The organism is Pseudoflavonifractor sp. MSJ-37 (genome assembly GCF_018917965.1).
GTDB lineage: Bacteria > Bacillota > Clostridia > Oscillospirales > Oscillospiraceae > Pseudoflavonifractor_A.
Genome location: NZ_JAHLPP010000001.1, coordinates 915,334 through 1,026,875 on the forward strand (window position 1 = coordinate 915,334; position 111,542 = coordinate 1,026,875).

A 111,542-nucleotide genomic window follows, 5' to 3' on the forward strand; every position below is an offset into this window, starting at 1 on the left:
AATTCTTCCTTCTCATGGACATAACGATACATCTTGTCCATCGGGAGCGCTTCCGGCGGCTTGACGATATAGTCCCGGCCCACCGTCCAGCGCCGCTCCAGATCAGGCATCACTGCCTTGACCTGGGTGCGCTGTTCCTGGCGTTGATGAGCCTCCAGAGAGGCCATGAGCTGTTCCATCTCGGACAGAGCCTCCTCGTCCTGGATGGACAGGAGCATCCGCGTCTTGATGAACACCAGCTGTGCCGCCATGGTCACGAACTCACTGGCCACTTCCAGATCCATGCGTTTCCGCCGGTCCATCCAGGCCATGTACTGCTCCAGCAGGAGCGAGATCTGGATGTCCCGGATCTCCATCCGGTTCTTGCTCAACAGATGGAGGATCAGATCCAAGGGCCCGTCGAAGTCCTCCCGCTCCTCGCTGCGGGACTTGACCACGCCTTCCAGATGATAGATCGGGCTCTCCATGGTCCGCCCTCCTTATGCCAGCAGGCTCTGGAGCCAGTAGAACGGGAAGCTGGAGCTCCGGAAGAGCAGATCGAAGACCCAGCTTCGAGCGGCGTCCAGAGGACCATCCATCACGCCGCTCCACAGCAGGAGCATGAGAACGATCGTCCCCATCCGCTCATAGCGCATGATGCCGTAGTAGGCCCGGTCGGGCAGGAGCCCGCCCACGATCTTAGCTCCATCCAACGGCGGGAATGGAATCAGATTGAAAATGCCAAGGCCTACGCTCAGAGTCGCCGTGATCAGCAGGAGATCCAAGAACCAGTCCAAAGCTCCGCTTCCACCGGGCATCGCATAATACGACACTGCGGTCAGCGCCGCCCGCAGGAGCAGGGCCGCATAAGCCAGCACCATGTTGGAGGCCGGTCCGGCCAGAGCCGTCAGAGCCATGCCGCTCTTCGAGTGTTTGAAGTAACGCATATCCACCGGCACCGGTCTAGCCCAGCCAAACCCCACGGTCAGCATCATCACTGCACCGAAGGGATCGATGTGGCGCAGTGGGTTGAGGGACAGCCGATGGGCCCTCTTGGCTGTAGGGTCGCCTAGTGCCAGCGCAGCCAAGCCGTGACAGGTCTCATGGACCGTCAGGCAGATCAGGACGGCCAGTGCCTGCACGACCAGCCAGAGCAGACCGTCCAGATCCAGATGTCGAAAAAATTCTGTGAAGCTTCCCAAAAGTCAGGCCCTCCTGATCGGCGCTCTCGGCAGGAGGACTTCCTCACCGACCTGCCGCCGTTTCGTTCGATGCATATTATACCAGTTATCCGCTGAAAACACAAGGCGGGGGCGGCATGCCGCCCCCGCCTCCGCGGATCAAAGCGTCTGGTGATCCAAGATCGCATCCAGGAGGTCCTGGCGCCCCTCCCCCTTCTCCGCCGAAAAGGGGATGACCTTTACATCATCTGCAAGGTCGAGCGTCTCACGGATACGAGCCAAATTGGGCTCGATCTCGCTTTTCTTCAGCTTGTCCAGCTTGTTGGCCACCACCGTGAAGGGACGGCCGCTCCCCTTGAACCAATCTGCCATGATGCAGTCATCCGCCGTAGGCTTGTGCCGGGCATCTACGATGAGCACGCCCAGAGTCATCAGTGTCGGATCCGCGAACCAGCTCTCGATAAGCCGACCCCAGCGGGCCTTCTCCGCTTGGGAGACCTTGGCATAGCCATAACCGGGCAGGTCCACCAGATAGAGCTTCCGGTCGATGAGGAAATAGTTGATGTGGGTCGTCTTGCCCGGAGCCGAACCCACCCGAGCGAAATTCTTCCGGTTGAGCAGTTTGTTAATCACCGAAGACTTGCCCACGTTGGACCGTCCGGCAAAGACCACCTGAGGCAGACCGTCCCGGGGAAAGTCCGCCGCCTTAGCGGCAGAGCGGAGGAACTCCGCATTGTTCAGATTCAATGCCATACACACACCTTCTCTTCTGATGACACGCCTTATTGATGGATGGCGATGCCGGCGGTCCCGGCAGGCGCCTCCGTCGGGATGGCGGTCGTGGCACCATCCTCCCGGGCCAGCTCCAGACCGAGGGCCTGGGCCAGGACCTCATCCACCTGGTCTACCAAGACGAAATGGAGCGCGGCACGGACCGTCTGGTCAATCTCTTCCAGATCCCGTTCATTTTCCGCGGGGACGATCACGGTGCGGATGCCGTTTCGCATGGCCGCCATAGTCTTTTCCCGCAGACCGCCGATAGCTAGGACACGGCCCCGTAAAGTGACTTCGCCTGTCATTGCCAGCTCCCGCCGGACCGGCATCCCAGTCAGCGCAGAGACCATAGCAGTCGTGATGGCGATACCGGCAGAGGGGCCATCCTTTGGGACCGCCCCCTCCGGGAAGTGGACGTGGATATCCTTCTTTTGGTAGAAATCAGTGGGGATACCCAACCGGTCCGCCTTACTGCGGATATAGGAGTAGGCCGCATGGACGGATTCCTTCATCACGTCGCCCAGATTTCCGGTGAGCTCCAGCTTGCCCGTTCCAGGCACTACATTGACCTCTACTTCCAGAAGCTCACCGCCCACACTGGTCCAGGCCAGACCATTGACTAGACCCACCTGCTCCGTTTTGGGCAGGCGCTCTGGATGATAACGGCGGATACCCAAGAACTCTTCCAGGCCATCACCTGTGATGTGGATAGACTTTACACCATTTGACACCACTCGCATGGCGGCCTTCCGGCATACGGCACCCAGACGGCGCTCCAGCACACGGACGCCGGACTCCTTCGTATAGCCAGTGATGATCTCACGGATGGCTCCGTCGGTGAGCTTGAGCTGGGTCTTTTTCAGGCCATGACGCTTGAGTTCCTTAGGAAGCAGATGCCGCTTTGCGATCTGGAGCTTCTCCTCATCGGTATAACTGGGGAGTTCGATGACCTCCATCCGGTCCAGCAAAGGCCGGGGGATGGTATCCAGCGTGTTGGCCGTAGTAAGGAAAAGCACGTCAGACAGATCGTAAGGGACCTCCAGGAAATGGTCCCGGAAGGTGCTGTTCTGCTCTCCGTCCAAGACCTCCAGCAGAGCGTCCGCCGGGTCTCCCCGGTGGTCGGCCCCCAGCTTGTCGATCTCGTCCAGCAGGAGGAGCGGATTGGAGCTGCCCGCCTGCCGGATCCCGGCGATGATACGTCCCGGCATGGCGCCGATGTAAGTCTTCCGGTGGCCGCGGATCTCAGCCTCATCATGGACGCCGCCTAGAGAGATCCGGGCCAGCTTTCGGTTCATAGCCTTGGCCATGGACATGGCGATGGAGGTCTTGCCCACGCCAGGAGGGCCTACCAGGCAGATAATCTGCCCCTTCAGTTCCGGTGCCAGCTGTTTCACGGCCACGAACTCAAGGATACGCTCCTTGACTTTCTCCAGACCATAGTGGTCGCTGTCCAATGCCTTACGGACCGCGGCCACATCCACACGCTCCTTGGTCTTTTTGTTCCAAGGCAGTTCCAGACAAACATCCAGATAGTTCCGGAGGACGGTGGCTTCTGCGGAGCCGAAGGGCTGCTTCTCCAGCCGGGCGGTCTCCTTCATCAGCTTCTCTTCCACTTCCTTGGGGAGCTTGGCCTTGGCGATCTTTTCCCGGTACTCCAGGATCTCACTGTCGGAGCCCTGCTCGCCCTCCCCCAGCTCCTGCTGGATGACCTTGAGCTGCTCCCGGAGGTAGTAGTCCCGCTGGTTGCGGTTCATCCCCTCCCGGACCCGCTCCTGCATGGTCAGCTCCAGCTCCAGCACGTCCAGCTCCTGGCTGAGCTGCTGATAGAGCTTCTCCAGTCGGCGGACCGGACGCAGTTCCTCCAGGATGGACTGCTTATCGCCGGTCCTCATGACGATGTTCTGAGCGATGTAATCGGCGATGTATCCGGGGTCCTCACTGGAGACCAGGTTGAGGAGGAGGTCGGGAGTCATCTTGGGTGCCAGCTCCACATAGCGTTCGAAGAGCTCATAGGTCTGCCGGATCAAAGCCTCGGTCTTGGCCGACCGGCGGACCGGCTCCTCCGGCCGGATCTCTTCCACCTCAGCCTTCAGATAGGGGGTGAGCTGGGGGAGCTGATGCATCCGGCCGCGGGCAACGCCCTCTACCATGACCCGGATATTGTCTCCGGGCAGACGCAGGATCTGCCGCACATTGCAGATGGTACCGACGCGGAACAGATCCTTCTCTTTTGGGGCCTCCACAGTGATCTCTTTCTGCGCGGTCAGGAAGATCGGCTGTCCGGAGGTCATGGACTCATCCAGCGCCTTCACCGAAATGTCCCGGCCCACATCGAAATGGAGCATCATCGTGGGGAATACCGTCATGCCCCGCAGAGCCAGCGCTGGCAGGACCGTCGTCTGGATCTCGTTTGCTTGTTCAGTCATTTGATACACTTCCCTTCATGGAAAGTCGTGTGAAAAACGGGGCGAGAGAGAATCCCCCGCCCCGTCATCCGATCTCATCTATCGTTGTCCGTCGTCTTACGACACGTTCCCTTGGGCAGGAGTGCCGCCCTGCTCCGCTCGGAGGGAGGTGCCGCCCAGACGGGGACGCTCCGTCCGGCTGGGGTCATGCTCCACCTGAGGCTCAGCGTGGTCACGGACGCTCTCCGCCGTGATCGTCACCTTGTCGATCGTAGGATCAGAGGGTACGTCGTACATGACCTTCGTCATGACTTCTTCCAGGACAGCGCGCAGGCCGCGGGCACCGATGCCGCGCTCGATCGCCTTGTCGGCGGCGGCCTCCAGAGCTTCGGGCTGGAACTCCAGATCCACATCATCGTACTCCAACAGTTTCTGATACTGCTTGACCAGCGCATTTTTGGGCTGTGTCAGGATCTGCACCAGCTGTTCCCGGCTCAGGGCCTGGAGTGCGGTGAGGACCGGCAGTCGGCCCACCAGCTCCGGGATGATGCCGAACTTCAGCAGGTCGTGGGGCTGAATCTCCTTATAGATGGCGGCGGTGTCCCGCTCTTTCCTGCTCTCGATCTTAGCGCCGAAGCCGATGCTCTTCTTGTCCAGACGCTGTTCGATGATCTTCTCGATGCCGTCGAACGCGCCGCCGCAGATGAAGAGGATGTTCTTCGTATCGATCTGGATGAACTCCTGATGGGGGTGCTTCCGGCCGCCCTGAGGCGGCACATTGGCCACAGTGCCCTCCAGGATCTTCAGCAGAGCCTGCTGGACGCCCTCGCCGGACACATCACGGGTGATGGAGGTATTCTCGCTCTTCCGGGCGATCTTGTCGATCTCATCCACATAGATGATGCCGCGCTCCGCCAGCTCGATGTCGTAGTCGGCGGCCTGGACCAGACGCAGGAGGATGTTCTCCACGTCATCGCCCACATAGCCGGCTTCGGTAAGAGTGGTGGCGTCGGCGATGGCGAAGGGGACCTTCAGGATCCGGGCCAGAGTCTGGGCAAAGAGGGTCTTGCCGCTGCCAGTGGGGCCGATCAGCAGGATATTGCTCTTCTGGAGTTCCACGTCCTCGCCGCCGCCGAAGTAGATCCGCTTATAGTGGTTGTACACCGCCACGGAGAGCGCCACCTTGGCCTCCTCCTGACCGATGATATACTGGTCCAGCACCGTGCGGATCTCCTTGGGGGTGGGGATCACATCAGGGACCTCCAGCGGATCCATCTGCTCCTCTCCAGACGCATAGCCGTCATCCAGGATGCTCATGCACAGGTGGACACACTCGTTGCAGATATAGGCCCCGGGACCGGCGATGATCCGCTCGACCTGTTCCTGGCGCTTGCCGCAGAAAGAACAGCGGACTGATTTTTGTTCGTCGTTTTTAGCCATGATTCGATACCTCAGTCACAGGCAGGATATGCCTGATCCAAAGTGCGGAAAAAGGAGCGGGCGGATGTCCTCCCCCGCTCCCCCGCGTTATTTGTTGTCGCTGGTGATGACCTTGTCGATCAGGCCATAGGCCACGGCCTCGTCGGCAGACATGAAGTTGTCACGCTCGCAGTCGGCGGTCACTACCTCGATGGGCTTGCCGGTGTTATCGGCAAGGATGCGGTTCAGGCGCTTCTTGATGATCTCCAGGCGCTTGAGATGGATGGCCATATCAGTCACCTGTCCCTGAGTACCCGCGGAGGGCTGATGGATCATGATCTCCGCATTGGGCAGGGCGAAGCGCTTGCCCTTCGTGCCGGAGGACAGCAGGAACGCGCCCATGCTGGCTGCCATGCCCACGCAGATGGTGGATACGTCGCATTTCACGTACTGCATGGTGTCATAGATCGCCATGCCATCCGTGACGGACCCGCCGGGGCTGTTGATGTAGAACTGGATATCCTTGTCCGGATCCTGCGCCTCCAGATAGAGCATCTGGGCCACGACCAGACTGGCGGTGGTGGCATTGACCTCTTCCCCCAGGAAGATGATGCGGTCGTTCAGCAGGCGGGAAAAGATATCATAGGACCGCTCGCCACGGTTGGTCTGCTCTACGACGTAGGGAACTAAGCTCATATCTCGGTACTCCTTTTCTTCCGGTCGGCACGTCCGGCCTTCCTTCTCCGGGCCGGAGGCACTCACACACAGAGTATACCCACCGGCCTGTCGGATCATACCAAAAAGAGTGGGAGGGCGGAAAGGTCCTATCTTCCCGCCCTCGCGCGGCAGAAGGCTATCAGCCCTCAGTCTTCTCCTCGGTCTTCTCCTCCGCCTTCTTCGTGGTCTTGCGGGTGCGCTTAGGCTTCTCCTCGCCCTCAGCGGCGTCGCCCTCGGCCTTCTTCTTGGCGGGAGCCTTCTTCTTCGCGGGAGCCTTGCCAGCCTTGGCGTTGTCGAACACCACATGGGCGGCCTTCTGACGGCAGATGTCCTTCTTCAGGTCGTCGATGATGAGCGCCTTGCGGAGATCCTCCTCACCCATCTTGTACTGCTCAGCCAGACGCTTGATCTCAGCGTCCACATCCTCGTCAGAAGCCTCGATCTTCTCGGCCTCCACGATGGCGCTCAGGGCCAGATCGCTCTGGACCTGCTTCAGGGCGCTGTCTTTGGCCTGAGCCTTCATCTGGTCCACGGTCATGCCCATCATGGCCAGATACTGCTCGAAGGCGATGCCCTGAGCGGTGATCCGCTGGGCGTAGTTGTTGACCAGCTTCTCGGCCTCATAGTCCACCATGGCATCGGGGATCTCCACGTCCATGTTGTTGATGACCTGCTCGATCAGCGCATTCTCGTAGGCGTTCTGGGCAGACTCCTCGCGGCGGGCCTTCAGCTTCTCGCCCAGGTCCTTCTTCAGGTCGGCCAGAGTGTCGAACTCGGACACGTCCTTGGCGAACTCGTCATCGATGGCGGGGACCTGCTTCTCCTTGACCTCGTGGACTTTGGCCTTGAACACCACGGGGGCGCCGGCCAGCTCCTTGGCCTGATAGTCCTCAGGGAAGGTCACGTTCAGATCCTTCTCGTCGCCAGCCTTGGTGCCGACCAACTGATCCTCGAAGCCGGGGATGAAGGTCTTGGAGCCCAGCTCCAGGCTGAAGCCCTCAGCCTTGCCGCCCTCGAAGGGCACACCGTCCTTGAAGCCCTCGAAGTCGATGACGACGGTGTCGCCCATCTTGGCCTCACGCTCCACGGTCACAGCGCGGGTGGCGCGGTCGATGTAGGGCTTGAGCTCGTTCTCGATGTCCTCATCGGTGACGGTGACCGCCTCCTTCTCCGCGGTCAGGCCCTTGTACTCGCCCAGCTTGACCTCAGGACGCACAGTGACCTTCGCCTTGAAGGTGAAGCCGTCCTTGCCGACCTCCTGGATCTCGACCTGAGGCCAAGCCACGACATCCAGCTTCTCCTGCTCGATGGCCTTGGTGTAGGCATCGGGATAAATCTCGTTGATGGCATCTTCGTAGAAGACACCGGAGCCGTACATGCCCTCGATGATCTTGCGGGATGCATGGCCCTTGCGGAAGCCGGGGACGCTGATCTTGCCCTTCTGCTTCTTATAGACCTTCTCGATAGCGGCCTCGAACTCGTCGTGGCCCACCTCGATGGTCAGCTCGACCATGCTCTTATCCTGCTTCTCGACATTCTTTACATTCATGCTGTTACTTCCTCCTATCGACTGCGGGGCAGTCAGATCTGCTGCTACCGGCAGTCTCTTTTGCACTATCTGTTTGATTGTACCAGAGATCCAGACAGATTTCCAGTCTTATTTCAAAAATATTTCCACAGAATGCTTCTTTTTCAGTCGCAGATCCGGTAGGGACGGAATTGGAGATAGTCCGCGGCCACCAAATGATACTCCACAGAGCCATTCCGTCCCTCCACCGCCAAGCGGTGGCTCCCGCCATGGAGATGACCGTAGAAGCACTGCTCCACACCATACTGCTCCATCAGCGCGATGATCTCCGGACAGGTATAGCCCTGATACCGGGGCGGGTAGTGGAGGAAGCAGAGCTTCCGTCTCTCCCCCGCCGCCTTCAGAGAGGCTTCCAGCCGGATCAGCTCCCGCCGAAAGACCTTCTCGTCATGGCCGCCGGCGTCCTCCTCATAGAACCAGCCTCTGGTCCCGCAGAGGGCGAAGCCGCCATACTCATAGGCGTTGTTGTGGAGCATATGCAGAGTAGAAAAGCCGTGCTCCGCCCAGAAACGCTCCATCTTGGCCGCGCTGTTCCACCAGTAATCGTGGTTCCCCTTGAGGATCAGTTTGCGGCCCGGGAATGCGTCCAGGAAAGCGAAGTCAGCCTCCGCCTGCTCCAGGCTCATGCCCCAGGAGATATCACCGCAGAGGACGAGGGTGTCCTCCTCCCGCAGGACGCTCAGTCCCTCTCGGAGCTTGTCTACATATCCGGTCCAAGCGCCTCCGAAGACGTCCATGGGTTTGTTGACGGTCAGGGACAGGTGCGTGTCCCCCAATGCGTACAATGCCACGCATCCACCCGCTTTCCGGCCGGATCAGGACAGAAAGTCCAGGACGGTCTTTTCCATATCCGCCGGAGTGCTGAGCAGCGGCGCATGGCTCTTCAGGTGCTCCAGACCGGCCAGAGGCGCGGGCGCCGCTACGCCGGTCTTGGCGGCCAACTGGGCGATCACGTCGGTGCCCTGAGCGATGTCCTGTTCCCCCAGCGCGGTGAGTACATCGGAACAGAACTTGAAGGGGCTGGCAGTGGACACCACCAGCGTCGGGGTGTCGTCCCCGGTCTTCTCCCGGTACTCCTCCAGCACATGGAACGCCACAGCGGTATGAGGGTCGGTCAGATAGCTCTTCTCGTTCCACAGCTTAGCGATCATGGCCCGGGTCTGATCATCGTCGCAGAAGCCGGCAGAGAAGTTCTCCTGGAAACGGGCCCGCACGGAGTCGCTGACCTCATAGCGGCCCTGTCCGGCCAACTGCTCCATATAGCTGCGGACCTCCGCATCACTGCGGCCGGTGAACTCGAAGATCATCCGCTCCAGATTGGAGGAGATCAGGATGTCCATAGAGGGCGAGATCGTATTGTAGAAGGTCCGGTTCCGGTCATAGATGCCGGTCCGGATGAAGTCTGTGAGGACCTTATTCTGATTGGAGGCGCAGATGAAGCGTCCCAGAGGCACGCCCATCTCCCGCGCATAGAAGGCGGCCAGGATGTCACCGAAGTTGCCGGTGGGGACGCAGACATTGACCTTCTGTCCGGGTTGGATCTTCTCGTCCCGGAGCAGGTCACAATAGGCGGAGACATAGTAGACCACCTGCGGGAGCACCCGGCCCCAGTTGATGGAATTGGCGGAAGAGAAGAAATATCCCCGCTCAGCCAGCGTCTCCCGCAGTTCTTCATCAGAGAAGAGACGCTTCACACCGGACTGGGCATCATCGAAGTTGCCCTCCACAGCGCAGACACCGATGTTCTTGCCCTGCTGGGTGAGCATCTGGAGCTCCTGGATCGCGGAGACGCCGCCATGGGGGTAGAACACCAGGATACGGGTCTTGTCTACATCCCGGAAGCCCTCCAGAGCGGCCTTTCCGGTGTCGCCGGAGGTCGCCACCAGGATGCAGGCGGTCTTCTCCTCCGCGTTCTTGGTCAGGGAACCCACCAGGAGATGGGGCAGCATCTGGAGCGCCATATCCTTAAAGGCACAGGTGGGGCCATGCCACAGCTCCAGACAGTAGGTGCCGTCGTCCACCTGACGGACCGGAGCGACCTCCTTCACATCGAACTTGTTGTCGCCATAGGCCCGCTTGGCATAGGCCGTCAGTTCAGAGACCGTGAAATCGTCCAGGAAAGGCTTCATCACATAGACTGCCCGCTGCTGATAGGACATATCGCGCATGGTCTCCAGCGCATTGCCGGAGAGCTTGGGGAACACCTCAGGGGTGAACAGTCCGCCGTCCCGGGAGAGTCCCTGAGCGATGGCTTCCGCGGCAAGCTTCTTGGTGCCCTTGTTTCTCGTGCTTACATAGTACATACTTCGTTCACTACCCTCATCATGTTGTCGAAGAAGATGGCGTGGACCAGATCTTCCTTATAATTCTTCTGCAGCATCCGGTCATAGATCTTGCTCATGTCCTGGATCCCGTCGATCCCATCGGGCATCTCATCGTAACAGCCGTCCAAGTCGCCGCCCATGCATACGTTCTTCTCACCGCCTAGGGACAGGAAGTGGTCGATATGGGCCACCACGGTGTCTACCGTCGTGGGTTCGCCCAGGAAGGTACGGTACATGTTGATGCCAGCCACGCCGTTGTGGCGCATGATCTCACGGAACATATCGTCTGTCAGGTTCCGTACGTGATCGCACAGGGTCCGGGAGCAGGAGTGGCTCGCCATGAAAGGGCCCTCCACCAGCTCCGCCACGTCCCAGAAGCCCGGATCAGACATATGGGACACGTCCACCAGCATATGGAGCTCGGTCATCTTCTTCACGAACGCCTTGCCCTCAGCAGTAAGGCCCTTGTCCACCTCATCCTCTGTAGTGCCGCAGAGGATGTTGGCCGCGTTCCAGACGGGGTTGATGGCGCGCACGCCCATCTCCCACGCCTCCTGGAGCCCATCCAGTGTGCAGTCGATCAGGTCCGCGCCCTCAATGGACAGGAAGGCTGCCCGCTTGCCGGCGGTAAAGGCCGCCTGTGCCTCCTTTCCCGTCCGGCACTGGACGATCCGGTCTTTGTTGAGCGCCATCTCCCGCTGGAAGATGGCGTGCTCTGCTCGGAACACGTCCCGCCGGGTGACCCCGGGCTTGAGCACCTCGTCCGCGAAGAGCGCGAAGAACTGCCCCCACTTCCCGATGTACTCCGCCCGGGTCAGGTCCTGATTGCCGAAATTCTCCTTGATGCCGTATCCGTAACGGTAGCACCGGGTCATCGTGTCACAGTGTCCGTCGAACAGATCCATACCCATTCCACTTTTTCCTCCTCGATGCGCCCCATGCGGCCAGTCCGCTCAGAACGCATCCTCGATATAGATGATGGAAGCAGTCTCCCGCTCCATGCCGTGGGGCGCATACACCTCCGCCACATCGAACCGGGGCTGTTTCTCCGTCGGATGCTCGCTCAAATAGAGCTCCGCTGTGGTCCTCAGGCGGGCCTGCTTCCGCCGGTCCACCGCCTCCAGGCCGGAAGCGGTCCCGCCGCCCCCACGAAGCTTCACCTCTACGAAGCGCAGGAACGTCTCGTCCTCCGCGATGAGGTCGATCTCGCCCCAGCGGCACCGCCATCGCTCTGCGAGGATGACGGCCCCCTGCCTGCGCAGCCAGTCCGCCGTCACCGCTTCGCCCCAGCGGCCCTTCTCATCCCGGGTCCCGCCGCTCATAGGTGTTTCAGGAAGGTCCGGCGATGGATGGGACAGGGGCCATGCTCCCGCAGGAGCTCATAGTGCCGCTTGGTACCGTAGCCCTTGTGCTTCTCGAACTCATACTCCGGCCACGTTTCCGCCGCTTGGATCATCCAGCGGTCCCGGCTCACTTTGGCCAGGATGGAAGCCGCCGCGATGCTGGCGCTGAGACCATCCCCGTGGACCACCGTCTGATGCGGCGTCGTGATGGCGGCGCTCCTCCCCTTGTCCCGGTTTCCATCGATGAGGGTAAATCCGGGAGCAGGGTCCAACTGGTCGATGGCCAACTGCATGGCCTTCATCCGGGCGCTGAGGATGTCGGTGGCGTCGATCTCCGCCGCGTCTACCGAAGCCACGGCCCATGCCAGCGCCTGTGACCGGATGACATCGAAGAGGGCGTCCCGCTTCTTGGCGGTGAGCTTTTTGGAGTCATCCAGACCGGGGATCGTCAGCCCGTCGGGCAGGATCACTGCGGCGGCATAGACCGGACCGGCCAGAGGGCCGGCTCCCGCCTCATCACAGCCGCAGATCCGCACATGCCCCTGTGCCCGGAGTGCCCGCTCGATAGCCCACAGATCAGTCTGCTCTGTCATCGAGCGCCTCCGTACCGCCTTCTTCCGACCTAGTCAGATCCTCAAGCCCCTCCAGCGTGAAGCGGCCCAGCTTGCCGCCCCGATACTCATCCAGCAGGATCTTGGCCATCCGCTCCGTGTCCGGCTCACCACCGGAGATCAGGAAGCCCCGCTTGCGGGCGGCCCGTTCCAGCAATTCCCAGCCCTGGGCGTCAGGGTCGGCCTGGATCTTGTACCGGCCCAATGCCTCCGGATAACGATGGTTGAGCAGATCCATGAAATGGCAGGCCAAAGTCTCGATATCCATGATCTCATCTTTCACCGCACCAGTGAAGGCAAGGTTCAGTCCAACGGACTGATCCTCAAACTTGGGCCAGAGGATGCCTGGGGTGTCCAGCAGGTCCATGGAGGCATCCACTGCCACCCACTGCTTGCCGCGGGTGACGCCGGGACGGTCGCCTGCCTTGGCAGACTTCCGTTTGGCCACCTGGTTGATAAAGGTGGACTTGCCTACATTGGGCACGCCTACGATCATGGCGCGGATCGGCCGCCCTACCTGACCCTTGGCCTTCCACTGCTCCAGCTTATCCTTCAGAGCGGTCCTGGCGGCCGCAGAGAACTGGCTGACGCCCTTTCCGTCCTTGGCGCTGGTCTCCAACACCGTATAGCCCTGGGCCCGGAACCAGTCTCCCCACATCTTGTTCATGGCGGGGTCGGCCTGGTCGGCCCGGTTGAGGATGATGATGCGGGGCTTGCTCCCCACCAGATCGTCGATGTCCGGGTTCCGGCTGGATACCGGGATACGGGCGTCCACGATCTCTGCCACCAGGTCCACATATTTCAGGTTCTCGCCGATCATGCGGCGGGTCTTGGTCATATGGCCCGGATACCATTGTATATTGATGGCCATCAACTCCCTTATATACGATTCTATCATTATACACAAGATGGCTGGAGAAAAAAAGACCTTTGGCTCAGAATTTCAGATTTTGTCTCTCCCACCGAAAAATGAGGCATCCGGACATGAAAAAAACAGGACGGTCTCCCGTCCTGTTTTTCCGATCCCGGGATACCCGGTGATACTGATGCGAAATCAGATGCGCTCCTTGACCTTGGCGGCCTTGCCCACGCGGTCACGCAGGTAGTACAGCTTGGCGCGGCGGACCTTGCCCCGACGGACCAGCTCGATCTTCTCCACAGAAGGAGCGTGCAGGGGGAACACCTTCTCCACGCCGACGCCATAGGACACGCGGCGAACAGTGATGCTCTCCTCGATGCCGCCATGCTTCTTGGCAATGACGGTGCCCTCGAAGACCTGGATACGCTCACGGTTGCCTTCCTTGATGTGCACGTGCACCTTGACGGTGTCGCCCACATTGGCCACGGGGGCCTCCGTCTTCATCTGCTTCTCGGTAAAAGCCTTCATCAGATCCATTGATCTTTTCCTCCTCGTTTATAGGCATTCTTGCGGCCGTTCCACCACGCATCTCTAGCGTGGCACCGCAGAGGAACACCCTTTATTCAGACCCAATTAGTTTATCATGATCTGCTTCGGAACGCAAGTGGGAATTTGAGAAAAGTATCCGCTCTGTCTGACCGCCGATAGCAGCAACCAGCTTCCCGTCACGAAGAGAGTCGGATCCCCCGTCCCAGACATGGTCCACAGGCCGGCGGCGGCCAGGCCTCCTGACGCCAAGAGGGAGACCATCTCCAAGGCCCTTCTCCCCCATCGGCTGGTCAGGCAGGCGGACAAAGCCCGCCATCCATCCAGGCCCGCCACCGGCAGGAGATTGAAACAGGAGAGGCTCAGGCTGATGCCAGCCAAGCTCCACCCGCCCGGACTGATCTGGGCCGCCATCGCCGCCAGCAGGAGGCCGGCGGCCGGACCGGCCAGGGCCGTCAGGATGCGGAACATCCGGCCGTTAGGGCAGCTGGAGGCCAGGCGCATCTCTGCTCCCACACAAGTCAGGCGCAGGCGGGACACCCGTCCGCCCAGGGCCCAGATCGCCAGCAGATGCCCCAGCTCATGGACCGTGGCGGCCAAGCCCACCCGTAGGAGCAGGCCATCCGTGTCCATATAGTAAAGGAAGGCGGCCAACAGGAAGAAGCCTCCGCTGATCTCCACCCGTCCCTTGATATGCTCCGCAGTCATTTCGTCTCGATATAATAGACTGGATCCAGACGGATCCCGTTCCGTTTCAGCTCGAAGTGGAGATGGGGTCCCGTGGCGTTGCCGGTCTCACCGGCCAGAGCGATCTGTTCTCCCGCTGTCACGGTCTTCCCCTGTTGGACCAGAAGCTCCTCGCAGTGGGCATAGAAGCTGGAGACCCCGTTCCCGTGGTCGATCTGGAGATACAGGCCATAGACAGGACTGTCCCCGATATACTCTACCGTGCCAGCGGCGAATGCCTTCACCGGCGTGCCCAGATCCACTGCCAGATCGGCTCCATTGTGGAATTTCTCACCGCCGTCCACCGGATGTTCCCGCCAGCCGAACCCGGAGGAGACCCGACCGATCACCGGCGAGACGGTCTCCGCCAAATCTAGGCGGTACTTATCCATCGTCGCGTTGGCTGGGAGGGCCGGACCGGTATAGTCCACGTGGACCACCTCCGGCTCTGTGGGCTCCGGAGACGGCACAGCGGCTGTATCGGCAAAGAAGTCATTTCCTGATGTTCCGTCACAATCTGACTCCGCCCGGAGGCCAAGCACATCCGCGACAGGCCGGCTCCCCTGCTCCAGCAGAGCATTGGCCTCCTGCCGTGACAGTGGGCGTCTGGATGTCGTCGGAACGGATACCCGGATCCCATCTTCCGCGGAGAACACTTCGATGCAGAAGTCCCCCAGGCTCTCCCCCACAGGGTCGCCCCGGGACAGGGACCGCCCCAGACGGACGAAAGCCCCGCTCAGATCTGTGTCTGCGCAGAGCATCTGTCTCAACTCTGCCTGCACGGTCTCCATCCGCTCCGGAAACACGCCCTTCCCGACCACCGTCGCGACGAACACCATGGTACAGACGAAGAGCTGAAGGAGACGGCGGCGCTCTGTGCAGCCCATCTGGACCGGCTTCCCCTTCTTTCGCCCGGACGGAGCTGTACTGCCGTTTCGTCCCTGCCTCCGTCTGTTCCACTCTTGATAGGTCATGCTCTCCATGGTCGGCGCTCCTTTCCGGCGTGGTCATCTGATCTATCTTATGGTCTGCCCTGAAGCGGTATGCCCCTCTATTTCTTTATCATTTCTTCATATATCGTCCACAGAAAGGCCACAATAGGCCGTACATCTGTGGTATAATGATCATAGAAAGCTTGGGCGCACCGGCGTCCGGCGTGATATGCTTTCAGGAGGTGTTTCGTATGTGGGATAAACTGACAGATGTACTGACGAATGTGGTCTATGCCGGTGTGGGCGCCGCCGCCCTGGTGGTGGAGACGGCCGGAGATCTGGGCAAGGTCCTGGTGGAGAAGGGCGAGGCCGCCGCCAGGCAGGGCCGCCAGTTCGGCGAGGAATTCCAGGAGAAGGCCAAACAGGCCGCTCAGGAGCGCCGGGACCAGCAGTTCCAGGAGTCGGTCGATCGTTTGACCGCCCAACAGAGAGAGGACCTGCGTCATCATCTGGATGACTTGGATGAGCTGGACCGTCAAGCCGAGGAGATGGCCCGAGCGGCCGCCGAAGTCGAGGCGGGGCCGGAAGCCGTATCTGAGGAACACGCTGAGGACTCCGAGAAGGAATGACCGCCCCTCTCGTCCACTTGACTGTATAAACCAGACCAAAGCCCGGTAGGGACCGCAATCCAGCGGTCCCTACCGGGCTTCTTTTACATGTGCTTCAGCGGGATCGGTATAAGAAAAGCCTCCCGGCTGATGCCGGGAGGCTTCAAGGACTGATGTCAGTGTATCAGGCCGCAGGTCCAAGCTGCTTAGTGCTGCTCACCGCGCATACGAGCGAAGCAGTCGCTGCAGTACACGGGGCGGTCAGACTTGGGCTCGAAAGGCACACGGGCCTCGCCGCCGCAGGCGGCACAGGTAGCGGTGAAGTACTCGCGGGGACCGCGGGAAGCGGCCTTGCGGGCGTCACGGCAGGCCTTGCAGCGCTGAGGCTCGTTCTGGAAGCCCCGCTCCGCGTAGAACTCCTGCTCACCGGCGGTGAACACGAACTCCTGGCCACACTCTTTGCACACCAAAGTCTTGTCTTCGTACATGATGATTACCCTCTCTTTGACTCGTTGCCCAGGGGACGGAATGAAACCGATGCTGCTGGGTCAGTGATATATCGCGCTCAGCTTTCGCTGGAGTCGCCGGAAGAAACTTGCCGTGCTACCTTGCGCCGGATGCGCTGCACGGCGTTGTCCACCGCCTTGGGGGACCGTTTCATTTCAGAGGCGATCTCGGAATAGGAAGACCCATCCAAGTAAAGCCTGAGGACCTTCGTTTCGAAACCGGACAGCTGGCCTTTCAGCAGGCTCATCCGTTCCTGGACCTCTTCCCGGACGATCAGGGAATCTTCCGGGTCCTCAAAGCGGCGGCGATCGGTGCCGCAGGACTCATGGATCGTAGAACCGTCAAACAGAGGGGTTTCGAATGATATATGATCGTTCAGAGGCGTATGCTTGCCTCTAGCCGCCGCACGGACAGCGGAGCGCAGACGATTGCGGATACAGGCCTTCGCGTAAGTCCGGAAAGAAGCGTCCCTCCGAGGATCGTACTCCCGGATCGCGTTCCACAGCCCCAGCATCCCCTCCTGGATCAGATCCTCACTGTCCCCTCCCGCCAGGAAATAAGGACGTGCGCAGCTCCGGACCACACGGTTGTAGCGGAGCACGAGTTCCTCTGCCGCAGTACGGTCACCGGACGCAGTACGCGCACACAATATCTCATCTGTCACTTGGGGACTCTGAGTAGGGGGAGCGTTCATCGCCGCATCTCCTCAGTTATTATTATACGCAGGAGTATACCTGATCGTCAAGGGGTTTATGCAAAATATTTACAAGGAATGAAGGATCCTACATCCTTTTTATGATCTCCGCCAATTCCTCCGCACAAGCTCTTGCAGACTCCTCAGTCTGCGCCTCCACCATGACACGGATCAGAGCTTCCGTACCTGACGGACGCACCAGGATCCGGCCGGTATCGGCCAGTTCCGCCTCTTTCGCGGCCACCGCGTCCTTCAGCGCCCGCGCCGCCATGATGCGCTCCTTCTCCTCCTTGCTGGCCACAGGCAGGTTCACCAGCACCTGAGGATATCGTTTACAGCCAGCCACCAGCTCTGAGGCCTTTTTCCCGGAGCGGTGGAACACCTGGAGGAACTGGAGCGAGGTCAGTTCTCCATCACCGGTCGTTGCATACTCCCGGAAGATGGTGTGGCCGGACTGCTCGCCGCCGATGGTCAGGTCCCGCTCCAGCATCTTCTCCAGCACATGCCGGTCGCCCACAGGCGTACAGCACAGCTCCAGGCCGTGTTCCTTAGCAAAACGGTGCAGCCCCATGTTGCTCATGACCGTGCCCACCATAGCATCGCCGTGGAGCTTCCCGCGGGTCTTCAGATCCAGAGCGCAGGCGGCCATGATCTGGTCTCCATCGATGTCCTCGCCCCGCTCGTCCACCGCCAGGAAGCGGTCGGCGTCGCCGTCATAAGCCAGGCCCAGATCGTACTTCCCCGCCACCACCTTGGCTTTCAGATCGTCCAGATGGGTGGAACCGCATCCGTTGTTGATGTTGACCCCATCCGGCTCTGCATGGATGATATCGGCGGTCAGCTTAGGGAACCGCGCGAAGAGGCCAGGCGCAGTGGCGGAGGCGGCGCCGTTGGCACAGTCCACCAGGATCCGCGTCCCAGCCAGATCCGTGTCCACTGAGGAGACCAGATGGTCGATGTAGACTTTGGACTCCGCCGCGTCCTTGTAGATGACCCGGCCCAGTTCCCCATGGGTCTTGAGGGCCGGCTTCTGTCCGGAGAGGACGATCTCCTCGATGGCCTCCTCCAGGCGGTCGGGGAGCTTATAGCCCTGTCCGCTGAAGATCTTGATGCCGTTATGCTCGAAGGGATTGTGGGAGGCGGAGATCACGATGCCCGCGTCCGCCCCCATATGGATGGTCAGGAATGCCACCGCCGGCGTAGGCACCACGCCCAAATGGAGCACATCTGCCCCGGCAGAGCACAGGCCCGCCGTCAGCGCGCCCTCCAGCAGGTCGGAGGAGATCCGCGTGTCCTTGCCGATGGCGATCTGGGGACGGCTTTTCCCTGTCTCCTTCGCCATGACGACCGCCGCGGCCAGACCCACCTGATAGGCCAGCTCCGCGTCGAGCCCAGCGTTGACCACGCCGCGGATCCCGTCTGTACCGAACAATTTTCCCATAAATACACCTCATCGCTTCATAGCTATAAACAAACGTCGGAAAAATGTCAAAAAGAGATTTGCTCCAGCCCACCGCCGGAGATCCCACCCGGGACCGGAAGTCCAAGATGCTCATAGGCCTGGCGGGTCACACACCGGCCGCGGGGCGTCCGGGTCAGGAACCCCATCTGCATGAGATAGGGCTCATAGACATCTTCCAGCGTGACGGCCTCCTCATTGATGGTGGCCGCCAGCGTCTCCAGGCCCACTGGGCCTCCACCGTAGTGCTGGATGATGCTCCTCAGCATCCGCCGGTCCACGCCGTCCAGGCCCAGATGGTCCACTTCCAGAGCGGTGAGGGCTTGGTCCGCCACGTGCTCAGTGATCACGCCGCCGGCCTTGACCTGAGCGAAATCGCGGACCCGGCGGAGCATCCGGTTGGCGATCCGGGGCGTGCCCCGGCTCCGTTTCGCGATCTCCATGGCGCCCTCCGGCTCGATCGGCACCTCCAGGATCCCGGCGCTCCGTGTGACGATCTCAGCCAGCTCCTCCGGGGTGTAGAGTTCCAGCCGAAGGGTGACGCCGAAGCGGTCCCGCAGGGGCGCGGAGAGCTGTCCCGCCCGGGTGGTAGCTCCGATCAGAGTGAACTTGGGCAGGTCCAGCCGGATCGAATTGGCCGCCGGCCCCTTGCCGATGATGATGTCGATGGCATAGTCCTCCATCGCCGGATAGAGGATCTCTTCTACCGAGCGGTTCAGCCGGTGGATCTCATCCACGAAGAGGATGTCGTTCTCATTCAAGTTCGTCAGCAGAGCCGCCAAATCTCCCGGCTTCTCGATGGCCGGGCCGGATGTGATCCGGATATGGACCCCCATCTCATTGGCGATGATGCCGCTGAGCGTGGTCTTGCCCAGGCCGGGCGGTCCGTGGAGGAGCACATGGTCCAGGGGCTCCCCTCTCATCTTGGCAGCCTGGATGAAGACCTCCAGATTGCCCTTGGCCTTTTGCTGACCGATATACTCGTTCAGCGTCTTGGGACGGAGGGAGCCCTCCGCCTCATCGTCCCGGGTAAGGGATGTGGTGACCAGCGGGGCCTCCGTTTCCAGAGCGCTGTCAGAAAAATCGATGCTCAAGGATTATCCCTCCTTTCCGCGCGCAAGGGACGCATCCCTCACTTCATCATCTTTTTCAAGGCCTGCTTCACGATCTGCTCCAGCTCCAGGCCCTCCACATCGATGCCCTTCAGGGCCATCGCCGCCTCGGTCTGGCTGTAGCCCAGCACCGCCAGAGCGGCGGCCGCCTCGCTGGACTTGTCCTGAGGGATCACCGTCACACCGGTACCGGCATAGCTCTCGCCGCCTGCGGCGATCTGGCCCTTGGCCAGCTTGTCCTTCAGTTCTAAGATGATGCGCTGGGCGATCTTCTTGCCGATGCCTTGGGCCACAGTGAGCGCCTTCTCGTCTCCGGTGATGATGCTCATGGCCAGCCCCTCCGGGGTGGTGGCCGAGAGGATGGACAAGGCCGCTTTGGGTCCCACTCCTGACACGCCGATCAGCAGGCGGAAGCAGTTGAGCTCGTCCTCGGTAGCAAATCCGTAGAGCTCAAAGAGCTCTTCCCGGACATAGAGGTGGGTGAAGAGTTTCCCCTTCTGTCCAACCGTCAGCCGGGAAAGGCTCTGGTTGGTGGTGCGGCAGGCATAGCCTACGCCGCCGCAGTCGATCACGGCCAGATAAGGCTCCACATGAGCCACCGTACCGCTGACATAGTAAAACATAGCGTCGCTCCTTAATCGTTCCGCACGGCGTACCGTCCACTGCCCGGGCGTGCCGAGTCCAGCAGGCTCAGCCGCGAGGTATAGGACCGGGCATGGCACAGGGCGATGGCCACCGCATCTGCCGCGTCATCCGGCTTTGGGACCGCACTCAGCTTCAGCAGACGGCGCGTCATCTCCATGACCTGCCGCTTCTCCGCCTTGCCGTAGCCCGTCACCGCAAGCTTCACCTGAGAGGGCGAGTACTCGAAGATCGGCACACCCGCACGCTCGGCACTCAGCAGGATCACGCCTCTGGCCTGTGCTACGCCGATGCCGGTGGTCACGTTGTTGTTGAAGAACAGTTCCTCCACCGCCATGGCATCCGGCCGGAACTGCTCGAAGAGGATCGTCAGATCGTCATCGATCTGATGCAGACGGGCCGGGAGCGGCACGCCCGCCGGAGTCGTGATGGCACCGCAGCGGATCAGCCTCTGCTGTCCGGGCACCGCCTCCAGGACTCCGAAGCCCACGATCGCGAAGCCGGGATCGATCCCTAAAATGACCATGGACGCCCCTCCCTGTTAGAACACATAGATGAAGATATCATAGCACATATGTTTGGAAATGGGAAGGGCCTGCCTTGGATTTTCAGCCGCCCCGCCGCAGACAGGGAGAGCCGCCGGAGCATCGTGAAGATGCTCCGGCGGCTCAGTCGTCCCGGTATCTCAGGCCCTGGGATGGGCTTTGTCATAGATATGCTTCAGCTTCTGCTCCCGTCCCACCACCTGAGCGTAGATCTGGGTCGAAGATATGTCCGCGTGGCCCAGCATGATCTGGATGGAGCGCAGGTCTGCCCCGTTCTCCAGCAAATGGGCCGCAAAGGAATGGCGGAGGGTGTGCGGCGTGATATCCTTGTCGATGCCCGCCTTCTCCTGATAGTTCTTGACGATCTTCCAGAAGCCCTGACGGCTCATGCGTTCTCCGCTCATGTTCACGAAGAGGGCCCGTTCCTCCATATGCTCCAGCATCTGGGGCCGGATATGCTCGATGTAGTCGCTCAGGGCCTTCACTGCCGCCGGATACAGCGGGATGCTCCGGGCCCGGCTCTCCCGGCCGGCGCACCGGACCAAGGCATTTTCCAGATCCACATCGTCCACGTCCAGCCCGATGAGCTCACTCACCCGGATGCCGGTGGCGTACAGGAGCTCCAGCATAGCCTTGTCCCGACCACCTTTGACATCCCCGGTATCGGGCTGTTCCAAGAAAAGCTCTACCTCTTTGTTGGTGAGGATCTGGGGGAGCTTCCGCTCCACTCTGGCATGGGAGAGCCCCCGGGCCGGGTCCTGCCCGATCATGCCCTTCCAAGTCAGGAAATGGTAGAATGACCGCAGGGATGCCAGTGAGCGCGTCACGGTGGAGGGCGATCTCCCCCGGGCTGTCAGATACTGGGTATAGGTCTCGATATCCGACCGGACGACTTGGAGGGGGTCCGCATCCAGCCATTCGAGGAACTGCCGCACATCCCGCAGATAGGAGGTGCGCGTATTCGGCGCCGCCCGCTTTTCCTCCGTCAGATACCGTTCATATGCCTCATAACAGTCCATCATCCAGCACCCTCTCCCCGTGCTCCATCAGCCGCCAGCCGGCGGCAAGAGCCCAGCAGCCCCTGCTGTCAGCGCCGGGACCACTACATATTCCAAAAACACACATATACACAACACGCCGGCACAAGAGGCACAGCGCAGGAGATATCGCTTTCCGTAAGGCAGAGCCATCTTCCCCCCGCCGAGCACACGGGAGGCCAAGGCCCTGGAAGCCAGCCAGCTCTGCGTCCCCAGGATGAAGAGGACCGGGACGGCCGCGCACTCCGGGATCCCGAAGATCAGGAAGGCCAGCGTACCTCCGGTCCGTCCAAAGAGCCGCACGAAAGAACCGATCGCGAAGGCCAGCAGGAACCCCCGCACCGCGAATACCGCTGGAAGGGCCAAAAGCCCCAGCGTCGTGAACCCAAGCAGAAAGACCAGCAAGGGCCACCGGACCGTATCCCACGCCGCCAAGAGCAGAGACGGTGTGTGCCCGGACGTGCCAGCCCAGGTCAGGAACCGTTCCACATAGCGTGCCAGACCGGCGCTTCCGCTGCTGTCTATCTGGAACGCCAGAGTACACCCCAAGACCCCGCCCAGCGCAAAGAACGCCGAGAGCAGTGTCAGGGCTGTCGCCAGATCCGACGGCACGTCCCAAATCTTCCTGCCCAGTCTCCGCATCCGCGATCACCTCCCGCACATAACATATGCGGCGGACCGGGTCGGTAGGACCGAGCAACGACTATGGCCTGTCACCTTTATTATGATCTACTCCACACGACGATGCAAGCATATTCGGCATATCCATCCAATTTTGTACATTATGCTCACGTTTTATGTATACTGTATTATGTATACTTCATCAACTTATCTTGTGTATAAGCACAAATAAACACCGCATCTAGTGGTATACTACTCGTATATCGCTAGATGCGGTGTTTGCTGCATTCGTCCTCTAGAGACTACATTTTGTTATCACTTGCCCATGCCCGCGGCCAGGGCGCGCAGGGCGATGGCGCACTCCAGGCGCTTCTTCTCCAGAGCACAGCCCACCTTGTGAGGATGCTCGATATTGCCGTTCACCAGCAGATTGGAGGCACTGCATCCGCCGCTGCAATAGAAGCGGGCCCAGCACTTGGAACACTCCTCGCGGGTGTAGATGTTCAGCGCGGCGAAGCGGCTGGAGATCTCCCGGTCGAAAGTGCCCTCATAGATGTTGCCCAGTTTATACTCTTCATTGCCGACGAACTGGTGGCAGGGGTAGATGTCGCCCTCCGGGGTGATGGCCACATACTCACAGCCGGCACCACAGCCACGCAGACGCTTGATCACACAGGGTCCCTGAGCCAGATCCACATTGAAATGGAAGAAGTTGGTCTCCGGATGGTCCTTCAGATACTCGGCCAGTTTCTCATACTCGGCCTCCAGACCGGGCAGGTCAGCTTCCTGGAGGGCATAGGGGTCCTCCTCCTTCCCGACCACAGGCTCCACAGAGATGTTCTTTCCGATGGAGGCCAGCGCCTTCACATCCTCAGCGAAGTCCTTGTGGAATCGGGTGAAGGTGCCGCGCAGATAGTAGTCCTTGGTCCCCCGGCCCTCGATCAGCTTCTTGAACTTAGGCACGATGATGTCATAGCTCCCCTTCCCGCCGGCGGTGGGGCGGAGCTCATCGTTGACCTCCTTGCGGCCATCCAGGGAGAGGACAGCGTTGGACATCTCCCGGTTGATATACTCGATGTTCTCATCGTTCAGGAGCATGCCGTTGGTGGTGATGGTGAAGCGGAAGCACTTCCCCTTCTCCTTCTCCAGAGAGCGGGCATAGGCCACGGTCTCCTTCACGGTCTCCATCGCCATCAGAGGCTCGCCGCCAAAGAAGTCTACCTCGATGTTGCGGCGGGGGCCGGACTTCTCCACCACGAAATCGATGGCCTTCTTGGCGGTCTCCACGTCCATCGTCATCCGGTGGCCAGTGCCGAAATCACCGGTAGAGGCAAAGCAGTATTTGCACCGCAGATTGCAGTCGTGGGACACATGGAGGCACAGCGCCTTGACCAGCGCCGCCTGCTGCATAGAGGCGGCCTTTTCCCGGTCGATGTAATCGTCCTCCTCGAAGAGCAGGCCCTGATCTGCCAGCCCGCGCAGCTCCTGCCACGCCTCCTCCAGCGCCTGGGCATCGTACTGAGGAAGCTTTGCTGTGATATCTGTGGGGCAGTGCTCGGCCATGGGCGGGACGACCTGCTCCAACAGATGATAGGTGAGCTCGTCCAGCACATGGACCGCACCGCTGTTCACATCCACCGCGATATTGACTCCAAGAGCCTGAAAGGTATGTACCATGTCTTTTCTTTCCTCCAAGATTTGAATGTCCGGTCCCCACGGGCCGCAGGCACGCGGGCGGCTGTGGTGAGGGCTCACGGCATGGAAAAAGGGTGGGAAAGCCCCACCCTTTCAACCGTGTCTGGTCGCTTCGACTCTTACTTCTCGTTCTCGCACTTCTGGTTGGCGACGGTGCAAGAGGTCTTACAGGCGGACTGGCAAGAGGTCTGGCACTCGCCGCAGCCGCCGTGAGCGGCGCTCTTCTTCAGGGTAGCGCCGTTGAGCGTCTTGATATGCTTCATTTCTGTTTCCCTCCCAATTCATTCAGGATATCGGTGTTAGTATACCATAGCCCGGACTTGATTTCAATCATTTTCGCCGTTTTTTCTTTGGGAGCACCAGCCGGTCCACTAGGCCGGCCCCGGCACCGCCGCAGAGGCAGAGCGCAGTCAAGAGCCCTGCCCCAGCGGCAGACGGTCCGCATCGGAACAGGACTGTCCCGACTGTGAGCAGGAACAGGGCGTGTGCCGCTCCGACCGCACTCCCGACCGCCAGCGCGCGCGATCCACACTGCCGCACGGTCCAGCTTCCGCCAAGGAATGCGCCGAAAAAGCACGCCGCCGCCGAGATGGCGGCCGCCCGATCCTGCCCCAGCTTCCCGGCAGACACCACTGCCGATATCCCCAGCAGGAGCGTCAGGCAGACCGCCAGCCCGATCAGTCCGCCGATCAGGATGGCTCTCCCCCAGCGGAGCAGCTGGTCATCCCGATGTTCTCCTTTCCCGTTCTCCCGTTCCGCCATGCCTGTGCCCTCCTCATCTCATCCTCGGTCCCATCCTATGCCGGGACGGGGCCGGATAGACGTGGAGACAAAAAGCTCCCCCGGCCGTCGAACGACAGCCGGGGGAGCTGGATGAGGTCGGTCCCGTTTACTTCGTGGTCTCCTCAGTCTGAGTACCCTTGGTAGAGACGGCCCATTTGGTGAACTCCACACGGACGCGGTCAGCGCCGGTCTCGATGACGACGGTGTTCTCCTTCACAGCGCAGATGGTACCGACGATGCCGCCGATGGTGGTGATCACATCGCCCACGGCCAGCTCGGAGCGCATCTTCTCCATAGCCTTCTTCCGCTTGTTCTCCGGACGGATCATCATGAAATAGAAGATCGCGAACAGGATCACCAGGGGCAGGATCATGCTGACCAGGTTGGCGGTGCTGCTGTCCGCAGTCAGGAGTGCAGTTGCAATATGGTTCAAATCGATCTCCTCCAAAATCACAAAAGTCGTGTCTCGCCTTGCACGTAGAAGATATTATACGTCAGAACAGTCTGTTTGACAAGTCTTTCCGGGGATCTTTTCCGGGAACGGTCTGTTTTTTACAGCCGCCGATCCAGTTTGCCGCTGTATTCCGCCCGGAACTGGTCGAAGGTGCCCTCATCCAGGGACTTGCGGATCCGGGCCATCAACTCATTGTAGAAATGCAGGTTGTGGAGCACCGCCAGACGCATGGCCAGCATCTCCCCCGCCGCGAACAGATGCCGCAGATAGGCCCGGGAGAAGCTCCGGCAGGCCGGACAGTCACAAGTGGGATCGATGGGAGAGGCGTCGGTCTTATATTTCTCGTTCTTGATGTTGATGGTGCCCTCCCAGGTGTAGAGCTTCCCGTGCCGGGCGTTCCGGGCCGGCATGACGCAGTCGAAGAAGTCCACGCCCCGAGCCACCGCCTCGATGATGTTGGAGGGGGTGCCCACGCCCATGAGATAACGGGGCTTGTCCTTGGGCATATGGGGCTCCACCACATCGATGATGTCATACATGACCTGCGTAGGCTCGCCTACCGCCAGACCGCCGATGGCATAGCCGTCACAGTCGATCTTGGCCGTCTCCTTCATATGCCACACCCGCAGATCCGGGTAGGTGGCGCCCTGGTTGATGCCGAAGAGCATCTGCTTGGGATTCACCGTATCCGGCAGGGCGTTGAGCCGGTCATGCTCCTTTTTACACCGCTCCAGCCAGCGGAGGGTCCGCTCGCAGGATGCCTTGGCATAGTCATAGGCGGCTGGATTCTCTACACACTCGTCGAAGGCCATCGCGATGTCCGAGCCCAGGTCGGACTGGATCTGCATAGACTCCTCCGGCCCCATGAAGATCCGGCGGCCGTCGATGTGGGAGGCGAACGTGACGCCCTCCTCCCTGATCTTCCGCAGACCGGACAGGGAGAACACCTGGAACCCGCCGGAATCCGTGAGGATGGGCCCCTTCCAGTCCATGAAAGCGTGGAGGCCGCCCATAGCCCGGACCACATCGTTTCCAGGGCGCAGATGCAGGTGGTAGGTGTTGGAGAGCTCCACCTGACAGCCGATCGCCTCCAGGTCGTGGGAGGACACAGCGCCTTTGATCGCCGCCTGGGTCCCTACGTTCATGAATACCGGGGTCTGGACCACTCCGTGGGCGCACTGGAACACACCGCGCCGGGCCTTCCCCTCCGTCTTGATCACTTCAAACACGAGAAAACTCCTTTTCCTGTTTCTTCATTCCGTTCCCTCCGCTGGAACAGCCGCCTGATCGTCACAGGCTCTGGATGAGACGTACTGCCTCCTGGACCAGTCGGCTCATGGACTGGGTGTCCGCGCCGACCACTATGTTGTCGCAGTGGTTCACTGGGATCAGGATCCGTCTGGCCCTGCTCTGGCCCACTGCCGCCGCCATCGCCGGCGTGATCTCTCCCAGCAGGGCATCCGCGATCACGATCCCCACCGGGCCCACGATCACGTCCGCGGACCGGCTGTTCACGATCACCGCGTTCTCGCCGGTGGCTGCCCGGTCCGGTCCGGCCTTCATCATGGCGCTGGTGGCCATACCGTTGGTCCCCACCGCAGTCACATCCGCCTCTGGACAGGCTGTCCGCAGCGCGGCCACTACCTGCCGTCCGATCCCACCGCCCTGTCCGTCGATCACCAAGATCCGCATCGGTGTCAACTCCTTTCAAATCATTGTGCCACAATATCCGTAAAGTGTGTTTACTTTATTGTGATATCAGAGGCGGTCGAGCCGTCTCACTTGCTTTTTATCTGTAAAGTATTTTCACTTCTCACCGATATCATCCGTGATGAACATGGCATCGCCAAAGGAGAAGAATCGGTAGCGCTCCTTCACGGCCTCCTGATAGGCGGCCAGGATGTGTTCCCGGCCAGCCAGGGCGGAGACCAGCATGACCAGCGTGGACTCCGGCAGATGGAAGTTGGTGATGAGACAGTCCAGCACCTTGAACCGGTAGCCGGGATAGATGAAGATGTTGGTCCATCCGGCGGACTCCTTCATGGTGCCGTCCTCCGCCGCCCAACTCTCGATGGTCCGGCAGGAGGTGGTGCCCACGCAGATGACACGACCTCCCTCCCGCTTGGTCCGATTGATGGTCTCGGCGGTCTCAGCGGAGATCATGCAGTACTCAGAGTGCATCTCATGGTCATCGATGTCCTCCTCCTTCACCGGGCGGAAGGTGCCAAGGCCTACATGGAGGGTCACATAACAGATATCCACGCCCATCTCCCGAATCTCCTCTAGGAGTTCTTTGGTGAAGTGGAGTCCAGCAGTCGGTGCGGCGGCGGAGCCCACCTCCTTGGAGTAGACGGTCTGATAGCGCTCCGGATCCTGGAGTTCCTCCTTGATATAGGGCGGCAGCGGCATCTTGCCCAGACGCTCCAAGATCTCCAGGAAGATCCCTTCGTAGTCGAAGCGGATCAGTCGGTTGCCATTGTCCAGTACCTCTACTACCTCAGCCGTGAGGAGCCCGTCGCCAAAGGAGAGCTTCGCGCCAGTACGGATCTTCCGGCCCGGACGGACCAGACATTCCCATACCTTGTCGCCCCGGTCCACCAGCAGGAGGACCTCCACGGCGCCGCCGGTGGGATCCCGGTGGCCCAGGAGCCGGGCAGGCAGGACCCGGGAGTCGTTCAGCACCAGGCAGTCGCCTTTTTTCAACAGCTTGGGCAGGTCATAGAAATGCATATGCTTCGTGGCGCCGGTATGTTTGTCCAGTACCAGCAGCCGGGAGGCGTCACGCTTCTCCAGAGGCGTCTGCGCGATCAGCTCCTCCGGCAGCTCGAAATAAAAGTCAGATGTCTTCATCGGGTGATATCCACTCCTGTATAGTAGAATCTTAGGATCTGGTCATATGTATAGCCGGCCTTGGCCATGGCGTTGGCCCCATACTGGCTCATGCCCACCTGATGGCCCCAGCCGGAGCCGCTGATCACGAAATCTCCGCTCCCGGAGGTCGTGTTCCCGCCGGAGAGCTGGGCCGTGCCGGAACCGGTGATCACATAGGGTTCGGAGACGCCGCTCATCTGGGTCGTGGTACCGGTACCGTCGATGGCGTAGAGCCCGGCGGCACTGTCCAGCTTGGTGGACGAGCCGTTCACATAGACTCCTCCGCCTGTCACGCCGGTGCCCCCGGTCCGGGACACGGAATAGCGTTGGGACCGGAGCCCCAGGAAGTTCCGCACCTGCTCCTTCTGGAAGGTCCAGGTCTTCCCCGCCGCATCAGTGAACGTGACCGCCTTCACGTTGCCGGTGGGAGTGGTCTCTGTGACCTGGAGGTCCACGATCTGGGCACAGGAACGGCCGCTGTTCCGGAGCTTCGCAGTGAGTTGGTCCGCCGTGAAGCTGACGGTCCAGTTGTAGTTGGAGATCGACCCGGCCACGGAGGCCTCATAGGGATCGGTCTTGCCCAGCAGATAGGGCACCGCGTTGTTCCACACGTTCTCCGCGCTCTCCGTGGCGCCGCCGTCATGGGAGAAGTAGACCGCATCGATCAGCGATCCGTTGTACTCGATCACCTGTCCGGCAGTCTCTGCGGCCGCCCGGCGGGTACTGTCCGCCGTCTGCTTCATGCCCGGATAGGCCTGGCAGTGGGTAGAAGCGCAAAGGTCGAAGTGGCTGGCGCTGTGGGTGCTCCCCCGCATCCGGCCCAGCGCGTAGGTCCGGGCGGCACAGGCCTGAGCCTTCAGCGCCTCCAGAGGCCAGGCACTGCTCATCTCCTGCGAGATCACACAGTCGATGTAATCCTCCAGATCCAGGATGTTCACGACCGTCAAGTCCCCACCGCCGATGCGCTCATAGCGGAAGCCTCCATAGTATTTATATCCCTTGAACCAGGTAGTGGGGGCGCTGACGCCGGTCACATCGGGCAGGACGCCCAAGGCCCGGTCCGCGCCTCCATCGAATTGGAAGAGCAGCTCTGTGGTGCCAGTCACCGCCACATCGACGGCATAAGCGCTGGTGCCCACCACATCGCCGGACAGGTCAAGCGCCGCCATGGCAGACTCCGCCTCTGCCCGGCTGAGGTAGGCACCGGTCCGGACCTGCCACTCCCCGTCGATCCACGCTGGGAAGCCCCCGTCGATCCCGTCGGCCGCCGCTTGAGCCGCGGAGAAGCTCCCATAGCTGCCCGCCAGGCGGATGTGCCAGCAGCCGATCGCCTGGCTCCCGGAGCTGGTGTTGTAGGTCCCTCCGGATAGATAGATGTTCTGGGCCTTGAGCATGGAGATCTTCGTCTCACTCGTCCGGGCAAGCTCCACGAAGTCCTCATCGTCATCGAAATAGCCCAGCCGATAGCCGGAACCCGTGCTGTTCTCCAGATTGGCTGTGGCCAGAGCTGTGCTTCCATAGTATAATCCCACCCGGACCGGCGTGTCCCAGGAGTTACGGGCCCCCATGGCCGGGACCGGGAGCGCCGCGCTCAATGCCGCCGTCAGGCAGAGCGCGGCCATCCCCTTCCATCGTCTCTTCATGCTGTCCTCCGATCGTTCCGGATCTTATCACTGCAATTCAGCAAAGTGTATTGACATCGACGCGTTCCTGTGCTACTCTAAGAGGCACAGGAGTACGTTTCCGGCGGATACCTGTTTGCGTGGGGAAGTATGTTCGGGTCCTATCCACACATGATGACATTATAGTACAAGATCAGCCGGTGTGTAAACCCGCTGATCTCTTTTTTATCCTGTCCGGCCTTGGCTTCAGGGCTGTGGACAGGCCCAACTTCCACCCTTCGGCATATGATGAGAACAGAAATACGGGAGGTCAACACAAATGGAAAAACTGAGAGTAGGCGTGATCGGCGGCACCGGCATGGTGGGCCAGCGTTTCGTGACCCTGATGGAGGACCATCCTTGGTTCCAGCTCACCGTGATCGCGGCCAGTCCCCGTTCCGCGGGCAAGACTTACGAGGAGGCCATCGGCTCCCGCTGGGCCATGTCCACTCCCATGCCCGAGGAGGCCAAAAAGCTGGTGGTCATGGATGCTGAGGCCGACATGGAGAAGATCGCCGCCCAGGTGGACTTCGTCTTTTCCGCAGTGGATATGAAGAAGGAGGAGATCCAGGCGCTGGAGGAGGCCTATGCCCGCCATGAGTGTCCCGTGGTCTCCAACAACTCCGCCCACCGCTGGACCCCCGACGTGCCCATGGTCGTGCCTGAGATCAACGCGGACCATCTGGCTGTGATCCCCGCCCAGCGCAAGCGTCTGGGCACCAAGCGGGGCTTCATCGCCGTCAAGTCCAACTGCTCTCTCCAGAGCTATGTGCCAGCTCTGCATCCCCTGCGGGAGAAATACGGCCTGTCCAAGGCTCTGGTCTGCACCTATCAGGCCATCTCCGGTGCTGGCAAGACCTTCGCCACCTGGCCCGAGATGGTGGACAACGTGATCCCCTACATCGGCGGCGAGGAGGAGAAGAGCGAGCGGGAGCCTCTGAAGCTGTGGGGCCATGTGGAGAACGGCGTCATCGTCAATGCCGCCTCCCCTTCCATCACTGCCCAGTGCTTCCGGGTCGCCGCCTCCGACGGCCATATGGCGGCTGTGTTCGCCAGCTTTGACAAGAAGCCCTCTGAGGAGGAGATCCTGGAGACCTGGTCCTCCTTCAAGGGCCGTGCTCAGGAGCTGGAGCTCCCCTCTGCCCCCAAGCAGTTCCTCCACTATTTCGACGATCCAAGCCGTCCTCAGACCAAGCTGGACCGGATGACGGAGCGCGGCATGGCGGTCTGCGTGGGCCGTCTGCGTCCCGATACCCAGTATGACTACAAGTTCGTCTGCCTGTCCCATAACACCCTGCGGGGCGCGGCGGGAGGCGCAGTCCTCCTGGCCGAGCTCCTCCACGCGGAGGGCTATCTCACGAGGAGGTAAGCGATTGAGCAAAGAGCCGATCTTCACCGGTGTGTGTACGGCCATCGTCACACCCTTCCGACCGGACGGCGCCATCGATCACGGCGCATTCGGAGAGCTGATCGAAGCACAGATCGTCCAGGGCGTGGACGCCATCTGCGTCTGCGGCACCACCGGTGAGAGCGCGGCTCTGAGCTATGAGGAGCATCAGGCCCTGATCTCCGCCTGCGTCCGTCAGGCCGCCGGCCGGGTCAAGGTCCTGGCTGGGGCCGGAAGCAACTGCACCGCCAATGCGGTGCGGCTCTCCCGGCAGGCGCAGGATGCCGGAGCCGACGGGCTCCTCCATGTGACTCCTTATTACAACAAGGCGAACCAGACTGGGCTCCTCCGGCACTATGAGGCCATCGTACACAGCACCCGTCTGCCGATCATCCTCTATAATGTCCCCAGCCGGACCGGGGTGTCCTTCACCGCCGAGACCTACTATGCCCTCTCCCGGGAGCCCCAGATCAACGGCGTGAAGGAGGCCAGCGGGGACCTCTCCCTGGCGGCCCACACCCTCCTCCTCTGCGGGGACGACCTGAACCTCTGGTCCGGGAACGACGATCAGGTGGTCCCCCTGATGGCGCTGGGCGCCAAAGGCGTGGTATCCGTGGCCTCCAACCTGATCCCGGCAGAGATGGCCCGGATGGCCCATCTGGCGCTGGCGGGACGGACTGCGGCCGCCGCCGCCCTTCAGCTTGCCTATACCCCGCTGATCGACGCACTGTTCTGCGACGTGAACCCCATCCCTATCAAGAGGGCGCTGGAGCTGGCCGGACGACCGGCAGGCGGCCTCCGGCTCCCTCTCTGCGAGCTGTCTCCGGCGGGCACGGAACGCCTCCGGTCCGCCATGGCGGAGCTGGGGCTTTTGGCACACGGCGCATAGGTACCGATCCATTCAGAACGCGGCACCGCTGGAAGATCCGGCGGTGCCGTTCTCATGCGGCTGCTCTCATGCGCGTTCCTTGGCTTTGACGGCCGAACGGCCTTAGTCTCTCATCTGTGAGAGGCCAAGGCCGTTTCCTGCCTTACTCCTGATCTTGTTCGATCGTCTCAGGCTCCGCGCCCTTGACGGGCCGGATGCCCTTTTGGGCCAGCCGCCCATGGGTCCACTCTCCCAGCAGGGAGTAAATCACCGCGAAGGTCGGCACGCCCAGGAGCATCCCCGGGAAGCCGAAGAGGCCGCCGCCCACCACGATGGACACCAGCACCCAGAAGGCCGAGATGCCCGTGCTGTTCCCCAGGATCTTAGGTCCCAGAATATTGCCGTCGAACTGCTGGAGCGCCAGCGCCAGGATCGCGAAGCGCAGGGCCTGCCACGGATCCACCAGCAGGAGGATCAGCACACAGGGCACCGCGCCCACGATCGGTCCGAAAAAGGGGATCACATTGGTCACGCCGATCACCACGCTGATCAGCACTGGGAACTCGATCCGCAGGAGGCTGGTCAGGATGAAGCAGAGCACGCCGATGATGGCGCTGTCCAGCACCTTCCCGTTAATGAAGCCGGAGAAGATGCCGTTAGCCCGTCCGCAGACCTCCAGGAACCGGTTGGCCCCGGCGGTGGGTAGGATGGCGTATACCAGCTTCTTGGACTGGAGCGACAGCGTGTCCTTATCCAAGAGCATATAGATCGACGAGATCACGGTGGTGATCGCCGAGATGACGGCAGACACCACGCCGCTGCCCAGCGCCACGCCCATGCTCAGCACATAAGGCACCGCCTTGGAGAGCATATTGGAGAGCTGCGTCATGATGTCCTTGTAGGAGCTGTTGAACTCCGTCACGATCTGGTCCAGCACCTTTTGGTCGATGTTGAATCGCTCCGAGATCGTCTGTACCAGGCTGTTGATATTGGTGAGGAAGCTCTGGATGATGCCATACAGGGCCACGATGCTCTGCACGATCTGGGGCAGGATCAGCTTGACCAGCACTGCCAGCAGGGCGATGAACAGAGCGTAGACCACCAGGACCGCCAAGCCCCGACGGCATTTCAGTCGTTGGGGCAGGCTCCGTTCGATGTAGTTGGTGGGCCCGTTGAGCAGATAGGCGATCGCGAAGCCAACGATGAAGGGCATCAGCACTCCGATCACCGTGGAGAACGCCCTCCGCACCATTTCATAGTGGGAAAAGACCAGATAGAACGCGATGGCAGACAGCACCACCACCAGATTCGCAATCATGTGTGGATCCAGCTGGTACCATTTCTTCTTGTCGTTCAAAGGGACCTTGCCTTTCTCCCCGGCACGGGCCGGGGACCGCGATGGGTAGGATCAGCCCAGGAGCGCCCGGTGGAACACCTTCTTGCCCTTCTTGATCATCAGGCCTTCCTCGCCGAGGGCATCAGCGGCAAAGGCGGCGTTCACGTCGGAGACCTTCTCCCCGTTGACGGAGATGCCGCCCTGCTCCACCAGGCGGCGGCCCTCTTTCCTGGAGGGGATCAGGCCGCACTTCATCAGCAGATCCAGCACACCGATGGAGCCGTCTGTCAGATCGCCGGCCTCCAGTGTCGTGGTGGGCATATTGGACCGGTCGCCGCCCTGAGCGAAGAGGGCCTTGGCCGCGTCCTGCGCCTTCTGGGCCTCCTCCTCGCTGTGGACCAGCTTGGTCAGCTCGAAGGCCAGGATCTCCTTGGCGGTGTTGAGCTGGGCACCCTCCCACTTGTCCATCTCGTCGATCTGCTCCAGCGGCAGGTCGGTCAGCATCCGCAGGCACTTGAGCACGTCGGCATCGCCGATATTGCGCCAGTACTGATAGAACTCGTAGGGAGTGGTCTTTTCGGGATCCAGCCACACGGCCCCCTTCTGGGTCTTGCCCATCTTCTTGCCCTCAGAGGTGAGGAGCAGGGTGATGGTCATGGCATAGGCATCCTTGCCCAGCTTCCGGCGGATCAGCTCAGTGCCGCCCAGCATATTGGACCACTGGTCATCGCCGCCGCACTGCATATTGCAGCCCACAGTCTGGAACATATGATAGAAATCATAGGACTGCATGATCATGTAGTTGAATTCCAGGAAGGACAGGCCCTTCTCCATGCGCTGCTTATAGCACTCGGCCCGGAGCATATTGTTCACGGAGAAGCAGGGCCCCACCTCCCGCAGGAGCTCCACATAGTTGAGCTTCATGAGCCAGTCGGCGTTGTTCAGCATCAGAGCCTTGCCGTCGGAGAAGTCGATGAACTTGCTCATCTGCTTCTTGAAGCAGTCGCAGTTGTGCTGGATGGTCTCCACGGTCATCATGGAGCGCATATCAGTCCGGCCGGAGGGGTCGCCCACCATGCCGGTGCCGCCGCCGATCAGGGCGATGGGCCGGTTGCCCGCCTTCTGGAGGCGGCGCATGAGCATCAGGGCCATGAAGTGGCCCACGTGCAGAGAGTCGGCGGTGGGATCGAAGCCGATATAGAAGGTAGCCTTGCCGTTGTTGATCAGCTCCTTGATCTCCTCCTCATCAGTGACCTGAGCGATGAGGCCACGGGCTTTCAGTTCGTCATAGATGGTCATCGGTCTGTTCTCCTTTTCATCCTATCGAAAAATATCAGAGTATCGATCTCGTCATCAGCATCGGGTGCCGCAGGAAGGGCATCGGGCATCATCCATCTCGTGGCGGCACCCACATACGGGACATCGGATCTTCGCGATCCCGGAGCCGTCTGTCCCGTCCGGCTCCGCCAGATAAAAATCTAGACTGCGGCAGTCGGAACAGCACCAGATCTCCACCGGGAGCAGGTCCTCCCCGCCGGTATGCTCCAGCGTGCCCCGGAGCCGCCAGCCGGGGCTCCCCTTTTGCAGGCCGTCCCGGCCAAGCAGACTCATCCGGCCGCCGCATCGGATACAGGTGGTCTTGTCCATCACCGGTCCGCCTCCTCTTTCGGCGGAGCATCCCGCCGGGCCTTGAGCACATTATAGCCCACCACACCGCCGATGACCACCACCGCGCCGATCAGGGCGAAGGGTCCGATCGTCTCGTGGTAGAACATTGCCACGAGGATCGGGTTGAGCACCGGCTCGATCCCCGAGACCAAGCTGGCCGTCACCGGAGGGGTGGTCTTGAGCCCGATGGTCAGGAGGATATACCCCAGAGCCACCTGGAACACGCCCAGCACGATCACACTGGCCAGCGCCGGGGCCCGGAGGGCAGGCTCCCCCAACACGAAGGGCAGGCCTGTGGCCGCCGAGAGGACGTTCCCCCAGAACACGGAGGAGATCGGGTCGCTGCCCGGCATCTCGTTCATCAGGAACACGCCAGCGTAGCTGACCCCGGAGAGCATCGCCAGCACATTGCCTGCGCCGCCGCCCATCTCCAGACTGTCCAGGAAAAAGAATACGATCCCGCCGAACACCACCGCACAGGCTGTGATGTCCAGCTTGTCCGGACGCTTCCGCCAAAACAGAGCCGTGGCCAAGATCACGAAGATCGGTGTGGTATATTGCAGGACGATCACATTGGCAGCGGTGGTCATCTTATTGGCCACCGAGAAGAGGGCGTTGGTGCCGAATACACACACCGCTCCCAACGCCACCCAGCGGTCCATGCGGAGCGGATGACGGATGATGGCCAGATAGGCCCCTACGACGATCAGGGCGATCGCCGCCCGAGCCCCGTTGATCGCCATGCCGCCCCAGGGGACGATCTTGATGCACAGTCCTCCGATGCTGTAAAGGACTGCCGCCAGGAACACGCACAGGGTCCCGGTCTGCCTCGCCGTATACCTCATCTCCTCTCAGGCCACGAAAAACGCCCTCTGTCCATGACCGGACAGAGGGCGTGGATGTCACGCGGTACCACCTCTGGTTCGCTCTCCCTTCACAGGCAGAGCCTCACGGAGTGCAGACACACTCCCGACGCGATAACGGGCGCACCCGACCTTCCCTACTGACAAAACGAGTTCAGGAGGCTGCTCCGGGGCGTATTCACGGCGACCGCTCTCCTCCTCACACCGGTACGGAGGCTCTCTGATCAGCAGTAGGGACCGTTACTCTTTCCCATCATCACAGTGACTGAGCGTATCATATCACAGGACGGCGACTTTGTCAAATCCGGATCTGGCTCATCCCCGCTTTTGCTTCTTATAGGCCTCCGCGCTGGACAAAAGCTCCGCCGCGCCGGCTAGGATGGCCTTAGTGATATGGGTGCCGCCGGTGAGCCGGGCCAGCTCGCCAGTCCGACCCTTCTGGTCCAAGCGTTCCACCTGGGTGTAGGTGCGGCCCTTCCGCTCCCCCTTCACCACGGTGAAGTGGGTATCCGCCATGGCGGCGATCTGGGGCAGATGGGTGACGCAGAGCACCTGCTTGCTCCCGGCCACATCGGCCATCTTCTCCGCCACCTTCTGGGCGGCCCGGCCGGAGACGCCGGTATCCACCTCGTCGAAGATCAGGGTGGCCACGTCATCGTTCTCCGCCAACACGTTCTTCAGGGCCAGCATGATGCGGGCCAATTCACCGCCGGAGGCCACCCGCTGGATGGGCTTCAGATCCTCGCCCACATTGGCGGACATGAGGAACTGTACCTCGTCCATGCCGGTCTCATCCATGCCGAAGGTCCCGCCTTTAGGGCGGAACTCCACCTGGAAACGGACCCGCGGCATATCCAGCTGGCGCAGTTCCGACTCGATCCGGTCCCGCAAGGCCTCCCCGGCTTTCTTTCGGGCCTGAGACAGGGCCTCTGCCTCCCCCTTCGCCTTGTTCAGCACGAATGCCTGCTGTTTCTCCAGCTTCGCGATGGTCTCATCGGAATACTCGATGGCGGCCAGCTCTGCCCGGCACTTCTCCAGATAGGCCAGCATCTCCGGCACGGTGTCCCCATATTTTCGTTTCAGCCGGTAGAGCACATCCAGACGGCCCTCGATCTCATCCAGCTCGCCCGGCTCGAGATCGAAGCTCTCCCGCAGATCCCGGACCACCTCTGCCGCATCCTCCGCCGCAGAGGACAGCTCGGCCAGCTTCTCTGCCGCCGCCGCCAGCTCGCCGCTCATATCGGACACGGAGGACAGCGCGCCCTCGGCGCTCCCGATCAGCGCGGCCGCACCCTCCCGGTCATCGTCGCCGGAGAGAGCGAAATGGGCGGCCTCCACAGCGCCGATGATCCTCTCGGCGCTTCGCAGGAGAGTCCGCCGCTCGGCGAGCGCCTCTTCCTCGCCTGCTTTCAGGTCTGCCCGCTCCAGTTCCCCAATCTGGAAGGTCAGGCTGTCGATCCGGCGGGACTTCACCGCGTCGTCCATCTGGAGCACCGCGATCTCCCGCTGAAGGGCAGTCAGCTCCCGGAAGGTGGCCTGGAAGGGCTCCAGAAGGGCCCCGGTCTCGCCGAAGCTGTCCAGATAGGCCAGATGACAGCTCTCGTCCAGGAGCTGTTGGCCATCGTGCTGGCCGTGGATGTTGATGAGCTGACGACCCAGCTCCCGGAGCTGGCTCACATTGAGGAGCCGTCCGTTGACCCGGCAGACGTTCCGCCCATCGCTCTGGACCTCCCGCTGAATCACCAGCTCTCCCGTGCCGCCCAGCTCCACGCCATAGGCCGCCAGCTGATCCCGCGCCGTCCCCGACACGTTCAGGAACTGAGCCTCCACCCGGGCGCTCTTGGCTCCGGTACGGATCAGGTCCCGGCTGGTCCGGGCGCCGGTGATGGCACCGATCGCATCGATGACGATCGATTTGCCCGCACCGGTCTCACCCGTCAGGACATTGAACCCCCCGTCGAAACGGATGTCCGCCGACTCGATCACCGCGATATTCTCGATATGGAGCAGAAAGAGCATAGGATGCCTCCCGACCAGCCTATAAAGGGATATTCGTTCACAGTTATTGCGCCGCTGTTATTTCAGCATCTTATGGATCTCGTCGCAGAACTCCACCGCGGCTTCGTTGGTCCGCATGATGAGGATGGCGGTGTCGTCTCCCGCCAGACTGCCCACCAGATCCTCGATCTCCATGCCGTCGATCGCGGCGGCGGCGGCAGAGGCCAGGCCTGGCATCGTCTTGAGGACCACGATGTTCTGAGCCACATCGAAGGAAGTGACGCCCTCTTTGAAGATCGTGCGGAGGCGCCCTGCCAGATTCAGGGACACCTTCCGCTCCGACACGGCATAGCGGTAGGTGCCGTAGCCCGTGAGCTCCTTGATGAGATGGAGCTCTTTGATGTCCCTGGAAATGGTGGCCTGAGTGGACTGGACGCCCCGCTCCCGCAGCTCCGCCAGGAGCTGGTCCTGAGTCTCGATATCCCGCTCCTCGATGATGCGGAGGATCTCCTGCTGTCGTTTCCCCTTCATCCTACATCCTCCCCAGCTTCTGTGTCATGATATCGAAAAAGCTCCGGCTGGTCAGCCGGATCAGATGGGTCTTGGCCGTGGCCTGCCGCACGTGCATGATATCTCCGCCGCTGAGCTTGAAGGCCTTCCCGCCGTCCACAGAGAGATAGGCAGTCTTGCGGGAGGTGGCCCGCATCCGGATCGTCACGTTCCGGCGGTGGTCCAGCACCACCGAACGGGCGTTGACCACATGGGGGCAGATCGGCGTGACGATGATGTTCTCCGCCGTCGGCTCCACGATAGGTCCGCCGGCGGACATGGAATAGGCCGTGGAACCGGTGGGGGTGCTGACGATCACTCCATCGCCAGAGAAGCTGGTGATGGGCACCTTGTCGCTCCGCACCTCCATATCCACGACCCTGGCCACCGCGCCCTTGGTGATGACCGCGTCGTTGAGGGCCAGATCAGAGTAGATGATCCGCCCTTCCCGGCGGACCTCCACCTGGATCATCATGCGGGATTCCACCGCATATTTCCCCACGGCCAGCTTGGACAGGAGGGAGAGCTCGCTCTGCTCCACCTCCGCCATGAAGCCAACGCTCCCCAGGTTCACGCCAAGGATAGGGATGCCGTACTCATTGGCGTCCTTGGCCGCGTGGAGGATCGTACCATCCCCGCCGAAGCACACCAAGATATCCGCTGTCGGAAGCTCCTCCTGCATATCGGAGAGCACTACCTGCTTAGGTAGCTTGAGATCGTTCCCCTCAGGGGAAAAAGGCAGACAGATCCGGGTCTCTACTCCGGCATTGTTGAGGATACGGGCCGCTGACTGGGCCGCTTTCAGCCCCTTGTCCCGAAAGGGATTGGGGCTAAGTACGATCTTCACTGCGCGTTCGCCTCCAAAGTTTGATGGGACTCCTGGACCAGTGCCTTCAGGTCCCCTGTCCAGGGGTCGCCCGCTCCGGCAGTCAGGAAGCCCAGGTACTCGATGTTCCCCTCCGGGCCCCGGATGGGAGAATAGGTCATGTCCAAGACGGTGAAGCCCGCCTCATGGGCGTGCTCCAGGAAGTGCTCCAGCACCTCCAGATGGACCTTAGGGTCCCGGACCACGCCCTTCTTGCCCACCTTCTCCCGACCGGCCTCGAACTGGGGCTTGACCAGACAGACCACTTGGCCGTCCGCCTTCAATACTCCCTTCAGGGCCGGAAGGATCAGCCGGAGCGAGATGAAGGATACGTCCACAGAGGCAAAGTCCAGTTCGTCCGGGACCTGTTCGTGGGTCAGATAGCGGGCATTGGTCCGCTCCAAAGGGATGACCTTGGGGTCGCTGCGGATCTTCCAGTCCAGTTTGCCGTAGCCTGTGTCCACAGCATAGACCTTGGAGGCGCCATTTTGGAGCATACAGTCGGAGAACCCGCCTGTCGAAGCGCCGATATCCGCGCAGATCTTGCCCTCCAGACCGATGGGGAACACCTTCATGGCCTTCTCCAGCTTCAGACCGCCCCGGCTCACATAGGGGATCGCTTTGCCCCGGACCTCGATCAGAGCGTCCTCCGCCACCGCGGCTCCAGCCTTGTCCACCCGCTGTCCGTTCACGAAGACCAGACCGCTCATGATCGTGGCCTGAGCCTTCTGGCGGCTCTCGAAATAGCCCTGCTCCGTCAGCAGGACGTCAAGTCTCTTTTTCGCCATTCGCACACATCTCCTCTGCCCGGGCGGCCAGATCCTCCGGGGACAGGCCGCATCGCTTCCGCAGCTCCGCTACTGTCCCATGTGGGATGAACCGGTCGCCCAAGTTCTGTAAAGCGATATCCTTTACAGGGATATGCCGCTCCAGCAGGTCCGCGGCCAGCCGCCGGCCTACACAATTCGCGCGGATCGTCTCCTCAGCCACCAGAAGCCGGCCGGTCTTAGCCACCGACGTAGCCGGGACCGTGCTGTCCAGAGGGCTGATCCGGGCCAGCTTCACCACTTCGGCGGAGATCCCCCGCCGCTCCAGCCGGTCCGCCGTCTCCAGCAGATCGCCCGCCAGAGTACCATAGCCCACCAGGGTCACATCGGTGCCCTCCCGGAGGATCACACTGTCCTCGATACCGCCGGGACCGGTCTTGAGTCCATGATAGGCCCCCTCGCCGCCGCGGGGATAGCGGACCGCCACCGGTCCGCTGCACTCGAACAGCGCATGGCGAAGCATGGGCTCCATCTCGTCGAAGCTGGCGGGACACAGGACCTTCATACCTGGGACTGTATCCAGGAAAGACGGGTCGAACACGCCGTGATGGGTCTCACCGTCGGCCCCGACCAGTCCGGCCCGGTCCACACAGAACACCACATGGAGGCCTTGGATCGCCACATCGTGGATGAGCATATCATATGCCCGCTGGAAGAAAGAAGAGTAGACCGCGAACACCGGAAGGAGCCCCTGCTTCGCCATACCTGCCGCCATGGCCACTGCATGGCCCTCGGCGATGCCGACATCGAAGGATCGCTCCGGGAAGGTCCGGAAGAACTCCGTCAGACCGGTGCCAGGCACCATGGCCGCCGACACCGCGCAGATCCGGTCATCCTCCCGACCCAGCTTGCAGATGGCTTCGCCAAAGGCCTTGGAGAAGTCCTTTTGGGACGGCTGGACCGGCCCGCCGGTCTCTAAACAGAATCGGCCCACCCCATGGAAGCGGTCTGGATTCTTCTCCGCCGGTGCATAGCCTTTTCCCTTTACAGTCCTGATGTGGAGCAGGACTGGGCCGTCGATGTCCTTGGCATACTGGAGCAGGCGGGTCAGGCCCCGCACGTCGTGGCCGTCCACCGGCCCCAGATAGGTGAAGCCCATCTCCTCGAACATGGTACACGGGAGCAGGGTCCCCTTGATCGCCGTCTTGAGCTTGTGGGTCAGATGGTAGATATGGGAGCCTCCTGGAAGGACCTTCATGACCTTCCGGTATCCCTTCTTGAACCGGAGGTACTGGGGCTTGAGCCGCTGGCGGGCCAGATGCTCCGCCACTCCGCCCACGTTCTTGCTGATCGACATCCCGTTGTCGTTGAGGATCACGATCAGAGGCTCCTTGCTGTCCCCTGCGTCAGACAGGCCCTCATAGGCCAGTCCACCTGTGAGGGCCCCGTCTCCGATCAACGCCAGGACATGATAGTCCTCCCCACGGATGGTCCTGGCCCGGGCCATCCCGACCGCCACCGATACCGAATCGGAGGCGTGTCCCGCGATGAACGCGTCATGGACGCTCTCCGAGGGCTTTGGAAAGCCGGCCAGACCATCCAGCATACGGATGGTGGCCATCTCCCCCGCCCGTCCGGTGAGCATCTTATGGATATAGCACTGGTGTCCCACATCGAACAAGATCCGGTCCCGGCTGGTATCGAACACCCGGTGGACCGCCACGGTGATCTCCACCGCGCCCAGATTGGAGCCAAGATGCCCGCCGGTCTGGGAGACCGTCCGAAGCAGGTCGGCCCGCAGACGGGCGCAGAGCGCTTCCGCCTCGCTGTCGCTGATGTGATGCAGGTCCATGCTCATTCCCTCTGTCGTATTACTGATACTACCGCCTCCAAACGGTATCGAGCCCTATATTCTACCGTACTCCACAAAAGAAAGCTTTTGTGGAGTACGGTCTTGCTCTGGAAATCAGCTCCAGAGCACCGCGCCGCCCAGTCCGATGGCGATGCCGAGCAGTCCGCCCATGAGCACCTGGAACGGCGTGTGGCCCAGAAGCTCCTTCAGCTCCTTGCCAAAAAACTCCGGGCGCATCTCTTTCCAATGCTCCATGATATAGTTGAGGATCTTGGCCTGCTCTCCCGCCGCCCGGCGGACATTGGAGGCGTCATACATCACCACCACGGCCACCACCGCCGCCACCGCGAAGATCACTGAGCCGAAGCCCTCCGTCATCCCTACCGACGCGGCACAGGCACAGACGCAGGCCGAGTGGGAGCTGGGCATCCCGCCACTGGAGAGGATATGCTTCCAGTCCCAGCGATGCTTGGTGACGAGGACGATCAGGACCTTCAAGATCTGCGCCACGGCCCAAGCCAGGATGGACAGGTCTAAGATCAGATTTCCCGTCAGGATCTCGCCGATATGTTTCAACGTCATGGACAGATCCCCTTCTCTCAGTTCTTGCGGCCCACCAGCTCGTCAGTCAGCCAGATGAGGAACGCGGCGCGGTCTCCAAACGGCTCCAGCGCCTTCTCCGCCTCCCGGGTCAGCTTACCGATCAGCTCCCGGCATCCGGCCACCCCCTTGAGGGTGACGAAAGTGGTCTTCTCGTTCTCCCGATCCGAGCCGATCGGTTTGCCCAGAGTGGCCTCGTCTCCCTCTACATCCAGGATGTCATCCTGGATCTGGAAGGCCAGGCCCAGCTTTTGGGCATAACGACGCACCGCCGCCCGCTGTTCCTCCGGGCCTCCGGCCAGGATACAGCCCATCTCTGCGGAAGCGGCGATCAGCGCGCCGGTCTTGAGCCGTTGGAGCTCCTCGACCTCCGTCAGGTCCAAGGCGTGCCCCTCTCCTGCCATATCTAGGACCTGTCCGCCCACCATACCTCTGGCACCGGCGGCTTTGCCCAAACAGGCCGCGGCGGCCAGCACTCGTTCCGGGGGCAGGTCCCCACCGTTCTCCAGCATCGTCTCGAAGGCGGCGGTCAGGAGGCCGTCGCCCGCCAGCACCGCGGTGGCCTCGCCATAGACCCGGTGGTTGGTAGGCCGGCCCCGGCGCAGATCGTCATCGTCCATGCAGGGCAGATCGTCATGGATCAGAGAGTATGTATGGAGCATCTCCACCGCACAGGCGAAGGGCAGGACCGCGTTCACGTCTCCGCCGCACATCCGGCAGGTCTCCAGCAGGAGGACCGGCCGCAGACGCTTGCCGCCGGCCAGCAGGCTATACCGCATGGCATCGTAGATGTCCCCATGGGGCTCCCGGTCCTCGAAGACGCGGCAGAGCCAGTCCTCGACCCGCTCCCAGTCCTCTCTCATCTGTTCGGCGTGCGTCATACGCTCTCCTCCTTATCCATGGGGCCCTCCACAGGAGTACCGTCCGGACCAGCCGTGAGCTTGCGGACCTTCTGCTCCGCCCGGTCCAGCATGGTGGTACATTTCTTCATCAGGGCCGTCCCCTCTTCGAAAAGGGACATGGCCTCCTCCAGAGGCGCGTCGCCCTGCTCCAGCTGTCGGACGATCTCCTCCAGACGGGCGGCCGCCTGCTCGAAGGTCAGCTTCTTCTCCGCCATATCTCAGTCCTCCTATCGCATCATGGGACCGCCGGCGGGGCTAGTCCTTGGATGTACGCTCCACCCGGCACCGGATGGAACCGTCGGATATCTTCAGGTCGATCCGCTCGCCGCTGGCCACGTCCGTTCGGGAGCGGATCAGGGAGCCATCCTCCTTTCGGGGGATGGCATAGCCGCGGCCCAGCACCTTCAGAGGGCTCATCGCGTCCAAAGCGGCCGCCAGGCGGGCCATCTGTTCCTTCTCCCCGCTCAGGGCCGCGGAGATCCCTCCGGCAAGCCCTTTCCGTTGGAGCTCCAGCCAGCTCCGCCGGTCCTGGATGGGGGCTATGGGATCCCGCAGAACCCGGCGCTCACCCAGATGCTCCAGACGGGTCCGGGATCGCTCCAGCGTCCGGGCGGCCGCCCGGTCCAAACGGCGCTCCATCTGGAAGAGCCCGGCATACACGTCGTTTTGGTCAGGCACCGCCAGCTCGGCGGCGTTGGACGGCGTGGCCGCCCGCAGATCCGCCACGAAGTCGGCGATCGTCACATCGGGCTCATGGCCCACAGCGGAGATCACTGGGATCCGGCAGGCATAGATGCTCCGGGCCACAATCTCCTCGTTGAAGGCCCACAGGTCCTCCATGGAGCCGCCGCCCCGACCGGTGATGATCAGGTCCGCCGCCTGATGGCGGTCCGCCCAGTCCAGAGCGGCGCTGATCTCGCCGGGAGCCTCGCTCCCCTGGACCCGCACCGGGATCACCAACACCTGAGCCATGGGCCAGCGGGCGTTCAGGATACGGAGCATATCCCGCACTGCCGCACCCACCGGCGACGTGATGAGAGCGATCCGTCCGGGGAATTTAGGGATCGGCTGTTTATGGGCTGGGTCGAACAACCCTTCCCGAAAGAGCTTCTCCTTGCATTGCTCAAAGGCCAGATGCAGGTCGCCCACGCCGTCGGCGGTGAGCCGGTCACAGTAGAGCTGGTACTGCCCATCCCGGGGGAACACGGTGATCCGTCCGAAGGCGATGATCTTCATGCCGTTCTGAGGACGGAACCGAAGACCGGCCGCCTCCCGCCGGAACATGACGCACCGGATGGCCCCATCTGCGTCTTTCAGAGAAAAATAGTGGTGGCCGGAAGGATAGGTCTTATGATTGGAGATCTCTCCCCGGATGAACAGACCGGCGAGATGCCGGTCCCCATCCATCAGGCTCTTGATATACTGGTTGACCTGACCGACGGTATAGACGTTCTCGCCGCTCATGCCCGCCCCTCCTGGTCCAGCAGGCGGCGGCCCAGGATGGCCACGCCCATGGCGTTGTCGGTGGAATAGCGGGGCTCCGCGAAAAAGGCCCCGCAGCTCTCCCGCAACACCTGGCGGAGTTTGGAGTTCGAGGCCACGCCGCCGGAGCATAGCACCGGCAGACCGGGATAGGTCTCCTGGGCCAGCGCGGTCGTCCGGCGCACCACACCGGAGACTGTGGCCAGCACGAAGGCCGCGATGTCCGCCTTCTCCTGCCCCTGCTCCGCCATGGCCCTCACTTTGTTCTCCATGCCGGACAGGGAGAATGTGAAGTCCTTTACTTTTACAGGGAAGCCTTTCCGGCCCTGAGACTGACGGGACAACTCATCCACGCCCTTCCCCGCTGGGAACGGCAGGCCCAGGAGCACACCGGTCCGGTCGATGAGCTGTCCAGCGGAGATATCGCTGGTGCCGCCCAGCTTACTGGCCCGCACATTGTTTCCCTCCGGCTCCACCAGGAGCAGCTCTGTGGTGCCGCCGGAGAGGTGCCACGCAAGGAAGGGCCGGTCCAGCAGATCCATCCGTCCCGCCGACCAGGCGGCGGCGGCCAGATGCCCCTGCTGATGGGACACGGCACAGAATGGCACGCCCAGCGTATCGGCGATGGCCCTTCCCTGCCCCTCGCCCGCCAGGAAGCAGGGCATATAGGAGCCCTCCACCGCCCGGGGACGGGTACTGGCGGCCACGACCGCGATGTCATGGAGCGCGCCCTCCGTCCGCAGGGCGGAAAAGAGTGCCGGGAGGCGCTTGACATGCTGGAACAGAGCGTCGCTCTGCCGCAGGCCAAGGGTCCCTTCCGGCACCTCCAGGAGCTTCCCTACGTTGAGGCCGGCCGCCCCGTCGAACACGGCGGCGGAGGTGGTATAGTTGCTGGTATCCAGTCCCAGACAGACTCCGGCACTCATTCTGCCGCGCCGCTCTCTTCGGCGGCGGGGGCCTTTGCCGCCCGCTCGGGGATCGACTCGTTCCGCACGAAGGAGCCCAGGATGCCATTGATGAAGGAGACCACCTCAGGCTCTTCATAGTGCTTGGCCATCTTGACTGCCTCATTGATGGCGGCGGCATTTGGGATATCCTGCATATAGAGGATCTCATACATGGCCACCCGCATGATGGAGATCGCCACCCGCGGGATGCGGGAGTGCTTCCAGCCGATGGCATAGCGGGAGATGTATTCATCCAGCTCCGGGCAGTGGTCGTAGACGCCCTTCACCAGACTGCGGATGTAGCCCTGCTGCTTCTCATCGGGAAACTCGGCATACAGGGGCTCCTCCGTACCGATCTGGTCGAATACCTCCCTGGTGAGCATATGGTCCATCAGCTCATCAGGCGTTTCGTTCGAAAATCCAAGCTCAAAGGAGAAATGTACGGCGATCTCCCGCGCGTTGGTCCTTGTCATTCGCGATACCTCCACTTTGGATCGGTGCTCCGATCGATTTTTAAGTCTATATCCACATTATCCATCCTATTATACACACCACTCTGGAAAAAGAAAAGCCCCAGTTTATATCCGGATGCAAAAAGATCCGCCCGAACGAAAAACAGCCGTATCCCTTTTCAGAGATACGGCTGTCTCACGATCGGATCAGGCCTTCTTGGCAGGCTCCCGCTGGAACACTACGCCGGCCACATGGACGTTGACGAACTCCACCGTCAGCCCGCTGGTGTTGGTGATCGCGCTGAACACGGCATCCTGCACGGCCTTGGCCACCTGCGGGATCGTGTGCCCATACTGGATGAGGATGGACACCTCCACGCTGACGCTGGCCTCAGTCACAGCGATACGCACGCCCTTGGACAGGTTCTTTTTACCCAGCAGCTCAGCCAGGTCACTGCCCAGATTGGGGGACAGGCCAGCCACGCCCTCGGTCTCCAGCGTCGCGGCGGCGGCGATCACTGCCAGGACCTCCTCGGATATATGGATATTCCCCAGCTCGTCCGGACGGGAAACGTACTCTCTAGTCTCAGCCATTGCGGTCCACGCTCCTTACTTCGTACGATCAAGCATCGTCATCTTTCTCTTATTGTAACACAAGATCCGCGAAATACCAATATGTTTTTTGCCCTTCACGGCTCCGTCTCGATGATCTTGATCTGGCTGGCGGTGAGCCCGGTCTCCCCGGTGACGATCTCGGTGATCTTCGCGATGTCGGTGGCGGTCAGGCCCGCCCCGCCGCTGGAGGCCACCACTACGCTGGCGCTGTCATCATTGACGAAGGCCACACAGTCCGTATAGCCCTTGGCCGTGACCAGGTTCTCGATCTGAGCTTCCGAGACAGTGACGCTGGCCATCGTCTCGATGGCCCGAGTCATCTCCGCTTTCATGGTCTCATCCGCGGACTCGCTCCCAGCCGAGTCCTGGAGGATGGAGAGGGCACTGTCCCGTGCCTCCTGCCGGTTGAGCCGTGCCGAGGCGAAATAGCCCGTGTCCCCGTCTCCCTCCGCTCCGGCGGAGGCCGTATCCTCACCGCCATCCGGGGCAGGCTGGGCCGCGCTCTCGTCGTCCCCGTCCTCCGCCAGCAGAGGGTCCTCCGTCCGGCCGTCCACCAGGGCGGCCTGCCCCAGCACCTTCCCCGTGTCGGCCTGTTCCTGGTCATAGGACCAGTTCAGATACACCGCCGCGCACACGAAGAGGACGATGACCGCCACCACCGCGTTCCGTTTCCAGAGTTTCATAGCTGTTTTCCTCCCTTTGTCCCGTCAAGTCCCCTGACAGACGGATATCTTGTCGGCGCCAAGGCCGGTCAGTGCGGCGACTGCCTCTTTCAGCGCCAGGCGCACCGAGGGGTCCCCGCTCCCAGAGCATACCACCAGCGCCCCCCGGAATCGGGGCGAGATCTGTTGGACGGGAACCGTCTCCTCCAGACCGCTCCCCCGGGAAAGGACCACCGTGGTCTCCTCCTCCGTGGTCCCGCCGGGAGAGCCCGCCTCGTTCCGCCGGTCTGCCGCCCAGATCTGCCGAGGGCCGGTCTGGACCGTGAGCACCACATCCACATCCCCCGCCCCTTCGATCTTGGAGAGGGCGCTGCTCAGCTTCTCCTCCATGGCGGTCACATCGAAGGCATCTCCTACATCAGCTCCATCCGCCCGATCGGCCCGTGCCGGCTCCGTTCCGCCGCCGGGCAGGAGCAGGAGCACCAAGCCGGCCAGGAGCACCAGCAGCGCATACCGGCACCGGCCCAGCCAAGGGCCGATCCGTCCCTTCCATCCCTTCCAGTCCATGTCATGCCGCCTCCTCTTCCGGCTGATAGCTCTGACGTTCCTCCGGGATGGCGAAGTCGGCGGAGATACGGCGGCTCAGATCCTGCCGCTCCACATCCGTCAGTTCCCCCCGGATCGTGACCGCCCAGGGGACGGGATAGCCGTCCTCCCGGACCCGGACCTCTACTCGGACGGCGCAGTCGATGCCCAGATCTGCCGCTTTGTCCGATATATATGCCTGCGACTCCTCCGCTATGATCTCCGTCAGAAGCTGGCTGTCCGTCTGCGACAGCGCCTCCACCGCCTGGTCCGATGTCCGGAGCCGGGTCTCCGCCAGGGCCCGGGCCAGAGCGTCCTCGTCTATCTGCCCTATCGGCGACAGCACGGCCAACAGGAGCACGAGCCCGCCGGTGAGCTTCCCAAGCCGGCGGATCGTCCCAGGCGGCATGAGGCTCTCTGCCGCCGCGGCCAACACCGAAGCCGCCGTCACGCCCATGAGCCACCGTTGGATCCATGCCAACATCTCAGTTCCCTCCTCCCACCAGGCTCACCGCCGATATCAGGGACACCAGCAGGATCAGTGCGCCGGCTCCCGTCATGCCCAGAACCAGACCAAAGGCCCCGCCGATCTGGTCGATCAGTCCGGACATCCGTCCGCCGGACGCGGTCGCGGCCAGCGCCGCCGTCACCTTATACACTAAGTAATGGATACCGAGCTGGAGGAAAGGTCCCACACACAGTGCCAGCACCCCCAGCATCCCGAACACGCCCACGGTCCCCCGCAGGATGCCCGCCCCAGCCAGCACGGTCTCTGCCGCGTCTGAGAGGATGGCTCCCACCACCGGGACCATACCGGAGATGGTCAGCTTGGCGGCCTTCAGCGCCATGGCGTCTGCGCTCCCGGCGATGACCCCGCTGACGGTCAGATAGGTGACGAAGGTCAGCAGGAGCCCTGTGAGGATGGACTTCACGGTCCACTTCAGCAGGTCCGCTACCCGGCGCAGGCCCTCGTTCCCCAGCGCCGCGTGAGCGGTGCAGGCCGCCGTATAGGCGTAGACGAGGGGCAGGAGGAGCCTGTCGATCGTCGTCAGCAGAACATCGGAAAACAGCATGGCCGCCATCTGCCGGGCCGCCGCCGCGCTGGGTGAGCCGCTGGCCGCCGCCGCGGCCGTCACAGTCGGGAGAAGGAGCTTGGAGAAGGACTCCATCTGCTCCAGTCCATCCCGGCCCAGGCCGATCAGGGCACGCACGTCTGCCACCGCTCCGGCGGTCACGGCCAGTGCTCCGGCCACCGCCGCCAGATCCAGTTCCCGGGATGCGCCCAGACTGCCGGACAACTCCTCCGTCAGGCCGCACAAGAGTACCACTGCCAGCAGGATAGCGCCGCTCCGCACCGCCTTCCGCAGGACTCCCGGTACGGCCTCGGCACCTGTGTCCAACACCGCCCGCAGACCTTCGTCCAGGTCCATCCCAGCCGCCAGATCCACGTCCGGCAGGAGCCGCTCCGCCTCGCTTTGGAGCTCGTCCATCCCAAGCGCCTCCGCCTGCCGCCGGGACACCTCGTCCATCCGCTCTGCGGCCAGAGCCGGGACGGCCAGCAGGAGCAGACCGAGCAGGAGGCTCAGAACAGCCCGTCTAAACTGGTCAGCACCGCCCGCAGGAGGGGCACCGCCGCACACAGGGCCAGGCCGGCGGCGGCCGTCTCCACGAAGGCGGCGATGCCGCTCTCCCCTGCGTCCCGGCACAGCTCCGCCGTCACCCGGGCCAGGATCGAGATGCCCACCGTCTTGAGGACCGGAGCCGTCACCGCCGGGGACAGGCCTGCCAGCTCCGTCAGCTGATCCATGAGGGCCCGCAGATCCCAGACTGCCTGGAGCGCGAAGCGCAAGATCAGCGCTCCCGCCGCCAGGGATAGCACGAGAGCGATCTCCCGCGCCTGCTTCTTGACCACAGCGGCACACAGGACCGCGGTCACGGCCACCGCCGCGGCTCTCCACATCTCTCCCACGGCCGGTCACAGTCCGAACAGGTCCTTGACCAAGTCGAACAGGGCGCTGATCTCCCGCACCACCAGCATCAGGACCACCACCAATCCGGCCAGTGTCACCATGGTGGCCTGCTCGTCCCGGCCGGAACGGGCCAGGACCTGGTTGAGCACCGACACCAGGATCCCGATGGCCGCGATCTTGAAAATCAGATCTACATCCATCTCGTTCCACTTCCTCCCTCCGGTCTCACGCCAGCAGGATGGCGAAAAAACCACCTGCCGTCAGCCCCAGAGCCTGATAGACCCGGCCCAGACGATCCCGTTCCTCCTCCGCCGCCTCCAGCTGATGGGCCAGCCGGCGCTCCGTCTGGGCGACAGCTTTCCGCTGTCCCTCCCCGTCATAGCGGCCCAGCACCTGTCCCAGCTCGGACAGGATGTCCCGATCCTCCTGGCGCAGATCGGTAGGGCAGGAGGACAACGCCTCATCCCAGATCTGGCCCAGGGTCTGCTCTCCCAGCCGGTCCAAGCCGGCCAGACACCGGGCGAAGAAGGCAGACGCTGGAGGGCGGCTCCGCTGGGACAGCCCTTCCAGCAGCTCTGGTATCGGCGTCAGCCGGAAGGACAGCTCCCGTTCCGCCAGCTCCAGAGCTCCTTCCATGGCCCGGAGGGCCGCTGCCCTCCGCCGAAGTTGAGCCGCCGCGCCGAAACCCAGGGCCCAGGCGCCTGCGGTCAACAGGGCCGCCCCCGCCAGCCTCAGCATGACGTCTCCTCCAGATCCGTGATCCGATAGCGCCGCTCCGCGCCCCGGCCCTCGATCCACACCGTCTTTCGGAATATCCCACGGTCCAGCAGGGTCCGGTAGAGGCTTCGGCGCCGCAGGTCTGCTTCGTCCCTGGCATGGGCCGTGGCCAGCAGGGCCACGCCGCAGTTGGCGGCGGCCTCCAGGGCGGTGATATCGGCAGGCGCGGTGATCTCGTCCGCCGCCAGCACTTGGGGGCCCATGCCCCGCAGGAGCATCATCAGTCCTTCCGCCTTGGGCCCGCCGTCCAGCACGTCTGTATGAGGCCCCACGTCCAGCTGGGGCATCCCCTCCCAGAGGGCGGCCAGCTCGCCCCGCTCGTCAGCCACTCCCACCCGGAGGGCGGGACCGCCCTCCCCGGCAGACAGGGCTCGGATCAGGTCCCGCAGGAGGGTGGTCTTGCCGCCCCCCGGCGGGGAGAGGATCAGAGTGCTCTCCACGCCCCCCGCTGTGCGCAGTGCATCCACGATCGGCGAGGCCGCGCCCGGCACCTGCCTAGCCACCCGGATGCACAGAGAGGAGAGCTGGCGCAGGTTATAGGCTGTGCCCTCCCGCAGGACCACAGATCCGCACAGGCCGATCCGGTGTCCGCCCTGGACGGTGACGAAGCCGTTCCGGACCCGGTCCAGTGCTGTGTGGGCCGAAGCCCGGGTCGCCACCTCCAAGATCAGGGACAGGTCCCCCGGCCGGATAGGCCGGTCCGCTCCCGGTATCGGGACCTCCCCCACTGGGACCACTACCGTCATGGGCTGACCCGCCCGGAGGCGGATCTCCTCCGCCATGGCCTGTTCCATCTGGGGGAGCCGCTCCAGCGGTCCCCGCATCCAGGCGGGGAGCAGGCCCGCCGTCTGCCGCAGACGCGCCGCCGCGCTCTCGATCTGTCGTGCCGTCATCCCGTTCACGCTCCTTATCTTTTGGATCTCACGGATCGCTGACCTATCCTATGAAGGCCCGTCCCCGATCATGACGGCCTGTCCGCTCCTTTCTGTCCCGGCGTGATACACCGACTTTTTTCCGAAGATCAGATGCAAAAACGGGCAAAATGTGGTATCATAAATCGTCTATCTCTGTGGGAAGCTGACGGAGGACCGTACGCTCCCCAACGAAAGGAATGGTGGCCAATGGCCGAAACGACTCGGATATCGCTCTTCCCCGGCGTCTTTCTGACGGCGGTGCATACGAAAAAATTCAGATCCTGCGTGTTGGGCGCGTCCTTCCTGGCTCCGCTGGACCGGGAGACCGCCTCGCTCAACGCGCTGGTCCCCTATGTGCTCCGCCGGGGCACGGCGGACCGGCCCGATATGGAGTCCCTCTCCGCCGCTCTGGATGAGCTCTATGGCGGGTCCATCGAGCCGGTCGTCCGCACCCGGGGCGAGATCCAGTGCGTGGGCTTCCTGGGCAGCTTCCTGGACGATGCCTACACGCTGGACGGCTCTGCCGTGCTGGAGGACGCCGCCGCCCTCCTGGGTGAGCTCCTCCTCCATCCCCGCACCGTGTCTGGCTCCTTCGACCCCGACTATACCGCCAGTGAGCGGAGCAATCTGGTGGACCGGATCCGGGCTCAGGTGAACGACAAGCGGAGCTATGCTCTCCTGCGGCTCAAGCGGGAGATGTGCGCCGGAGAGCCCTTCGGCGTGGACCGGCTGGGCGATGAGGCCTCCGCCATCGCGATCGGTCCGGCGGCCCTGTGGGAACGGTATCAGACCCTTCTCCATACGGCCCCTCTGGAGCTCTACTATTGCGGCTCCGCCGATCCGGAGCGGGCCGCCGACGCCTTGCGGACCGCACTGGCCGCTCTCCCTGTCTCCGAAAGGCGGGACTCCCTTCCCCGCCCCACGGCGCAGACCGCTCCCGATCAGCCCCGTCTGGTGGAAGAGGCCATGGATGTGGGGCAGGGCAAGCTGGCTCTGGGCTTCCGCACCGGCATCGACGCCTGGGACCCGCGCTTCCCCGCCCTCCTGCTGGCCAATGCCATTTACGGCGGCACCACGACCTCCAAGCTCTTCCTGAACGTGCGGGAAAAACGGTCCCTATGCTACTATGCCAGTTCTCAGCTGGCCCGGTATAAGGGCCTCATGCTGGTCTCCTCCGGAGTGGAGTTCGACCAGTTCCAGGCTGCCCGGGATGAGATCCTGGCCCAGTTGGACGCCTGCCGGGCCGGTCAGTTCGACGACCAGGAGCTGGAGGCCGCCCGCCGCTCCGTGGTCAGCAGCCTCATCAGCGCCGCCGATGCGCAGGGACGGCTGGAGGACTTCTGGCTGGGCCAGTCCGTGGCCGGGATCCCCGACGGGCCGGACGCTCTGGCCGCCAAGGCCGAAGCGGTCCGCCGAGACCAGATCCTGGAGGCCTTTGCCGCGCTCCAGCTGGACACCATCTATTTCCTCAAGAGCAAGGAGGCCTGATCCATGGAACAGAAACGATATGAGCGGCTGGGCGAGACGGTCTGGTCCGGCCGTCTGGAGAATGGGCTCTCGATCTATGTGGACGTGAAGCCCGGTTTCCACAAGACGTTCGCCTTCTTCGCCACCAACTACGGCGGCATCGATATGCGCTTCTGTCTGGACGGACAGTGGCAGGAGACCCCCGCCGGCGTAGCCCATTTCCTGGAGCACAAGATGTTCGACACCAAGGACGGCAATGCCCTCCAGGTCCTCTCTGCCAACGGCGCTTCCCCCAATGCCTTCACCAGCTCCGCGATCACCGGGTACTACTTCGAGAGCACCCAGGGCTTCGAGGAGAACTTGAGGACCCTCCTCTCCTTCGTCTCCGTCCCCTGGTTCACTCAGGAGAGCGTGGACAAGGAGCAGGGCATCATCGGCCAGGAGATCCAGATGATCGAAGATGACCCGGAGTGGCGGTCCTACAACGAGCTGCTGGCCGCCCTCTATGACCACCACCCCATCCGGGTCTCCGTGGCCGGGAGCCGGGAGTCCATCTCCCATATCACTGCCGACACGCTCTATGCCTGCCATAAGGCCTTCTACGATCCCGCCAATATGGTCCTCTGTGTGGCGGGCGATGTGGATCCCGAGCGTGTGGCGGCGCTGGCCCGGGAGATCCTGCCCGCCGTTGGCGCGCCAGCCATCCCCCGGGACTATGGCGGACCGGAGGCCCCCAAGGCCGCCCATCCCATCCGGGAGCTGGAGATGGCTGTCTCCACCCCGCTCTTCCAGCTTGGCTTCAAGGCCGACCCTGCCCCCCATGGGCAGGAGCATCTGCGGCAGGAGCTCACCGGCGACCTCCTGTGTGAGGTCCTGGCCGGCTCTTCCAGTCCCCTCTACGCCAAGCTCTACCGGGAGGGGCTGATCAACAAGGACTTTTCCGGCGGATACGCGGCCTACCCCGGCTGTGCCTTCCTGTCCTTCGGCGGGGAGAGCCGGGATCCCGCCGCCGTCCGGGACGCGGTCCTGTCCGAGGCGGCCCGTCTGGCCCGGGAGGGCGTAGACGAGGCCCTGTTCCTGCGGCTGAAGAAGGCTTCCTATGGGGCCGCCGTCCGGGGACTGAACTCCTTCGAATATGTGTGCATCCAGATGGCACAGGACCACTTCGCCGGAGCCGACCACATGGATTTCCCCGCCGTATATGAGTCCATCCGCAAGGAGGACGTGGAGGACGCCCTCCGCCGCTGGTGCGTGCCCGAACGGGCCGCCATGGCCGTGATCCGGCCCAAGGAGGGCGTATGACACATACGGTGACCTTCCCCGGACTGGGGCTGACCTTTCAGCTGGATCCGGTCCCCTTCTCCATCTTCGGCTGGCCGCTCCACTGGTACGGCATCATCATCGCCGCCGGGTTCCTGCTGGCCGTCACCTACTGCTCCCGGGTCAGCAGACGCTTCGGCATCCGGGAGGATGATTTGGCGGATATGCTGGTCTTTGCCGCGCCTCTGGGCATCCTCGGGGCACGGCTCTACTACATCATCTTCTATCTGGACCTCTTCCGGGACACGGACGGGGCACTGGACTTTGGGAAGATGGTCCGGATCTGGGATGGCGGGCTGGCCATCTACGGCGGCATCATCGCCGCCGTCCTCACGCTCCTGGTGTTCTGTAAGGTGCGGAAGATCCCCTTCCTGGCCTTCGCCGACCTTGGTTCCTTCGGCCTGCTGATCGGCCAGGCGGTGGGACGCTGGGGCAATTTCGTCAATGTGGAGGCCTACGGCAGTGAGACTACGCTCCCCTGGCGGATGGGCATCTACGAGGTGGTCAACGGGACCACGGTCTATAAAGAGGTCCACCCCACGTTCCTGTACGAGTCCCTTTGGAACCTGCTGGGCCTGGTCCTGCTGATCCTGCTGGCCAAGCGGGCCCGGAAATTCGACGGTCAGATCTTCTTCAACTACATCGGCTGGTATGGCATCGGCCGCTTCGTGATCGAGGGTCTGCGCTCCGACAGCCTCTACCTCTTCCACACCGGCATCCGGGTATCCCAGCTCCTGGCCCTGGTCTCCGCTTTGATCGCCGAAGGCCTCCTGCTCTGGAACCTGAAGTTCCGTAAGCACCGCCCGCCTCTTTGGGTGGATCAGGCAGCCGCACAGGCTTCCCCCGCCTCTTCCGATGCCCCGAGCGATAAAAAAGAGGACTGATACGGCCTCTTTTCGGCACGCCCTTCCGATGATCGGAAGGGCGTGCCGTCGTTTTCCCCGAAAACCGACCAGAGCGTGCCTGAAAATTATATCCTCTTCCGATCCGATATCCTCTTGACAAGTGGGAGAAAATCATGTATCATCATCCGTGTTGTAAAGCTTCGCCGCTTTACAAAGCAGACCACCTTTACAAACCAGCTTCTGGGAAGGAGGCCGCAGGATGAAGAACCAGGCGTACCGCATGGCGATGCTCTTCGACTTTTATGGTGATATGCTCACCGACCGTCAGAAGGAATTCTACGACCTCTATTACAATGAGGACCTCTCTCTGGCTGAAATCGCCGAGAACTACGGCATCACCCGTCAGGGCGTCCGGGACGTGATCGTCCGGGCCGAGGCCGTCCTCACCGAGCTGGAGGACAAGACCGGCATCATCAAGCGTTTCCATAAGATGCAGGAACAGTTCGATGCGATCCAGAAGGCAGTGGACCAGATCAGGGCGGTCAACGAAGAGCGCCGCTACTATGACAACGGCATCGAGGCCGGCTGTGATACCATCCAGTCCATCCTCGATCAGCTCAAACAGGAGTAAGCTATGGCATTCGAAGGACTGACCGAAAAGCTGTCTGCTGCGTTCAAAAAGCTGCGCGGCAAGGGCCGGCTCACTGAGGCCGACGTGAAGGAGGCCATGCGGGAGATCCGAGTGGCGCTTCTGGAGGCCGACGTCAACTTCAAGATCGTCAAGCAGTTCGTGGCCACTGTCACGGAACGCGCCGTTGGTTCTGATGTGCTGGAGAGCCTGACCCCCGCCCAGATGATCGTCAAGATCGTCAACGAAGAGCTCACCGCGCTCATGGGCAGTGAGGCCGCTAAACTCAACCTCTCCCCTAAACCTCCCACCGTGGTCATGCTGGTGGGCCTCAATGGCGCGGGCAAGACTACGAACGGCGCCAAGCTGGCTGGCTTCGTCAAGAAACAGAATGGTAAGCGCCCCCTGCTGGTGGCCTGCGACACCTTCCGTCCAGCCGCCATCACCCAGTTGGAGGTAGTCGGCTCACAGGTGGACGTGCCCGTTTTCCAGATGGGCCAGATTGACCCGATCGACATCGCCAAGGCGGGCATCGAGCACGCCCGCAAGCACGGCAACGACATCGTCTTCATCGATACCGCCGGCCGGCTCCATGTGGATGAAGAACTCATGGACCAGCTCAAGGAGATGAAGGCCGCCATCCAGCCCGATGAGATCCTGCTCATCGTGGACGCCATGATCGGTCAGGATGCGGTCAATGCCGCCAAAGCTTTCGACGAGGCGCTGGACATCACCGGCGTGATGCTCACCAAGCTGGACGGCGACGCCCGGGGCGGTGCGGCCCTCTCCATCAAGGCGGTCACCGGCAAGCCCATCAAGTTCGTGGGCGTGGGTGAGAAGCTCGACCAGATCGAAGTGTTCCACCCGGATCGGATGGCTTCCCGTATCCTGGGCATGGGCGATATGCTCTCCCTCATCGAGAAGGCCCAGCAGAACTTCGATATGCAGAAGGCCGCTGAGCTGGAGCAGAAGCTCCGCAAAAACAAGTTCACATTGGCTGATTTTTACGATCAGCTCTCCCAGTTGAAGAACATGGGGTCCATGACCGATATCCTCGGGATGCTCCCCGGTGTGAACACTAAGGCATTAGAGGGCGCCGCTGTGGACGAAAAGGCGCTGGCCCGGACCGAGGCCATCATCCTCTCCATGACTCCCGCGGAACGGGAGGACCCCTCCCTGCTGAACAACAGCCGGAAGAAGCGCATCGCCGCTGGCTCCGGCACTCAGGTGGTGGACATCAATCGGCTGCTCAAGCAGTTCGATATGATGCAGCAGATGACCAAGCAGTTCTCCGGCGGTCGTATGAAGCGCCGGGCCGGACTGTTCGGCAAGATGAAGGGCGGCATGAAGTTCCCCTTCTGACAACGTTTGGTACGCGCGTATGCGCTGACCATAGAGAGATAAAATAATTTGGAGGTGAATCTACCATGGTCAAAATCCGTCTGCGTCGTATGGGTGCCAAGAAGGCTCCCTTCTACCGCATCGTGGTCGCCGACTCCCGCTATCCCCGTGATGGCCGTTTCATCGAGGAGATCGGCACTTACAACCCTCTGACCGCTCCCGCCGAGCTGAAGGTGGACGCCGAGCGCGCTCAGGCTTGGATCAAGACTGGCGCTCAGCCCACTGAGACCGTCAAGGCCCTGCTGAAAAAAGCCGGCGCCCTTTAATGGAGGTCTTTGACCGCATGAAGGAACTGCTCACTTACATCGCCCAGAACCTCGTGGATCACCCCGACGCGGTGTCGGTCTCCGAGCGTGAGGGCGATGGAGAGACCGTCCTGGAGCTCCGGGTAGCCCCCGATGACATGGGCAAGGTGATCGGCCGTCAGGGCCGCATCGCCAAAGAGATCCGGGCGCTCATGCGCTCGGTGGCCCAGCGTCAGGGCGGCAAGGTCTCGGTCGAGATCATCGACTGACAAAAACGGCGGGGTCTCCCCCGCTGTTTTTTTGTATCTAGAAATGAGAGAGGAGCTGTCTCCATGAAAAGCCGATTCCTCGAAGCCGGACAGATCGTGAACACCCACGGCATCCAGGGGGAGGTCAAGATCGTCCCCTGGGGCGACTCCCCTGAGTTCCTCTGCGGCTTCGATACCTTTTATATCGACGGTGCGCCTGTGAAGGTCCGGGCCGCCCGGGCCCATAAGGGCAATGTCCTGGCCCGTCTGGAGGGCGTGGACGACGTGAACGCCGCCATGCGTCTGCGGAACAAGGTCGTCCAGATCGACCGCACCGGCGTGATCCTCCCGGAGGGCCGCCATTTCATCGCAGACCTCATCGGCCTGACCGCCATCGACGATGATACCGGAGCCGAGTTGGGCGTCGTCGCGGATGTGCTCACTCTTCCCACCCACGAGGTCTATGTGGTGGAGGGCCAGGGCAAGACCTATATGGTCCCTGCGGTGGACGCCTTCCTGCGGGGCACCGATGTGGACGCCGGATGGGTCCGGCTCCACCTCATCGAAGGGATGGATGTCTGATGTACCATATCGATATCCTCACCCTCTTCGACGAGACGGTGGGCGACATGATGAACGAGTCTATCCTGGGCCGGGCCCAGGAGCGGGACATCCTCCGCATCGAGGCCCATCAGATCCGGGACTACACGGTGGACAAGCAGAAACAGGTCGACAACTACCCCTATGGCGGGGGCCGGGGCGCGGTCATGCAGGCCGACCCCCTCTACCGCTGTTGGGAACACGCCAAGGGCTTGGGCGGGGAACGTCTGCGGACGATCTATCTCTCTCCCTGCGGCAAGACCTTCACCGAGGCCGACGCCCGCCGGCTCCGAGACGAGTATGACCACCTGATCCTGGTCTGCGGCCACTATGAGGGCATCGATGAGCGATTCATCGAGGAGTGTGTGGACGAGGAGATCAGTCTGGGCGACTTCGTCCTCACCGGCGGTGAACTGCCCGCCATGTGCGTGGCCGATGCGGTGGCCCGTCTGGTCCCCGGCGTCCTGGCCGACCCGGAGTGCTTCGAGGATGAGAGCCATTGGAACGGGATGCTGGAGTATCCTCAGTACTCCCGTCCGGAGGAGTGGCACGGACGGAAGGTCCCCTCCATCCTCCTCTCGGGACACCACGCCAACATCGCCAAGTGGCGGCGCAAGCAGTCCATCCGGCGCACCCGGGACCGCCGTCCCGATCTCTATGCCCGATTGGACCTCAGCTCGAAGGCCGACCAGAAGCTGCTCCGGGAAATCGACGAGGAGGACCGGGAGCAAACGCCCTGAACCAGCACTCTGCGCAGTCGTCAGGTCCGGTCCGCCGGTCCCGGTGGCTGCGCTTTTTCGTGCCGCCCGATCTTGCTGTTTGACGCTGGGAGATACAGGTGATATAATGGTGCGAAACACACTTCTGCGACCGGTATATACCGATATACTTTATATGTGATAGATGGAGCGAACTGACTATGTGGATCTCAGACGGCTGGAACGACTATGAACTCATCGACTGCGGCCGGGGCGAGAAGCTGGAACGCTGGGGGAAGCATCTCCTGGTCCGGCCCGACCCCCAGGCCATCTGGGACACGCCCCGGCGCCACCCCGGATGGAAGCGGCATGACGCCCGCTATGCCCGGTCCTCCACCGGCGGCGGTGCCTGGGAGAAAAAAGAACTCCCCGAGCGCTGGACGGTGGACTATCGGGGCCTGACCTTCAACATCAAGCCCATGAATTTCAAGCACACCGGTCTCTTCCCGGAGCAGGCCGCCAACTGGGACTGGGCCCAAGAGCAGATCCGCTCCGCCGGCCGGCCCATCAACGTGCTCAACCTCTTCGCCTATACCGGCGGAGCTACCGTGGCCTGTGCCGCCGCCGGGGCCTCGGTCTGCCATGTGGATGCCGCCAAGGGCATGGTGAGCTGGGCCCGGGAGAATGCCCGTTCCTCCGGCCTGGAGGACGCCCCCATCCGTTGGATCATCGATGACTGCGGCAAGTTCGTGGAGCGTGAGATCCGCCGGGGCCGGAAGTATGATGCCATCATCATGGATCCCCCCTCTTACGGCCGCGGCCCTTCCGGCGAGATCTGGAAGCTGGAGGAAAACCTGTGGCCCTTCGTGGAGCTGGTGTCCGGCGTACTGTCAGATCACCCCCTCTTCGTCATCATCAACTCTTACACCACTGGTCTGGCCCCCTCGGTGCTGACCTATATCATGGAGAGCATCTTCTCCCGCCGCTATGGCGGACATACCGACAGCCAGGAGCTGGGCCTCCCCGTCCGCGAGAGCGGACTGGCCCTCCCCTGCGGCGCGTCCGGCCGCTGGCTGGCCGACCGCTGAATGCGCACGGAGGACAGAACATGAACGATAGCATCATCCGCACCCAAGATCTCCGCTTCGCCTATCCCGACACAGAAGCTGGCGGTCCTTCCGTCCTCAACGGGGTCAATCTGGACATCGAAGAGGGCTCCTTCGTGGCCGTGCTCGGCCATAATGGCTCCGGCAAGTCCACCCTGGCCAAGCATATGAACGCCATCCTCCTCCCCTCCGGCGGCGCGGTCTACGTCTCCGGCATGGACACCCGGGACGAGTCCAAGCTGCTGGATATCCGGCGGACTGTGGGCATGGTGTTCCAAAACCCGGACAACCAGATCGTGGCCAACGTCGTGGAAGAGGACGTGGCCTTTGCCCCGGAGAATCTGGGCGTCCCCTCTGAGGAGATCCGCCGCCGGGTAGACGAGGCTTTGAAGGCCGTTGGGATGTACGAGTTCCGCACCCATGCCCCCCACCTCCTCTCCGGCGGACAGAAACAGCGGGTGGCCATCGCCGGCGTCATCGCCATGGCCCCCCGGTGCATCGTACTGGACGAGCCCACCGCCATGCTGGACCCGGTGGGCCGCCGGGAGGTATTGGACACCATCCGGGAGCTCAACCGTACCTCCGGTGTCACAGTAGTGCTGATCACCCACCATATGGACGAAGCCGCTCAGGCTGACCGTCTGGTGGTCATGTCCAAGGGCAAAGTGGTGGCGGACGGCGCTCCCCGTGAGGTCTTTCAGCGGGTCGAGGAGCTCAAGTCCTACGGCCTCACCGTCCCTGAGACCACGGAGCTCCTGTGGGAGCTCCGGCAGGAGGACGGCCTGGACGTACCTCTGGACGCCCTCAGTGATGAGGAGTGTGCCCAGGTCCTGTACGATCTGCTCACAGCAGTCTGAGCTCTCCGCTCCCCCTCTCATCGGGCGTCATCCTCCCTCTTTCCGAGCGCTGTGAGGAGATGCACCACTCTCGTAAAGGAATGAAGTCACGTGGAACCCATCCTTCAGACACAAAAGCTGTCCCACGTCTACTCTGCCGGCACGCCCTTCCAGCGGGCGGCGCTCACCGATGTGGATCTGGACATCTACCCCGGAGAATATCTGGGCATCATCGGACACACCGGCTCCGGCAAATCCACCCTGATCCAGCACTTGAACGGGCTCCTGAAGCCCACGGAGGGCAAGGTCCTCTTCCGGGGGCAGGACATCTGGGAGAGCAAGGAGCGCACCCGCCAGACCCGCTTCCATGTAGGTCTGGTGTTCCAGTACCCTGAGTACCAGCTCTTCGAGGAGACCATCTATAAGGACATCTCCTTCGGTCCCAGGAACATGGGGCTGGATGAGGCCGAGATCGACCGCCGGGTCCGGGAAGCCGCCCATTTCGTGGGCCTCCGGGACGAACAGCTGGAGCGCTCCCCCTTCGAACTCTCCGGCGGCCAGAAACGCCGGGTGGCCATCGCCGGCGTCATCGCCATGGAGCCGGAGGTCCTGATCCTGGACGAGCCCACCGCCGGCCTGGATCCCATCGGCGTGGAACAGATCCTGGGCAATATCCGGGACTATCACGAGGCCCACGGCGCCACCATCATCCTGGTCTCCCACTCTATGGAGGAGGTGGCCCGGACCGTGGACCGTCTGGTCGTGGTCAACGACGGCGTCATCCCCTTCCAGGGCGCGCCCCGGGAGGTCTTCCAGCACGGAGACGAGCTGGAGGCCATGGGCCTTGGCGTCCCCCAGATGACCCGGGTGTTCCACCAGCTCCGGGCCATGGGCGTGGACATCGACGCCTCGGTCTATACCATCGAGCAGGCCCGCCGGGCCATACGGGACTATCGGTCCAGGAAGGGGGCGCGCTGATATGGCTCTGAAAGACATCACGCTGGGGCAGTACTTCCCCGGCCACAGCGTCCTCCACCGGATGGACCCCCGCACCAAGCTCCTGCTCACGGTGCTTTATATCGCCGCCCTGTTCCTGTGCAAAAACGTCATCTCCTATGGTCTGGCGCTGATCGTGCTGGCGGCGGCGGTGGCGGTCTCCAAGGTGGGACTCAAGTCCATCGTCCGGGGCATGAAGCCGGTGGTGGTCATCATCCTGCTCACCGCCGTGCTCAACCTGTTCTATACGCCCGGCCATGAGATCTGGCGGTTCGGCTTCCTGAAGATCACCACCGAGGGCCTCTGGTCCGCCGCTTTCATGGTCCTGCGGATCCTGATGCTGATCACCTGCACCTTCCTGCTGACCTATACCACTTCCCCCATCCTGCTCACCGACGGGCTGGAAAATCTGCTTGGGCCGCTCAAGAAGCTCCGCGTCCCCGTCCATGAGCTGGCCATGATGATGTCCATCGCCCTCCGCTTCATCCCCACGCTGATTGAGGAGACCGACAAGATCATGTCTGCTCAGCGGGCCAGGGGCGCCGATTTCGACACCGGCGGACTGGTCCAGAAGGCCAAGGCCCTGGTCCCCCTGCTGGTCCCTCTCTTCATCTCCGCCTTCCGCCGGGCCGATGAGCTGGCGGTGGCCATGGAGTGCCGCTGCTACCACGGCGGCGAAGGCCGCACTCGCCTGCGCCAGCTCCGGTATCAGTCCATCGACTATGCCGGGTTCCTGCTGGGCGTCCTTTTGGTGGCGGCGGTGGCGGTCCTGCGTCATTTTGGGCTGTGAGCCCATCCATTTCGCTCAAGATCGGATGTTGACACGACTATGAGGAATATCGCACTGAAATTGATGTACGTGGGCACGGCCTACCACGGCTGGCAGGTCCAAAAAACGGTGGCTACTGTGGCCGAGACGCTGGAAAAGGCCCTGTCCACGGTGGTCTGCCACCCGGTGAAGTGTACCGGGGCCGGCCGGACCGACGCTGGCGTCCATGCCAAGACCTATATCGCCAATTTCCGCACGACCTCTGCCATCCCCTGTGATCGGATCCCTCTGGCGGTGAACACCCGGCTTCCGGAGGATATCGTAGTAGTGGAGGCCGTGGACGTGCCGGAGGAGTTCAACGCCATCGGCTCCTGTATCAAGAAGGAGTATACCTATCGGATCTACAATTCCCGGATCCGCAACGCCTTCTTCGTGGACCGGGCCTGGTTCTATCCAAAGCCGCTGGATGAGGCGGTCATGCAGGCGGCGGCCAGCCAGTTCGTGGGCACCCACGACTTCGCCGCCGTCCAGTCCGTCGGTACGGTAGTCCAGTCCACCGTGCGCACCATCTACTACTTCGATATCAGCCGGAGCGGCGACCTGATCACTTGCCGGGTCTGCGCCAACGGGTTCCTGTATAACATGGTACGGGCTATGGTGGGCACCTGCGTCTATGCTTCCGAGGGGAAGCTCGCACCGGAGGACATCCCCCGTCTGCTGGAGGCCCGGTGCCGGACCGCCGCCGGGCCGACCGTGCCTCCCGGCGGGCTCTATATGACCCGTCTCTGGTACAGTGAGGACACCCTGGGGGAGGTCGTCCCCCAACAGGAGTGACCGGCATGGAAGTTTTGGAATCGAAAAAGAAAGCGCCGCCTCAGAAGGGTCCCGGTCCTCTGAGGCGGGCTCTGGCCTTCCTCGTGACCCTGGCGCTGGTGATCGGCGCGGTGGCCCTGGTGGCGAATCGGGACAAGCTGGATCTGGACATCCTGCGGCGCTGGTCCTCCTACCGCTCTCTGAGCCGCTCCGACAGCGGACAGACCGAGTCCTTCTCCTATGACGGTGGGAACTCCAGCAGCTTCGCGGCTCTGGACGGCGGGCTCCTGGTCTGCTCCACCACCTCGATCCGGCTCTACTCCGGGAACGGCACTCTCTCCACCGACCGGACCGTCTCCATGGAGCATCCCGTCCTCGACAGCGCGGCCCACGCCGCTGTGGCCTACGACGCCGGAGGACGGGATCTCTTCGTCTATTCCGGCAAGGAAGAGGTGTTTTCCCTTTCTTTGAAAGAGGGAGACTCTCTCCTCTCCGCCCGGCTCAACGACAGCGGGAGCCTGGTCGTCACCGCTCAGGAGAGCGGCTACAAAGGCACCGTCACCGTCTATGACAGCAGTTATCAGGCTGTCATGCGGATCAAGCTCTCCAGCCGGTTCGTCAGCGACGCAGTCCTCTCCCCTGACGGGAAATCCGTGGCCCTGCTGACCTTGGGCCTGGATGGGAGCACCTTCAGCAGCCGGGTGGAGCTCTACCGCCTCTCCCGCACCGCAGAGGATGTGGAGCCCGACCGCATCTGTGTCCTGGGCAACAGCGTATCTCTGGACCTGCGCTGGGACAGCGACGGCATCTGGGTCCTGGGAGACGCCGCCCTCTTCATCGTGGGGACCGATGGAGCGCTGAAGGGCACCTACGATCATGCCGGCCGTTATCTCAAGGGCTATTCCCTGGGTGGGGACGGCTGTGCCGTCCTGCTCCTGGGCAAATACCGGGCGGGGAGCACCGCCGACCTGACGGTGGTGGACAGCACCGGCGCGGCTTCCGCTGTCCAGACGCTCGATGAGCAGGTCTTCTCCCTCTCTGCCGCCGGGAAGTACATCGCTGTCCTCTCCGGCGGACAGCTCGACATCTATGATCCCAGTCTGGAGCTCTACCGCACTCTGGACACCACGCAGGGCGCCCGGCGGGTCATCCAGCAGTCTGACGGGAGCACGATGCTCATGAACGCCGATACGGCGCATCTCTATGTCCCCAACTGAGGAGGTCTTTCTCAATGTCTATCCTGCTCGATCTGATCGTATCGGCGGTCCTGATCTTCTTCGTGGTCCGTGGCGCCTCTAAGGGGCTGGTCCGCACCCTGTGCGGGCTGGCCGCCGTCGTGGTGGCCGTCATGGGCGCTTCTTTCATCGCCAAGACGGCCTCTCCCATGGTGGGCGAGGCGATCCAGCCCCGTCTGGCCGCCGCCATCGAAGAGCGTCTAGATCAGGAGATCCAAACACGGGTCCCTGACCTGTCCGGTGCGCTGGACAGCAGTACGGATGGCGCCTCTCTCCCTCTCCAGAGCGTGTTGGATACACTGAAGGATATGGGCTTCTATCAGGATTTGATCGACAAGGCGGAGGACGCCCTCCAACAGGGCATGACCGCCGTGGCCGCCGACACCGCCGCCCGGGCGGCGGCCTCTATGGCCCAAGCGTTGGCCTACCGGATCCTGTTCTCCCTGTCCTTTGCCCTGATCCTCCTGTTGTGGGGGATCCTGAGTCATGCGCTGGACCTGATGACCCGTCTCCCGGTGCTCCACAGCCTGAACCAGGCCGGCGGTGCGCTCCTGGGTCTGCTGGAGGCTCTTCTGATCCTCTTCGTGGTGGCGTGGCTCCTCCAGTCCCTGGGCCAGCTCATCCCGGAGGAGACCGTGGAACAGACCTATCTGCTCCGGCTCCTGATGGGGCATGACCCTATCTCCCTGCTGGATGGTCTCTCCGCTCTGGCCGGCTAGAGCGATCCCATGCGCTGATTCATACGCAGTTCACAATTTCGGTTTAGAATGATCTTATCCGTGTGGGAGGGCTCTGCTCTTCCCGCGCTCCAAAGGAGTTGAATTCGATCATGCAGACGACGCTCTGCTCAAAATGTCATAAAAATCCTGCCGTCGTTTTCATCCAGAAGCTGGAGAACGGCGTTGCCAAAACAGAGGGCCTCTGTTTCAAGTGCGCGAAGGAGTCCGGCATCCAGCCGCTCCAGGACATGATGCAGAAACTGGGCATCACCGACGAGGATCTGGACAATTTCAGCAATGAGATGCTGTCGGCCATCCCCGAGGACCTGAACGGCCTGATCCCCTCTGACGGCGACGACAGCGGCGAGGATGACGAGGAAACCGGCAAGACTGCCACCTTCCCCTTCCTCAACAAGCTCTTCGGCGGTCAGGGGAACAATGATACGGAGGACGAAGCGCCCTCCTCCCCTTCTGGCGAGCCCACCTCCCGCACCAGCGGGGGCGAGAAGTCCGGCAAGGGCGACCGTCCGCCCAAGCGCAAGTTCCTGGAGAACTACTGCATCTCCCTGACCCGAAAGGCCGCCGAGGGCAAGCTGGACGCCATCATCGGCCGGGAGCAGGAGATCGAGCGCACCATCCAGATCCTCAACCGCCGGCAGAAGAACAATCCCTGCCTCATCGGCGAGCCCGGCGTCGGCAAGACCGCCATCGCCGAGGGTCTGGCCCAGCGCATCTATGAGAAGAAGGTCCCCTATAAGCTCCTGGACAAGGAGGTCTATCTGCTGGACCTGACCGCTCTGGTGGCAGGCACCCAGTTCCGGGGCCAGTTCGAGAGCCGCATGAAGGGCCTCATCGAGGAGATCCGCCGGCTGGGCAACATCATCCTGGTCATCGACGAGGTCCACAACATCGTGGGCGCTGGCGATGCCGAGGGCTCCATGAATGCCGCCAATATCCTCAAGCCCGCTCTCTCCCGGGGCGAGATCCAGGTGATCGGCGCCACGACCCTCACCGAGTACCGCAAGCACATCGAGAAGGACACTGCGCTGGAACGCCGCTTCCAGCCCGTCATCGTGGAGGAACCCTCCATCGAGGACGCCGTGAAGATCCTGGAGGGCATCGCCCCCTACTATGAGAACTATCATTTCGTGTCCATCTCCCCGGAGATGTGCCGTCTGGCCGTGACCATGAGCGAGCGCTACATCACCGACCGCTTCCTGCCGGACAAGGCCATCGACCTGATCGATGAGGCCTGCTCTGATGTGAACCTCCACAACACCAGTCTGGCCCGGGAGGCTCAGGTCCGCAGAGATCTGGAGGACCTGACCAAAGAACGGGACAAGATGGTCGCCGACTCCAACGACAAGGCCTACCGCCGCCAGAGCGGCCTGAAGGCCAACGAGCAGAAGCAGGCCGAGATCCGTCAGCGTCTGGGCAAGCTCAGTGAGGAGCGGGCCGCCCTGATCTCTGCGCCCGATCAGGAGGCCGGCCTCAAGGACAACGAGCGGGAGGCCGCCCGCCTCCAGCGGGACCTGGCTACCCTCAACAAGGAGCACATCTCCCTCTCCACGGAGGATGACGGCAGTCAGTACGCCCGTCTGGCCGAGATGAAGAGCCGGGAGCTCCAGCTGGAGGAGGAGCTCCATAAGCTGGAGGCCCAGAGTGCTCCCCCTCTGACCGCTTCCCATCTGGCCCGGGTCATCGAGCTGTGGACCAAAATCCCCGCCAGCCAGATCCAGGAGACCGAGTATCAGCAGCTGGCCCAGCTGGAGGACCGTCTCAAGACCCATATCGTGGGCCAGGACGCCGCCGTGAAGGCCGTGGCCGCCGCCGTGCGCCGGGGCCGGGTTGGCATCGCCTCCAAGCGTAAGCCCGTCTCCTTCATCTTCGTGGGCTCCACCGGCGTAGGCAAGACCGAGCTGGTCAAACAGCTGGCCATGGATATGTTCCACTCCCCCGAGTCCCTGATCCGGCTGGATATGTCCGAGTTCATGGAGAAGTTCGCCGTGTCCCGGATCATCGGCTCCCCTCCGGGCTATGTGGGCTATGACGAGGCAGGACAGCTCACTGAGAAGGTACGCCGCAAGCCCTACTGCGTCATCCTCTTCGATGAGATCGAAAAGGCCCATCCCGATGTGCTCAACATCCTGCTCCAGATCTTGGACGACGGCCGCATCACCGACGCTCAGGGCCGGACCGTGAACTTCGAGAACACCGTCATCGTCATGACCTCCAACGCGGGCAGCGATACCAAGTCTGCCGGCAGTGTGGGCTTCGGCCGCACCGCCAGTGAACAGGGCCGCGAGCGTGTCATGAAGGCTCTGGAGTCCTTCCTGCGCCCCGAGTTCCTCAACCGGGTGGACGAGATCGTCTACTTCGCGCATCTGACGCAGGACAATTTCAAGGACATCGCCAAAATCATGCTCAAGGAGCTGGCCGGTACCCTCCAGGAAAAGGGCATCGCCTTCACCTGGGACGAGAGCCTGCTGGACTATCTGGTCAAGAAGTCCTGGTCCATGGCCTACGGTGCCCGGAACCTCCGCCGTCAGATCCAGAAGGACCTGGAGGACACCATCGCCTCCAAAATCATCGAAAGCTGGCAGCACCCCCTGCGTCAGATCAGAGCCTCTTCCGATGGAGAGACCGTTCGGCTGGACGTTCGTTCCGATCTGTAACGCTTTTATGTCATCTTCCTCCCCGACCGGGCTCGTTCTGTCCGGTCGGGGAGTTTTCTATCTGATCCGGCCGGGCACGGCCCCGTTTTTTATCTGATCTGTCAAAAATAGAGGATACTTCCCGGTTTTTCTTGATAAGATACGCCAGTTCCGTTATAATAGGGATGTATCGATTTGAAAATGTGTCCGCTGTCAGGGTAGTCCCCTGTCGGCACATTCTTCAGGAGGAGGCCGACCTTTTTATGGAAACTATTACTGATCTGATCAAAAACGTGCCCATCCCCAAGATGGTCAAGATCCGTGAGCGCTTCGACGACAGCCACATCCCCACCGAGGACATCGCCGAGACCGTCCGCCGTGAGCTGGACCGCCCCGAGATCGGCGGCAAGATCAAGCCCGGCCAGCGCATCGCCATCACCTGCGGCAGCCGCGGCATCAATCATAACGCCATCATGGCCCGCGCCATCGTGGACTTCGTGAAGTCCAAGGGCGCCGAGCCCTTCATCGTAGCCGCCATGGGCAGCCACGGCGGCGCCACTGCCGAGGGCCAGCGCCAGATCCTCACCGACTACGGCATCACGGAGGAGGCCATGGGCTGTCCCATCGTGAGCTGTATGGACACCGTGGTCGTCGGTCTGTCCGGCGTGCGCCACTACCCCGTCCATGTGGACAAGAACGCCGCCGGCGCGGACGGCATCATCCTCTTCAACCGCGTCAAGCCCCACACCTCCTTCCGCGGCCGGTATGAGAGCGGCCTGATGAAGATGATGGCCATCGGTCTGGGCAAGCAGCACGGCGCCGAGAACATCCACCATCAGAGCCCTGGCGTCATGCATGAGCTGATCGAGGAGTATGGCCGCACCATCCTGGAGAACTGCCCCGTCCTGGGCGGCATCGCCATCATCGAGAACGCCTATGACGAGACCTATCTCATCAAGGGCCTGAGCCCCGAGGAGATCATCACCGAAGAGCCCAAGCTCCGTGACCTGTCCTACCAGACCATCGCCCATCTGCTGTTCGAGAAGACCGATGTCCTGGTCGTGGACAAGATCGGCAAGAACATCTCCGGCGACGGTATGGATCCCAACGTCTCCGGCCGCTTCGTCCAGCCCAAGTACTGCTCCGGCGGCATCCAGGCTGAGAAGGTGGTCATCCTGGACCTGACCGACGAGACTCACGGCAACGCCCAGGGCGTCGGCCTGGCTGAGGTCACTACCCGCCGTCTGTTCAACAAGATGAAGCTGGAGATGACCTATCCCACCGGCGTCACCAATACCTTCCTTCATCTGATGAAGATCCCCATGATCATGGACAACGACCGTGAGGCCCTTCAGCTGGCCCTGTGCTGCTGCCCCGATGCGGAGGATCAGGACAACATCAAGATGATTCGCATCCCCAACACCGCCCACATCGAGTACATCGAGATCTCCGAGGGCCTCCTGCCTCAGGCCAAGGCTGACCCCAACATAGAGATCCTGTCCGAGCCCTATGATCTGGCCTTCGACGAGAACGGCAACCTGTTCTAAGCCGATCTCCACCGGTCCGATCGGATAAAAACGATGCTCCCGTGTCCTGTCATCCGGACACGGGAGCATTTTCCGCTTCCGATCGACGTCCATCGTCGTTCCACGCACTGTAAAGGACGTTTTCTCTGGTATGGTCGATCCGTGAGCCATGCCCGCAGTTCCTCCCGGCTGCCGGCCGGCAGCAAATCGTTGCACTCCATCTCAGTCTGTCTCCTCTGGATCCAGGAGGACCACGTCCAGCTCCTGTTTCATGGCGTAGGTCACGGTATACATGGTCCCCCCCAGCATCCCATCATAGACGGCGATCAGCCGGGCGGAGCGGTCCACCATATAGCGGTTGCGCCGCATCATGCAGGACCGGTCATAGGCCCGCTGGAGCATGGTCTCCTGATCGCAGTGGCCCACCAGGTAGAAATACCGTTCCTGATCCCGGCGGGGCCAGCGGGCCGCCTGTTCCTCGCAGGGGATGGCGGCCTCTACCGTGATGCCGCTCCGCTCATCCCGCAGAGCCAGAGCCGCCTCGCAGAAATAGAAGTCCGCTCCACGGGCCATCCCGCAGATGAAGTGCCGGTATCCTGCCCGATAGGTCTCCTCCAGTTCCAGCCGGATACGGGCCTTCAGCGCCACACAGCGGGGATCGTCCTCGTCCTCCCCCCAGGGCAGCTTCTCCGGCCGGTGTCCTGTGAAGCAGCAGGTCGTCTCCCGGTCTGGCCGATGTCTCATGAGCCGTTCTCTCCTCTCCCATCTGTTCCTGTCGTTTTATCATTGTAGTATATCCCGGACCTCAAGTCAACGCTATACCGAACATTAGTTCTATTTATTTTTCGTTCAGGGGGTTGCATTTTCCCGAAAGCCTGCTATAATGAGGATAGACAACTGGATAGAATGTCTTCAGGGCAGGGTGAGAATCCCGACCGGCGGTATAGTCCGCGAGCGCTCCCACGCGCAAGACCCGGTGTGACTCCGGGACCGACAGTAACGTATCTCCCGAGATACGGAGTCTGGATGGAAGAAGATGTCTCGATCAGGACGCCAGCGCGTCCGGCCGCACACCTCCTGCTTTATGATCGACACCTGAAAGGCATGGCTTTTCCGGTGTCATTTTTCGTAAAGAGGAGTGTTTTTTATGTCAGATCCCAAAAATGCCGCCGCCGGTGTGTATCGTCCCCGGAGCATCAGCCGGGTCCGTGCCATCACCATCACCGCCATGCTCTCTGCCGTGGCCTTCCTTCTGATGTTTTTGGAGTTCCCCATCCCCGCGCTGATCCCGCCCTTCGTGAAGCTGGACATCTCCGACCTGCCGGAGCTGCTGGCCGCTTTCGCCCTCGGGCCCCTCTATGGCGTGGGCGTGGCTTTCCTGAAGAACCTGCTCCACATCCTGATCAAGGGCACGTCCTCCGCCTACGTGGGCGAGCTGTTCAACTTCGTGATGGGCAGCGTGTTCGCCTTCACCGCCGGTTTCATCTATCGGCGCCGGAAGAGCCGGACCGGTGCCGTGATCGGTTCCGTGGTGGGTGCCGTGGTCATGGCGGTCCTGTCCGTACCTCTGAACTATTTCCTGGTGTACCCCGCCTATGTGGTGTGCTACGGGATGCCTCTGGAGGCCATCATCGGGATGTATCAGGAGATCCTGCCTTCTTCCGACAGCCTGATCAAGTGCCTGACGATCTTCAATATGCCCTTCACCTTCGTCAAGGGCATCCTGGACGTCCTCCTCTGCCTGCTGATCTACAAGCCTCTCTCCCCCATCCTGCACAAGGGCATCTGATCCTCCAGCCGCTCCGCGTTTCGTCACACGGAGCGGCTTTTTTCCCTCTTTCCTCCCATTTTCCTGCCTTTCTGTGGAGATCGCCACTTGCGGTCCCGATAAAAATGTGCTATATATAGTAAGTAAATGCGAAGAAGGGGAAGATAGCGGTCCCCGGTCTGTCAGAGAGCGTCCGCCAGCGGCTGAAAGCGGATGTGAGGCCGTCCGCTTGGTTCGCCCCGGAGCGGCCCTGGAGACAGGGACGGACTGCCCTACGTTATCAGGGCTCAAGCGCCCGCATCTCTGTGCGGGAATACGGGTGGTACCGCGGAAGATCAGCCTTTCGTCCCAGTATATCGTCTGGGAGGAAGGGCTTTTTTGCTGTCCGCCATATGACTGCGAAGCATGAGATCCGATAGGATAATTCGACAGGATAAGGAGAACCGAACTATGAAGGAAAAGCTGGAACAGATCCGCCGAGAGGCGCTGGAGGCCTTCGATCCCGCTTCTGCCGCCACCGTCCAGGACCTGGAAGCCCTGCGGGTCAAATATCTGGGCAAGAAGGGCGAGCTGACCAATGTGCTCAAGATGATGGGCAAGCTCTCTGCTGAGGAGCGCCCTGTGATCGGTCAGATGGCCAATGAGGTCCGCGAGGCCCTGACCGCCGCTCTGGAGGAGCGCCGGAAGGCTCTGGCCGCCGCCGCCCTGGACCACCGTCTGGCCGCTGAGGCCGTGGACGTGACCATCCCCGGCAAGCAGCACCATCTGGGCCACCGCCACCCCATGTATATCGCTCTGGACGAGCTGAAGGATATCTTCGTCGGCATGGGCTTCACCGTGCTGGATGGTCCCGAGGTGGAACTTGCCGAGTACAATTTCGACAAGCTCAATGCCGGCGAGGGACACCCCTCCCGTGACTGGTCCGACACCTTCTATTTCGACACTGACAGCCGGGTGATGCTCCGCTCCCAGACCTCTCCCATGCAGGTCCGGGCCATGGAGACCATGGAGCTGCCCATCCGCATCATCGCCCCCGGCCGCGTCTACCGGAAGGATGAGGTGGACGCCACCCACTCCCCCATGTTCCATCAGGTGGAGGGCATGGTCATCGACAAGGGCGTCACCATGGCCGATCTGAAGGGCACCCTGAACACCGTGGTGGAGCAGCTCTACGGCAAGGGCACCAAGACCCGTTTCCGTCCCCATCACTTCCCCTTCACTGAGCCCTCCTGCGAGATGGACGTCCAGTGCCACAAATGCGGCGGCGTGGGCTGTGCCACCTGTAAGGGCGAGGGCTGGATCGAGATGCTGGGCGCCGGCATGATCCATCCCAAAGTCCTGAAGATGGCCGGCATCGACCCGGAGGTCTATTCCGGCTGGGCTTTCGGCATCGGTCTGGAGCGCACCGCCATGCGCCGCTTCAAGATCGCCGACCTGCGCCTCATCTTCGAGAACGACGAGCGGTTCCTGGAGCAGTTCTAAACCGGCCTGCCCGCCTCCCGGCGCATGATCGGCCGGGGAACAAGATATGATAAAGGGAGTTTTGATATATGGACCTGTCCCGTAAATGGCTCGGTGAGTTCGTCACCGTCGATGCCAGCGACAAAGATTTCGCGGAGACCATGACCCTCTCCGGCTCCAAGGTGGAGACCACCGAGGATCTGGGCGCTGAGATCTCCAACGTGGTGGTGGGCCGCATCCAGTCCATGGAGCGCCACCCCGACTCCGACCATATGTGGATCTGCCAGATCGACGTGGGCGAGAGCGAGCCCACCCAGATCGTCACCGGTGCCTGGAACATCCACGTGGGCGACCTGGTGCCCGTAGCCCGTCATAAGTCCACCCTGCCCGGCGGCAAGAAGATCGAGAAGGGCAAGCTGCGGGGCGTGGTGTCCAACGGCATGATGTGCGGTCTGAGCGAGCTGGGCCTGGACGTGCGTGACTTCCCCTACGCCGCCATTACCGCCGCCGCCCTGCTGAACGACTACCACCCCATCGACCCCGCCAAGCCCTCCATCCCCGCCGACATCAAGCCCGGGGACAAGGTCTACGGTCCCGCGGTGTGCGCCAAAATGCTGGAGGTCATGCCGCTGGAAAACGGCACATTCCACACCTGCGCCGACATCGGCAATGCCACGGTCTGCCCCGATACTGTATGTGCCAACCTCCACGAGGGCGATCTGGTGGCTTACAACGCCAAAACAGACAGCTACTGCACCCTGGCCGATCTCCACGCCGAGCAGAAGGAGTTCCCCCACTGCATCCCCGACGGCATCTTCGTGCTCCGGGAGGACTGTGAGCCCGGTGACGATATCAAGCCTGTCATCGGCGTGGACGACCATGTGGTGGAGTTCGAGATCACCCCCAACCGCCCCGACTGCCTGTCCATCATCGGTCTGGCACGGGAGGTAGCCGCCACCTATGACACGGAGCTCCGGCTCCACACGCCCGTGGTGAAGGGCGGCGCTGAGGGCAGCCTGACCGACCTGCTGGACGTGGAGACCGAGGCCGCAGACCTGTGCCCCCGCTACACCGCCCGCATGGTCCGCAACGTGAAGATCGCGCCCTCCCCCAAGTGGATGCGGGAGCGTCTCCGCGCCATGGGCGTGCGCCCCATCAACAACATCGTGGACATCACCAATTACGTCATGCTGGAGTATGGCCAGCCCATGCACGCCTTCGACTACCGCTATGTGAAGGGCGGCAAGATCATCGTCCGCCGGGCCCATGAGGGTGAGGAGCTGACCACGCTGGACGGCAATGTCCGCAAACTCACCGCCAACCATCTGGTCATCGCTGATGAGCATCGGGCCGTCGGTCTGGCCGGCATCATGGGCGGTGAGAACAGCGAGATCGTGGCTGATACTGCGGACGTGGTGTTCGAGTCCGCCACCTTCGACGGCACCTGCATCCGCAAGGGCGCTCTGGCCTTGGGCATGCGTACCGAGGCCTCTGCCAAATTCGAGAAGGGGCTCGATCCCATGAACACCCTGCCTGCCGTAGACCGCGCCTGTGAGCTGGTGGAGCTGCTGGGCGCCGGCGAGGTCATGGACGGCGTGATCGACATCCTCAACTACGTGCCCCAGCCCCGCGTCCTGAAGCTGGAGCCCGAGAAGATCAACGCTCTGCTGGGCACCGACATCGAGACCGCCGAGATGGTCCGCATCCTGCGCAAGCTGGACTTCGTGGTAGACGGCACGTCCGTCACCGTGCCTTCCTGGCGCGGCGATGTGGAGGGCATGGCCGATCTGGCGGAAGAGGTGGCCCGCTTCCACGGCTACAACAACATCCCCGTCACTCTCATGCGGGGCCAGACCACGCTGGGCGGCTACTCCGATTCTCAGAAGCTGGAGCGCACTCTGGGCGAGGTCTGCCGGTCCTGTGGCTATGATGAGATCATCACCTATTCCTTCATCTCCCCCACCTATTACGACAAGATCCGCTGGGCCGCCGATGACCCGCGCCGGAGCTCCATGAAGATCTGCAACCCTCTGGGCGAGGACACCTCCATCATGCGCACCACCATCCTCCCCTCCATGCTGGAGATCCTGACCCGGAACTACAACTTCCGCAACAAGTCTGCGGAGCTCTATGAGCTGGGCCGGATCTATTTCCAGCGGGAGGACGGCATGGCCGACGAACCCAAGATGCTCTCTCTGGGCGCCTATGGTGAGGACATGGACTTCTACTCCATGAAGGGCACCGTAGAGGCCATCCTTACTGCCATCCGGGCCAAGGACGTGACCTTCGAGCCCGTCAAGGACGACCCCTCTTACCACCCTGGCCGCTGTGCCCGGGTGCTGGCGGGCGGCAGGTCCGTGGGCGTGTTCGGCCAGATCCATCCTCTGGTGGCGGAGAACTATGGCGTGGATACCGAACTCTACTGTGCCGAACTGAGCTTCGATGCCCTCTGCGCCGTGAAGGGCGCCGATCCCCAGTACACCCCCCTGCCCAAGTTCCCTGCCGTCACCCGTGACATCGCTGTGGTCTGTGACGAGTCCGTCACGGTGGGCGCGCTGGAGGAGTGCATCCGCAGGGGCGCCAAGGGCCTGCTCAAGGCTGTGGAGCTCTTCGACATCTACCGCGGCAAGGGCGTGGACAGCGGTAAAAAGTCCGTGGCTTTCAACCTGGTCCTCCGGGCTGACGACCGCAGCCTGACCGCCGAAGAGGCCGATGAGGATGTGAAGAACATCTTGAGCGCTCTGAAGAGTGAGTTGGGCGCTGTCCTCCGTTGAGTTCCGTCGAAGCTAAACTCGCCAGTTCTTAATGTTTCGTGAATTTTGCTCCTTTCTCTTTACACCGCAAAGATTTTCAGGTAAAATAAGGGCAACCGGTATCAGGAGGTTCGATGTCATGCATACGGATTATACGCGCAGATTCAGTCTCAACTATGAGAAGGATCAGGAGATCAAGGACATTCTGACCTCCGTCTATGATTCTTTGCAGGAGAAGGGCTACAATCCCATCAACCAGATCGTGGGCTATATCCTCTCTGAGGATCCCACTTATATCACCAACTACAACAACGCCCGCGCCCTGATCCGCAAGCTGGATCGGGACGAGCTCCTCCAGGAACTCGTCAAGCAGTATCTCAACAGTTGAGCCGTGGCCCCTGTCCGCACCTCTCTGTGCGGCGGGGGCCTTTCTTCCTTTTCATCCAGACGTCTCCAGTCCTTGGGACTGAACGCAGATATTTCGATATGAGGTGAACGATATGGATCTCTTTGAAGCCATCGCCAAGCGGTACAGCCATCGCACTCCCTTCCTGGACAAGACCGTTCCCGACGCCGACATCCGTAAGATCCTGGAGGCCGGCATCCAGGCCCCCTCCGGCCAGAACTGTCAGACCACCTCCTTCGTGGCCGTCACCGATCCTGAGCTCCGCAAGGGCATTGCCGAGGTCCTCTCTACCCCTGCCGTCAAGACCGCTCCTGTGATCCTGGTGGTCCTGTCCGAGCATCAGATCGCGCCCTGCGGCATGGCCTTCGAGGTGGAGGATTACGCTGCCTCCGTGGAGAATATACTTCTGGCCGTCACTGCTCTGGGCTATGCCACCGTCTGGATGGACGGCATGACCAAGGCCCCCGCCGCCAGTGCCGCCATCGGCAAGCTCCTCAATGTGCCTGCCGGCAAGACGGTCCGCACCATCCTCCCCATCGGTGTCCCTGCTGAAGTGGGTGAGCCAAAGCCCCGCAAGGCCTTCGATGAGCGGGTCCACTACAACGCGTTCTGATCGCGCCCGGTATGTCAACGACTGGCAGTCTCTGATGAGAGACTGCCAGCCGCTTTTTCGTTCCCTCTTGACATCAGTCCGAAATCGTACTATAATGACAGTCCGATATCAGACTGATCGAGGTGTTTTTTTGGAACTCAGAGAACAAATGGCCCTGATCGACCGCTTCATCTGTCAGGCCAACGCCCTTTATGGCGAATGGGCCAAACGGCAGGGGCTGACCTACAACACGCTCATGGTGCTCTGCTCCCTGGACCAGCCGGACCCACGCACCCAGAAGCAGATCGCCGAGGAGCGGATGCTCCCTAAACAGACGGTGAACTCCATCGTAAAAGAGCTGGAGCGGAAGGGCTGGATCCAATATCTGGATGGCCTGGAGCGGCGGGAGCGCCCTCTGTCCCTCACTGAGGCCGGACGGGCCCAGCTCCATCCCTTGTTGGAACGGATGTACCAGATGGAGGACCGGGTCATGGACCGGATGGGTCCGGATCTGTGTCAGTCTCTGCTGGAGGGCCAGGGAGCTTTTGCTCAAGCTCTGGCGGAGGAGGTGCGGAACGGTGGAGACTAACGCCCTCGCCCGGCGCTTCGATGCGCGCGCTCTCCTGCGCTTCGCCCTGCCCAACATCGCCATGATGGTGTTCCTCTCCCTCTATACCATCGTGGACGGGATGTTCATTTCCCGGTATGTGGGGACGCTGGCCCTCTCCGCGATCAATATGTCCTTCCCCTTGAACTCTCTGGAGATGGCCATCGGCATCATGCTGGCCTCCGGTGGTTCTGCCATCATCGCCCGAAAGCAGGGGGAGGGCCGTACCGATGAGGCCCGGCAGGACTTCACTCTCATCGTGGCCGCCTCTCTGACCATCGGCGTGCTGTTCCTGGCGATCGGCAATCTGTTCCTGGGACCGATCCTACGGCTCCTGGGCACCAGTGCGGCCCAGTGGGACTACTGCGTCCCCTATACCCGGATCCTGCTGCTCTTCTCCCCGGCGCTCTTCCTCCAGACTGGCTTCCAGACCTTGTTCGTCACGGCGGGACGGCCGGGTCTGGGATTGGGCACCACCGTGGCGGGTGGTATGGCCAATGTGGTGCTGGACTGGCTCTTCATGGGTCCCCTCGGCATGGGCGTGGAGGGTGCCGCCATCGCCACCGTGATCGGTTACTGCATCCCTGCTGTGTTCGGCATGGTGTTCTTCTGGAAGGATCGGAGCTCCTCCCTGTGGTTCGTGCCCTTCCGCTTCCAGGGACGGATGCTGGCCCTGGCCTGCGGGAACGGCTCCTCAGAGATGGTCAGCAATGTGGCCAATGCAGTGACCACCTTCCTGTTCAACATGATCTTCCTTCGATCCTGGGGAGAGGACGGCGTGGCCGCTATCACGATCGCGATGTACTTCCAGTTCGTGTTCACTGCCGTGTTCTTCGGCTTTTCCATCGGCGTGGCCCCGGTGATCAGCTACAAATACGGGGCTCAGGACATCCCTCAGCTCAAGAAGATCGTCCAGATCTGCATCTGCTTCGTGCTGGCCGCCTCAGTCGGGGCCTATCTTCTCTCCCGGACCACGATCAGCTGGGCTCTGGCCCTGTTCACCGCCCGGGACAGCCATGTCTACGCCATCACGATCCAGGGCTTCCCGCTGTATGCGCTGAGCTTCCTGATGATGGGCACCAGCATCTTCGCCTCCTCCCTCTTCACCGCCTTCTCCGACGGCATCGTGTCCGCTGTGATCTCCTTCGCCCGGACTCTGGTGTTCCTGGTCGGGACGATCCTGCTCCTGCCTCATGTGCTTGGCCAGATGGGCATCTGGCTGGCGGTCCCGGCGGCGGAGCTGCTTGGCATCCTCGTCTCCGTGAGCTTCCTGATCCGAAAACGCCGAAAATACCAGTATTGACGGAAAAAGAGCGTCCTGTCCCCCGTGAGGACAGGACGCTCTTTCCGATCTTGTTCACCGGTTCGCCTTGCCGCTGATGTGCTCTACGGTCAGGCGGAAGACACAGAGCTGGGCCATCGCCTCCGCCGGGAACGTCCAGTCGGACTTCCCGGTATGATGGGCCATGATCTGAGCCAGCGCATGGCGCTTCTCCTCCGGTACCTCCAGGAACTCCACCCGGCCGGAGCCGATGACGCTCCGATATTTCATGGAGTGGACGCAGGCCTCAGCCGCCGTCACCAGATCATGGCCGCAGTCCAGCTCGAAGCCTGCCTTCCCGGTCCGGCGGAGCAGGTCCACCTTCCGGCCTTCCCGTGCGCTGTGGAAATAGAAGGTCCTCGCGTCCCCCGCTTCTTCATATCCGAAGTTCATAGGTACCAGATAGACCTCTCCCATATCCTCATCCCACAGGCCCAGCCGACAGCAGTCACAGGCCAGGATCGTCTCCCGCAGCTCTGCCGGGTCGGTCATCGCACGGTCCTTTCGCCGCATATCATCATCTCCTTTGTTGGAACATTTGTTTGACACCCATCCTGTCTCATCTTATAATAGGGTCAGAACGAAGAAAGGGGGCCAGTCCATGGACCGGGTCATCCTGCACTGCGACCTGAACAGCTTCTTCGCTTCGGTGGAACTGCTGGACCATCCGGAGCTCCGGGACCAGCCCGTGGCCGTCTGCGGCGATCCGGAAAACCGCCATGGCATCATCCTGGCTAAGAATGAGCCCGCCAAGCGCTTCCAGATCCGGACTGCCGAGACCATCTGGCAGGCCCGGCGGAAGTGTCCGGAGCTGGTGCTCCTCCCCGCCCACCGGGAGAAATACCGCCATTGGTCTTCCGTCATCAACGGCATCTACGAACGCTACACCGATCTGGTGGAGCCTTTCAGCATCGATGAGAGCTGGCTGGACGTGACTGGTTCCCTCCATCTGTTCGGCACCCATGGGAAGGGTCTGGCCGACCAGATCCGGTCAGTGGTCCGGGAAGAGACCGGCCTGACGCTCTCCATTGGGGTGTCCTTCAACAAGATCTTTGCCAAGATGGGCAGTGACTACAAAAAACCAGACGCCACCACCGTGATCGGCCGGGATGACTTCCGGCAGATGCTCTGGCCTCTTCCGGTGACGGATCTGCTGTTCGTGGGGCGCTCCGCCGCCCAGACCCTGGCCCGCTATGGGATCCATACCATCGGGGATCTGGCCCGCTTCGACAAGAAAACGCTGGTCCATATCTTGGGGAAGCAAGGCGCCGCCCTCCACGACTATGCTTCTGGGGCGGAGCATAGTCCGGTGGTCCCTCTCCGGGAGATGCCGCCTCCCAAGTCGGTCGGCAACGGCATCACCTTTCCGCATGACCTGGTGGGCTGGGAGTCCCTCCGTTCCGGGCTGGCCCTCCTGTGCGACAGCGTGGCCGGACGGCTTCGGAGGATCGAACGGAAATGCACCACGCTCCAGCTCACCATCCGAGACCCGAGTTTTCGGGACATCTGCCGCCAGACCAGGCTCCCCGCCCCCACTTTCGTGAGTCGGGAACTGACCGATGCCGCTTTCCGGCTCCTGCAAAGCGTCTGGCGGCCGTCCGCCCCGGTGCGGGCCCTCACCGTCACCGCTCAGGACCTGGTCCCGGAGGCCGAGGCCGTCGAGCAGGTCGACCTCTTCACCACTCAGTCCCTCCCCCGCCGGGACAAGCTGGAGCGGCTGGAAAAAGCCGTGGATCAGGTGCGGAAGAAGTATGGCCGCAGTTCTCTTTCGCTGGCCTCATCTGTCCCTTCCTCTGCCGGAACAGACGATCCCGATTGCTCAAAAAACGGTCCGTCCTGAGTGCGATGCGCCCAGGACGGACCATCTTTGTACCGTATATCTGCTTTATAGCGCCCGACCGTACTCACTCCGCATCAGGTCCTTGTCCTGAAGCGCCCGGTCGATCGCGGCGATCATGGCATCCCGGTCCTCCGGCAGTCCGCCCTTCAGGGGCAGATAGTTGGAGGCGTGGTCACAGGTGAAGTGGAGCGGATCCACGTCCAGATGCTCCAGCAGGAGCCGGGTCTCCATCAGGGCCTCTTCCCCGGTGATGAGCTGGAACTCGCCCCGGGCCACCTGCTCACCCAACTCGGTGCCTGGCTCCGCCATGAGTGTCAGGGCAGACAGATGACGTGGCTTCATCTCGTTCATCATCTTCGCCGTGGCCAGGATGTGGCGGCGGGAGGGCTCCCCGGGACCGGCCAGGCCCAGCAGGACCATGACCCACAGGTCCAGGCCCGCCTCCCGGAGCCGGACGCCCGCCTCCAGCATCTCCGCGGCGTCCACGCCCTTCTTGATCTGGTGCAGAAGGGCGTCATCGCCCGTCTCCACGCCCAGATAGACCCGGTACAGGCCGGCTTCCCGCAGGGCCTTCAGCTCCTCCGGTGTCTTGGTCAGGGTGGACCGGGGCCCGGCATAAGCCGTCACCCGCTCCAGCATAGGGAAGGTATCATAGAGCTTGTTCAGGATGGCCAGAAGCTGGTCGGTCTTCATGATGATGGCATCGCCGTCGCACAGGAACACCCGCTTCACCGGGCGGCCCAGACGGCCATGATACTCCCCGGCCATCTCGATGTCCTCGAAGATATCGGTCAGCGGGCGGATGTGGAAGCGCTTGTCCTTATACATACTGCAAAAGGTACACTTGTTGTGAGAACAGCCCACTGTGACCTGGAGCAGATAGCTCCGCCACTCTCCCGGCGGCCGGAAGATGTTTCCCTCGTATCGCAAATCTCGTTTCCTCCTTGGATATGCTTGGGTCGATGGACCAGTCGGATCAGGCCTGTCCGGTGAGCTGGGCCAGCGCTTCGATCAGCCGGTCCATCTCCTCGTCCGTGCCCACGGTGATCCGCAGATGGTCCCCGATGCGGGGCTTGCCCCACCAGCGGACCAGGATGCCCTTCTCCCGCAGGCCGTCCAACAGCTCCTTCCCGCCCTTGGACGAATGAGAGACGAACAGGAAATTGGCCCTGGAGGGGCACACGGAGAAGCCCAGCCCCTCCAACGCGGCGGCGGTCCGCTCCCGGGTGGCCATGATCTTATGGCGCGTCTCCTGGAAGTACGCCTCATCCTCCACGGAGGCCTTGGCCGCTGCCAGGGCGATCCGGTCCAGCGTATAGGAATTGAAGGAGTTCTTCACACAGTTCAGGGCGGCGATCATGTTGGGACTGCCGACCGCATAACCCACTCGCATCCCGGCCAGGGACCGGGATTTGGACATGGTCCGCACCACCAGCAGATTGGGATGGTCCGCCAGCAGAGTCAGGGCGGAGTCGGTGCCGAAGTCCACATAGGCCTCATCCACGATCACCGCCACGTCGGGGTTTCCCTCCGCCAGCCGGCGGATCTGCTCCAGAGGCAGGGCGATGCCGGTGGGGGCATTGGGGTTGGGCAAGATCACGCCGCCGTTCCCGTCCAAGAAGCGCTCCACTGGAATCTGGAAGTCCTCCTCCAGCGGGATCTCCTCATAGGGCACGGCGAAGAGCCCGGCATACACCGGATAGAAGCTGTACGAGATATCGGGGAAGCACACCGGCCGCTCCGGCCCAAAGAAGGCCTGGAAGCAGAAGGCCAGCACCTCGTCCGATCCGTTGCCCACGAACACCTGCTCCGGAGACACGCCGTGATAGCGGGCCAGCGTGTCCCGCAGGCTCCCGGCCTCCGGGTCTGGATAGAGCCGCAGAGCGGCGTCCGCCGCGTCCCGGACCGTCTCCAGGACCTTGGGGGACGGCGGATAGGGGTTCTCATTGGTGTTCAGCTTGATGAAGGTCCGATCCTTCGGCTGCTCTCCGGGGGTATAGGGCACCATGTCCCGGATGCGGCTGCTCCAAAATTCTTTCATGGCTCCGATGCCTCGTTCCGTTCGATCTTTTTGATGTTCTTTTCGGCTTTGCTGCGGGGCAGCATCAGCTCATGGCCGCAACCCTGGCAGCGAAGCTTGAAGTCCATGCCCACCCGCAGGACCAGCCAGGATCGGCTGCCGCAGGGATGGGGCTTCTTCAGCTCCAGGATATCTCCTACCCGGACATCCATGGGCGTCCTCCCCTTTCCGATACTTTATCGCGTTACTGCATCATATCATAGATGATGCAGGACCGCAAGTCCTGATGCGCAGACATTATTATAAATTTTCCGCCCTATCCTGTCAATCCGTGGCTCTGCGGTGCATATACTTGCCTATCCGCAGGGCCCGCCGGGCGGACTGCCGCCCGCTCGGAGCCCGGATGGCCGCCGATCTGCGGCCGCTGGAAAGGATCTGGTCATCTTGACACGCTTTTTTCTTCCGGAGGGATACCGCCTCCTCACGCCAGAGAACCGCGCTGTCTGTGCCTCTCCGGAGCGCCTTCGACTGGCCGCGGAACGCCAGACCGTCCTGGAGGGCACCGCGCTCCTCTGTGACGCCGCCCATGACCTGACCGTCTCTCTGGGCGGAGGCCGGCTGGGCATCATCCCCAGGACTGAGGCTGCCCTCGGCATCGCCGAGGGCACCACCCGTGACATCGCCATCCTCACTCGGGTGGGCCGCCCAGTCTCCTTCGTGATCGACGGGATACCGGAGGACCCGGGAGGACCTCTGCGGCTCTCCCGGCGGAAAGCCCAGCGGATGGCCCTGGACCGGCTCCTCACCGAAGCCCGTCCGGGCATGGTCCTCCCCGCCTCCGTCACCCACCTGGAGCCCTTCGGGGCCTTCGTGGACATCGGGTGCGGAGTGGTCTCCATGGTGGGCATCGAGAACATCTCTGTCTCCCGGATCGCCCATCCGGCCCAGCGCTTCTCGGTGGGCCAGCGGATCTATGTGGTTGTCCAGGACCTGGACCCGGCTCGGGAGCGGATCCTGCTCACCCACAAAGAGCTTCTGGGCACCTGGCTGGAGAATGTCCAGTCCCTCCAGCCAGGGATGACCGTGCCGGGGATCGTCCGGGGGATCAAGGACTACGGCGTCTTCGTGGAGCTGGCTCCGAACCTCTCCGGACTGGCCGAACCGAAAGAGGGGCTGGCCGAAGGCGACCGGGTCTCCGTGTTCCTCAAAGCCATCCTTCCGGAGCGCATGAAGATCAAGCTCCTGGTGATCGACAAGCTCCCGCCGGCGCCACCCGGGCCGCTCCCCTACTTCATCACCGGCGGCCGCCTGTCCTGGTGGCGCTATGCCCCGGAGGGCTGTATGAAGACGGCCCTGGAGAGCGTGTTTTTGGAGTGAGCGGTCTCCCACAGAGCAGAGAACGTCCCATTCGGTCCATTCTGGCCGGATGGGACGTTCCTTACTATCGTCTCACAGCATCGTTCCGCTCTCTCAAAGAGGCAAGTCCATATGAGGCCGCCTGCTCAGCCGCAGATCGGCAGGCCCGCTTCTCTCAGACCGCTCAGGGCCGCCCGGTCGCCCACCAGGGTCACCTCGGGATGGAGCTGGAGGATGGAGGCCGGCACTTCCCGGCTCACCGGTCCGCAGAACGCCCGGCAGAGGATGTCCGCCTTCTCTGCTCCGCTGGCCGCGATCAGGATACGGTGGGTGTGCATGATGCTCTTGATGCCCATAGTCAACGCCTGCCGGGGCATATCCTCCCGGCACTCGAAGAAGCGGCTGTTCCTCTGGAGCGTGCTCTCGCTGAGTTGGACTAGATGGCTCTCCAGGCCGAAGTCATCTCCCGGCTCGTTCAGGCCGATATGTCCGTTCACGCCGATGCCAAGGAGTTGGAGATCGATGCCGCCCAGCGCCCGGATCGTGGCATCGTAAGCGGCGCACTCCGCTCTGGGGTCCCGGGCCAGACCGTCTGGGACATAGGTGTTCTCCGGCCGGATGTCGATATGGTCGAACAGGTTCCGCTGCATGGCACAGCGGCAGCTCTGTTCATGGCGGGGAGAGAGCCCGTAGTACTCATACAGGTTCAGCGTCCTGATCTCCGCAAAGCTCAGGTCGCCCTTCCGATACCACTCCGCCAGCTGCTGATAGGCGCCTGTCGGTGTGCTGCCAGTGGCCAGACCAAGAACGCTGTCCGGCTTCGTGATGACCTGGGCCGAGATGATGTTCGCAGTGCGGCGGCTCATAGACTGATAGTCTTCCGTCATATAGATCCTCATCCGTGCATCCTCCCTGTCGTTTCAACTTGTTTGGACAATCATATCATACTATATTTTTCCTGTATATGCAATCGAAAGCAGGCGTATCCATCGGTCTCTACGCTTTACCTATCACTTTTTTCGATAAAGCCGCTCGATATCTTCCCCTTCTTTCCATCTTATATTATAATATCTTTTTGTGTATTTGAAGAAGAGAGGAAGTTCTGATTTGAGCGACAAGATCGGCGCCGTGATGGGGCGCTTCCAGGGGCTCCACCTGGGACATATGGAGTATCTGCTGGCGGGTGCGGAGCGCTGTGAGCATCTGTTGGTGGGAGTCACCCATTTCGATCCCTGGGAGCACGCTCCGGACGATCTCCAGGGTCTGGAGCGGATGCGCGGCTCCTCCAACCCGTTCACCTATTATGAGCGCATGGCCATGCTGCGGGACTCGCTCCTGGAGGCCGGGCTCTCCCGGGACCGTTTCGATGTGGTCCCCTTCCCGATCGAGCATCCCGAGCGGATCTGCCAGTTCATCCCGGCGGAGGCCGTCTGCTATGTGACCATCTATGACCAGTGGGGCGAGCACAAGCGGCAGGTCCTGTCCGAGCAGGGCTTCGACACCCAGATCCTCTGGGTCCGGGACGACAGTCAGCGCATCACCAGTGGCACCGAGGTCCGCCGCCTCATCTCCGAGGGACAGCCCTGGGAACATCTGGTCCCACCGGCCGCCGCCCGCTATCTGGTCCGGCATCATCTGACCGACCGCCTGCGAAACGTCTGACTCCTGCGCCGGTGCGCCCTCATCCAGCCCGAACGATCGGGCGGATGAGGGCGCTTTTCCTTTTTTCTTCCGGTTTTCCCCGCAAAATAGACGAGATCCCCTCTTTCCTCCTTCCTCTTGACAAGGCGATCCCGCAGTTTTATAATATGGGCGCAATAAACCATACTAATCCAATAGGAAAACTATATCGTCTATCCTACCGGGAAGGTGAATGAAATGTCAGCATCCCTTTTGAAGACTGAACAGCTCAACGTCAGCGTGGAGGGCAAGCACATCCTCTATGATGTCGATATGACCATCCGCGAGGGCGAGACTCATGTGCTCATGGGGCCCAACGGCGCGGGCAAATCTACCCTGGGCTACACCCTTATGGGCGGTCCCCGCTACCATGTAGACTCCGGCCGCATCCTGCTGGAGGGCAGGGACATCACCGAGTCTCCCGCCGACCAGCGGGCCAGGGACGGCCTTTTCCTCTCCTTCCAGGAGCCGCTGGAGGTCCCCGGTCTCTCCCTCCAGGACTTCCTGCGCAGCGCTCTGGAACAGCGGACCGGCAAGCGGCTGCGCTTCACGGACTTCTATAAAAAGCTCAAGGCCGCCATGGAGGTCCTCCATCTGGACCCCTCCTACAGCGTGCGGGACCTGAACGTGGGCTTTTCCGGCGGTGAGAAGAAGAAGATCGAGATCCTCCAGCTCCTGCTGTTCCAGCCCAAGCTCGCCATCCTGGACGAGACCGACTCCGGTCTGGACGTGGATGCGGTGCGTCTGGTCTCTGACGGCGTGCGGGCCTACCAGAAGGATCACAAGGGCGCGCTCCTCATCATCACCCATTCCACCCGGATCCTGGAGTCCCTCCATGTAGACCAGACCCACGTGATGGTGGAAGGCCACATGGTGGCCGACGGCGACGGCTCCATGGTGGACGAGATCAATGAGAACGGCTACGAGTCCTATGTGGAGCGTGCCATCCGAGAGGGAGCGGTCCGGTCATGAGAGAGAAGAGCCAGGTCGAAGAGGTCGGCCGCAGCCTATATGACTTCCGCAAGGAGGAGAAGGACGCCTACCGGGTCGGCGCGGGCCTGACCCCCGCCATCGTGGAGCAGATCTCCAGGGAGAAGAAAGACCCTCCGTGGATGACTCTCTTCCGCCTCCAGTCCCTCCAGATCTATGATTCCATGTCCATGCCCGACTGGGGCCCCTCCATCGAGGGGCTGGATATGGACCATATCGTGACCTATGTGCGCCCTAACACCAAGATGAGCGCCAAGTGGTCCGAGGTCCCTGAGGACATCAAGGACACCTTCGAGCGTCTGGGCATCCCTCAGGCCGAACGGAAGTCTCTGGCCGGCGTGGGCGCACAGTACGACTCTGAGCTGGTCTACCACAACCTCCAGGAGGAGGTGGCCGCTCAGGGCGTCATCTACACCGACCTGGAGAGCGCTATGCACGGGCCTTATGCCAAGATGATCCAGAGCCATTTCATGAAGCTGGTCCCCCCCTCTGACCACAAGTTCGCCGCTCTCCACGGAGCTGTATGGTCCGGCGGATCCTTCGTATATGTGCCGCCCCATGTGTCCGTCACGATCCCTCTCCAGTCCTATTTCCGGCTGAACGCCCCTGGCGCCGGTCAGTTCGAGCACACTCTCATCATCGTGGATGAGGGGGCCGACCTGCACTTCATCGAGGGCTGCTCCGCCCCCAAGTACAATGTGGCCAACCTCCATGCGGGATGTGTGGAGCTCTTCGTGGGCAAGAACGCCCATCTGCGCTACTCCACCATCGAGAACTGGTCCAAGAACATGTACAACCTGAACACCAAGCGTGCTCTGGTGGAGGAGGGCGGCACCATGGAGTGGGTGTCCGGCTCCTTCGGCTCCCATGTGTCCTACCTCTACCCTATGACCATCCTGAAGGGACGGAAGGCCCGGATGGAGTTCACCGGCATCACCTTTGCCGGCAAGGGCCAGGATCTGGACACCGGCGCCAAGGTGGTCCACAGCGCCCCAGAGACCTCTTCTTATATCAATACCAAGTCCATCTCCAAGGACGGCGGCGCCAGCACCTTCCGCAGCTCTCTGGTGATCCAGGAGGGCGCGGAGCACAGCAAGGCGGCGGTCTCCTGCCAGTCTCTGATGCTGGACGATATCTCCCGCTCCGACACGATCCCCGCCATGGATATCCGCACCGGCGACGCCGATGTGGGCCATGAGGCCCGGATCGGCCGGATCAGCGACGATGCGGTCTTTTATCTCATGTCCCGCGGCATCAGCGAAGAGGATGCCCGGGCCATGATCGTCAGCGGCTTCGCGGACAACGTGTCCAAGGAGCTCCCGCTGGAGTACGCGGTGGAGATGAACAATCTCATCCGCCTGGAGATGAAGGGCAGCATCGGCTGACGGCCGAGCGGGAAAGAGGTGTTTTCAAGATGACGAACAATAGTTTCCAGATCGACCGGCTCCCGGTCCGCACCTGGAACCAGTTGAAGATGAACGAGACCCGTCTGGACCTGACGGCCCCCACAGCCAGCTGCGGCCCTGAGGCGGTCTCCCTCCCCGCCGGCCTCTCCTGGAAGAGCGGCGGGATCATGGATCCGGTCTGGAGCCAGATCCCCACCGGCGGCGGCCCTGACGTGGACCGCTGGCTGGGTGAAGGCGTCTCCGCCGCTCTGCTGGAGACCGATGGCAGCGGGAGCCAGTCCCCCGCCGCGATCCGCTGCTCTTATGGCAGTCGAGCCGATGGGGCCGACCGGATCTGCCTCCATGCCGGGAAGGGCGCCATCCTCCCGGCGATCCTTCTGCTCCAGAGCGATGCTGACGCCTCTGGCACGGCAGCGGTGCAGATCCGCATCCGGGCTGAGGAGGGCGCTCAGGTCCGTCTCTATGTGGCGGAGCTCCTGGGAGCGGATGTAGCCTGCGTCTGCGACATCGGCGGGACCTGCGCGGACAACGCCCGGATCGAGCTGGTGAAGCTGGAGCTGGGCTCCGGCCATCTCTATGCCGGCGTGCAGACCGAGCTGGACGGCGACGGCAGCTCCTTCCAGGCCGACATCGGCTGTCGGGTCAAGGGCGGCCATACGCTGGACATGAACTATGTGGCCCGCCATCATGGCAAAAAGACCAGGAGCCAGATGAACGTAGCCAGCATCCTGGAGGAGGGCTCCTCCAAGCTCTTCCGGGGGACCATCGACTTCCCCAAAGGCTGTCAGGGAGCCAAGGGCATGGAGCAGGAGAACGTGCTCCTGCTGGGCAGACATCAGCGGAACCAGACCATCCCCCTGATCCTCTGTCAGGAGGAGGATGTGGAGGGCGATCACGGTGCCTCCATCGGCCGTCTGGACGATCAGGTCCTCTTCTATCTGGCCTCCCGGGGCATCTCCAGGCAGGCGGCAGAGAACATGATCGCCCGGGCCCGTCTGGATGCTGTATGCGCCCTCATCCCCTCGGAGGAGGTCCGGGATCGGATCCGGCGCTTCCTCGACCCTGATATCGACACGGAGGTGGACGGTCATGAAGGACTTTAAGGCCGATTTCCCCCTGCTCAACGAGCGGGACATCGCCTATCTGGACAACGCCGCCACCGCTCAGCGCCCTGTCCCGGTGCTGGAGGCAGAGCGGAAATTCTATGAGCGCTTCAACGCCAATCCCCTGCGGGGGCTCTATGCGCTGGGCGTGGAGGCCACAGAGGAATATGAGAAGGCCCGGGAGCGGGTCCGTCAGTTTCTCCATGCCGGGAGCACTCAGGAGATCATTTTCACCCGCAACACCACTGAGAGCATCAATCTGGTGGCATACAGCTACGGTCTGGAGCGGCTGAAGCCCGGCGACGAGATCCTGGTCTCCATCGCCGAACACCACAGCGACCTCCTGCCCTGGCAGATGGTGGCCCGCAGGACCGGCGCCACGCTTCGGTTCCTGGAGTGCGATCCGGACGGCACCTTCCCGCTGGAGCGGATCCAGGCTATGGTCGGCCCCAATACCAAGCTGGCCGCCATGGGCCAGGTCTCCAACGTACTGGGCCGCACCGCTCCGGTGGAGGAGCTGATCCGTCTGGTCCACCAGAACGGCGGCGTGGTGCTGGTGGACGCCGCCCAGAGCGCCCCCCATATGCCGGTGGACGTGGCCGCGCTGGATGTGGACTTCCTGGCCTTTTCCGGCCATAAGCTCATGGCCCCCATGGGCATCGGCGTGCTGTACGGCAAAAAGGCCCTTCTGGACGCGATGCCCCCCTTCCTCACCGGCGGCGAGATGATCGAGTCCGTCACCCGGGAGGGCGCGGTCTACGCGGAGCTCCCCCACAAATTCGAGGCCGGCACCGTCAACGGCGGCGGTGCGGTGGCTCTGGCCGCCGCCATCGACTATCTGGAGCAGGTGGGCTGGCAGGAGGTCATGGGTCGGGAGGAAGCCCTCACCAAGCTGGCCTTCGACGGTCTGTCCCAGATCCTCGGAGTCCATATCCTGGGCAGTCAGGATCCCGCGGAGCACTGCGGCATCCTGAGCTTCACCGTAGACGGGGTCCATCCCCACGACATCGCCGCGATCCTGGACGACGCCCATGTGGCCATCCGGGCGGGCCACCACTGCGCCCAGCCTCTCCTGGCCCATCTGGGCGTCCGGTCCTCAGCCAGAGCCAGCATCGCCTTCTACAACACCGAGGAGGACGTGGCCCGGCTCGTCGATACCATGAAAACAGTAAGGAGGCGGATGGGCCTTGGCCTTTGACGCGTTTTACAATGAGGTCCTGACGGACCATAACCTCCACCCGCTCCACAAGGAGCGGGTGGAGGATGCTGATCTGGTGCTGGAGGGCGTGAACCCATCCTGTGGAGACGACATCGTCCTGGAACTCAAGGTAGAGGACGGCACGATCGTGGATGGCTCCTTCGAGGGCGACGGCTGTGCCATCTCTCAGGCCTCCGCCGACATCATGCTGGATCTGGTGGTGGGCCGGACCAAGGAAGAGGCCCTCCATCTGGCCGAGCTCTTCCACAAGATGATCCACAGCCAGTGCAGTCCCGAGGAACTGGAGGAGTTGGGCGAGGCCGGTGCCCTCAAAGACATCTCCCATATGCCCGCCCGGGTGAAATGCGCTCTGCTGGGCTGGGGCACCATGAAGGATATGCTCTCTGACTCTGACAAAGACAAGACGGAATAACGCCGTCCTATCGTTCAAGAGGCGGTGCCAAAGGATGGGCACCGCCTCTTTTTATCTGGTCCCGGATATGGTATGATATCTGTTGACCCACATCTCATGTTTTAGGAGGAACGCATCATGATCCCCACCCCAGAAGAAGCACTCTCTCTGCTGGAGGAGTATAACAAAGGAGAGTTCCATCTCAAGCACGGCCGGATCGTCGGCGACGTGCTCCGCTGGTATGCCCAGGAGCTCGGCTACGGCGACGAGGCCGACTTTTGGCAGGTCGTGGGCATCCTCCACGACCTGGATTTCGAGCAGTGGCCCGAGGAGCACTGCGTCAAGGAGCAGGAGCTCCTGCGGGCGCGGGGCGTGGACGAGCGTCTGATCCACGCCGTGGCCAGCCACGGCTATGCCCTCACGGTAGACATCGCCCCGGAGCATCCGATGGAGAAGGTGCTCTATGCCGCTGATGAGCTCACCGGTCTGATCGGCGCGGTGGCTATCATGCGTCCCTCCAAGAGCGTCAGCGACCTGGAGGTCAAGTCCGTGAAAAAGAAGTACAAGGACAAGAAGTTCGCCGCCGGATGCTCCCGGCAGGTCATCGAGCGGGGCGCCGATATGCTGGGCTGGACGCTGGAGGAGCTGATCGACCGCACCATCCAGGCCATGCGGACCAGCGACGCCGTGGACGGATGATCTATCTGGACAACGCCGCCTCCACAGCCCTCTCCCCCGCCGCGCTGGAGGCGATGCTCCCCTGGATGACGGAGCAGTACGGGAACCCCTCCAGCCTCCACCGGGCGGGCCAGCGGGCGGCTCAGGCCGTCTCCGAGGCCCGGGCCCAGACTGCCAAGATCCTCCATGCCCGCCGGGGCATGGTGTGCTTCACCTCCGGCGGCACCGAGGCCGACGCACTGGCCCTGTCCACCGCCGCGGCCTGGGGAGAACGGCATGGGAAGCGGCACATCGTCTCCGCCGCCTTCGAACACCATGCCGTCCTCCGGGGACTGGAGCACCTGGCGGAAAAAGGCTTTTCCGTGACGTTCCTCTCTCCCGGCCCCTCCGGCCGGATCCGGGCAGAACAGGTGGCAGACGCCATCCGGGACGATACCGGTCTGGTGAGCCTCATGGCCGCCAACAACGAGACTGGGATCCTCCAGCCAGCCGCTGAGGTGGGCGCTCTCTGCCGGGAACGGGGCATCCTCTTCCACACCGACGCGGTACAGGCCGTAGGCCATATCCCCGTGGACGCAGAGGCTCTGGGAGCCGATCTGCTCTCCCTGTCTGCCCATAAATTCCACGGCCCCAAAGGCGTTGGTGCCCTCCTCTGCCGAGAGGATCTGCCTGTGGTCCCCCTGCTCCCGGGCGGCGGGCAGGAGCGGGGCCGCCGGTCCGGCACGGAGAACGTGCCCGGGATCGTGGGGCTCGCCGCGGCCCTCCTCCAGGCCGACACCTCGATGGAGGCGGACATGGCCCGGACAGCCGCCCTCCGGGACCGGTTGGCGGAGGCCGTCTCCCGGATCCCCGGGGTCCATCTCACCGGGATGGATCAGCCCCGGCTCCCGGGGATCCTGCATCTCTGCGTGGAGGGCGTCCGGCGGGACACCCTCCTGCTCCTGCTGGACCAGGCCGGGATCTGCGCCTCTGCCGGGTCGGCCTGCTCCGCCGGGGCTCTGGAGCCCAGCCATGTCCTGCGGAGCATGGATGTCCCGGAGCCCCTGTCCATGGGGGCCCTCCGATCCTCTCTGTCCCCCGCCAACACAGAGGCGGAGATCGACACCACTGCCGAGATCCTTTCCGATCTCATCCACAGACTGAAGAACTGACGAAGGAGGGATCCGTCCCTATGAAGAAGCGAGTCCTGATCGCCATGAGCGGCGGCGTCGATTCCAGTGTGGCCGCCTATCTGCTCCAGCAGCAGGGCTATGAGTGCATGGGCGTGACCATGCGGCTCTATGAGAACACCGACGTCGGCATCCCAAAGGGCCACACCTGCTGTAGTCTGGACGACGTGGAGGACGCCCGCTCGGTGGCCGCCCGGCTGGGCATCCCCTACTATGTGCTGGACTTCTCTCAGGAATTCCGTTCCGCTGTCATGGACAAGTTCGTCCGTACCTATGAGGCCGGCGGCACGCCCAACCCCTGCATCGACTGCAACCGGTATCTGAAATTTGGCCTCCTGCTCCAGCGGGCCCGGGAGCTGGGCTGCGACTTCATCGCCACTGGCCACTACGCGGTGATCGGCCGCCGGGAGGACGGCCGCTGGCTCCTCCGGGCTGGGGAAGAGGACGCCCGGGACCAGAGCTACGTCCTTTACTCCATGACGCAGGAGGAGCTGGCCCACACCCTCTTCCCTCTGGGCGAGCTGCCCAAAGCCAAGGTCCGGGCCATCGCGGAGGAGCAGGGCTTCTGCAACGCCCGGAAGCATGACAGTCAGGACATCTGCTTCGTCCCGGACGGGGACTATATGTCCTTCCTGGAGCGCTGGAACGGAAAGCCCTACCCCCACGGAGATCTGATCGATCAGGAGGGCAAGGTGCTGGGCCGCCACCGGGGCGCCGCTGCCTATACCATCGGTCAGCGCCGGGGACTTGGGCTGGCCATGCCCCATCCGGTCTATGTGTGTGGGAAGGATATGGCGGCCAACACCGTCACTGTGGGACCCTCCTCCGCGCTCTTCTCTCCCGCTCTGCTGGCAGATGACTGGAACTGGATCGTCCCGCCGCCGGAGGATGGGATCCTCCGGGGCGAGGCCCGGGTCCGCTATCATCAGGCGGTCCAGTCCGCCTCTGTCACGCGTTTGGAGGACGGTCAGGTCCGGCTGGACTTCGATGCTCCTCAGCGCGGGATCTCCCCTGGTCAGGCCGTGGTCCTCTACCAGGGCGACCTGGTCCTGGGCGGCGGCACGATCCTCCGGGCCCTGCCGGAGCACGACGGCTGACAGGCAGTCAAAAACGATACCGCGTCCGGGAGGAACGTTCCACCTCGGACGCGGTATCGTTTTTTCTAGGACGATCTCGTTTCTTCCTTACGGCACTTGACGCACACGCCCCGGCAGAGCACCTCGTGGACCCGGATCTGGTGGCCGCTGGCCTCCTCCGCTGCCCGGTCGATGTCCTTCTCATAGGGCAGGTCGATATCATAGACCGCGCCGCACCGGTCGCACCGGAAGTGTGGATGCGGCGTGATATTGGCATCGTACCGCTCCACCGGAAAGGCCATCCGGGCGATCCGTCCGTCATCAGCCAGCAGCTTCAGGTTCCGATAGACCGTCCCAAGGCTCAGAGAGGGGTTCTCCGGCTTGAGCCAGTGATAGACCATCTCCGCCGTTGGATGCTCCGTCGTGTGGATCAGGGTCTCATAGATGAGTTCCCGCTGTCGGGAATAACGCTTGCTGTTCATCGAGGCCCTCCTTTCAAACCAGTAATCATTACTGTTATCATGATACCATAAGTTTGGCCGGACCGCAAGTGCCAGATCCTGCTTTTTGCGGTATGTCCCGCTGTTTTCCCGGGCATACTGGGACCGAATGGCTATGATCCATCCAAACTCGATCACAGGAGGTCTCTGTCCTATGAAACGGATCCTGACGATCCTTGCTCTAGCGCTGGCGCTGACCGCCGCCGGCTGTTCCGGCCGGCGGACCGAGCCCACGCCGACTCAGCGGCCCAGTACGTCTGTACTGCCTACGCCGACCCTGAGCCCCAGCCCGAAGCCCTCCGCCGCACCCAAAGCATCGGACCATCCAGGGACGGACGCGGCGAAGGACGTGGGCGACGCCGCCAAAAACGCCATGGACAAAGCCGGCGATGCCGCGAAAGACGTTGGCGACGGCATGATGGATGCCGGGAAAGATATGGCAGACGGCATGGGCGACGCCGCGAAGGATATCGCCGACGGCATCAAAAACGCTGTCCGATGACCCCCCAAAAAAGACCGGACCTCTCTGAACGAGGTCCGGTCTTTTTCCATTCAGCCCAGGCTGATATCCCGGGTGGCATAGGCGTTCAGCTCCATACCGGCCCGCTTTCCCGCCAGATATTCGTAGTAGCCCTGGCAGCCGATCATCGCGCCGTTGTCCCCGCACAGGGACAGGGCGGGCAGATAGAGCCGATCTCCGCTCCTGGCGCAGGCCGCTTTCAGGTCGGCCCGGATCCGGCTGTTCGCCGCCACACCGCCAGCGATGGCGATCTTGCCATAGCCCTTCTGCCGGGCCGCCATCATGGTCCGCGGGACCAGCGTGTCGCTGACCGCCGCGCCGAAGGAGGCCGCCAGTCCGGGCAGATCCAGCTCCTCCCCCTTCTGCCGGGCATTGTGGGCCAGATTGACCACCGCCGTCTTGAGACCGGAGAAGGACATATCCAGCGGCGCATCCGCCACATGGGCCCGGGGCAGATCATAGGCCTTGTCATCTCCCCCCTGAGCCAGCTTGTCCATCGGTGCGCCGCCAGGGTAGCCGATGCCCAGCACCCGGGCGGCCTTGTCGAAGCACTCCCCCGCCGCGTCGTCCCGGGTGGCCCCCAGGATCTCCATATCAGTATAGGTCTTGACATCCACGATCATGGTGTTTCCACCGGACACGCAGAGGCACACGAAGGGTGGCTCCAGATCAGGATGGGTGATGTAGTTGGCCGCGATGTGGCCCCGCACATGGTGGACCGGTACCAGAGGCTTCCCCAGCGCGAAGGCCGCCGCCTTGGCGAAGTTCACCCCCACCAGCACCGCCCCGATCAGGCCGGGAGCATAGGTCACAGCCACCGCGTCGATGTCCCCCCGGCCCATGCCCGCTTCTGTCAAAGCCCGGTCCGCCAGAGCGGCGATGGCCTCCACATGCTTGCGGGAAGCGATCTCCGGCACCACGCCGCCATAGAGGGCATGCATATCGGCCTGAGAGGCGATCGCATCGGAGCGGACCGTCCGCCCGTCGGTCACTACCGCAACGGCAGTCTCGTCGCAGGAGGATTCTACAGCCAGGATGTTCATGATGTCTCCTCTTCCTTTCTCTCCGGGCGTCTGCCGCCCGGTCCGGCAGGGGCCGGGATCTGGACATAGCGCCGGTACAGCCCCACCGGGAGCCGGGTCTGATAGAAGGCCCGGTGGGCGGCCATCACTGCCGCCTCATCGGCCTCGCCCCGGACCAGCATGGTGTAACGGACCGTGAAGAGCTGGGCCTGATAGTCCAGCAGGCGGAAACCGCGGTGCAGATAGAAGCCCAGCCGTCGCTCCCGCCGGGCCCGCTCTTCCGGGCTCCGGGCGGTCTCCGGCGCCTCCGCCTCTACGACGAGCGCACGTCCGGCATAGCGCTCCGCCAGCAGATCCAGCATCGCTCCGCCCACGCCCTCGCCCCGCTTGTGGGCACAGACTGCCAGATAGTCCAGCAGGACATCGTCTCCGATCGGGCAGGACAGGGCATAGCCCATCAAGGCCCCGCTCCGCCAAAGGCCCACCGGGTCGCAGAGCCCTGCCTCCACCATGGCCCGGATCGTCCTCAGGGGCTTGCGCTCCGCCCGTGGGAAGGCCTCTGTCATCTCGCTCCGGTAGACCAGGCGCAGGCTTCGCCGGCTCAGGGGACAGAGCTCCAGTCCGGAGCTCATCGATCCCACTCCCGGGTCATGAGGATCGCGTCCTCCTTGGGATCGTCGTAATAGCCCTTCCGGCGGCCCGTCTCATAGAAGCCGTGCTTCTCATAGAGAGACACGGCGGGCAGGTTGCTCTCCCGGACCTCCAGGGTCAGGAAGGCCAGCTTCTCCGCGCCGAAGCGGGTGAACGTGTCGATCAGAGCGTCCGCGATGCCCTGCCGGCGGCAGGCCGGGTCCACCGCCACGTTGTCGATATAGCCCTCATCCAGGACCACATGGAGCCCCGCGTAGCCCAGCACCTCCCCTTCCGGGCCCTCGGCCACGAGGAAGCAGGCGCTGTCGTTGTACAGCTCCTCCTCCAGCATGGCCTCGCTCCAGGGATGAGAGAAGCAGGTCCGCTCCAGGGCGGCGATCCCCGCCAGATGGCTCCGGTCCATGGGCACCAAACGATAGTCCATGACGATCCTCCTTGATATCAATGTGCTTCCGCCCAGCTCCTGCCGGCGTGGGCGTCGGCAGTGAGGGGCACAGAGAGGGACACGACGCCTTCCATGGTCTCTTTCAGAAGGGCCTGCACCCGCTGGCTCTCCTCCTCCGGGCACTCCACGATCAGCTCATCGTGGACCTGGAGGACGAGACGCCCCCGGAAGCCCTCGCTCCGCAGACGGCGGTCCACCTGGATCATGGCCAGCTTGATGATGTCGGCGGCGGTGCCCTGGATGGGCATATTGAGGGCCACCCGCTCGCCGAAGGAGCGCAGATTGAAGTTGGAGGACTTCAGCTCCGGCAGCCAGCGGCGGCGGCCCATGAGGGTAGAGACCCAGCCGTCCTTCTTCGCCCGCTCCACGATGTCAGTCATATAAGCCCGGACGCCGGAATATCGTTCAAAGTACCGCTCCATATAGGCCTTGGCCTCAGCGTTGGTGACTCCGATGTCCTGGGCCAGCGAGAAGGCCGAGATGCCGTACACGATGCCGAAATTCACGGCCTTGGCGGCGGAGCGCATCTGCTTCGTCACCAGTTCCGGCGGCACACCGAACACCTGTCCGGCGGTGATGGTGTGGATGTCCTCCCCGCTTCGGAACGCGGCGATCATATGCTCGTCTCCGGCGATATGGGCCAGAAGCCGCAGCTCGATCTGAGAGTAGTCCGCGTCCACCAGCACGTTCCCTGGACCGGGCACGAACATCTTCCGCAGCTCGGCTCCCAGCTCCGTCCGCACGGGGATGTTCTGGAGATTGGGTTCCGTGGAGGAGAGCCGCCCTGTGGCGGTGACCGTGTTCTGGAAGGACGTATGGATCCGCCCGTCCGGCGCGATCACCTTGGTCAGCCCCTCTACATAGGTGGAGGAGAGCTTGGTGTACTGCCGGTACTCCAGCACGTCGTCCACGATGGGGGTTCCCCGGAGCTTCTCCAGCACGTCCGCGCTGGTGGAATAGCCGGTCTTGGTCTTTTTCACCGGTGGCAGGCCCAGCTTCTCGAACAGGATGTGCCCCAGCTGCTTGGGGGACAGGATGTTGAAGGTCTCCTCCGCCTCGATATAGATCCGCTCCTGGACCTCGCCGATCCGATCGTTCAGCATCTGGCCAAAGGCCGACAGGGCTTTCCGGTCCACCAGCACGCCCGCCCGCTCCATCCGGGCCAGCACCGGGCACAGGGGAAGCTCCACGCCGTAGTAGAGCCGATCCATGTCCAACTCGGTCAGCTTGTCCTTCTCCCGCTGATAGAGGGCCTCCACCAGCGCGGTGTGGCTCGTCCACGCCCCCAGTGGAACGGACAGGTCGGCCAGCGGGCTGAAGGCATCAGGATCTTGATAGAGAGCGGCCTTGGGAGCCTCGAATTTGAACCAGCTCATGGCCAGCTTCTCCAGCTCATAGCTCCCGTCCGTGGGCGCGAGCAGATAGGCGGCCAGCGCTGTATCGAACTGGAAGCCGCCGAAGTCCACATCTTCCCCCATCAGATAGTTCATCAGGGGCTTGCAGTCATGTGTGACCTTGTGGATCTCCGGGGCGAAGAAGCCCTTCAGGAATTCGCCATAGCATTCCAGGCGGCTGGACAGGAACACCGCTGCCCTGCCGCTGCCCTCCTCACCGAACTCCACGCACACGCCCTCCAGGTCGGGCAGGGCCAGGAACGACACATGGTCCCGGTCGCGGAACCGATCCAGCAGTTCTTCCATGCGTCCGCGGTCTTCCACGAGCTCGCTCTCGCAGGTACAGGAGAAGCCGTCCGTCCGTTCCACTGCCCCATGGCCGGACAGGCCCAGCTTGTCGATCAGCTTGGCAAATTCCAGCTTGAGGAACAGGTCATAGAGGGCCTGCTCATCCGGCGGACGGCGCAGGGCCTGCTCCGGGTCGAAGTCGATGGGGGCCTCACACCGGATCGTGGCCAGATCGTAGGACATCCGGGCCTGCTCCTCCCCCTCGCCCAGCTTCTTGAGCACGTTGGGCTTGGCCTCCACGGCGGACAGGTCGGCATAGATGGCGTCGATGGACCCATACCGTTGGATCAGGTCCATGGCGGTCTTTTCTCCGATGCCTTTCACGCCGGGGATATTGTCGCTGGAGTCTCCCATCAGGGCCTTCAGGTCGATGATGTGGATCGGGTCGAAGCCGTACTCCTCCCGGAACGACTCCGGTGTCATGTCCCTCGTGGTGGTCTGGCCCATGCGGGTGGTGACCAGCTTCACCCGGGTCCGGTCCGTCACCAGCTGGAGAGAGTCCTTGTCGCCGGTGACGATTACCGTATCCCATCCGGCGGCGGCATCCTTCCGGGCGATGGTGCCGATCAGATCGTCGGCCTCCCACCCGTCCAGCTCCCACCGGGAGATGTTCATGGCCTCCAGCACTTCTTTCAGGACAGGCATCTGGGCGGCCAGCTCATCCGGCATCCCCTTCCGCTGGGCCTTGTAGCCCTCATAGGCCAGGTGACGGAACGTGGGAGCCTTCCGGTCGAAGGTCACGCAGAGCGCGTCCGGCCCCTCCTCATCCAGCAGTTTGAACAGGATGGTGAGGAACCCGTACACCGCGTTGGTGGGCGTTCCGTCCTTGGTCGTGAGCATCCGCACCCCGTAAAAGGCCCGGTTGATGATGGAGTTGCCATCGATGACCATGAGTTTCTTCATATCGTGCCTCCTGTGTCTCTCCGCTGTTCCGCCCGCAGATGGGGCCCGGCTGGAAAAACAGATCGGTCCTTTCTGACAGACCGCGGCCGCAGACCTGTCGTCTGCGGCCCGGTCCTCATTCGTCCTTCCCGTCCTCTTTGTCCAGCAGGGCGGCCAGGACCTCATTGTACACCCGCTCCGGCTTGGCCTGGAAGCCTCTGGACAGCCGGGCGGCCTGATCCTCATTGACGCAGAGGAGCTCGATCGTCATGATGTTGCCGCCCTCGTCATCCAGCGTCATCCGGGCCGTGAGGCTCCCGTCCTCCCGGGGGATGACCTCGGTGCGGACCTGGGCGTTCCGCCGCAGGATGCCGTTGACCCGGGCCAGGTCGGTGTTGCACTTGTGCTTCACGGAATAGGGCAGCTCGCTCTCACAGGCCTCGCCGTTCTGGCGGCCCTTGTCCGTGATGGCGTAGAGCCCCTCCTCCAGAGTCAGATGCCCCGTGTCCACCAGCTCGGCCACTGCCTCGGCGAAGTCGAAATAATCCACGCCCTCGTCACACATGGTCAGCTCGGTCAGCGTCGGGAAGTCGATGGGAGAGGCCACCCGTGCCATGATATACAGCACCAGGAATTTGATCTCCATCTTGTTGCGGATGAATCCTAAACGGCTCATAGGAGGGCCACCTTTCTCCACGGGGCAGTTCCACCGCCCGTCCAAAGCTATCATAAGCAGACTTTATTATAAGGTATTTTGCCCCGCTTGGCAACCCCGGCCCTTCCTTGACATCCGTCTGCCGCGGGGGTATCATGGGACCATCGGATCATGTCGGAACATCAGGAAAGAGAGGACTTCTACCATGGATCAGAACAAACTCTCCCTCTGCTGCCTCGCCCTCGTCCTAGGGCTGTCCGCCTGCGGCCGGACGGCCTCTGGACCCTCCCCCGCCCCGGAACATTCCGTTCCGGTGTCCACGCCCGCTCCGGCCGCTCCCACGCCCACCCCGGAGCCGGTCTATACCGGCCCGGTGAACATGCTCACCGGGCTCCCCATCTCGGAAGAGTACGCCGACCGTCGGCCGGTGGCGGTCATGCTCAACAATCTGAAGCGGGCCCTCCCTCAGCTGGGCGTGGCCGATGCCGACATCATCTACGAATGTCTGGCCGAGGGCGGCATCACCCGGATGCTTGGGGTCTATCAGGATCCCAGTCAGGCGGGCTCCATCGGCTCGATCCGCTCCTCCCGGCCTTACTATCTGGAGCTGGCTCTGGGGCACGACGCAGTGTACATCCACGCCGGTGGCAGTCCCGATGCATACGCCAAGATCAAGTCCTGGGGCGTCACCGCTCTGGACGGAGTGAACGGCCCCTACTGCGGCTCCTCTCCCGGCTCGAACCTCATGTGGCGGGACAGCTCCCGCCGGAAGAATATGGGCTATGAACACAGCGTCATCACCACCGGCGCCACGATCGCCGAAATGTTCCAGGGATATTCCTTCCGCAAAGACCATGAGAGCGGCTACACCTATGCGATGTCCTTCGCCGAGGACGGGACGCCGGAGGACGGCGTCACCGCCGATACGGTCACGGTACCCTTCTCCAATGTCAAGACCGGCGTGTTCACCTATGATGCGGACAGCGGGACCTATCTGGTCAGTGAATATGGCCAGCCCTATGTGGACGGGAACACCGGCAATCAGGTGGGCGTCACCAATGTACTGGTCCTCAAGACCCGGTGCTCTGCCATCTCCGGTGATGATAAGGGCCGAATCACCGTGGACCTGACCAGCGGCGGCACCGGCTATTTCGCCTGCGGCGGCAAGGCCGTGGAGATCCGCTGGAGCAAGGCCGGCCGGGACCGGCCGCTCCGCTATACCGACTCCTCCGGACAGCCCATCACCCTGGGCGCCGGCCACAGCTATGTGAGCATCGTCCCGCTGGACAGCGATGTCCAGATCCAGTGAGGCCGATACGGAGACCGCAAAACGATGTCCCGCGGAGACGGCAGAGGAGCCGCCCCGCGGGACATCGTTCGTTTCGGCCGGTCAGGCTGCCGCTCTCTCAGTGGTGACGGAGACAGCGTAGCCCTCCACGCCAGGCACGCGGGAGAGGAGATGTTTGACTGCGGCCTCGCTCCGCTCTTTTGCGGCGGTGAGGAGGCCATTGTCGATGGCTTTCTCCTCTACCCCGCTCTTCTGGTCGGCAGTGAAGCCGGTGTAGTCGCTGATCTCGATCTGGTTGAAGATGTTGTGGGTCTGGTCATACACCTGGATGCTGTCCTCATCGATCTCGTGGGACAGGATCTCCGGGGCCGGAAGGGTCACGGAGATCCTATCCCCGCTGACCTGGATGTCCATCCCGGACAGGTCGGTCCCGGCCTTGATGGTCCCGTCATAGGCTACGATGAAGCTCTTGGTGGTGAATGGCACCTTCCATCCATAGAAATCCACCTGATCCTCGAATCTCCCCATATTGGTATAGTGGTATTCCACGGTGGACAGCTCTTGGATGTCCGTCAACTGCTGGCCCAGAAGCTCGCTGGTGATGACGGGCTCGGTCTCTCGGCGGCTGAGGATGCCGCCCAGGAGGAAAGCCGCAGTCAGCGCCGCGGCCGCGATAAGGACCAGGATGAGACGGCCCCTGAGTCCGAGGCCCCGCTTCGCCTCCCGCTGTTCCCGCATCGGCATATGTATCCGTCCTTTCTGTCTCAAGATACAAGGGTCTCCCCTTGCGGGATATCATAGCGAAGGCACGAATAAAATGCAAGTCCCTGCGGCAATTTGACACTATCTGTCATCATTTTGTAGATCATGAGGATCGGATTGGGCCGAAGGGCCGGTCCAGACGGACTGCGGTCCTATCCTTTTCCGCCGTTTTGTGGTATGATGAGCCGGTCAGGAGAGCAGGACACCATGGATCACGGTCTCTCCGGCAGACTCACGGAAGCAGGGTGGTCTTTTGAAGTATTTCGTTCAGGAAGAGCAGCGAAGGGATTCGCACAGCAGCCGCTATTTGGAATTCCAGGCCGGAAGATACCACGGCAGATGCTGGCTCGATAGCTCCATCAGCATCCGCGATGAAACATGGGAGGAATATCATGTTTCCGATCTGATCCTTGAAGTAGTCCCAGAATTCGATCTTTATGGAACGACGATCATCACGGAGGATCGTTGGGACCGCATCGTGGAACTGAGCCGAAGGGATGGATACGCTTGTCAGGAGATCATCGCGGAAGCGGTCCCATGGGCCGCACGCTGTTTTGAAACGAACGACGCGTTCACGATCTTAGGGATATAGATCGTGAACGCGTCGTCGGAACGGACTTGACGCAAATAGAACAGATCCCCGGATGGATCGAAGCCGTGCCCCCACTCTCCCCGCTGTCGAGGCGAGTGGGGGCACAGCTTTTTGCAGATCGGTCCGGATCAGCCCTCCAGACCGGCCAGAGCGGACTCCGCCAGGAGCGCGGCGCCCAGAGGCAGGGCATCGTCGTCTACCTTGAAGTGCTCATTATGCCAGCAGGCGTTGGGCTGACCGGGGAAGCCAGTGCCCAGCCAGTAGAAGAAGGAGGGCACGTCCTGGCCGAAGAAGGCGAAGTCCTCGGATCCCATGCCGCCCTTGGGCTGGACGATATCCTCCGGCTGGAACACCGCGCCGGCGGCCTTCCGGGCCAAAGCCACCATCTCCGGCTTGTTATAGGTCACGGGGATGTGGGAGACGAACTCCACCTTACATTTACACCGATAGGAGGCCGCGATGCTCTCCGCCATCTCCTGGAGGCGCTGGCGGGTGGCCATGAGGACCTCATCGGAGTGGGCCCGGATATCGCCAGTCATGGTGAGCGTCTCGGGGACGAAGTTCTCCGGCGTTCCGGCGTTGATGGAGAACACGGCACAGGTCAGAGGCTCCAGCGGGTCGGTGTTCCGGCTCACGATGGTCTGGACCGCGTCCACGATGGCCGCACCGGCCACGATCACGTCCACACACTTGTGGGGGGAGCCGCAGTGGCCGGTGACGCCGGCGAGGGTGATGGAAAAATCGGACTTGCCCGCCATGATGGCGCCGGGGATCACCGCCACCTGGCCGCAGGGGATCTCCGGGCGGTCATGGAGCCCGAAGATCCGGACCGGACGCTCCGGGAGCTTGTCCCACAGGCCGTGGGCCACCATGGCGGCCGCGCCCTCGGTGATCTCCTCAGCGGGCTGGAACAGGAACACCACGTTCCCACACAGCTCCGCACGCCGTTCGGACAGCATCTGGGCTGCGCCCAGAAGGCAGGTGGTATGGAAGTCGTGGCCACAGCCGTGCATGACGCCGTCGTACTCGGACACCACACCGTTGTCGGCGGGCTCCTGCTGCTCGATGGCGTCGATGTCGGCCCGGAGGGCCACTGTGGGACCGGGCTTTCCGCCCCGCAGGAAGCCCACCGCACCGGTCTCCATGCCGATGTCGATCTGTTCGATCCCCAGCTTCGCGAGACGGTCCTTGATGATGCCGGTGGTCCGGGTCTCATGGAACGCCAGCTCCGGGTGGCGGTGGATGTCGTCCTTGGTCTCCTTGAGCATGGGATAGAGCGCTCTCGCCCGTTCGATCATATTTACCATATGGATGCCTGCCTTCCTCACAGCGCCCGCCCCACTTGCGGGCCAGGCCGTGTCGTACTATAATAAGGTAAATATAGTCTCTCACGGCGGCTTTTGCAAGGGCAAAACCACCGGAAAAGGAGTGCTTTCTGACCGTGCAGTCTGGAAATGATTTCTCAAGGGGGAGCATCCCCCGCAACATCCTGAGCATGGCCCTCCCCATGACGGCGGCTCAGCTCATCAATATCCTCTACAATATCGTGGACCGGATGTACATCGGCCGGATCCCCGGAGAGGGCCGTCTGGCTCTGACCGGTCTGGGCCTGTGTCTGCCGATCATCTCGATCCTCATGGGCTTCGCCAATCTGTGCGGCATGGGCGGCGCGCCCCTCTGCTCCATCCACCGGGGCCGTGGCGAGGAGAAGGAGGCCGAGGCGATCATGGGGAACTCCTTCACCCTGCTGATCCTCTTCGGCGTGGTCCTGACCGCCCTGTGCTTCTGGTTCCGGCGGCCGATCCTCTACCTCTTCGGGGCCAGCGATGTGACCTATCCCTATGCGGACGGTTATCTGGCCCTCTATCTGCTGGGGACCCTCTTCGTGATGATCGGTCTGGGCATGAACCCCTTCATCAATTCCCAGGGCTTTGGCCGGATCGGGATGGGCACCGTGGCGCTGGGAGCATTGGTGAACATCGTGCTGGACCCGGTGTTCATCTTCGGTCTCGGCATGGGCGTCCGGGGCGCGGCTCTGGCCACGATCCTCTCTCAGGCCTGTTCGGCGGCATGGGTGCTTCTCTTCCTCACCGGGAAACAGAGCCTGTTGAAGCTCCGTCCTGCAGCACTCCGGCTCCAGGCGGACCGGGTGCGGAAGATCCTGAGCCTCGGTCTGTCCGGATTCATGATGTCCATGACCAACAGTCTGGTACAGGTGCTGTGCAACGCTACCCTCCAGCAGTGGGGCGGCGACCTGTATGTAGGCGTCATGACGGTGGTGAATTCCATCCGCGAGGTGATCTCCATGCCGGTCTCCGGCATCACCAGCGGCAGTCAGCCGGTGCTGGGCTTCAACTACGGCGCCAACGAATACGGGCGGGTCCGGGAGGGCATCCGCTTCGTGTTCTGGCTCACCATGATCTACTCGGTGATTGTCTGGCTCAGCACACTGGCCTTCCCGGAGCTGCTAATCCGGATCTTCAACGATGACCCAGAGCTAATCCGGGACGGTGTGCCCGCCTTCCGCATCTACTTCGCCACCTTCGCCTGTATGTCCTTCCAGTTCATCGGGCAGTCCATCTTCGTGGGTCTGGGCCGGTCCCGGCAGGCGATCTTCTTCTCTCTGCTCCGGAAAGCCGTCATCGTGGCCCCGCTCACTCTGATCCTCCCCTACTGCTTTGGTCTGGGCGTCAACGGCGTGTTCCTGGCAGAGCCGATCTCCAATGTGCTGGGCGGACTGGCCTGCATCCTGACCATGTATGTGACCGTGTACCGTCCGCTGGGACAGGAGGCGGCCCGCCCGTACCTCAAATGAATCGGCGGACGCCGCCAGCCCTATGGCTGACCGCGTCCGCCTTCGTTCTGCGCTCTCCCTCAGTTGGGGTGACCGCCGCCCCCCTCCCGGCAGCAGGGACGGCCTCCGCCGTGGTCCGGCGGGAAGAACTCCTCCATGGGGAACTTGACCCGGCGGAAGAGCTCACAGGGATCTTCGTCCCCACAGGAGCCGCCGCAGGGGCATTCTTTCTCGGGCACACAGTAATCGTAGACCGGCATGAGGAGCTGGGTGTCCCGCTCCAGACGGATGATGGAGAACTGTCCCAGGGTCACATAGATCCGCTTGCCCTGATCTCCAAAGCACAGGTCACAGCCGAAGCATCCGCAGATGCAGGGTGGGATCTCCGAGATGGCGCAGTCGCAGGGACGGCAGTCGCACACGTCCACCAGCTTCATGCTCAGGACGATGGGATCTACGGCCTCCACCACAGCGGTGGGGACATTGCTCTTCCGGATCTGGAGGTCCGGGCCCTCCTCCGCTACCTGAGAGGTGAACACCTTGGCTCCGCTGTCACTGCCGAAGAGGATGACCCGCTTGTCGAACACGCACAGTCCGCTGATCGGCACTGGCCGGACCGCCCCGATGAAGGCGTCCGCCGTGACTCGGTAGTAGTACCGCACGTCCACGGTGTAGAACCCCCGGTCGAAGCCGATGGGCTCCACATCGATGTACACATAGAGCAGCTCCGCCTTCCCGGCCTTGACACTGATGGCCCGGTCGATCGCGGCCTGAGAGTCCTGCGTGGGATAGAACCGCAGATCTTCGATGCAGTCCTTATCTCGGCAAGAATCATACACCTTCCTAGTATCGAGGCAGACGGCCTCCCGGATGTCAGTTGGCCCTTGGAGCGGACCGGGGATGACTTTTTCAGGCATCATGGTACCTCCTGACGCTTATTCGGATCGCTTCCACCCCATCTTATGGACCGGGGGCACGATCGGTGCGCCGGAGAAAAAAAGAACGGCGAGGTCCCGGGGCTCTCCCCCGTTCCCTCACCGCTCAGTTTCGATACTGGCTGGGTCCTGTCTCCATGTCTCTCACCATTCTTTCTGCCGTTCCATGGCACATCCTTGATGCGCAAAAGAAAACCACACCACAGCTCCGCGCTGGATGGTGTGGAACGAACCGCCTGTATCTTACGATCAGCGCTCGCTGCGGATCACATCTCCGGACCCGAAGATCATGTCGTCCACGTCAGTCCCACGGTAAGTCTCATTCAGCATATCTATCCCTCCTCTCCTTCAGAACTGCATTCATTATAACGCATCTTCTGTAAAGCCGCAAGACCTTTTTCACGCCAAAACGTGAATGTTTTGTAAATATAACGTGTATTTTCTGTTATCTTCCGTGCGATATCCCATTTTTCGACGCTCGCAGCAAATGAATCGCCGCTCCGCTCATCCTGCATCGTCCGTCTCAGATCTTCGTCCGCACTTGACACAGGACGGCCTGCGTGGTAATATGATGGAACGATGATGAGCGCGATGAACGGGAAAAGTAGCGTCCTGTCCGACCGGTCAGAGAGGGTCTGCCGCTTGGCTGAAAGCGGACCCGCGGCGGAAGATGTGAAGTGCGCCCGGGAGCGTGGGGCGCAATGGCTCCCGGCAGGCCGCCGTTACCGGCCGGATCGGTTGCTGGACCGATCATGAGCGAATACAAGAGTGGGACCGCGACGGAGACGCCGCCTCTTGTGCCTTTGAGGGCATAAGGGGCGTTTTTTTGTCCCCTCCCCCGCTGGTCCCCATATCTTTTGGAGGGATATCATGACACGTCTCGGCGAGACTCTCGCGGCCTATCAGGCCCGGGATCCGGCGGCCCGGAGCAAGCTGGAGATCTTCCTGCTCTACCCCGGCATCCACGCCACCCTCTACCATCGATTGGCACATTTCCTATACTGCCACGACCTGAAGTTCCTGGCCCGGGCCGTCTCCCAGTGGAGCCGCTTCTGGACCGGCATCGAGATCCATCCCGGCGCCAAGATCGGCCGCCGCTTCGTCATGGACCACGGCATGGGCATCGTCATCGGCGAGACCGCCGAGGTGGGCGATGACTGTCTCCTCTACCACGGCGTCACCCTAGGCGGCACCGGCAAGGACCACGGCAAGCGCCACCCCACTCTGGGCAACAACGTGATGGTCTCCGCCGGCGCGAAGGTGCTTGGGCCCTTCAAGGTGGGCGACAACGCCCGCATCGCCGCCAACGCGGTGGTGCTCAAAGAGATCCCCCCCGACGCCACCGCCGTTGGCGTCCCCGCTCGGGTGGTCCGTATCGCCGGGGAGAAGGTGGACTACGCTACCGATGTGGACCAGATCCATGTGACCGACCCGGTACAGAAGGAGCTCCAGGCACTCAGTTCCCGACTGGAGTTCGTCGAGATGCTGCTGGACGAGCAGCGCTCCGACCATGGTACCGACCACGATGATGAATGACGCACGATCAGGAGGACGTTTTCAATGAAACTCTATAATTCTCTCACCCACACCAAGGACGAATTCAAGACCCATACCCCCGGACACGTGGAGATGTATACCTGCGGCCCCACGGTCTACCACTTCGCCCACATCGGCAACCTGCGCAGCTACCTCATGGAGGACGTGCTGGAGAAGTATCTCCGCTATACCGGCTATGATGTGAAGCGGGTCATGAACATCACCGATGTGGGCCATCTGGCCTCCGATGCCGACACCGGCGAGGACAAGATGCTCAAGGGCGCCCGGCGGGAGCACAAGACCGTCATGGAGATCGCTAAATTCTACACCGATGCCTTCTTCTCCGACTGCGAGAAGCTGAACATCAAACGTCCCGATGTGGTCCAGCCCGCCACCGGCTGTATCGACGAGTATATCAAGATCGTCTCCGCCCTGCTGGACAAGGGCTATGCCTATCTGGCCGGCGGCAACGTCTACTTCGACACTTCCAAGCTCAAGCAGTATTATGTGTTCAATGACCACGACGAGGAGGATCTGGCCGTGGGCGTCCGGGACAGCGTGGAGGAGGATCAGAACAAGCGGAACAAGGCCGATTTCGTCCTCTGGTTCACTAAGTCCAAGTTCGAGGACCAGGCTCTGAAGTGGGATTCCCCCTGGGGCGTGGGCTATCCCGGCTGGCACATCGAGTGCTCCGGCATCTCTCTGAAGTACAACGGCGAGTATCTGGACCTGCACTGCGGCGGCATCGACAACGCCTTCCCCCACCACACCAACGAGATCGCGCAGTCCGAGAGCTATCTGGGCCATCCCTGGTGCCCCCAGTGGTTCCATGTCCACCACCTGAACACCTCCCACGGCAAGATGAGCAAATCCAAGGGCGAGTTCCTCACCGTCTCCCTGCTGGAAGAGAAGGGCTACGACCCCATGGTCTACCGGTCCTTCTGCCTCCAGTCCCACTACCGCAAGAGCCTGGTGTTCACCTGGGAGAACCTGGACAACGCCAAGGCCGCCTACGACAAGCTGATCGCCCGGATCGCCGCCTTGGGCGACGACGGTGAGCTGGAGCAAGGCGCGATGGACGAACTGCGAGTGGCCTTCCGGGCCGCCATGGACAACGACCTGAACACCTCCATGGCCGTCACCGTGCTCTACGATGTCCTCAAGTCCAAGCTGAACGACAAGTCTAAGCGGGCCCTGCTGGACGAGTTCGACCAGGTCCTGGGCCTGCGTCTGCTGGACCGGGCCGCCAAGGCCGCCGCGCCCAAGGCGGAGACTGCCTCTGCGGAGGCCGATCCTGAAATCGACGCGCTGGTGGCCGCCCGTACCGCTGCCAAGCAGGCGAAAAACTGGGCCGAGGCCGACCGCATCCGTGACGAGCTGAAGGCCCGCGGCATCGAGCTCACCGACACGAAAGAGGGCACCACCTGGAAGCGGATCTAATCCCCGGATAAGACTGCCCTCCGGCGCATATCCTGTCCCTCAGGTGATGCATCTATGACATGGAAGCGATATGTGCCTTGGGTCCTGCTCTGTGAGGGTGTGGGCGCCCTGTCCGGCTGGCTCTCCCGAGAGGGCTTCCGGGCCTATGGGACAGGAGCGGTGCCCAAACCGCCCCTCTCCCCGCCCGGCTGGGTGTTCCCGGTCGTCTGGGCGGTCCTCTTCGCCCTGATGGGCACAGGGGCCGCTCAAGTCTCCCGGACCGCCAAGGGTCCCCAGCGGGACCGGGCCATGCTGTTCTTCCTGCTCCAATTGGCGGCCAATTTCTGCTGGCCTCTCCTCTTTTTCCGGCTCCGGTGGTCCGGAGCGGCTCTGATCTGGCTGGCCGTCCTGTGGGGGCTGATCTTGGTCATGACCCTGGCCTTCCGCAGAGTTTGCCGGACTGCCGCCGCCCTCCAGATCCCCTATCTGCTCTGGACCGCCTTCGCCCTGTATCTCAACTGGGGCGTATGGCGGATGAGCCGCTAACGCAAAAACGCGGCACGCTCTGTTTTGTCACAGAGCGTGCCGCACATTTTATCTCTCTCAGAAGATGCTCCCGACCGCGGTGACGGACCCCGCCAGATCTGCCCGGAAGCGGGAGCTGGCCGGATCCAGGCTGTTCAGGACCACCCCCGCGCCCTCCCGGGCAGTGGAGTGGATGTAGTCCCCCTCGCCCAGATACATCGCCGTGTGGCCCGGGAAAAACAGCAGGTCCCCCGGTCCCATGTCTCCCCGACGGATGGGATGGACCGGGAACCCCGGCTCGATCCGGGCGTCCCGGAAGATCCGGATCCCGTTCAGCAGATAGGTCATAGAGGTCAGGCCGGAACAGTCGATGCCCAGCGGCGTCTTGCCGCCCCAGCGGTACTGGGTCCCCAGATAGCTCCGGGCCGTCTCAGTCAGGGCCGCCCGGAGGGCTCCCTCCTCTCGGAAGGCTGGAGCGGTGTGGTGCGCCCCAAGGAAGCCCATGCGGACGAAGCCCTCCCGGCCGTCGCAGAGGCAGACTCTCTGCCAGTCCCCGGCCTCCGGCGGGTCCAGTGGGGATACCAGCGCGCCCCGGGTCAGGCACGCTATCCGGACATGCTCCACACCGGGACCGGACAGCACATCGCAGAAGGCCCGGAGGACCACCCGCTTCGGAGCCTCCTCCCACCGGCGGCAGGCCGTCCCGTCCCGGCGCAGATCCCCAGCTCTGGCCCAGCCCCGGTACCGGTAAGGCGTTTCCACCTGACACCATCCTCCGGCATGGTCCAGCACGGTCACAGTCATCCCGGAGAGGACCTCGTCGGCCTGTTCCGCCCTGTCGTCCGGTCCACACCGCAGGGCACAGACCGGGACTTTGACGAGGGCGTCAGACATAGCGCTCATAGATCTCCCGGGTCAGACGGCCGATGAACTTCTCCTGCTCCTTCCCATCTCCGGCGGGGCCGTCCCAGGTGAAGATGCCCAGATAGAAGGGGGCGGGGAACGCCTCGAAGATGCCGGAGTCGCAGCAGGCCCCCTCCTCCACCCCGGACATATGGGACAGGCCCACCGGGTTGGGGACATAGCGCAGGAAGAGCCCGCTCCGACGGTGGCGGTGCAGGATATCCAGCGCCAGCTCCCGCAGGTCGTGGTCCAGCACAGTGCCCCGGTAGACGGCCCA

At 62.4% G+C, this 111,542-nt stretch carries 120 protein-coding genes, 1 riboswitch and 1 other annotated feature (2 of these 122 only partly in view); of the genes, 46 read left to right on the forward strand and 74 right to left on the reverse strand.

The genetic code is table 11. The features are described 5' to 3' along the window. From KQI12_RS04285 to KQI12_RS04360, 16 genes are all read right to left on the reverse strand, one after another. Window positions 1-467, reverse strand: partial view of a ScpA family protein gene (locus KQI12_RS04285; RefSeq protein ID WP_216570839.1) — the 5' portion only. It extends 334 nt beyond the left edge of the window; 467 of the gene's 801 nt are visible here — the first part of the coding sequence; its start codon is at window positions 465-467; its stop codon lies beyond the left edge, outside the window. 12 nt (window positions 468-479) lie between these two features. Further along, complete coding sequence (locus tag KQI12_RS04290) at window positions 480-1,181, reverse strand: site-2 protease family protein (protein WP_216570841.1); 702 nt, start codon at window positions 1,179-1,181, stop codon at window positions 480-482. A gap of 138 nt (window positions 1,182-1,319) precedes the next feature. Beyond that, a complete protein-coding gene (yihA, locus tag KQI12_RS04295) occupies window positions 1,320-1,913 on the reverse strand; it encodes a ribosome biogenesis GTP-binding protein YihA/YsxC (RefSeq protein ID WP_216570843.1) in 594 nt (197 codons plus the stop codon). Between the two features lie 29 nt (window positions 1,914-1,942). After that, window positions 1,943-4,360 carry an endopeptidase La gene (lon, locus tag KQI12_RS04300; RefSeq protein WP_216570844.1) on the reverse strand — a complete coding sequence of 806 codons (2,418 nt, stop codon included), beginning with the start codon at window positions 4,358-4,360 and terminating at the stop codon, window positions 1,943-1,945. A gap of 96 nt (window positions 4,361-4,456) precedes the next feature. Beyond that, window positions 4,457-5,779: an ATP-dependent Clp protease ATP-binding subunit ClpX gene (gene clpX, locus KQI12_RS04305; protein ID WP_216570845.1), complete on the reverse strand. Its 1,323-nt coding sequence runs from the start codon at window positions 5,777-5,779 to the stop codon at window positions 4,457-4,459. Between the two features lie 87 nt (window positions 5,780-5,866). Further along, window positions 5,867-6,454: an ATP-dependent Clp protease proteolytic subunit gene (locus tag KQI12_RS04310; protein WP_216570846.1), complete on the reverse strand. Its 588-nt coding sequence runs from the start codon at window positions 6,452-6,454 to the stop codon at window positions 5,867-5,869. Between the two features lie 160 nt (window positions 6,455-6,614). Further along, window positions 6,615-8,024 carry a trigger factor gene (gene tig, locus KQI12_RS04315; protein WP_216570847.1) on the reverse strand — a complete coding sequence of 470 codons (1,410 nt, stop codon included), beginning with the start codon at window positions 8,022-8,024 and terminating at the stop codon, window positions 6,615-6,617. A 143-nt stretch (window positions 8,025-8,167) separates the two neighbouring features. Further along, on the reverse strand, window positions 8,168-8,854 hold the full coding sequence (locus KQI12_RS04320) for a metallophosphoesterase (protein WP_216570848.1): 687 nt from the start codon (window positions 8,852-8,854) through the stop codon (window positions 8,168-8,170). 24 nt (window positions 8,855-8,878) lie between these two features. Further along, a complete protein-coding gene (gene thrC / locus KQI12_RS04325) occupies window positions 8,879-10,366 on the reverse strand; it encodes a threonine synthase (protein ID WP_216570850.1) in 1,488 nt (495 codons plus the stop codon). Continuing rightward, entirely contained in the window at window positions 10,354-11,298 is a 945-nt protein-coding gene (locus tag KQI12_RS04330) for a dipeptidase (protein ID WP_216570852.1), read from the reverse strand. Before KQI12_RS04330 ends, thrC begins: the two co-directional genes overlap by 13 nt. A gap of 42 nt (window positions 11,299-11,340) precedes the next feature. After that, window positions 11,341-11,709, reverse strand: a complete 369-nt coding sequence (locus KQI12_RS04335) for a YraN family protein (RefSeq protein WP_216570854.1) — start codon at window positions 11,707-11,709, stop codon at window positions 11,341-11,343. Continuing rightward, entirely contained in the window at window positions 11,706-12,323 is a 618-nt protein-coding gene (locus tag KQI12_RS04340) for a ribonuclease HII (protein ID WP_216570855.1), read from the reverse strand. The genes KQI12_RS04335 and KQI12_RS04340 overlap by 4 nt, the downstream gene beginning before the upstream one ends. Beyond that, complete coding sequence (gene ylqF, locus KQI12_RS04345) at window positions 12,307-13,206, reverse strand: ribosome biogenesis GTPase YlqF (protein ID WP_216571468.1); 900 nt, start codon at window positions 13,204-13,206, stop codon at window positions 12,307-12,309. The genes KQI12_RS04340 and ylqF overlap by 17 nt, the downstream gene beginning before the upstream one ends. A 189-nt stretch (window positions 13,207-13,395) precedes the next feature. Beyond that, on the reverse strand, window positions 13,396-13,737 hold the full coding sequence (rplS, locus tag KQI12_RS04350; protein WP_216570857.1) for a 50S ribosomal protein L19: 342 nt from the start codon (window positions 13,735-13,737) through the stop codon (window positions 13,396-13,398). Window positions 13,738-13,833: 96 nt separating this feature from the next. Next, window positions 13,834-14,454: a peptidase M50 gene (locus KQI12_RS04355; RefSeq protein WP_216570860.1), complete on the reverse strand. Its 621-nt coding sequence runs from the start codon at window positions 14,452-14,454 to the stop codon at window positions 13,834-13,836. Continuing rightward, entirely contained in the window at window positions 14,451-15,455 is a 1,005-nt protein-coding gene (locus KQI12_RS04360) for a M23 family metallopeptidase (RefSeq protein ID WP_216570862.1), read from the reverse strand. The genes KQI12_RS04355 and KQI12_RS04360 overlap by 4 nt, the downstream gene beginning before the upstream one ends. 200 nt (window positions 15,456-15,655) lie before the next feature. Here KQI12_RS04360 and KQI12_RS04365 point away from each other — a divergent pair, with 200 nt between their 5' ends. Continuing rightward, a complete protein-coding gene (locus tag KQI12_RS04365; RefSeq protein WP_216570863.1) occupies window positions 15,656-16,033 on the forward strand; it encodes a hypothetical protein in 378 nt (125 codons plus the stop codon). A gap of 185 nt (window positions 16,034-16,218) precedes the next feature. On the opposite strand, the gene KQI12_RS04370 is transcribed toward KQI12_RS04365, so the two are convergent. The 16 genes from KQI12_RS04370 to KQI12_RS04445 form a co-directional block, all read right to left on the reverse strand. Next, on the reverse strand, window positions 16,219-16,500 hold the full coding sequence (locus KQI12_RS04370) for a zinc-ribbon domain containing protein (RefSeq protein ID WP_216570864.1): 282 nt from the start codon (window positions 16,498-16,500) through the stop codon (window positions 16,219-16,221). Window positions 16,501-16,577: 77 nt separating this feature from the next. Continuing rightward, complete coding sequence (locus tag KQI12_RS04375) at window positions 16,578-17,213, reverse strand: sigma-70 family RNA polymerase sigma factor (protein ID WP_216570865.1); 636 nt, start codon at window positions 17,211-17,213, stop codon at window positions 16,578-16,580. A gap of 88 nt (window positions 17,214-17,301) precedes the next feature. Then, a complete protein-coding gene (gene glmM, locus KQI12_RS04380) occupies window positions 17,302-18,654 on the reverse strand; it encodes a phosphoglucosamine mutase (RefSeq protein WP_216570866.1) in 1,353 nt (450 codons plus the stop codon). A 47-nt stretch (window positions 18,655-18,701) separates the two neighbouring features. Beyond that, a complete protein-coding gene (gene ruvB, locus KQI12_RS04385) occupies window positions 18,702-19,766 on the reverse strand; it encodes a Holliday junction branch migration DNA helicase RuvB (RefSeq protein WP_216570867.1) in 1,065 nt (354 codons plus the stop codon). Window positions 19,767-19,804: 38 nt separating this feature from the next. Beyond that, the gene (gene ruvA, locus KQI12_RS04390) at window positions 19,805-20,407 is read right to left on the reverse strand and encodes a Holliday junction branch migration protein RuvA (protein WP_216570868.1); all 603 of its coding nucleotides are present in this window, start codon (window positions 20,405-20,407) and stop codon (window positions 19,805-19,807) included. Between the two features lie 11 nt (window positions 20,408-20,418). Further along, a complete protein-coding gene (gene ruvC / locus KQI12_RS04395) occupies window positions 20,419-20,952 on the reverse strand; it encodes a crossover junction endodeoxyribonuclease RuvC (protein ID WP_216570870.1) in 534 nt (177 codons plus the stop codon). 159 nt (window positions 20,953-21,111) lie between these two features. Further along, on the reverse strand, window positions 21,112-21,993 hold the full coding sequence (xerD, locus tag KQI12_RS04400) for a site-specific tyrosine recombinase XerD (protein WP_253290805.1): 882 nt from the start codon (window positions 21,991-21,993) through the stop codon (window positions 21,112-21,114). 24 nt (window positions 21,994-22,017) lie between these two features. Next, window positions 22,018-22,650 (reverse strand): stage II sporulation protein M, encoded by a 633-nt coding sequence (locus tag KQI12_RS04405; protein ID WP_216570872.1) that lies wholly within the window; start codon window positions 22,648-22,650, stop codon window positions 22,018-22,020. 294 nt (window positions 22,651-22,944) lie between these two features. Next, window positions 22,945-24,306, reverse strand: a complete 1,362-nt coding sequence (gene scfB / locus KQI12_RS04410) for a thioether cross-link-forming SCIFF peptide maturase (RefSeq protein WP_216570873.1) — start codon at window positions 24,304-24,306, stop codon at window positions 22,945-22,947. Between the two features lie 137 nt (window positions 24,307-24,443). Continuing rightward, on the reverse strand, window positions 24,444-24,587 hold the full coding sequence (gene scfA, locus KQI12_RS04415; RefSeq protein WP_216570875.1) for a six-cysteine ranthipeptide SCIFF: 144 nt from the start codon (window positions 24,585-24,587) through the stop codon (window positions 24,444-24,446). A gap of 67 nt (window positions 24,588-24,654) precedes the next feature. Next, entirely contained in the window at window positions 24,655-25,086 is a 432-nt protein-coding gene (locus tag KQI12_RS04420; RefSeq protein ID WP_216570877.1) for a TIGR04086 family membrane protein, read from the reverse strand. Between the two features lie 127 nt (window positions 25,087-25,213). Continuing rightward, a complete protein-coding gene (gene yajC / locus KQI12_RS04425) occupies window positions 25,214-25,540 on the reverse strand; it encodes a preprotein translocase subunit YajC (protein ID WP_371817953.1) in 327 nt (108 codons plus the stop codon). A gap of 119 nt (window positions 25,541-25,659) precedes the next feature. Beyond that, window positions 25,660-26,790, reverse strand: coding sequence for a tRNA guanosine(34) transglycosylase Tgt (tgt, locus tag KQI12_RS04430; RefSeq protein ID WP_216570878.1), 1,131 nt, complete (start codon window positions 26,788-26,790; stop codon window positions 25,660-25,662). Between the two features lie 61 nt (window positions 26,791-26,851). Then, the gene (locus KQI12_RS04435; RefSeq protein ID WP_216570879.1) at window positions 26,852-27,253 is read right to left on the reverse strand and encodes a DUF3842 family protein; all 402 of its coding nucleotides are present in this window, start codon (window positions 27,251-27,253) and stop codon (window positions 26,852-26,854) included. Window positions 27,254-27,367: 114 nt separating this feature from the next. Further along, window positions 27,368-28,411: a tRNA preQ1(34) S-adenosylmethionine ribosyltransferase-isomerase QueA gene (queA, locus tag KQI12_RS04440; RefSeq protein WP_216570880.1), complete on the reverse strand. Its 1,044-nt coding sequence runs from the start codon at window positions 28,409-28,411 to the stop codon at window positions 27,368-27,370. After that, window positions 28,408-30,075 (reverse strand): SpoIID/LytB domain-containing protein, encoded by a 1,668-nt coding sequence (locus KQI12_RS04445; RefSeq protein ID WP_216570881.1) that lies wholly within the window; start codon window positions 30,073-30,075, stop codon window positions 28,408-28,410. The genes queA and KQI12_RS04445 overlap by 4 nt, the downstream gene beginning before the upstream one ends. A 298-nt stretch (window positions 30,076-30,373) precedes the next feature. Here KQI12_RS04445 and asd point away from each other — a divergent pair, with 298 nt between their 5' ends. Together asd and dapA are read left to right on the forward strand one after the other, a co-directional pair. After that, window positions 30,374-31,462 carry an aspartate-semialdehyde dehydrogenase gene (gene asd, locus KQI12_RS04450; protein ID WP_216570882.1) on the forward strand — a complete coding sequence of 363 codons (1,089 nt, stop codon included), beginning with the start codon at window positions 30,374-30,376 and terminating at the stop codon, window positions 31,460-31,462. Window positions 31,463-31,466: 4 nt separating this feature from the next. Continuing rightward, window positions 31,467-32,369, forward strand: coding sequence for a 4-hydroxy-tetrahydrodipicolinate synthase (dapA, locus tag KQI12_RS04455; protein ID WP_253290806.1), 903 nt, complete (start codon window positions 31,467-31,469; stop codon window positions 32,367-32,369). A 142-nt stretch (window positions 32,370-32,511) separates the two neighbouring features. Here the strand turns inward: dapA and KQI12_RS04460 are convergent, their stop codons facing one another. The 24 genes from KQI12_RS04460 to KQI12_RS04575 form a co-directional block, all read right to left on the reverse strand. After that, window positions 32,512-33,705 (reverse strand): AI-2E family transporter, encoded by a 1,194-nt coding sequence (locus KQI12_RS04460; RefSeq protein ID WP_253290807.1) that lies wholly within the window; start codon window positions 33,703-33,705, stop codon window positions 32,512-32,514. A 51-nt stretch (window positions 33,706-33,756) separates the two neighbouring features. Further along, a complete protein-coding gene (gene tyrS, locus KQI12_RS04465) occupies window positions 33,757-34,983 on the reverse strand; it encodes a tyrosine--tRNA ligase (protein WP_216570885.1) in 1,227 nt (408 codons plus the stop codon). Between the two features lie 54 nt (window positions 34,984-35,037). Beyond that, window positions 35,038-35,331, reverse strand: a complete 294-nt coding sequence (locus KQI12_RS04470; RefSeq protein ID WP_216570886.1) for a hypothetical protein — start codon at window positions 35,329-35,331, stop codon at window positions 35,038-35,040. Further along, window positions 35,331-36,197, reverse strand: a complete 867-nt coding sequence (locus KQI12_RS04475) for a DMT family transporter (protein WP_216570888.1) — start codon at window positions 36,195-36,197, stop codon at window positions 35,331-35,333. Before KQI12_RS04475 ends, KQI12_RS04470 begins: the two co-directional genes overlap by 1 nt. Window positions 36,198-36,238: 41 nt before the next feature. After that, window positions 36,239-36,481, reverse strand: a binding site (T-box leader). A gap of 49 nt (window positions 36,482-36,530) precedes the next feature. After that, window positions 36,531-38,234, reverse strand: a complete 1,704-nt coding sequence (recN, locus tag KQI12_RS04480; RefSeq protein ID WP_216570890.1) for a DNA repair protein RecN — start codon at window positions 38,232-38,234, stop codon at window positions 36,531-36,533. A 57-nt stretch (window positions 38,235-38,291) separates the two neighbouring features. Beyond that, window positions 38,292-38,744, reverse strand: a complete 453-nt coding sequence (locus KQI12_RS04485) for an arginine repressor (protein ID WP_216570892.1) — start codon at window positions 38,742-38,744, stop codon at window positions 38,292-38,294. 1 nt (window position 38,745) lies between these two features. After that, window positions 38,746-39,609: an NAD(+)/NADH kinase gene (locus KQI12_RS04490; protein WP_216570893.1), complete on the reverse strand. Its 864-nt coding sequence runs from the start codon at window positions 39,607-39,609 to the stop codon at window positions 38,746-38,748. Next, window positions 39,606-40,415, reverse strand: coding sequence for a TlyA family RNA methyltransferase (locus KQI12_RS04495; RefSeq protein ID WP_216570894.1), 810 nt, complete (start codon window positions 40,413-40,415; stop codon window positions 39,606-39,608). The genes KQI12_RS04490 and KQI12_RS04495 overlap by 4 nt, the downstream gene beginning before the upstream one ends. Beyond that, a complete protein-coding gene (gene dxs, locus KQI12_RS04500; RefSeq protein ID WP_216570895.1) occupies window positions 40,396-42,252 on the reverse strand; it encodes a 1-deoxy-D-xylulose-5-phosphate synthase in 1,857 nt (618 codons plus the stop codon). The genes KQI12_RS04495 and dxs overlap by 20 nt, the downstream gene beginning before the upstream one ends. Window positions 42,253-42,360: 108 nt before the next feature. After that, window positions 42,361-42,828 carry a divergent PAP2 family protein gene (locus KQI12_RS04505; protein WP_216570896.1) on the reverse strand — a complete coding sequence of 156 codons (468 nt, stop codon included), beginning with the start codon at window positions 42,826-42,828 and terminating at the stop codon, window positions 42,361-42,363. A 17-nt stretch (window positions 42,829-42,845) separates the two neighbouring features. Beyond that, a complete protein-coding gene (locus tag KQI12_RS04510) occupies window positions 42,846-43,727 on the reverse strand; it encodes a polyprenyl synthetase family protein (protein ID WP_216570897.1) in 882 nt (293 codons plus the stop codon). Next, entirely contained in the window at window positions 43,724-43,963 is a 240-nt protein-coding gene (gene xseB, locus KQI12_RS04515; RefSeq protein WP_216570898.1) for an exodeoxyribonuclease VII small subunit, read from the reverse strand. The genes KQI12_RS04510 and xseB overlap by 4 nt, the downstream gene beginning before the upstream one ends. 40 nt (window positions 43,964-44,003) lie before the next feature. Further along, complete coding sequence (gene xseA / locus KQI12_RS04520) at window positions 44,004-45,212, reverse strand: exodeoxyribonuclease VII large subunit (RefSeq protein ID WP_216570900.1); 1,209 nt, start codon at window positions 45,210-45,212, stop codon at window positions 44,004-44,006. Further along, complete coding sequence (locus tag KQI12_RS04525) at window positions 45,209-46,156, reverse strand: DNA-binding protein (RefSeq protein WP_216570902.1); 948 nt, start codon at window positions 46,154-46,156, stop codon at window positions 45,209-45,211. Before KQI12_RS04525 ends, xseA begins: the two co-directional genes overlap by 4 nt. After that, window positions 46,153-46,650 carry a transcription antitermination factor NusB gene (gene nusB, locus KQI12_RS04530; RefSeq protein ID WP_216570904.1) on the reverse strand — a complete coding sequence of 166 codons (498 nt, stop codon included), beginning with the start codon at window positions 46,648-46,650 and terminating at the stop codon, window positions 46,153-46,155. The genes KQI12_RS04525 and nusB overlap by 4 nt, the downstream gene beginning before the upstream one ends. Before the next feature lie 186 nt (window positions 46,651-46,836). Next, window positions 46,837-47,223, reverse strand: coding sequence for an Asp23/Gls24 family envelope stress response protein (locus tag KQI12_RS04535; protein ID WP_216570906.1), 387 nt, complete (start codon window positions 47,221-47,223; stop codon window positions 46,837-46,839). A 95-nt stretch (window positions 47,224-47,318) separates the two neighbouring features. Beyond that, the gene (locus tag KQI12_RS04540; RefSeq protein ID WP_216570908.1) at window positions 47,319-47,927 is read right to left on the reverse strand and encodes a SpoIIIAH-like family protein; all 609 of its coding nucleotides are present in this window, start codon (window positions 47,925-47,927) and stop codon (window positions 47,319-47,321) included. Between the two features lie 24 nt (window positions 47,928-47,951). After that, complete coding sequence (locus tag KQI12_RS04545) at window positions 47,952-48,473, reverse strand: stage III sporulation protein AG (RefSeq protein WP_216570910.1); 522 nt, start codon at window positions 48,471-48,473, stop codon at window positions 47,952-47,954. Window position 48,474: 1 nt separating this feature from the next. Beyond that, on the reverse strand, window positions 48,475-48,975 hold the full coding sequence (locus KQI12_RS04550; protein WP_216570912.1) for a stage III sporulation protein AF: 501 nt from the start codon (window positions 48,973-48,975) through the stop codon (window positions 48,475-48,477). Between the two features lies 1 nt (window position 48,976). Continuing rightward, window positions 48,977-50,131, reverse strand: coding sequence for a stage III sporulation protein AE (locus tag KQI12_RS04555; protein ID WP_371817954.1), 1,155 nt, complete (start codon window positions 50,129-50,131; stop codon window positions 48,977-48,979). Next, window positions 50,074-50,451, reverse strand: a complete 378-nt coding sequence (locus KQI12_RS04560; protein WP_253290859.1) for a SpoIIIAC/SpoIIIAD family protein — start codon at window positions 50,449-50,451, stop codon at window positions 50,074-50,076. Before KQI12_RS04560 ends, KQI12_RS04555 begins: the two co-directional genes overlap by 58 nt. Before the next feature lie 15 nt (window positions 50,452-50,466). After that, window positions 50,467-50,661 (reverse strand): stage III sporulation protein AC, encoded by a 195-nt coding sequence (gene spoIIIAC, locus KQI12_RS04565; RefSeq protein ID WP_216570915.1) that lies wholly within the window; start codon window positions 50,659-50,661, stop codon window positions 50,467-50,469. Window positions 50,662-50,686: 25 nt separating this feature from the next. Further along, a complete protein-coding gene (locus tag KQI12_RS04570; protein ID WP_216570916.1) occupies window positions 50,687-51,199 on the reverse strand; it encodes a stage III sporulation protein AB in 513 nt (170 codons plus the stop codon). Next, window positions 51,193-52,131 (reverse strand): stage III sporulation protein AB, encoded by a 939-nt coding sequence (locus KQI12_RS04575; RefSeq protein ID WP_216570917.1) that lies wholly within the window; start codon window positions 52,129-52,131, stop codon window positions 51,193-51,195. Before KQI12_RS04575 ends, KQI12_RS04570 begins: the two co-directional genes overlap by 7 nt. Before the next feature lie 228 nt (window positions 52,132-52,359). Here KQI12_RS04575 and yfmF point away from each other — a divergent pair, with 228 nt between their 5' ends. The 18 genes from yfmF to KQI12_RS04665 all read left to right on the forward strand — a co-directional run bounded on the left by yfmF (window position 52,360) and on the right by KQI12_RS04665 (window position 70,279). Continuing rightward, entirely contained in the window at window positions 52,360-53,640 is a 1,281-nt protein-coding gene (gene yfmF / locus KQI12_RS04580; RefSeq protein WP_216570918.1) for an EF-P 5-aminopentanol modification-associated protein YfmF, read from the forward strand. A 3-nt stretch (window positions 53,641-53,643) separates the two neighbouring features. Then, on the forward strand, window positions 53,644-54,921 hold the full coding sequence (gene yfmH / locus KQI12_RS04585; RefSeq protein WP_216570919.1) for an EF-P 5-aminopentanol modification-associated protein YfmH: 1,278 nt from the start codon (window positions 53,644-53,646) through the stop codon (window positions 54,919-54,921). Then, entirely contained in the window at window positions 54,918-55,823 is a 906-nt protein-coding gene (gene lgt / locus KQI12_RS04590) for a prolipoprotein diacylglyceryl transferase (protein WP_216570920.1), read from the forward strand. The genes yfmH and lgt overlap by 4 nt, the downstream gene beginning before the upstream one ends. Window positions 55,824-56,043: 220 nt before the next feature. Continuing rightward, the gene (ylxM, locus tag KQI12_RS04595; protein WP_216570922.1) at window positions 56,044-56,415 is read left to right on the forward strand and encodes a YlxM family DNA-binding protein; all 372 of its coding nucleotides are present in this window, start codon (window positions 56,044-56,046) and stop codon (window positions 56,413-56,415) included. Between the two features lie 3 nt (window positions 56,416-56,418). Beyond that, window positions 56,419-57,774: a signal recognition particle protein gene (ffh, locus tag KQI12_RS04600; protein WP_216570924.1), complete on the forward strand. Its 1,356-nt coding sequence runs from the start codon at window positions 56,419-56,421 to the stop codon at window positions 57,772-57,774. A 65-nt stretch (window positions 57,775-57,839) separates the two neighbouring features. Next, the gene (gene rpsP / locus KQI12_RS04605) at window positions 57,840-58,079 is read left to right on the forward strand and encodes a 30S ribosomal protein S16 (RefSeq protein ID WP_101692964.1); all 240 of its coding nucleotides are present in this window, start codon (window positions 57,840-57,842) and stop codon (window positions 58,077-58,079) included. Window positions 58,080-58,096: 17 nt separating this feature from the next. Then, entirely contained in the window at window positions 58,097-58,327 is a 231-nt protein-coding gene (locus KQI12_RS04610; protein ID WP_216570925.1) for a KH domain-containing protein, read from the forward strand. A gap of 63 nt (window positions 58,328-58,390) precedes the next feature. Next, on the forward strand, window positions 58,391-58,888 hold the full coding sequence (rimM, locus tag KQI12_RS04615) for a ribosome maturation factor RimM (RefSeq protein ID WP_216570926.1): 498 nt from the start codon (window positions 58,391-58,393) through the stop codon (window positions 58,886-58,888). Beyond that, complete coding sequence (gene trmD, locus KQI12_RS04620) at window positions 58,888-59,646, forward strand: tRNA (guanosine(37)-N1)-methyltransferase TrmD (protein WP_216570927.1); 759 nt, start codon at window positions 58,888-58,890, stop codon at window positions 59,644-59,646. Before rimM ends, trmD begins: the two co-directional genes overlap by 1 nt. A gap of 179 nt (window positions 59,647-59,825) precedes the next feature. After that, window positions 59,826-60,692, forward strand: coding sequence for a class I SAM-dependent methyltransferase (locus KQI12_RS04625; RefSeq protein WP_216570928.1), 867 nt, complete (start codon window positions 59,826-59,828; stop codon window positions 60,690-60,692). Between the two features lie 20 nt (window positions 60,693-60,712). Further along, window positions 60,713-61,567, forward strand: a complete 855-nt coding sequence (locus KQI12_RS04630; RefSeq protein ID WP_216570929.1) for an energy-coupling factor transporter ATPase — start codon at window positions 60,713-60,715, stop codon at window positions 61,565-61,567. Between the two features lie 90 nt (window positions 61,568-61,657). After that, window positions 61,658-62,524 (forward strand): energy-coupling factor transporter ATPase, encoded by an 867-nt coding sequence (locus KQI12_RS04635; protein ID WP_216570932.1) that lies wholly within the window; start codon window positions 61,658-61,660, stop codon window positions 62,522-62,524. Between the two features lies 1 nt (window position 62,525). Continuing rightward, entirely contained in the window at window positions 62,526-63,332 is an 807-nt protein-coding gene (locus tag KQI12_RS04640; protein WP_216570933.1) for an energy-coupling factor transporter transmembrane protein EcfT, read from the forward strand. Between the two features lie 39 nt (window positions 63,333-63,371). Further along, window positions 63,372-64,145 (forward strand): tRNA pseudouridine(38-40) synthase TruA, encoded by a 774-nt coding sequence (gene truA, locus KQI12_RS04645; protein WP_216570935.1) that lies wholly within the window; start codon window positions 63,372-63,374, stop codon window positions 64,143-64,145. 5 nt (window positions 64,146-64,150) lie between these two features. Further along, window positions 64,151-65,341 (forward strand): DUF5711 family protein, encoded by a 1,191-nt coding sequence (locus tag KQI12_RS04650; protein ID WP_216570937.1) that lies wholly within the window; start codon window positions 64,151-64,153, stop codon window positions 65,339-65,341. A gap of 14 nt (window positions 65,342-65,355) precedes the next feature. After that, complete coding sequence (locus KQI12_RS04655; protein WP_216570939.1) at window positions 65,356-66,078, forward strand: CvpA family protein; 723 nt, start codon at window positions 65,356-65,358, stop codon at window positions 66,076-66,078. 110 nt (window positions 66,079-66,188) lie between these two features. After that, window positions 66,189-68,753 (forward strand): ATP-dependent Clp protease ATP-binding subunit, encoded by a 2,565-nt coding sequence (locus KQI12_RS04660; protein ID WP_216570941.1) that lies wholly within the window; start codon window positions 66,189-66,191, stop codon window positions 68,751-68,753. 242 nt (window positions 68,754-68,995) lie between these two features. Continuing rightward, entirely contained in the window at window positions 68,996-70,279 is a 1,284-nt protein-coding gene (locus tag KQI12_RS04665; RefSeq protein WP_216570942.1) for a DUF362 domain-containing protein, read from the forward strand. A gap of 201 nt (window positions 70,280-70,480) precedes the next feature. On the opposite strand, the gene KQI12_RS04670 is transcribed toward KQI12_RS04665, so the two are convergent. Beyond that, entirely contained in the window at window positions 70,481-71,002 is a 522-nt protein-coding gene (locus KQI12_RS04670; protein ID WP_216570943.1) for an SLOG family protein, read from the reverse strand. Between the two features lie 160 nt (window positions 71,003-71,162). Further along, a riboswitch (FMN riboswitch) is annotated at window positions 71,163-71,300 on the forward strand. A gap of 105 nt (window positions 71,301-71,405) precedes the next feature. Here KQI12_RS04670 and KQI12_RS04675 point away from each other — a divergent pair. The 7 genes from KQI12_RS04675 to KQI12_RS04705 all read left to right on the forward strand — a co-directional run bounded on the left by KQI12_RS04675 (window position 71,406) and on the right by KQI12_RS04705 (window position 79,148). Beyond that, complete coding sequence (locus KQI12_RS04675; protein WP_216570944.1) at window positions 71,406-72,047, forward strand: Gx transporter family protein; 642 nt, start codon at window positions 71,406-71,408, stop codon at window positions 72,045-72,047. Window positions 72,048-72,476: 429 nt separating this feature from the next. Beyond that, on the forward strand, window positions 72,477-73,508 hold the full coding sequence (gene pheS / locus KQI12_RS04680; protein ID WP_216570945.1) for a phenylalanine--tRNA ligase subunit alpha: 1,032 nt from the start codon (window positions 72,477-72,479) through the stop codon (window positions 73,506-73,508). A gap of 68 nt (window positions 73,509-73,576) precedes the next feature. Then, complete coding sequence (pheT, locus tag KQI12_RS04685; protein WP_216570946.1) at window positions 73,577-76,261, forward strand: phenylalanine--tRNA ligase subunit beta; 2,685 nt, start codon at window positions 73,577-73,579, stop codon at window positions 76,259-76,261. Between the two features lie 118 nt (window positions 76,262-76,379). Then, a complete protein-coding gene (locus KQI12_RS04690) occupies window positions 76,380-76,628 on the forward strand; it encodes an IreB family regulatory phosphoprotein (RefSeq protein ID WP_216570947.1) in 249 nt (82 codons plus the stop codon). A gap of 112 nt (window positions 76,629-76,740) precedes the next feature. Continuing rightward, a complete protein-coding gene (locus KQI12_RS04695) occupies window positions 76,741-77,259 on the forward strand; it encodes a nitroreductase family protein (protein ID WP_216570949.1) in 519 nt (172 codons plus the stop codon). Between the two features lie 130 nt (window positions 77,260-77,389). Continuing rightward, entirely contained in the window at window positions 77,390-77,827 is a 438-nt protein-coding gene (locus KQI12_RS04700; protein WP_216570951.1) for a MarR family transcriptional regulator, read from the forward strand. Further along, window positions 77,817-79,148 (forward strand): MATE family efflux transporter, encoded by a 1,332-nt coding sequence (locus tag KQI12_RS04705; protein WP_371817957.1) that lies wholly within the window; start codon window positions 77,817-77,819, stop codon window positions 79,146-79,148. Before KQI12_RS04700 ends, KQI12_RS04705 begins: the two co-directional genes overlap by 11 nt. 54 nt (window positions 79,149-79,202) lie before the next feature. Here the strand turns inward: KQI12_RS04705 and KQI12_RS04710 are convergent, their stop codons facing one another. Next, complete coding sequence (locus KQI12_RS04710) at window positions 79,203-79,679, reverse strand: pyridoxamine 5'-phosphate oxidase family protein (RefSeq protein ID WP_216570952.1); 477 nt, start codon at window positions 79,677-79,679, stop codon at window positions 79,203-79,205. Window positions 79,680-79,767: 88 nt separating this feature from the next. Here KQI12_RS04710 and dinB point away from each other — a divergent pair, with 88 nt between their 5' ends. Then, window positions 79,768-81,006 carry a DNA polymerase IV gene (gene dinB, locus KQI12_RS04715; protein WP_216570953.1) on the forward strand — a complete coding sequence of 413 codons (1,239 nt, stop codon included), beginning with the start codon at window positions 79,768-79,770 and terminating at the stop codon, window positions 81,004-81,006. A gap of 45 nt (window positions 81,007-81,051) precedes the next feature. Here the strand turns inward: dinB and KQI12_RS04720 are convergent, their stop codons facing one another. Genes KQI12_RS04720 through KQI12_RS04730 form a run of 3 tightly spaced genes read right to left on the reverse strand, consistent with a single transcriptional unit; the run spans window position 81,052 to window position 83,238 of the window. Further along, window positions 81,052-81,936 (reverse strand): radical SAM protein, encoded by an 885-nt coding sequence (locus KQI12_RS04720; RefSeq protein ID WP_216570954.1) that lies wholly within the window; start codon window positions 81,934-81,936, stop codon window positions 81,052-81,054. Window positions 81,937-81,982: 46 nt separating this feature from the next. Then, window positions 81,983-83,047 carry a histidinol-phosphate transaminase gene (hisC, locus tag KQI12_RS04725; RefSeq protein ID WP_216570955.1) on the reverse strand — a complete coding sequence of 355 codons (1,065 nt, stop codon included), beginning with the start codon at window positions 83,045-83,047 and terminating at the stop codon, window positions 81,983-81,985. Next, on the reverse strand, window positions 83,044-83,238 hold the full coding sequence (locus KQI12_RS04730) for a DUF951 domain-containing protein (protein ID WP_216570956.1): 195 nt from the start codon (window positions 83,236-83,238) through the stop codon (window positions 83,044-83,046). Before KQI12_RS04730 ends, hisC begins: the two co-directional genes overlap by 4 nt. A gap of 232 nt (window positions 83,239-83,470) precedes the next feature. On the opposite strand from KQI12_RS04730, the gene KQI12_RS04735 reads away from it, so the two are divergent. Continuing rightward, complete coding sequence (locus tag KQI12_RS04735) at window positions 83,471-84,403, forward strand: S1 RNA-binding domain-containing protein (RefSeq protein WP_216570957.1); 933 nt, start codon at window positions 83,471-83,473, stop codon at window positions 84,401-84,403. 125 nt (window positions 84,404-84,528) lie between these two features. Here the strand turns inward: KQI12_RS04735 and nagB are convergent, their stop codons facing one another. Then, window positions 84,529-85,281: a glucosamine-6-phosphate deaminase gene (gene nagB / locus KQI12_RS04740; protein WP_216570959.1), complete on the reverse strand. Its 753-nt coding sequence runs from the start codon at window positions 85,279-85,281 to the stop codon at window positions 84,529-84,531. Window positions 85,282-85,489: 208 nt separating this feature from the next. Between nagB and KQI12_RS04745 the strand changes: the two genes are divergently transcribed. The 9 genes from KQI12_RS04745 (at window position 85,490) to mnmA (ending at window position 94,115) form a co-directional block, all read left to right on the forward strand. Next, the gene (locus KQI12_RS04745; protein ID WP_216570961.1) at window positions 85,490-86,044 is read left to right on the forward strand and encodes an adenylyltransferase/cytidyltransferase family protein; all 555 of its coding nucleotides are present in this window, start codon (window positions 85,490-85,492) and stop codon (window positions 86,042-86,044) included. Between the two features lie 216 nt (window positions 86,045-86,260). Further along, window positions 86,261-87,034 carry a Fe-S cluster assembly ATPase SufC gene (gene sufC, locus KQI12_RS04750; protein ID WP_216570963.1) on the forward strand — a complete coding sequence of 258 codons (774 nt, stop codon included), beginning with the start codon at window positions 86,261-86,263 and terminating at the stop codon, window positions 87,032-87,034. After that, window positions 87,031-88,437, forward strand: coding sequence for a Fe-S cluster assembly protein SufB (gene sufB, locus KQI12_RS04755; RefSeq protein ID WP_216570964.1), 1,407 nt, complete (start codon window positions 87,031-87,033; stop codon window positions 88,435-88,437). Before sufC ends, sufB begins: the two co-directional genes overlap by 4 nt. Window positions 88,438-88,466: 29 nt before the next feature. Beyond that, window positions 88,467-89,561, forward strand: a complete 1,095-nt coding sequence (locus KQI12_RS04760) for a SufD family Fe-S cluster assembly protein (RefSeq protein ID WP_216570965.1) — start codon at window positions 88,467-88,469, stop codon at window positions 89,559-89,561. Further along, complete coding sequence (locus KQI12_RS04765) at window positions 89,548-90,759, forward strand: aminotransferase class V-fold PLP-dependent enzyme (RefSeq protein WP_216570966.1); 1,212 nt, start codon at window positions 89,548-89,550, stop codon at window positions 90,757-90,759. The genes KQI12_RS04760 and KQI12_RS04765 overlap by 14 nt, the downstream gene beginning before the upstream one ends. Beyond that, window positions 90,749-91,192 (forward strand): Fe-S cluster assembly sulfur transfer protein SufU, encoded by a 444-nt coding sequence (sufU, locus tag KQI12_RS04770; RefSeq protein ID WP_216570967.1) that lies wholly within the window; start codon window positions 90,749-90,751, stop codon window positions 91,190-91,192. The genes KQI12_RS04765 and sufU overlap by 11 nt, the downstream gene beginning before the upstream one ends. 117 nt (window positions 91,193-91,309) lie before the next feature. After that, window positions 91,310-91,870, forward strand: a complete 561-nt coding sequence (locus KQI12_RS04775) for a hydrolase (protein ID WP_216570968.1) — start codon at window positions 91,310-91,312, stop codon at window positions 91,868-91,870. Continuing rightward, a complete protein-coding gene (locus tag KQI12_RS04780) occupies window positions 91,867-93,000 on the forward strand; it encodes a cysteine desulfurase family protein (protein WP_216570970.1) in 1,134 nt (377 codons plus the stop codon). Before KQI12_RS04775 ends, KQI12_RS04780 begins: the two co-directional genes overlap by 4 nt. 20 nt (window positions 93,001-93,020) lie before the next feature. After that, window positions 93,021-94,115: a tRNA 2-thiouridine(34) synthase MnmA gene (mnmA, locus tag KQI12_RS04785; protein WP_216570972.1), complete on the forward strand. Its 1,095-nt coding sequence runs from the start codon at window positions 93,021-93,023 to the stop codon at window positions 94,113-94,115. A 65-nt stretch (window positions 94,116-94,180) separates the two neighbouring features. On the opposite strand, the gene KQI12_RS04790 is transcribed toward mnmA, so the two are convergent. Then, window positions 94,181-94,576 carry a transcriptional repressor gene (locus KQI12_RS04790; protein WP_216570974.1) on the reverse strand — a complete coding sequence of 132 codons (396 nt, stop codon included), beginning with the start codon at window positions 94,574-94,576 and terminating at the stop codon, window positions 94,181-94,183. Between the two features lie 172 nt (window positions 94,577-94,748). On the opposite strand from KQI12_RS04790, the gene KQI12_RS04795 reads away from it, so the two are divergent. After that, complete coding sequence (locus KQI12_RS04795) at window positions 94,749-95,096, forward strand: hypothetical protein (RefSeq protein ID WP_216570976.1); 348 nt, start codon at window positions 94,749-94,751, stop codon at window positions 95,094-95,096. Window positions 95,097-95,146: 50 nt separating this feature from the next. Here the strand turns inward: KQI12_RS04795 and tsaD are convergent, their stop codons facing one another. From tsaD to KQI12_RS04820, 5 genes are all read right to left on the reverse strand, one after another. Continuing rightward, the gene (gene tsaD, locus KQI12_RS04800; RefSeq protein WP_216570978.1) at window positions 95,147-96,157 is read right to left on the reverse strand and encodes a tRNA (adenosine(37)-N6)-threonylcarbamoyltransferase complex transferase subunit TsaD; all 1,011 of its coding nucleotides are present in this window, start codon (window positions 96,155-96,157) and stop codon (window positions 95,147-95,149) included. Next, window positions 96,154-96,768: a GNAT family N-acetyltransferase gene (locus KQI12_RS04805; RefSeq protein ID WP_216570980.1), complete on the reverse strand. Its 615-nt coding sequence runs from the start codon at window positions 96,766-96,768 to the stop codon at window positions 96,154-96,156. The genes tsaD and KQI12_RS04805 overlap by 4 nt, the downstream gene beginning before the upstream one ends. After that, window positions 96,765-97,211, reverse strand: a complete 447-nt coding sequence (rimI, locus tag KQI12_RS04810) for a ribosomal protein S18-alanine N-acetyltransferase (protein ID WP_216570982.1) — start codon at window positions 97,209-97,211, stop codon at window positions 96,765-96,767. Before rimI ends, KQI12_RS04805 begins: the two co-directional genes overlap by 4 nt. Window positions 97,212-97,228: 17 nt before the next feature. Further along, entirely contained in the window at window positions 97,229-99,877 is a 2,649-nt protein-coding gene (gene polA / locus KQI12_RS04815; RefSeq protein ID WP_216570984.1) for a DNA polymerase I, read from the reverse strand. 115 nt (window positions 99,878-99,992) lie between these two features. Continuing rightward, window positions 99,993-100,532, reverse strand: coding sequence for a DUF4364 family protein (locus KQI12_RS04820; protein WP_216570985.1), 540 nt, complete (start codon window positions 100,530-100,532; stop codon window positions 99,993-99,995). 184 nt (window positions 100,533-100,716) lie between these two features. Between KQI12_RS04820 and KQI12_RS04825 the strand changes: the two genes are divergently transcribed. Then, window positions 100,717-101,820, forward strand: coding sequence for a DUF3048 domain-containing protein (locus KQI12_RS04825; protein WP_216570986.1), 1,104 nt, complete (start codon window positions 100,717-100,719; stop codon window positions 101,818-101,820). Window positions 101,821-101,901: 81 nt separating this feature from the next. On the opposite strand, the gene KQI12_RS04830 is transcribed toward KQI12_RS04825, so the two are convergent. Beyond that, entirely contained in the window at window positions 101,902-102,543 is a 642-nt protein-coding gene (locus KQI12_RS04830; RefSeq protein ID WP_216570987.1) for a DUF4230 domain-containing protein, read from the reverse strand. A gap of 271 nt (window positions 102,544-102,814) precedes the next feature. Here KQI12_RS04830 and KQI12_RS04835 point away from each other — a divergent pair, with 271 nt between their 5' ends. Continuing rightward, the gene (locus tag KQI12_RS04835) at window positions 102,815-103,153 is read left to right on the forward strand and encodes a hypothetical protein (RefSeq protein WP_216570988.1); all 339 of its coding nucleotides are present in this window, start codon (window positions 102,815-102,817) and stop codon (window positions 103,151-103,153) included. 128 nt (window positions 103,154-103,281) lie between these two features. Here KQI12_RS04835 and KQI12_RS04840 read toward each other — a convergent pair whose 3' ends face one another. Beyond that, complete coding sequence (locus KQI12_RS04840; protein WP_253290808.1) at window positions 103,282-104,451, reverse strand: M20 family metallopeptidase; 1,170 nt, start codon at window positions 104,449-104,451, stop codon at window positions 103,282-103,284. Window positions 104,452-104,648: 197 nt separating this feature from the next. Between KQI12_RS04840 and KQI12_RS04845 the strand changes: the two genes are divergently transcribed. Continuing rightward, window positions 104,649-105,968 carry an MATE family efflux transporter gene (locus KQI12_RS04845; protein WP_216571484.1) on the forward strand — a complete coding sequence of 440 codons (1,320 nt, stop codon included), beginning with the start codon at window positions 104,649-104,651 and terminating at the stop codon, window positions 105,966-105,968. Window positions 105,969-106,027: 59 nt separating this feature from the next. Here the strand turns inward: KQI12_RS04845 and KQI12_RS04850 are convergent, their stop codons facing one another. Then, a complete protein-coding gene (locus KQI12_RS04850) occupies window positions 106,028-106,864 on the reverse strand; it encodes a hypothetical protein (protein WP_216570990.1) in 837 nt (278 codons plus the stop codon). Window positions 106,865-107,214: 350 nt separating this feature from the next. After that, window positions 107,215-107,397 carry a hypothetical protein gene (locus KQI12_RS04855; protein WP_216570992.1) on the reverse strand — a complete coding sequence of 61 codons (183 nt, stop codon included), beginning with the start codon at window positions 107,395-107,397 and terminating at the stop codon, window positions 107,215-107,217. 355 nt (window positions 107,398-107,752) lie between these two features. Here KQI12_RS04855 and epsC point away from each other — a divergent pair, with 355 nt between their 5' ends. Genes epsC through KQI12_RS04870 form a run of 3 tightly spaced genes read left to right on the forward strand, consistent with a single transcriptional unit; the run spans window position 107,753 to window position 110,383 of the window. Further along, window positions 107,753-108,418, forward strand: a complete 666-nt coding sequence (epsC, locus tag KQI12_RS04860; RefSeq protein ID WP_216570994.1) for a serine O-acetyltransferase EpsC — start codon at window positions 107,753-107,755, stop codon at window positions 108,416-108,418. Window positions 108,419-108,442: 24 nt separating this feature from the next. Continuing rightward, window positions 108,443-109,858 carry a cysteine--tRNA ligase gene (gene cysS, locus KQI12_RS04865; RefSeq protein ID WP_216570996.1) on the forward strand — a complete coding sequence of 472 codons (1,416 nt, stop codon included), beginning with the start codon at window positions 108,443-108,445 and terminating at the stop codon, window positions 109,856-109,858. Window positions 109,859-109,912: 54 nt separating this feature from the next. Continuing rightward, entirely contained in the window at window positions 109,913-110,383 is a 471-nt protein-coding gene (locus KQI12_RS04870) for a TspO/MBR family protein (protein WP_216570997.1), read from the forward strand. A 57-nt stretch (window positions 110,384-110,440) separates the two neighbouring features. Here the strand turns inward: KQI12_RS04870 and KQI12_RS04875 are convergent, their stop codons facing one another. Next, complete coding sequence (locus tag KQI12_RS04875) at window positions 110,441-111,256, reverse strand: SH3 domain-containing C40 family peptidase (RefSeq protein WP_216570999.1); 816 nt, start codon at window positions 111,254-111,256, stop codon at window positions 110,441-110,443. Continuing rightward, window positions 111,249-111,542: the final stretch of a serine hydrolase gene (locus KQI12_RS04880; RefSeq protein WP_216571001.1), read on the reverse strand. It continues 468 nt past the right edge of the window; the window shows 294 of its 762 coding nt (coding positions 469-762); its start codon lies off the right edge, out of view; its stop codon occupies window positions 111,249-111,251. Before KQI12_RS04880 ends, KQI12_RS04875 begins: the two co-directional genes overlap by 8 nt.

Bases quoted from the DNA above. Each gene is read 5' to 3' on its own strand.
- dxs (WP_216570895.1), bottom strand. From the start codon at position 42,252: ATGAGCATGGACCTGCATCACATCAGCGACAGCGAGGCGGAAGCGCTC.
- rpsP (WP_101692964.1), top strand. From the start codon at position 57,840: ATGGTCAAAATCCGTCTGCGTCGTATGGGTGCCAAGAAGGCTCCCTTC.
- KQI12_RS04540 (WP_216570908.1), bottom strand. From the start codon at position 47,927: ATGAAACTCTGGAAACGGAACGCGGTGGTGGCGGTCATCGTCCTCTTC.
- xerD (WP_253290805.1), bottom strand. From the start codon at position 21,993: ATGATGGACTGTTATGAGGCATATGAACGGTATCTGACGGAGGAAAAG.
- KQI12_RS04560 (WP_253290859.1), bottom strand. From the start codon at position 50,451: ATGTGGAGAGCCGCGGCGGTGGCCGTGACCGCGGTCCTGTGTGCCGCT.
- KQI12_RS04820 (WP_216570985.1), bottom strand. From the start codon at position 100,532: ATGAGCCGTTTAGGATTCATCCGCAACAAGATGGAGATCAAATTCCTG.
- KQI12_RS04445 (WP_216570881.1), bottom strand. From the start codon at position 30,075: ATGAAGAGACGATGGAAGGGGATGGCCGCGCTCTGCCTGACGGCGGCA.
- rplS (WP_216570857.1), bottom strand. From the start codon at position 13,737: ATGGATCTGATGAAGGCTTTTACCGAGAAGCAGATGAAGACGGAGGCC.
- KQI12_RS04795 (WP_216570976.1), top strand. From the start codon at position 94,749: ATGAAACGGATCCTGACGATCCTTGCTCTAGCGCTGGCGCTGACCGCC.
- KQI12_RS04525 (WP_216570902.1), bottom strand. From the start codon at position 46,156: ATGAGTGCCGGAGTCTGTCTGGGACTGGATACCAGCAACTATACCACC.
- tig (WP_216570847.1), bottom strand. From the start codon at position 8,024: ATGAATGTAAAGAATGTCGAGAAGCAGGATAAGAGCATGGTCGAGCTG.
- KQI12_RS04850 (WP_216570990.1), bottom strand. From the start codon at position 106,864: ATGCCTGAAAAAGTCATCCCCGGTCCGCTCCAAGGGCCAACTGACATC.
- hisC (WP_216570955.1), bottom strand. From the start codon at position 83,047: ATGAAAGAATTTTGGAGCAGCCGCATCCGGGACATGGTGCCCTATACC.
- KQI12_RS04765 (WP_216570966.1), top strand. From the start codon at position 89,548: ATGAAGGACTTTAAGGCCGATTTCCCCCTGCTCAACGAGCGGGACATC.
- KQI12_RS04510 (WP_216570897.1), bottom strand. From the start codon at position 43,727: ATGACGCACGCCGAACAGATGAGAGAGGACTGGGAGCGGGTCGAGGAC.
- ruvC (WP_216570870.1), bottom strand. From the start codon at position 20,952: ATGGTCATTTTAGGGATCGATCCCGGCTTCGCGATCGTGGGCTTCGGA.
- KQI12_RS04805 (WP_216570980.1), bottom strand. From the start codon at position 96,768: ATGAGCTCCGGACTGGAGCTCTGTCCCCTGAGCCGGCGAAGCCTGCGC.
- yfmH (WP_216570919.1), top strand. From the start codon at position 53,644: ATGGAACAGAAACGATATGAGCGGCTGGGCGAGACGGTCTGGTCCGGC.
- dinB (WP_216570953.1), top strand. From the start codon at position 79,768: ATGGACCGGGTCATCCTGCACTGCGACCTGAACAGCTTCTTCGCTTCG.
- trmD (WP_216570927.1), top strand. From the start codon at position 58,888: ATGTACCATATCGATATCCTCACCCTCTTCGACGAGACGGTGGGCGAC.
- KQI12_RS04330 (WP_216570852.1), bottom strand. From the start codon at position 11,298: ATGGGTATGGATCTGTTCGACGGACACTGTGACACGATGACCCGGTGC.
- KQI12_RS04360 (WP_216570862.1), bottom strand. From the start codon at position 15,455: ATGGAGAGCATGACCTATCAAGAGTGGAACAGACGGAGGCAGGGACGA.
- sufB (WP_216570964.1), top strand. From the start codon at position 87,031: ATGAGAGAGAAGAGCCAGGTCGAAGAGGTCGGCCGCAGCCTATATGAC.
- KQI12_RS04570 (WP_216570916.1), bottom strand. From the start codon at position 51,199: ATGCTGAGGCTGGCGGGGGCGGCCCTGTTGACCGCAGGCGCCTGGGCC.
- KQI12_RS04340 (WP_216570855.1), bottom strand. From the start codon at position 12,323: ATGACAGAGCAGACTGATCTGTGGGCTATCGAGCGGGCACTCCGGGCA.
- ruvA (WP_216570868.1), bottom strand. From the start codon at position 20,407: ATGTTTTACTATGTCAGCGGTACGGTGGCTCATGTGGAGCCTTATCTG.
- KQI12_RS04375 (WP_216570865.1), bottom strand. From the start codon at position 17,213: ATGAACGCTCCCCCTACTCAGAGTCCCCAAGTGACAGATGAGATATTG.
- lgt (WP_216570920.1), top strand. From the start codon at position 54,918: ATGACACATACGGTGACCTTCCCCGGACTGGGGCTGACCTTTCAGCTG.
- KQI12_RS04495 (WP_216570894.1), bottom strand. From the start codon at position 40,415: ATGGCGAAAAAGAGACTTGACGTCCTGCTGACGGAGCAGGGCTATTTC.
- sufC (WP_216570963.1), top strand. From the start codon at position 86,261: ATGTCAGCATCCCTTTTGAAGACTGAACAGCTCAACGTCAGCGTGGAG.
- KQI12_RS04790 (WP_216570974.1), bottom strand. From the start codon at position 94,576: ATGAACAGCAAGCGTTATTCCCGACAGCGGGAACTCATCTATGAGACC.
- polA (WP_216570984.1), bottom strand. From the start codon at position 99,877: ATGAAGAAACTCATGGTCATCGATGGCAACTCCATCATCAACCGGGCC.
- KQI12_RS04610 (WP_216570925.1), top strand. From the start codon at position 58,097: ATGAAGGAACTGCTCACTTACATCGCCCAGAACCTCGTGGATCACCCC.
- tyrS (WP_216570885.1), bottom strand. From the start codon at position 34,983: ATGACCATCTATGACGAACTGAAAGCCCGTGGCCTCATCGCTCAGGTC.
- queA (WP_216570880.1), bottom strand. From the start codon at position 28,411: ATGAAGACATCTGACTTTTATTTCGAGCTGCCGGAGGAGCTGATCGCG.
- KQI12_RS04665 (WP_216570942.1), top strand. From the start codon at position 68,996: ATGGAAACTATTACTGATCTGATCAAAAACGTGCCCATCCCCAAGATG.
- KQI12_RS04630 (WP_216570929.1), top strand. From the start codon at position 60,713: ATGAACGATAGCATCATCCGCACCCAAGATCTCCGCTTCGCCTATCCC.
- KQI12_RS04675 (WP_216570944.1), top strand. From the start codon at position 71,406: ATGTCAGATCCCAAAAATGCCGCCGCCGGTGTGTATCGTCCCCGGAGC.
- spoIIIAC (WP_216570915.1), bottom strand. From the start codon at position 50,661: ATGGATGTAGATCTGATTTTCAAGATCGCGGCCATCGGGATCCTGGTG.
- yfmF (WP_216570918.1), top strand. From the start codon at position 52,360: ATGGCCGAAACGACTCGGATATCGCTCTTCCCCGGCGTCTTTCTGACG.
- KQI12_RS04310 (WP_216570846.1), bottom strand. From the start codon at position 6,454: ATGAGCTTAGTTCCCTACGTCGTAGAGCAGACCAACCGTGGCGAGCGG.
- KQI12_RS04575 (WP_216570917.1), bottom strand. From the start codon at position 52,131: ATGACGGCACGACAGATCGAGAGCGCGGCGGCGCGTCTGCGGCAGACG.
- ffh (WP_216570924.1), top strand. From the start codon at position 56,419: ATGGCATTCGAAGGACTGACCGAAAAGCTGTCTGCTGCGTTCAAAAAG.
- KQI12_RS04505 (WP_216570896.1), bottom strand. From the start codon at position 42,828: ATGACGTTGAAACATATCGGCGAGATCCTGACGGGAAATCTGATCTTA.
- recN (WP_216570890.1), bottom strand. From the start codon at position 38,234: ATGCTCTTTCTGCTCCATATCGAGAATATCGCGGTGATCGAGTCGGCG.
- KQI12_RS04660 (WP_216570941.1), top strand. From the start codon at position 66,189: ATGCAGACGACGCTCTGCTCAAAATGTCATAAAAATCCTGCCGTCGTT.
- KQI12_RS04670 (WP_216570943.1), bottom strand. From the start codon at position 71,002: ATGAGACATCGGCCAGACCGGGAGACGACCTGCTGCTTCACAGGACAC.
- KQI12_RS04535 (WP_216570906.1), bottom strand. From the start codon at position 47,223: ATGGCTGAGACTAGAGAGTACGTTTCCCGTCCGGACGAGCTGGGGAAT.
- truA (WP_216570935.1), top strand. From the start codon at position 63,372: ATGAGGAATATCGCACTGAAATTGATGTACGTGGGCACGGCCTACCAC.
- KQI12_RS04335 (WP_216570854.1), bottom strand. From the start codon at position 11,709: ATGAGCGGCGGGACCCGGGATGAGAAGGGCCGCTGGGGCGAAGCGGTG.
- KQI12_RS04690 (WP_216570947.1), top strand. From the start codon at position 76,380: ATGCATACGGATTATACGCGCAGATTCAGTCTCAACTATGAGAAGGAT.
- KQI12_RS04870 (WP_216570997.1), top strand. From the start codon at position 109,913: ATGACATGGAAGCGATATGTGCCTTGGGTCCTGCTCTGTGAGGGTGTG.
- yihA (WP_216570843.1), bottom strand. From the start codon at position 1,913: ATGGCATTGAATCTGAACAATGCGGAGTTCCTCCGCTCTGCCGCTAAG.
- KQI12_RS04545 (WP_216570910.1), bottom strand. From the start codon at position 48,473: ATGGACTGGAAGGGATGGAAGGGACGGATCGGCCCTTGGCTGGGCCGG.
- KQI12_RS04550 (WP_216570912.1), bottom strand. From the start codon at position 48,975: ATGTTGGCATGGATCCAACGGTGGCTCATGGGCGTGACGGCGGCTTCG.
- KQI12_RS04655 (WP_216570939.1), top strand. From the start codon at position 65,356: ATGTCTATCCTGCTCGATCTGATCGTATCGGCGGTCCTGATCTTCTTC.
- mnmA (WP_216570972.1), top strand. From the start codon at position 93,021: ATGAAGAAGCGAGTCCTGATCGCCATGAGCGGCGGCGTCGATTCCAGT.
- KQI12_RS04775 (WP_216570968.1), top strand. From the start codon at position 91,310: ATGATCCCCACCCCAGAAGAAGCACTCTCTCTGCTGGAGGAGTATAAC.
- KQI12_RS04780 (WP_216570970.1), top strand. From the start codon at position 91,867: ATGATCTATCTGGACAACGCCGCCTCCACAGCCCTCTCCCCCGCCGCG.
- pheS (WP_216570945.1), top strand. From the start codon at position 72,477: ATGAAGGAAAAGCTGGAACAGATCCGCCGAGAGGCGCTGGAGGCCTTC.
- rimI (WP_216570982.1), bottom strand. From the start codon at position 97,211: ATGGACTATCGTTTGGTGCCCATGGACCGGAGCCATCTGGCGGGGATC.
- scfA (WP_216570875.1), bottom strand. From the start codon at position 24,587: ATGAAGCATATCAAGACGCTCAACGGCGCTACCCTGAAGAAGAGCGCC.
- KQI12_RS04470 (WP_216570886.1), bottom strand. From the start codon at position 35,331: ATGGACAAGACCACCTGTATCCGATGCGGCGGCCGGATGAGTCTGCTT.
- KQI12_RS04485 (WP_216570892.1), bottom strand. From the start codon at position 38,744: ATGAAGGGGAAACGACAGCAGGAGATCCTCCGCATCATCGAGGAGCGG.
- KQI12_RS04830 (WP_216570987.1), bottom strand. From the start codon at position 102,543: ATGCCGATGCGGGAACAGCGGGAGGCGAAGCGGGGCCTCGGACTCAGG.
- KQI12_RS04420 (WP_216570877.1), bottom strand. From the start codon at position 25,086: ATGGCGGAACGGGAGAACGGGAAAGGAGAACATCGGGATGACCAGCTG.
- ylxM (WP_216570922.1), top strand. From the start codon at position 56,044: ATGAAGAACCAGGCGTACCGCATGGCGATGCTCTTCGACTTTTATGGT.
- nagB (WP_216570959.1), bottom strand. From the start codon at position 85,281: ATGAGGATCTATATGACGGAAGACTATCAGTCTATGAGCCGCCGCACT.
- nusB (WP_216570904.1), bottom strand. From the start codon at position 46,650: ATGACAAGGACCAACGCGCGGGAGATCGCCGTACATTTCTCCTTTGAG.
- scfB (WP_216570873.1), bottom strand. From the start codon at position 24,306: ATGGTACATACCTTTCAGGCTCTTGGAGTCAATATCGCGGTGGATGTG.
- KQI12_RS04875 (WP_216570999.1), bottom strand. From the start codon at position 111,256: ATGTCTGACGCCCTCGTCAAAGTCCCGGTCTGTGCCCTGCGGTGTGGA.
- KQI12_RS04730 (WP_216570956.1), bottom strand. From the start codon at position 83,238: ATGGATGTCCGGGTAGGAGATATCCTGGAGCTGAAGAAGCCCCATCCC.
- KQI12_RS04640 (WP_216570933.1), top strand. From the start codon at position 62,526: ATGGCTCTGAAAGACATCACGCTGGGGCAGTACTTCCCCGGCCACAGC.
- KQI12_RS04845 (WP_216571484.1), top strand. From the start codon at position 104,649: ATGGCCCTCCCCATGACGGCGGCTCAGCTCATCAATATCCTCTACAAT.
- clpX (WP_216570845.1), bottom strand. From the start codon at position 5,779: ATGGCTAAAAACGACGAACAAAAATCAGTCCGCTGTTCTTTCTGCGGC.
- glmM (WP_216570866.1), bottom strand. From the start codon at position 18,654: ATGGGAAAATTGTTCGGTACAGACGGGATCCGCGGCGTGGTCAACGCT.
- thrC (WP_216570850.1), bottom strand. From the start codon at position 10,366: ATGTACTATGTAAGCACGAGAAACAAGGGCACCAAGAAGCTTGCCGCG.
- KQI12_RS04695 (WP_216570949.1), top strand. From the start codon at position 76,741: ATGGATCTCTTTGAAGCCATCGCCAAGCGGTACAGCCATCGCACTCCC.
- KQI12_RS04825 (WP_216570986.1), top strand. From the start codon at position 100,717: ATGGATCAGAACAAACTCTCCCTCTGCTGCCTCGCCCTCGTCCTAGGG.
- KQI12_RS04475 (WP_216570888.1), bottom strand. From the start codon at position 36,197: ATGAGGTATACGGCGAGGCAGACCGGGACCCTGTGCGTGTTCCTGGCG.
- pheT (WP_216570946.1), top strand. From the start codon at position 73,577: ATGGACCTGTCCCGTAAATGGCTCGGTGAGTTCGTCACCGTCGATGCC.
- epsC (WP_216570994.1), top strand. From the start codon at position 107,753: ATGACACGTCTCGGCGAGACTCTCGCGGCCTATCAGGCCCGGGATCCG.
- KQI12_RS04710 (WP_216570952.1), bottom strand. From the start codon at position 79,679: ATGCGGCGAAAGGACCGTGCGATGACCGACCCGGCAGAGCTGCGGGAG.
- tsaD (WP_216570978.1), bottom strand. From the start codon at position 96,157: ATGAACATCCTGGCTGTAGAATCCTCCTGCGACGAGACTGCCGTTGCG.
- KQI12_RS04370 (WP_216570864.1), bottom strand. From the start codon at position 16,500: ATGTACGAAGACAAGACTTTGGTGTGCAAAGAGTGTGGCCAGGAGTTC.
- lon (WP_216570844.1), bottom strand. From the start codon at position 4,360: ATGACTGAACAAGCAAACGAGATCCAGACGACGGTCCTGCCAGCGCTG.
- KQI12_RS04365 (WP_216570863.1), top strand. From the start codon at position 15,656: ATGTGGGATAAACTGACAGATGTACTGACGAATGTGGTCTATGCCGGT.
- KQI12_RS04625 (WP_216570928.1), top strand. From the start codon at position 59,826: ATGTGGATCTCAGACGGCTGGAACGACTATGAACTCATCGACTGCGGC.
- KQI12_RS04855 (WP_216570992.1), bottom strand. From the start codon at position 107,397: ATGCAGGATGAGCGGAGCGGCGATTCATTTGCTGCGAGCGTCGAAAAA.
- xseA (WP_216570900.1), bottom strand. From the start codon at position 45,212: ATGAGCGGCGAGAACGTCTATACCGTCGGTCAGGTCAACCAGTATATC.
- KQI12_RS04840 (WP_253290808.1), bottom strand. From the start codon at position 104,451: ATGATCGAACGGGCGAGAGCGCTCTATCCCATGCTCAAGGAGACCAAG.
- KQI12_RS04405 (WP_216570872.1), bottom strand. From the start codon at position 22,650: ATGCGGAGACTGGGCAGGAAGATTTGGGACGTGCCGTCGGATCTGGCG.
- asd (WP_216570882.1), top strand. From the start codon at position 30,374: ATGGAAAAACTGAGAGTAGGCGTGATCGGCGGCACCGGCATGGTGGGC.
- xseB (WP_216570898.1), bottom strand. From the start codon at position 43,963: ATGGCGGAGAAGAAGCTGACCTTCGAGCAGGCGGCCGCCCGTCTGGAG.
- KQI12_RS04435 (WP_216570879.1), bottom strand. From the start codon at position 27,253: ATGCGGATCTTGGTGATCGACGGACAGGGCGGTGGGATCGGACGGCAG.
- rimM (WP_216570926.1), top strand. From the start codon at position 58,391: ATGAAAAGCCGATTCCTCGAAGCCGGACAGATCGTGAACACCCACGGC.
- KQI12_RS04760 (WP_216570965.1), top strand. From the start codon at position 88,467: ATGACGAACAATAGTTTCCAGATCGACCGGCTCCCGGTCCGCACCTGG.
- cysS (WP_216570996.1), top strand. From the start codon at position 108,443: ATGAAACTCTATAATTCTCTCACCCACACCAAGGACGAATTCAAGACC.
- KQI12_RS04650 (WP_216570937.1), top strand. From the start codon at position 64,151: ATGGAAGTTTTGGAATCGAAAAAGAAAGCGCCGCCTCAGAAGGGTCCC.
- KQI12_RS04355 (WP_216570860.1), bottom strand. From the start codon at position 14,454: ATGACTGCGGAGCATATCAAGGGACGGGTGGAGATCAGCGGAGGCTTC.